The sequence below is a fragment of the Prosthecobacter sp. genome, assembly GCF_034366625.1.
Lineage (GTDB): Bacteria > Verrucomicrobiota > Verrucomicrobiia > Verrucomicrobiales > Verrucomicrobiaceae > Prosthecobacter.
Map to the genome: position 1 here is coordinate 1,036,624 of NZ_JAXMIH010000006.1, position 115,343 is coordinate 1,151,966.

Here is a 115,343-nt window from a genome sequence, read left to right on the forward strand (position 1 = left end):
GGAATGATGCCCAGCCGCAGCACCGGGCTGAGCACGGCCACTTTCCACTGCATCGCCCCCTGGCCCCAGATGTCCGCGATGGACGCTCCGATGAGCAGCACGGCCAGCGGCACCGCGCAGGCACCGAGCATGGTGAAGGTGTTGTGTGCGAACAGCGGCACATGGACATGCAGGCCGGTGAAGTTCAGCAGCAGGGAAATCAAAATGGTGATGACGGGCGCATTAAGTGCAAGCCGCCAAGGTGCCTTGCCCAAACCCGTGAGCAGGCCGACTCCGGCCGTCCAGCAGGCCAGCTCGACGCCGAGTGTGAAGGTGAAGAGCACGCCTAGTGTGCCTTTGTCAGGAAAGAGCGCGGTGACGAGCGGAATGGCCACGAAACCGTAGTTTTGCAGCCCGCAGGCCACGCTGAACGTGCGTCGGCCCTCGCCTTTCTTCAGACCGATCAGCGGAGACACGAAATAGGTCAGCGCGATGCCGGTCACGACCAGCGTGTAGCCCAAACCGGCCGCAATCAGCACGGGTGCGAGTTTCATCACCGCCGGGTTGCCCACCACGCGCTCGATGATCAGCGCCGGCGTCAGCATCATCACCGAGAGCTTCATCAGGCTCGTGTCCGCCTCCGGCTTCAGCAGCCCGGTGCGCCGCGCTAGTGCTCCCGCGGCCATCGTGAGATACACGGGCACGGCCACGGAGAGAATGCTGAGATAATCGAGCATGGAAGCTCTCTCGCTAGGCCCTGAAAGCCCGCCGCGCAAGTGGCGCTGCTCAGCCGCGTTTCCACACCACCCACAGCTCCGGCGGGGCGGCAGCGCGATTGATCGGGCGCAGGTGCTGTACCTCAAAACGCCGCGAATCGAGTGTCACGGCCCATTCGGCAATGCTGCGCCCTTCCTCCGCTCCACCTTCATGCCCCGGATAAACCGCAATGGTGAGCAGCCCGCCTGGCTTCAACAGCTCCAGCGCCTCCCGCACCGCGATCATCGTCGTCTCGGTGCGCGTGATCAGTGATTTGTCCGTGCCGGGCAGGTAGCCGAGGTTGAACATGATCGCGCTGATCTTCCCGTGCAGCTCCGCCGGCACATGCGCACGCATGGTTTCGTGCCCGGAGTGAATCAACGTCGTCATCTCCGCCGGGACACGCTTCCGCGTCTCCACCAAAGCCGCTGCCTGCACATCGAACGCAAACACATGCCCGCCCGGACTCACGCACTGCGTCAAAAATAGCGTGTCATGCCCGTTCCCCATCGTCGCATCAATCACGGTGTCACCTGGCCGCAGCCGATCCTTCAACATCAACTGCGCCCACAGCACGGAGGACGGCAGGCCGCCATTGGGGCTGGCGAGATGGGGTTTGGGCGACATGAGAAATCATCATAGCGACGGCACCGCCAGAATAAAGACTTCAACGCAGGAGAGGGATCGGAGAGTACTCCCGGACTTCAGTCCGTTTGGCCGTCGCCTTCGAACCAGGAGAGGGATCATCCTGATCCCTCAAGAGCTGCGGCCAGGTTTGGTTGGGGGAGAGGCTGCGGTGAGGCGGGTCCCCAAAGGGCGGCGGCGGTGTTTCAGGTCGCCATTCAGGAGAAACAATGTGCCTGTCGTCCATCAGAACCATGCACGCTGTGGCGCACCGTTCCGATCTTTAATGTGTCTCTAACCATTCGTCGACAGCGACGATCAAAGCGTGGCTGGCAAGCATCGCAGGATCCACGATGGACAAAACAATCTCGCCGTCGAGGTTCACGGGATCAGTCAGGCGCAAACTGTGAAATGGTGCCAGAAGTGAGTGCTTTTTTGCTTCAGTCAGGAACTCTTGATCAGCACGTCCTCCTTTGTGGACTAAAAGGTTGCGCAACAATGCCAGGGCATCAATAGCCTCGTTATCGAGTGCGGTAGTGACTGAGGCGTTATCCAAAGGAAATGCTTTGCGGTAGCAATCACGAATTGCGGCCCTGCTCCGAAAACGCCACTTTTCATTCCCCTTCAGGAAACCAAATGAAGGTTGATTTTGAGTGACTGATTCAACAAGCAAATCTTCTGCGAGCACTTCGAACGCGCCCCACGCTTGCACAATAATGCTCCGCAAAATTCCTTCCACAACACCATGCAGGTAGGCAGAATATGAAATGAAATCCTCGAAAGTGGATGTGCATTCCACCAAATGCTCCACCTGAGCGTCTCGCCCTATGTTCATCTTTTGCTCAATCAACTTCCGCGACAGCATGCCGATCTTTTGGATCGTGGCCGGATTTTTCGGCATTGGATGATTGCCAACAACTTGCCGCTTGGCCTCGTCTCCGGCTCCGATCCATGTCATTGCGGTCCAGTACGTATAACCAGGGAGCACTCCCAGTCCGGCGACCAATGCAAAATTTGCCTCAAAATTATCAGCCACATCCCGACAACACTTCTTTTTGAAGATGGCTCGTGGGGGCTTCGCAAGAAGGCCCACCTTTAGGAATTTAAGCGCATGCTTCAGCTGGGGCATTCCCTCGTCTAGTCGTGCCGCTGACGATCTTCAACCTTAACGTCATATGGTAGGCTTGCCTTCGACCTTGAGCTGAATGGTGGCGGAGAAGACGGCGAGGGAGATGGTTTTTGCGTTCGAGGTCGAAGAAGATGTGGCCGTCTTCGCCGGTTAAGAACCTGACTCCGGCCATGGCCGAGCACGAAATTTCAGACCCCATTCTGCTGCAAATCCATTTCCGCATCAAGGGCTGTGCCATCAAGCAGATGCTCGATGAGATGACGGGCGAGCCAAGGAGAGCGGAGGGAGCCTTTGGAGCCGAGGCCGTTCAAGAACGCGACGCGGGGATGGGTGGGATGCGTGCCCATGAGGGCCTGGCGGTTCTTGATGATGGGGCGCACGGCGGTTTGCGTGGCGGTGATTTCGGCGGGGACTTTGAGCAGGCTTTGCAGTGTGCTTTTGAGTGTCTGCACTTGATCGGCGGAAGGTGTGTTGGGATCGTCGAACTGCCATTCGTAGGTGGAGCCGGCACGCAGGGTGTCGTCATGACGAGGCAGGAGCCAGCAGCCGCGGTTGAGGATGCGTGTTTCGCCCCGGAGATCGGCCTGCACGGTGAGGATGGTGCCGAGGGCGGACTGAAACGGCACCCAGTGGAAGAGCGGATGCTTTTCCGCGCTCCAACCCTGCGCCCAGATGACATGGGAGAAGTGCTGGCCGTGCCATTCGACGCCCTCGGCATCGTCACGCACGTCGACGGGTTTTACGTCGGCTGTGGTGTATGAATCGAGGGACTCGAAGAAGCGGCGGCTGGATTCAAGGTAAGCCGTTGTGTCGAGCCAGGCGGCGTGGCGTTGCTGGAAGGCGTTTTCGGGCTGCTGAATGACCTCGGCGTTCAATTGCGGCGCTTTGCGATGCAGAAACGGCTGCATGTCGGGATCGCGGCGGCGTTTGTGCCATTTGGTGAGCTCTGGCTCGTTTTTCAGCAGGCGCACATAGCCGCGGGGGAAGAAGAAGCGCTGGTTCATGCGCTTGCCACAGGCGCGATAGAAGCGCAGGGCCTCGCGGTAAAACACATCGTAGCGCCAGCTCATGGTGAGGCGCATGCCGGTGATGGGAGTGATCAAACCAGCGGCCACTTTGGAACTGGTGAGCGGCTCATCGCGATCGACGATCAGAAACGGCACGCCACGCTCCCACAAACGCCACGCGAGCGCTGTGCCGGCGAGTCCCTGGCCGATGATGAGGATGCGGGGAGGCATGGTTCTGCGCTTTAGCGCGGATTCACGCGTTCGTCACGCATCCCAAGCAAAGAACGGGACTACTTGTCCATGAGCGCCTGCATCAGCCCCGTGAACATTTCCTGAGTGGTGACGACCTGAATCTGTGTCGGCGGGACTTTGTCCGCGTCTTTCCAGAGGGTGCTGATCTCATGAATGGAGATGCCGATGCGCTTGAGGATGGCTTCTTCACGTTTCGAGGCGCTGAGGCGGCTGAAGTCGTCACGCATTTCCTGCAGGATCGCGGGTGAGCCGATGCAGAGCGGACGGAGTTCCACGGCGGCGGTTTCGGCCACGATGGCGGAGGTGATCTCCAGAATGCGGAGCCAGAGACCCAGATCGATCATGAGGGCGAGATCCTCATCTCTCTGCTCGCGCAACAAGCGCACGAGTTCTTGATGGCCATCGACGATCTCGTGACGCAGATCCTTCCACTCGCTGTCTTCGGCCATTTTTCCCTGCGCCATGAGGCGGGGCATGAGCTTCTCGCCAAGGCCGAGCATGCGGCAGTAGGTGAGCACGTCCTGATTGTTGTTGCGGAACTGCTGGGAGTCCGCCGCCTGCCAGACGAGGAGGCTGTCACCCAGCAGACTGCCGAGAATCAAGGCGGCGCGTCCGCGATCCGTGGGCGGTGTGGGCGGTGGCGGGCGGAACAGAAGGCGCCAGCGGGCCTTGGCACGCTGACCCACGAGATCGAGAAAATCCGCCGGCGTTTGATCGGCGTTGCTGACGGACGGACTGACAATGGCAGGCGGATCGGCCAGCGCCTGCCCGAGGCACAATCCGAGAGCAGCGATGCAGATCGTGCGGCTCAGACGGGACGGGTTGGCAGGCATGGTGGGTCGGCTGGACTTCCAGACGGGCTAGCTTACTCCACCGTGACGCTTTTCGCGAGATTTCTTGGTTTATCCACGTCGCAGCCACGCGCCACTGCGGTGTAGTAGGACAAGAGCTGAAGCGGGATGACGTTGAGGATCGGCGTGAGGTAGGACGGGCAGTCAGGAACGTAGATCACATCCTTGGTAAGGCGCTCCAGCTCCGTGCGGCCCTCGGTGGTCACGGCGATGACGGGGCCTTTGCGGGCGAGGACTTCCTCGATGTTGCTCACGTTCTTGTCGAACACCGCGTCACCAGGAGCGATGAAAACGGACGGCATGTCCGGTTTGACCAAAGCGATGACGCCGTGCTTCAGTTCCGCGCTCGGATGTCCGCTGGCGTAGATATAGCTGATTTCCTTCATCTTCAGCGCCCCTTCGAGTGCGACGGGGTAGTTCATCTGGCGGCCCATGAACAGCATGCCCTCGGCGTGCGCATGTTTTTCGGCGATGGCCTTGATCTTGTCGGTCTGCTTGAGGATCTGCGCGATTTTGTCCGGTAGGGCTTCGAGTTCGTCGATCATCTCCAGGCCATCGACGCTGGAGAGGTGATGGATGCGGCCTAGAAGCAGGCTGAGCAGCGTGAGGATGGCGACTTGAGACGTGAATGTCTTCGTCGCTGCCACACCGATTTCCGGTCCGGCATGGATGTAAACACCACCGTCACTCTCGCGGGCGATGGTACTGCCGACTGTGTTGACGATGCCGAGGCAGCGAATGCCTTTGCGCTGGCCTTCACGCATCGCCGCGAGCGTGTCGATGGTCTCACCGCTCTGACTCATGACGAACTGCAGCGTGTTCTTGTTCGTGGGAACGTTGCGGTAGCGGAACTCGCTGGCGATCTCGACTTCCGTGGGCACACGGGCGAGGGATTCAATGAGATACTCGCCCACCATCGCGGCGTGATAAGCGGTGCCGCAGCCGGCAAGGATGATGCGGTCGATCTGCACCAGCTCCTTTGGTGTCATGTTCAAGCCGCCGAGCACGGCGGTGCATTCATCCCGGGAAAGACGGCCGCGCATCGCGTTGCGCAGGGAATTCGGCTGCTCGAAGATTTCTTTGAGCATGAAGTGCGGGAAGTCACCCTTCTCGGCATCGTCGGCGTTGAATTCGACACGGCTGACTTTGACCTCGGCGGGGATTCCTTGATGCGACTGCACGCTGTAACGATCCTTGGTGATCGTGACGATGTCGTAGTCGTTGAGATAAACCACGTCACGCGTGTGGGCGACGACCGCCGACACATCGCTGGCAAGGAAATGCTCGTGGTCACCGAGACCGACGATCAAGGGACTGCCCAGGCGTGCGCCGACGATCACGCCGGGCAGATCGCCATGCATCACGGCGATGCCGTAGGTGCCTTTCACGCGGGCGAGTGCTGATTTCACCGCATTCACGAGTCGCTGTGTGCCATCCTTCTCCTTTGATTCATCAAAGTAGGTGCCGACGAGATGCGAGAGGACTTCGGTGTCCGTTTGCGACAGGAAGGTGTGACCTTTGGCGATGAGCTGATCGCGCAGCGTCTGGTAGTTCTCGATCACGCCGTTATGGACGAGCACGAGCTTGCCGGATTGATCGGGATGCGGGTGCGCATTCACATCCGTGGCCGGGCCGTGCGTGGCCCAGCGGGTGTGGGAGATGCCCATCGTGCCTTGCGGGTTCGCCTCGGTCACGGCAATGCGCAGATTGTCGATACGACCAGCACGCTTCACGATGCGGAGGTCTTCGCCGCCACCATTGAGCGCCATGCCTGCGGAATCATAGCCGCGATATTCCAGACGACGCAGCCCGTCCAAAAGGATCGGGCTGGCCTGACGATTGCCGATGTATCCAACGATTCCGCACATGTGAAAAATAAAGGGGTAAAAGGAGCCTGTCGAATGACAGGCCGGTACGATACCGCCACGCAGAATCCACGCCAGCAGTTCGTGTCACTGGCCTTTTTCTTTATTGGGAGGAAGTCCGCCCTCTCCTCAGGTCATGATCCCGCTGACCAGCTCCCCATGCACGTCCGTGAGGCGGAAATCGCGGCCTTGGTAGCGGAAGGTGAGGCGTTCGTGGTCGAGGCCCAGCAGGTTCAGCACCGTGGCGTTCAGATCATGGGTGTGGACCGGATTTTCAGCGATGTTGAAGCCGAAATCGTCGGTTTTGCCGTGAACGATGCCCGGTTTGATGCCCCCGCCCGCCATCCACATCGTATAGGCGTCCTTGTGGTGGTCACGACCCGGCGAGGTTTTGGTGCCATCGCCATTGATGCCCTGGCGCAGCGGGGTGCGGCCGAATTCGCCGCCCCAAACCACCAGTGTTTCGTCGAGCAGGCCGCGTTGCTTCAAATCGCGCACGAGAGCGGCCATGGGACGGTCCACATCTTTCGCTTTGGCCGTCAGGCGCTGCTTGAGACCGCCGTGGTGGTCCCAGTCGGAATCAAAGAGCTGCACCATGCGAACGCCGCGTTCAATCAAACGGCGGGCGAGCAGGCAGTTGTTGGCAAAGGACGCCTTGCCCGGCAGGGCGCCGTACATGTCGAGCGTGGCCTTTTTCTCCTGCGTGATGTCCATCAGCTCCGGCACGCTCGTTTGCATGCGGTAGGCCATCTCATACTGGCTGATGCGCGTGGCGATCTCTGGATCGCCCACGATGCCGAGCTGCTGCTCATTGAGCGCTTTTACCGCGTCTAGCACGCGGCGGCGGTCTTTCGTGCTGTGACCCGCAGGATTGCCGAGGAAGAGCACCGGCTCGCCGCTGCCACGAAATTGAATGCCTTGATATACGCTGGGCAGAAAGCCCGTGCTCCACAGCGTCGATCCCGCCCCACCGGCAGGGCCGGACAGCATCACGACGTAAGCCGGCAGATCGCGATTCTCAGCGCCCAAGCCATACGTGACCCACGCACCGAGGCTCGGGCGTCCGCCCTGGCCGAAGCCGGTGTGCAGAAACATCTGCGCCGGGGCGTGATTGATCTCGTTGGTGTGCAGGGACTTCACCACACAGATGTCATCTGCCACCGTGCCGAGGTTCGGCAAAAGCTCGCTCAATTCGAGGCCGCTCTGTCCATGGCGCTGGAATTTGAATTCGGTGCCAGCCAGCTTCAACTCGCCACCGATGAAGGCGAAGCGCTTGCCCTTCGTGAGCTCCTCCGGGCATTTTTGACCGTCCATCTTCTGCAACAGCGGCTTGTAATCAAACAGATCGAGCTGCGAGGGCGCCCCGATCATGTGCAGGTAGATGATGTTCTTCGCCTTCGGCGCAAAATGCGGCCGTGGAGCGGCTGCCGCTGGCAAATCCCGGGCCAGCAACGATCCCAGCGCCGCCGAGCCAAGCCCCAGGCCGGATTGCCGGAAGAACTGACGGCGGGAGACGTGGAGGAAGTCGGGCGTGGTCATGCGCCTTAGAACGTCGCTAAAACCCGTGAGATTGCGTGACTTCAGCCCGAGTCCGCACGATGCATGCGGCATGGCTCTAGGAACCAAAAATCGACTTCACGAGACGGGCGTCGCCTGCAAGGCACATCTGCGCGAGCAACACGGCGACAAGCTGGACTTGGTCACGGAGTTCATCGCCGAGATCGAAGGCTCAGGCTCCAAGCAAGACCTGACGGCATGGAACCAGTTCAGCGACCTCCGGCGCAATCAGGCCGAGATGCTGCAACGTGCGGAGGCAGCGTTTCAAACCTGGCTCGCAGGCGGTTGATTCCTGGCAAAACAGCGCACCAGAAACACCAGCGCCAGCGTCGTCAGCGCACCGGTGGCATCGGCGACGAGATCGCGCATGGTTTCGCGGATGCTGTGCTGGATGTGCGAGCCATACACGACATCGGAATAGAGTTCGGCGAACTCCCAGAACAGACCGATGGTGCAGGCCAGCGTGAAGGTGAAGAGGTAACGGGCAAAAACGGTGAGCTGGCCGAACCAAGACGCAAAGCAATCGAGTGCATGCCAAGAGAAGAAGGCGATGGCCACCCCACCACTGTAATGCATCACAAAATCGAGCTGCTGGCGATACGGCGTGCGCATGATGGCCTGGTGGAACAGGAGCACCAGCAGCGGTGCCCAACCGGCACGAAGAAGAAGGCGCAGCAGCGGCGTCATGCCTTCCAGTCCACCTTCACGCTTTGCTCCCGGCCGTTGCGGTCGTGGTATTTCACATGGCCGTGCTTCGCGCCGTATTCGTGGACGCATTTGGTCACCTTCACGTCGTAGCAGCAGTACTCGGCGATCTTGGCGACCTCTCCCTGCTGCCACCACTTCAACGCATCGAGGCCATCGGCGGTTTTGCCCATGCCGAGCGTGGCGGCGGCCACGGCGTCGAGCTTGATGCGATGGCCGAGGGCTTTTTCCAAATCAATGAGCAGGTCGAGGCTGTGGGGAAGATCGGCCGAATCAAACATGATGTCGTGCCCTTTGAGCACCTCGTAGTCGAAGCCGATATGGTTGAAACCCACGACCAAATCGGCCGCCTTGAGCTGCTTGATGAGCGCGGGAGCCTCGTCCTGTGTGTAGATCGCGTATTCGTTCTGCTTCGTGCTGAACGTGCAGGCCACCGAAATGCCCATCATGTGCTTGTTGCCCCAGCCGCCGACGTCGTTGGCGGTACGGCGTGTTTCGAGGTCGAAATAGACGATGTCTCCGGCCATGATCGCGTAGCGTGGCGGAAACTCAGCCGATGCGATAAACGATGCGCGCCTTGTCCATGTCGTAGGGCGACATTTCAATCTTCACGGCGTCGCCGATGACGAGACGGATGAATTTTTTGCGCATCTTGCCGGAGATATGAGCCAGCACTTCGTGACCATTGCGCAGTCTCACGCGGAACATGGTGCCGGCGAGCACGGCAGCGATGGTGCCTTCGAGTTCGATGGCTTCTTCCTTTTGCTTGGCCTCATCCTCAGGCTCCACCGGGCGTGGTGGTGGAGCGTAACGTGGCGGCGGAGGGCCGTTGCGTTTGGGTGGGCCGCCGCGGGAAGGACCGCGATTGGGGCCGCTGCGTGATGGGCCTTTGCGTTTGGGAGGAGGCATAGTTGAAAAAGTTGGGCGTGAGGATGCTGCCGCGCGAAGGGATTACAAGAGTAATTTTGCAGGGGGAAAACGCCTGTTTGGCCAGTTCAGGCAGACAAAAATCTCGCCGCCGTGCGTCCTGTCCGTGAAACTGCCACCCGCATGCCTGCCACGCCGACCTTGCCCGAACTCTACGATGCCCACGCGGCGGGGCTGTTTCATTACTTTGCCAGTTTTACCGGCGAGGAGGCGGATGCGAAGGACCTGCTGCAGGAATTGTTCATCAAACTGGCCCGGCAGAAGATTCCACAGGATGTAGCGAACATGCGGGCCTGGCTGCTGCGTCTGGCGCATCATCACTCCATCGACTGGCTGCGGCGGCATCGCGTGCGGAGGCGCGCAGAGGATGATGCGAGGCCGGTGGAAATATTTGCGACGTGCGAAGACCCGGACCAGGCGGAACTTGCCAGACGCCTCACGCAGGCGCTGGCCCTGCTGCCGCTGGAGCAGCGCAGCGTGGCGCAGTTGAAGCTGTGGGACGGGCTGACTTTTGAAGAGATCGCGGAAGTGCAGTGTATTCCGCTGAATACCGCCGCCAGCCGCTACCGCTACGCGCTGGAGAAACTGCGGAGCGAATTGAAACCGCTGTACGATGAACTGAAACCGTCATGAACACGAATCCCGATGCTTTGGAAAACGATCTGCGCGCCTTGCAACGCCGCGAGTTGCCGCCGGAGTGGCACCGCGAGATCCTGCGCATCACCAAACTCCCGCCGCGCACACCGCGCTGGCTTGTCGCGGGCTGGAGCATGGCCTGGGCGGCGATTTTGCTGATGTACTTCACCACGCCGGCGGAACCGGACATGCAGCCAAGTTCGGCCCATGCCACGCCTGCCATGTTGTGGCAGGAGCGTGCCGCCCTCATCGAAGACCTGCTGGCCGTCAACTGACCATTCACCTCCAACCTCGCCCTCTTATGCTTCGTCGCATCACCTCCAAACGTGTCACACGTGTCCTGCTGTGGATTTTCATCACCCTCGTCACCCTCATCGTGCTGTTGTTCGTCTGGACGAACTGGAGCGGCAAACGCCGCTGGGCCGCAGTGCAGGCGATGATCGAGCGCGAGGGTGAAACGCTCGACTTCCGCAAGCTGCTGCCCGCCACACCGCCAGAGGCGGAAAATCTGCTCGCGATCGAGCCACTGCGCGGAATTGCGATGGTCATTGATGGCGACGAGAGCAGAGGCGATCCTGGCGCGAAGCGGAAAGCGCTGGAGGCGATGAAATGGGATGCGAAGGGCAAGTTGCCAGCGGCCAGCGGAGTCACCCTGGGTCAGGCCGCAGGCATGGCGAGCTGGGTGAAATTTCTGCGCGAAGCGAAGTTTCTCAACCTGCCTGTGGACTCCTCCACTCCTGGTCGTGATGTTTTGAATGCGCTGGATGTGAAGTTTCCGCTGCTCAAACAGCTCACGGATGAATTGCCGAAGCGTTCACAGGCGATGTTCACCCCCGGACTGCGGGAGAGAGAGCTGCCGGAGCTGCTGTTCAGCTTGCGAGTGCCGCATTATGCCCCGGCGCAAACATTGGCGCGGATGCTAGGCCTGCGCGCACGAGCAGCACTGGAAGCCAAAGAAAGCCATGAGGCCACGCGGAGCATTCTCGTGGCCCGAAGCCTTGGCGCGGCCTGTGAGTCCGAGCCGCTGCTGATCGGATTCCTCGTGGGTCTTACGGCGGACGCCAACGCCACCGAGGCGGTATGGCAAGGCCTGCGTGAACGTGCCTTTGCCGCCGACAATTTGCGCCTGTTGCAAGATGCCTTCGCCACACATGACATCGACAAGGCGCTGCTGCTGGCCATGCGCGGTGAGATGGCCGCAGGGCTGAGTTCGCTGGCCTATCTCCAGGACGCTGCCGCTGGAAGGAAAAAAGCCAGTGAGGATATGGCGGACGCCCTTTCAGGTGATGGCACTGGCTTGACGTTGAATGCGTATCGAGCCGTGCCCGGCGGCTTGTTTGACCACTGGAAGAGCGTGGTCGCGGAAATGGAATTGCGACATTTGATCCAACCGCTCAAGAAGGGGGAAATCGCGGGGGCTGTGAGTGCTGGAGAGGCGCTGGATCGTGAAATCATGGAGAAACGGAATTTTCTACTGCATGCGGATCACATCATGGCCCGGCTCATGGTCCCCGCCGTGAAACAGGTCAGCGCGCACGCTTTGCTGGCACAGGTTCGTGCACGTCAGGCCATGACGGCGATCGCCTTGGAGCGATTTTATCTCAAGCATTCGAGGTATCCCGCGCTGCTAGATGAACTCGTGCCGGAGTTTCTCCCCGCAGTGCCGCTGGATCCGTGTGATGGCAAAGCACTGCGTTACCGTGTGAACAACAACGGGCGCTACACGCTCTGGTCCGTGGCTTTTGATGGCAAAGATGACGCTGGCAAAGTGAACCCGACGGCAGACCTCAGTGCCATGAAAAAGGCTGGTTATCTCGGCGATTGGGCCTGGCAGTATGAGCCGGTGAAATGATCAGTACAAATCCAGCGCCAGATCAAGCGCACGGGCGGAGTGCGTGAGTGCGCCTACGGAGATGGCGTTCACGCCGGTGGCGGCCACGTCTTTGATCGTGTCGAGGGTGATGCCACCGCTGGCTTCGAGCCAGAGCCTGCCGTTCACGAGCTTCACGGCCTCACGCTGCTGATCGGTGGTCATGTTGTCGAGCAGGAGCATGTCCACTCCATCGAGGGTGAGGAAATCGGCGACTTGTTGCAAAGTAGCGGCTTCGAGCTGGACGCGGACGCCAGCGCGTTCGGTGTGCAGCTTATGAATGGCGGTTTGGAGGGATTTTAAATCGCTGTTGGCGGCGAGGTGGTTGTCTTTGACCATGGCGTGGTCGTAGAGACCCATGCGGTGGTTGGTGCCGCCACCGTGTTTGACGGCGGCTTTTTCGAGCAAACGCCAACCAGGGGTGGTTTTACGGGTGTCCCAGACTTGGACGGGATGCGGTTGGACGGCATCGACGTATCGTTTTGTCTGCGTGGCGACGCCACAGAGGCGCTGGAGGAAGTTCAGAGCCGTGCGCTCGGCGGTGAGCAGGGAGCGTGTGCTGCCAGCGGCTTTAAGGAGGACGCTGCCGCGTTCAAAAGGACTGCCGTCAGAGATGCAGATCTCGACTTCGAGCGCCGGGTCGATTTCCTTGAAGACCGCGACGGCGATTTCGGCCCCGGAGACGATGCCAGGCTCGCGGGCGACGATTTCGGCCTTGGAACGTGAGTTTTTGGGGATGAAGTAGAGGGAGGTGACATCACCAGAGCCGACATCTTCAGCGATGGCGGCGCGGATCAGGGCAGAAACGGAGGATTCCATGGGTGAGGGGAGTTTAGGGCGCAATCCGGCGGTTTCCAGCCTGGGGGAAAAACAGGTTGCCAAATGAGGTGAACTGTCCATCTTCCCCGCCCCTCGCCCCCGGCCTGACTGATTCACGGCCTGCGATGCGAGGTTGAGGAGCGTGTTATGAGCAAAATCATCGAAAAGATCAATCAAGAGCAATTGAAAAAGGAAGTCTCCGCTTTCACCGTGGGTGACAGCGTCAAAGTCCACACCCGCGTGGTGGAAGGCGACAAGGAACGTATCCAGATTTTCGCGGGCATCGTCATCGCCCGCAAGGGCTGCGGCATCAACGAGGCCTTTACTGTCCGCAAGATTTCCTATGGCGAGGGCGTGGAACGTGTGTTCCCTCTGCACAGCCCGAAAGTCGCGAAAGTGGAGGTCACCAAGACTGGTCGCGTGCGTCGTGCCCGTCTGCATTACCTGCGTAAACGCCAGGGCAAGGAGGCGATGTCTGTGAAGGATCAGAGCCAGCAGCAGAACGCCGAGGCGGCTTGATGCGTCCATTGGAGCGTGTGTGTTTCAAAAGAAAAAGGCAGCGCCGTGAGGCGCTGCCTTTTTTGTGAATGATCGAAATGCTGTCGGGTAGGTTCGCGGGAGTAACTCACCTGCAGGCCGGCTATTTCTTCTTCTTGCCGCCTGACATTGCGGCAACGAGGACAATAACTACCACGCCAACACCGATGAGCAGAAGGGTGTTGGTGCTGAGGCCGCCTTCCGCCTCCGCTGGGACAACCGGGGCAGCCATTGGAGGGGCGGTGGGAACGGGCTGCGCGTAGGCTGCCTGCGGTGGCTGGGTGGGATAACCAGCAGGAGGAGCGGCGGCACCTGGGGCGGGGACTCCTGGAGTGACACCAGGCTGCTGGACGGGATAGCCTGTGGTCGGCGCTGTCCCCGGTACGGGGACGGTTCCTGGCGCAGGCATTACTGCTGGTGCTGCTGTGCCTGGAGCAACCGTGCCCGGGGCAAGAGCGGTGGGGGTGCCACCAGCGGCTGCGGCGAGGGCGGCGGCCACTTTATCATCCATTCCTGGCGTACCTGTGCCGCCAATGGCACTGGATCCGCTTGCGGCCCCGGTGGCGGATTGCACCTGCCGTTGCGCCGGTAGCATGGCGAGCTGCTGCTGGGCATAGGCATAGCGCTGGCGGTACGCTTGGAAAACGTTCTGATAGAATTGTTTGCTGGTGGCGTCGGCGCTTGCTGCGGCGGTTTCGCCTTCAAGAATGGCCTCTCCCATCTTTTTCAACTCCCCGGCATCCTGGCCTGCCTTGAGATCCGCCTGCATGAGGCGTGCGATGGCCTCGTTGACTTTGGTTATGGTGGCGATGTCAATCTCCTTCAAGCGGGTTTTTTCGGTAATGATGTTCTTGGAAAGCACTTTCAGGCTCGGCAGATCATACTTATTGGGGGTGAACCATTTGCTGGACTTGCGCTCCATATCATAGGCGGTCTTCCACTGCTCCTTTTCTCGACTAATGGCGTCCTTAAAACGTGTGAGATCCGGTTCGATGAGCTTTTTGATGCTCTCATCACGCATCTTCTGCAAGGTGGGCTGGTCCTTGATCATCTGCTCGATCTGAGCTTCTTGTTTCGTCAAAATGGCAAGAATCTCTTCGACCGCCTTGGGGTAATACACGGAGGCGATATAGCCGCTGGTCGGGTTGGCGAGTTTTTCGAACTCCTTGAGCGCTCCGTTGAAGTCCTTCGCCTCAGCTTTTTCCATGATCGCAGCACGTAAGGCATACGCCTTGATGTTGTAGCTGTCCGCCTTGGCTTCGTCGGGACTGAGCCAGCGCCCTTCAAGCTTGATTCCGCCGCCGACGACTTTCTCCTTCTCCTCCTGCACGTCGGTGACCAATTTCTCGACTTCAGCGGCCTCTTTGGTGCCGGGATAGCGGTTCACAAAGGGGCGCAGCCGGTCCTGAATGAGCTGCTCGTATTTCTCTGCCGTCATGAGGTCGGGCGTGGGCAGCAGCTTCTTCAGCTCGATGAGTTCTACTTCCTCTGGCTTCTGCTTGAGAATTTCGGTGATTTCCGACCGCGGAATGTCCTTCTCGTCCCAGATCTTCGGCGTCAGCTTGTAGCGCATGCGGATCGCCGTTGGGGTTTCGGAGAGGATGTTGCCCTCCAGTCTTTTGCCGTCTTTGAGGGTCACAATGTCAGCATGCAGAAACCCGGCGCTGCAGACAAGGGCAAGCAAGACAGATCGGAAACAGCTCAATTTCATGGTGTGAAGCGGGTTTTTTTTGGATTGAATGGTCAGAGAAGGCTACGCGCATGGATATGCGCGGGTTTTGAGAAATAACTCAAAACCACACCACGAGTAAAGAACGAACCTGATTTTCCTCTGTTCCGGGCTGCAACTCAGTTCGTGCGGCGCTTGAGCACGATGCGCTTGAAACGGGCGGTTCCGTCCTGGCTCACGCTCATGACCTCCGGGTCGTTGACGAAGACGTTGTGGATGAGGCGGCGGTAGTAACTGTTCATCGGCGGCAGGTCGGCATTCTGGCCGGTGGCGCGCACGCGCTCGCCCAATTCCTTGGCCCGGGCGACCATCTTGTCCTCACGCATGGAGCGGTAGAACTCCACATCGACACGGATGCGCGGGGCGTCCTTGATGTGGCGCTGGAGAATGCGGTTCACGAGATACTGGATGTCATCCAGCGTCTCGCCCCGGCGTCCGATGAGCGCGTCGGAGTCATCGGTGAGCACCTGCAACGTGGGGCCGTCGGGACCGCTGTCCTCCTCAATCTGGACGACAAAGCCCAGATACCCAAGCATGGCATCGAGAATGTGACGTGCGTGTTCGAGGGGAGTCATGGGCGGCTAGCCTCCTAGGCGGGGCGGTTTCGGTCCTTTCTTCTTCTCCTTGTGGCCCATCGGGTTGAAGAACGGATTCTGCGGCGGCGGTCCCTTGGGCACCGGTTTTTGCGTCACTTTTTCGAGTTTAGGCTCGGGGACGTAGAGCTTCATGATCCAGGTCTGGGCGATGCTGAAAATATTCTGGGTGGACCAGTAAAGCGCGAGCGCGGCGGCAAAGGTGTAGCAAATGAACAGGAAGAAGATGGGCATCAGCATGAAGATGCGCTGCTGCATCTTGTCCATGCTCTGCGGCTGGGGTGTGAGCTTCATTTGCGCCACCATCGTCAGGCCCATGATGAGCGGCAGGGGATTGACGTCGAAACCCATGAACTGTGTCACGGTGTCGGCGGCGGAAAGATCCTGCACCCACAGCCAGCTCTGGCCGCGCAGCTCGGCGGCGTATTCCAGCACGCGATAAAGACCGAAGAAGATGGGAATCTGCAAAAACAGCGGCAGGCAGCCGCCCAAGGGATTCACGCCATACTCTTTGTAGAGCTTCATCACCTCCATCTGCTGCTGCTGCGGATTGTCCTTGTACTTTTCCTGAAGCTCCTTCATCAGCGGGCCCAGCAGGCCCATGCGCTTCATCGTGCCGGTGGATTTCGCATGGATCGGCCACAGGCAGAGCCGCACAAAAATCGTCAGCAAGATGACCGCCGCGCCCCAGTTGCCGGTCATGTCATGCGTCCAGCGCATCACCCAGGAGAGGAAGATGCTGATCGGCTTGAACCAGCCGTAGAACATCGCAAAGCTGCGCTGCTTGCCGATCTTGCTCAGGCGGTCATACTCTTTCGGGCCAAGGTAGATCTGATAATTTTCCGTGACGGAGGCTCCTGGTGCCAGATCAATCGTCGGCAGACCCAGCGAGGCGTCGTAGGCATGGTCTTCGATGTCGGTCTTGCCCGCATGTGCCGCATCAATCGGCTGTGCCAGTTTGCGACGTGACGACCAGAATTTTGCCGGAGCGTCCTTCTCCGCCGTGCGCGTGACGATGTGCGTGTAGAAGCGCCCCATCACGCCGGCGTAGCGCAGCGCTTCGAAGGACTGCCGAAACTCCGTCTTCAGCTCGCTGAACCACGGCTTCGCGAAGAAGTCCGACTGGTAGTAGTCCGCGTCACCCGCGTCATTCCAGAAGAAACCTTCGTAGCGCGCGTCATCGTGCTTCAAGGCGCTCGAAGCCCCGGCGTAGAGATAATATTCCTCGGAGCGATGCTGCGCCGCGCCGGTGTTTTTCAGCGTGATGGCAAGGTCGATCAGATGCTCGTCGCTCTCCTTGCCTTCCGTCAGCGTGTAAGTCTTCGTCACCACGATGCCCTCGGCACTGGTGCCTTCAAAAGTGGCGCTCTTTTCACTTTTCGCCGTCAGCTTGTAAACGATCGCATCCAGCCCCGCAGGCTCACGACGCAGCGCCCCGATCGGCTCCACCGCATTCTTGTTCAGTGTCACACGATCCGTTCCCGCGAGCACCGCCCGTGCAATACCGCCACCTTTCGAGGTCAGTTCGAACGTCACACTGCCTGCGGTCAGGGAATGAGTTTCTTCCGGCACCACGGGAGCAACTGGCGCCACAGGCGTCGTGGCAACAGGAGCCGTTGCAGATGGAACTGCGGGTGTTTCCGCGGTCTTTTTGGCAGCTTCCTCCTGTTGTTTGCGAGCGGCCTCAGCCTGCGCGGCCTTCTGGTTTTCCTGCATGTAGTGCCAGTTCACCCCCATGAGGATGACGCACAGCGTAACGATGATCCAACTTTTACGGTCCATGAAAATGAGAGGGGGGTGAGAGAAAACTTAAAGGGGAGAGATCGACACCGCCGCCAATGACAAATGGCTTGCGGGATCGTAATTCGGTTTGCTAGTGGGATTCGTTTTGCCTGCCAGGCACCGGGTCATGCCCGTGTCCGCCCCACGGATGGCAGCGGCCGATGCGGCACAGGCCCATCCAGCTTCCACGCAGGGCTCCATGCGTTTCGACTGCCTGAAGAAAATACTCGGAGCAGGTCGGCGTGAAACGACACCCCGAGCCTGGGCCACCGAAGACATGAATGACAGGAGAAATGAAAATTTGGTAGCCACGGATGAAGATTCGGATGAGCCATTTCATGGGGCGGGGACGGCAGGCTGTTTCAGCAGATTCATGCGCCTTGCCAGTCGCAGCCAGTCTTTTTCCAGCTCCTCCAGCGTGGCCTGGGGCGCACGCCAGCGGGCGATGATCACCATCTGCCAGCCGGGAACGACTTCCGCTCGATGCGCACGAACAATCTCGCGCAGCAGACGGCGGATGCGGTTCCGCATCACGGCATTTCCCAGCCTACCCCCGGTGATGAGGCCAAACTGAAACTCCTCCAGCGTTTCCACACGCAAAACGCCCAAAACCAGAAATTTTCCGGCCTGACTGCTGCCCTGCGTCTTCACCCGCGCGAAATCACGCGCGAGTTTCATCCGCAGGTTTGAAGGAAGGCGCATGGGGAAGGGAAGCGCCGCAGCAGGATCAGGTGTGCTGCTGGGTGTGGCGCTTGAAGTGAATTTCCACGCCCTTCGGCAGGAGGCGCTTGCGTCCGGCGGCACGGCGGCGGCGCAGGATGTCACGGCCGTTTGCCGTCTTCGTGCGGGCACGGAAGCCAAACTGCTGTTTGCGCGTGCGTTTGGAGGGTTGGTAGGTCCTGAATGTCTTGGGCATGGGCGTGTGGGGTGGTGAAAGTCAGAATGGCAGCTCAGACCGGACAAATCACGGCCTCCCCTCGAAAAGGGGGCGCGAAACTAGCGGGAGTCGTCCATTTGTCAATCAGGTCATCAAATCGGGCAAAGTTCCCGGTTTATACCGTTACATCCCGCTCATGAAATCCATCCTCCTCGCCACCCTTTCCCTGCCTGCCTTTGCCCTGGCCGCCGAAACACCCGCAGCCCTCCCTCTTTGGCCCCACGGTGCCCCCGGCTCCGAATCCCGCGCCGCTGAGCCGGAAAAAGCCGAAGGCAGCAACGTCGTCAACATTCACAACCCCAGCATCACCCCTTTCGTCCCCGCTGCGGACAAATCCACTGGCACCGCCGTCATCATCTGCCCCGGCGGCGGCCACTCGAAGCTCTGCCTCGGCCATGAAGGCTACGCCCTCGCCGAATGGTTCCGCGACCGTGGCATCGCCGCCTTCGTGCTGAAATACCGCCTCGCTCGCGAAAAAGGCAGCACCTACACCATTCAAGACCATGCCATGGCCGATGCCCGCCGTGCCATTCGCACGGTCCGCAGCCGCGCCGCCGAATGGCACATCCAGCCCGACCGCCTTGGCATCCTCGGCTTCTCCGCCGGGGGCGAACTCGCCGCCTTCGCCGCCATGAAGAACGATCCTGGCAAAAAAGACGCCACCGACCCCATTGAGCAACAAAGCAACCGCCCCGACTTCCAAGCCCTCATCTACCCCGGCACCTCCGGCCTCTTCAACGCCGAAAAAGGCATGCCCCCGCTCTTCATCGCCGCCGGTTACAGCGACCGCCCCGACATCGCCGAAGGCATGGCCACGCTTTATCTCAAATACAAAGCCGCCGGCGTGAAAGCCGAGCTCCACATCTACGCCAACGCCGGCCACGGTTTCGGCTACCGCCCCGACGCCAAACCCAGCGCCGCCGCGAAGTGGCCCGAGCGCTTCACCGAGTGGCTCACGGACAGCGGTCTGCTCAAATGAACGAGCAGCTATTGTGATCCACGTCGCAGCCGCAGATGCACCGCCTCATGCACGGCGTCTGCCAGCGCGTCGAGTTGTTTGCGGCTGGCCAGCTTGTGATTGTTTTCGTCTTGAACGTAGATGGAGTCGATGGCGACGCCCTTCTCCGTGCTGATGCGCGCGTGGGTGACGTTGAAGCCCAGTCGGCCGATGGCCATGAAGATGTCATAGAGCAGGCCGAGACGGTCCACGAGCTGGAGTTCCAGTACGGTTTGATCCGGTGAGAGATGGTTGTTCACGTGGATGCGCTGCGGGATTTCATCGCCGATCTCATCAAGCATCGTGATGGATTTGCCGAGCTTCTGCGCAATGGCCTCGCTGAAATCAAAGTGCGCCCCGCTGAAGGCCTGGCGCACCGACTCTTCGACACGGTTGCGTGCGCTTTTCGTGCTGACGGCGGCGAAGTTCGTGTTGCACACGCGGAAGATGTCCAGCACGAGGTTGTCGCCGCGCTGGTACAGGTCGGCATTGAGAATGTTGATGTTTTCCGCAGCCAAGGCGCCGGAAACGCGTGCCAGCAGCAGGTGGCGGTCCCAGCAGACGACGGTAAGCTCGCTGTAACCTTGATCCGGGTGATCTTCCCAAGTCATGACCGGTAGCAGTCCGGCGTCGGCCTCCTCGCGGATCAACTGCTCGAAGAACTGGCGGAACTGGCGCAGATGCGCGGCGATGAGCTCCGCCTCGCGGAAATTGAAGTATGAAGGCGGCATGTGGCGGAAGTGCGCCTCCACCTCCGCCTCGAATCCGGACCCGAGACGGCGCGCGACCTCGCTTCGCAGCTCCGCCAGCGGCACCTGCACGTTGCGCATGAAATCCGCCGGGGCGTTCATGAAGCGCAAGGTGTTATGGTAGAGCTGGCGGATGGAGGCCTCCTTGTAGCCGGACCAGCTCTTGTCGCTCGTGCCCTTCGAGTCGGCGTAGGTCATGAGCAGCAGCGTGTCGAGATTCTCCTTGGTGCGCACGATGCTGGCGAACTCCTCGATGACCTGCGGGTCATCGAGGCTCTTCGTCGTGGCGGTGCGGTACATCAGCAGATGATTATCGACGAGAAAGAGCAGCAGCCTGCGGCGTTCGCCTTTGACCTGCAGGCGACGTGACACGGCGGCGGCCATCGTCGTGCTTTCATCGCTGTGCGTCTTCTTGTTTGCCGCCCGTCCGGCATCATGCAGCAGCAGTGCGAGATACAGCACGTACGGCTGCTGCAAGTCGTGAAAAAGCTGTTGATAAAGCTCCACGCCCTTCATCGCCGGATCGCTCAGCTCGTCGAGCTTGTCGATGGTGCGCAGAGTGTGCTCGTCCGCGGTGTAGAGATGGAAAAACTCGTGCTGCACGAGATTGGTGAGCGCGCCAAACTCCGGCATGTAGCGTCCGAGAAAACCCACACGGTGCATTTGCCGCAGCGTGCGTGCCGCATCCCCCTTGTTGGTGAGAATCGCCTCAAAGGTCTCGCGGTTCGCCTTGCTGTAACGAAAGCTGGAGTCCACGAGGCGGAAGTTGTCCTGGATGAGCTGGAACAAATCGGGGCTGAGGCGCAGGTGACGCTTCTGCGTTTGCAGAAACAGCCGCATCAGCCGTTCGGGGTCGTCTTTGAAGACATTCTTCTCCTCCGCATACACGCGCTCGTGCTTGCGGATGAAGCCGTCGAAGCGCTCCTGTTGCTTTTCCGAGCGCTTGCGTGCCAGGAAGCCGATGAGGCGTTTTTTCTGGCCCTCGTTCTCCAGTGCCTGAAGGTGGAAGCGGTCCATCACCTCGTTGCTGCGCTGCAAAATGTCGCGGGTGGCCGTGTAGTAGTCATGCATTAGCGCCTCGATGCGGCGCAGGATGCGCTTGTGGCGGTAGTCGAGGTTCGTGGCCACCGGTCCTTGCAACCGCAGGGTGAGCAGGTCTTCCGCGCGCTTCTCCGTGTAATGCATCTCACTGCGCACGCGCAGGATGAAGTCGTAGGCCTGCTCCACCTCCTTCCACCCCGCTTTTGAGATCAGCCCCAGGCCGACGAGATCCTTCGGGTTCAACGTGCGGAACTTCGCATACGTCATCCAGATCAGGTTCTGGTAATCACGCAGGCCGCCGCAGCCGTTTTTTACATTGGGCTCCTGCACAAACGGCGTGTTCCCCTGCTTCGCATGACGCGTGTTCAGGTCAAGCTGGCGCAATTTGAGAAACTGCTTCTCACGACCATCCATGCATTCCTTGTCAAAGCGCGTGCGGAACTCCTTGAACGCCTGTTCCTGGCCGGTGACGAAACGCGCCTCCATCAGCGCGGTCTTCGTCTCCATGTTATCATTCGCCAGGGTGAGGCATTCGCCCACGCTGCGTGATCCATGGCCGACCTTGAGCTTCAGATCGTAAAAATAGAGCAGGTAGTCCCGGATCAGTTGCGCGACCTCATTGGAAACCCGGCCGCTGTTGCCGGGAAACATGAAGGTCAGGTCCACGTCGCTGCCCGGGCTCATCACGCGGCGGCCGTAACCGCCGTGGGCGACCACGCTTACATTCAACTTGGCTCGCACCGTCGGTGCCAGTGTCGCCACGCTTTCGTCCCACAGCGCCCGCACGAGGTAATCGATCACATCCGAGCGCATCCGGCAGATTTCCACACCACTGAAGCTACCGGTGCGGTGCCGTTGCTTGATGCGCTGCTCCTTGATCTTTAGAAACCGTTTCGCCTGGCGCAGCGTTTCGGCACGGCCGCGCGGCAGCGTGTCCTCCTCGGGAAAAAACTTCCGCGCGCTGTTGTTCAGGTGCCGCAGGTACTCGCGTTCGGTCATCGCAGCGTGCCTCAGAAAGTGATCAGCGCATGCACCGGGCCGTGTTGCGCCAGTTTCTCGCGGCCGTTCAAGAACGACAGCTCGATGAAAAACGTGCTGCCCAGCACCTTGCCGCCCGCTTCGTTGATCAGATGCAGCGCCGCGCCTGCGGTACCACCCGTGGCCAGCAGATCGTCCGCCAGGAGCACCGTTTCGCCTGGAGCGATGGCATCCAGATGCATTTCCACCGCGTTAGTGCCGTACTCGAGCGCGTAGTCGATGCCACGCGTCTGCCACGGCAGCTTGCCCTTCTTGCGCACCGGGATGAAGCCCGCGCCGAGGCGCTCGGCGATCAGCGCCCCGAAGATGAAGCCGCGGGCGTCGATGCCGACAACCTTGTCCACCTGCGTGATGCCGGTGGATTCGATCATGCCGTCGATCGCCTGCGCCAGCAGCGCCGGATCGGCCAGCACAGGCGTGATGTCTTTGAACAGAACCCCCGGTTGCGGGAAATCGGCCACGTCGCGGATCGTAGTGCGGATGCGGTCAAGGGTGTCGGGAGCCATGACCCCCGATCATGGAGGAGATGCCGGGATGCGCAAGCGATGGCAACATTGCAGCGAGAATTGCCTTCACCCTTGCAGAAACCGTTCAAGGCCGCGAGTATCCGCCCCCCGTTTTCATGACGTTCACACAACTGCTCCTAACCGCCGCCACGCTCACTTTTGTGAGCGCGGTCGTGCAGGCCTTGCTGGCGCTGAAATCCGGCGCCTGGAAGCAGGGGCGGGCGCAGTTGATGCTCATGGCGCTCGGGTTTGCGCTGCAAACCGGCTTCATCTACTTCCGTGGCCAGGAAGTGGGCCAGTGCCCGATGAAAAGCCTGTCGGACATCCTCGTCTTCATCGCCTGGAGCATCGTTCTTCTCTATTTCCTCGTCGGTTCGGCGTTCCGGCTGTCGTTGCTCGGCGTTTTCACAGCGCCGCTGGTCAGCATCATGCAAATCATGGCCTTGGTGGGTGGTTTCGCCCCCTACAAGCCGAAGGGGCAGATCAACGCGCTCGTCGAGCTGCACGCCGCCGTGGCTTTGATCGCGTATGCGGCCTTCGCTTTGGCCTGCATCACCGGGGTGATGTATTTGGTTCAAGAGCGCATGCTCAAGCGTCATCAGATCGGCGGACTGTTTTATCAACTGCCGCCGATCCAGGGCCTGGCGAGCGCGATTCAGCGGCTGGTGCGGCTCGGCTTGCTGCTGCTGAGCATCGCGCTGGGCATTTCCTTTGCGCTGCACACGTCGGTGTCGAATCCGAAGCTCGTCTTTTCGTGGGTCGTCTGGGCCTTGTATGCGGTCATCAGCATCCTCATGTGGAAGCACTTCACCTCGCCGCGCAAAACCGCGTGGCTGGCCGTCATCGGCTTCATCCTGCCCTTCATTTCCCTGTGGATCGTGACGCATGCTTGAGCCGACCGACAACCGCAGCGGCCTCGTTTGTGTGGGCCTGAACTACAAAACCACGCCCGTCGAGGTGCGTGAGCGTCTCGCCTTTCCCGAGGCGCAGGTGCCGCAGGCCGTGCAGCAGGTGCGCGGCCTGCCCGGTTTTGAGGAAAGCGTCGTGCTCAGCACTTGCAACCGCGTCGAGCTCTACGCCGCGCATTCGCTGCCCGGCGGTGACCACGGGCATGCCGCGCTACGGGATTACCTCGTCGCGCATTTCGAGCTCCAGCCCGAGCACGCCGAGGCTCTCGTGCTCTACAATCTCGACTCCGCCGAGGCTGCGCGGCATCTCTTCCGCGTCGTCAGTGGGCTCGATTCCATGGTGCTCGGCGAGACCGAAATCTTCGGTCAGGTCAAAGCGGCCTACAAAACCGCGCTCGACACCGGCGCGACCGGCAAAACGCTCAACAAGCTCTTCCAGCAGGCCTTCACCGTCGGTAAAAAGGTGCGCAACGAGACCACCATCCAGCGCGGCTCGACCAGCGTCGGCAGCGTCGCGGTCGATCTCGCTGAAAAAGTCCACGACCTGAAGCAATGCCGCGTCATGCTCGTCGGCGCGGGTGAGATGAGCCGCACCTGCGCGCAGAGCCTGCTCTCACGCGGTGCCAAGAGCATCATCGTCTCCAACCGCAGCTACGACAAGGCTGTGGAGCTCGCCACCGAGATGAAGGGCGTCGCGATGAAGTTCGACGAGTGGGAACACGCGCTGCATGAGGTCGATGTCATCATCTCCAGCACCAGCGCTCCGCATTTCGTCATCAAACCGGAGCAGATCGAGCAGGTGATGCGCAAGCGCCGCTGGGATCCGCTGCTGCTCATCGACATCGCCGTGCCGCGCGACGTCGATCCCGCCGTGAACGAGATCGAAGGCGTCTATCTCTACGACATCGATGCCTTGCAGGCCATCGCCGACGAAGGCCGCCGCGAACGCGAGCGCCAGCTCATCGCCTGCGAGCGTATCATTGAGGAGCAGCTCGAAAAATTCGGTTTCCTCAAGCCTCCCGGCCAACCTCAGCACGGATTCATCGTTTCATGAGCATCGAAAAAATCACTCTAGGCACCCGCGGCAGCGAACTGGCTCTCACGCAGACGAACATGGTCACGGCGGAGCTGCAAACCGCGTTTCCGCACCTGCGCATCGAGCGCCAGATCATTCAAACCAGCGGTGACAAGCGCCAGGACCTGCGCTTCTCCGAATTCAGTGATGTGGCGCAGGTGGACAAGGGCATCTTCATCAAGGAGCTCGAAATCGCCCTCGAAAGCAGCCAGATCGACGCCGCCGTGCACAGCCTGAAAGACGTGCCGAGCGATCTCGCCGCCGGATTTACCATCGCTGCCGTCCTGCCGCGTGCCGCCATTGAGGACGTGCTCGTCAGCGCGCAGCCCTACACACTAGAAACGCTGCCGCAGGGTGCCCGCGTCGGCACCAGCAGCGTGCGTCGTGCTGCGCAGCTCAAGTTTCTGCGTCCTGATGTGCAGATTGTCGAGATTCGCGGCAACGTGCCCACGCGCGTGAAAAAAGTGCTCGGCGATCAGCCGCTGGATGCCGTTCTGCTCGCTGCCGCCGGTTTGCTGCGCCTCGGTCTGCTGAACGCGAACCTCAGCCGCATTCACATCGACACACACACGCTTTACGGCCTCGTGCTTGATCCCGTGACGTTTCTTCCCGCCGCCGGGCAGGGTGCCATCGCGATTGAATGCCGCGCAGGCGATGAAGCGACGATTCACGCGATTCGCTCCCTCAATCACGCCGAAACCGAGTCACGTGTCACCGCCGAGCGTGAATTCTTGAAAATCCTTGGGGCTGGCTGCCAGACACCCGTGGGCGCGCACACTTGGATCAAAGACGGCCAGCTTCACATGGCCGTGCGTGTCTTCAATGAAGCCGATCTCTCCGCCCAGCCCGTCGAACGCGAGGCGCATCGCCCGGTTCATGAGGCACAGCAGCTTGCGGCGGATCTGGCAGCGATGCTGTGACAATCCTCCGCGCAACTTAGGGAATGAAGTCGCGTTACAGAGGGGTATGAAACCAACCCCAATCCGCATCATGATCCTCGTGGCAGCCCTGCTGCCCGCCGTTGTCTTTGCCGCCAAAGACAGCAAGCGTCCCCAGAAATCCGCCGCTCGCCCTGACGGCGCCACGGCCGAAGTCCTCAAGAGCTTCGACAAGAATGAGAACCGCCAAATCGATGCCGATGAACTGCCTACCCTCCAGAAGGCTTTCAGCACATTGAAGAACCTCGACAAGAACAGCAATGGTGAGATCGACCAGACCGAGGCCGACAGCCTGAAGGCACCCGCCGCTGATGCCCGCAAGGGTCGTGCGTTCGCCGGATTGCGCGATGCGGACAAGAACGGCAACCACAAGATCGACGCCGATGAAATCGAGGCGCTGCAAAAGCTGCTGGCAGGTAACCCCGTCATGTCGCGCCTCGACCAGAACGGCAACGGCAAGCTGGAACCCGCCGAAGTTGAACGCCTGAATCAGCGCATCGGCCAACGCGGTGGCAAACGCCCGGGAGCATCCCCCGCGCCTGCCCCTTCCGTCCGCAAAGCCCCGGTAAAGCCTGCCGAGACGCCGTCTGCGGAAACGCCCAAACCGGAAGAAAAGAAGGACAAGCCTGCGACTCCTGCCCCAGAGCCCAAACCGCCGGGCAACTTCGGCAATTAACGAAACAGCACGCGCGGGTCAGCGCTTTGGCTGAATCCGTTCTTCTTCCTCCACGATCTCCTGCTTCGCCAGCGTGTGGGCGAAGGGGCTGGTGGAGGCGAGGTTGTATTGTCGGATGGCGGTGGCCCAGAAGGGGGCGAGCTCGTGGTCGGCGGCGCTCCAGATGCGATAGTGTAGGTTGGTCACCGTGTCGGTGTCATGCATGAGAGCCTTGAGCTCCTGTGCGTTGATCGTTTGCGGCCCCTGGGTGATGAGGCGGTGGCCGATCTCGTCGAGGTAGCTGCGGGAGACGTCGATGGTACGGCGACGGCGCAGGAGGCTGACGTGGAGGCCGTTCACATACGGATCGAGGCAGACCTGCATGAGGCCGTAGTGACGTTCCAGCTCGGGCGGAAGCTGGAGGCGGTCTTTAATTTCCTCCAGGTTCTGCTGCATGTTCTTGAGCACGGTGGGCGGCTCGTATTCCTCGGGCGTGAGGAAGATGCCAAGCCGCCTGCCACTGCGCCCGCCGGAAACCAGTACCGCGACGAGGATGGAGGCGACGAGCGAGAAGAGAATCGGGCTGATCCAGATGAGGAACGCAAACGATCCTAGTTTGAAGCCGATGCCTGCACCCACAGCAGCCCAGGCGAGGCCCAGCAATGTGACGCTGGCAAAGGTGAAGATGATCTCACTCCAGTTGATGCCGCCGTCGATCTTACGGCGCTGCGTGACCCAGCTCACGCTTTTGCCGATGAGGGTGTAGATGACGAAACGCGCGTGGAAGACCATCAGCACGGGAGCCATGAGCGTGAAGACGATGGTGTCGAGCAGGCTGCTGACAAACGTGAGCAGGCGAAGCTTGAGCGGTTTGAACATGCGGCCGGTGATGACCTCATCGAGCAGAATGACCGTCTTCGGCAGGAAGATGAGCATGGCGGTGAGGCCGAGGAGGATCTTCTCCGCGAGCAGCGATTGCGGCTGCGTGTGCTGCGTGGGTGTGGCGGCGAGGTAGGTGGCCAGCACGAGGAAGAGGAACCACAGCAGCGAGCTGACGTAACTGAGAATGCCGTGCAGGAAATTGACGCGGCTCATGGGATGCCAGCCTTTGGCAAACAGCAGCCAGAAGTGCTGGATGTTGCCCTGGCACCAGCGGCGGTCGCGTTTGAGCATGTCCACCAGCGTGGGCGGGCCTTCCTCATAGCTGCCGCGTGTCGTTGGCAACAAACGCACCGCGTAACCGGCTTTGCGCATGAGCGCGGCCTCCACGAAATCGTGGCTGAGAATGTGGCCGCCGAAGGGTGCGTTTGCGGGCAGCGGCGGCAGCGCACAGTGCTCGATGAAGGGTGCGAGACGCAGGATGGCGTTGTGGCCCCAGAAGTTGGCCTCGCCGCACTGCCAGTAATCGAGTCCGGCCATGAACGGCGGCCCGTAGAGTGCTTGCGCGAATTGCATCACGCGGCCGAGCAGTGTGTCGGCGGCGATCTGCTTCGGAAACGTCTGCACGATGCCGATGCCGGGATTTTTTTCCATGATGCGCACCATGCTGGTGAGCAGTGCGCCGGACATGAGGCTGTCCGCGTCGAGGACGACCATGTAGCGGTAGCGCTTGCCCCAGCGGCGGCAGAAGTCGCTGACGTTGCCGCTCTTGCGGTTGATCTGCTTGCGGCGCTTGCGGTAGAAGATGCGCCCGAAGGCCTTGAGCTGGCGGCAGAGTTCGAGCCAGGCGGTTTCCTCCTCGATCCACTGGCTGGTTTTGTCGGAATCGCTGAGAATGAAGAAGTCGAAGTTCTTCGACTGGCCGGTGGCTTCGAGGGAGAGGTAAATCGAGCGCAGGCCTTCAAACACGCGTGTCACGTCCTCATTGAAGACCGGCATGACGATGGCGGTGCTGGCGGTGATGGGCTGCTCGTAGTCGTCGGCGTTAAGCGTGTGCCAGAGGCTGAGGGAGTCCGGCGTCGGGCGATTCATCAGCCAGACGCCGAACATGGCGGTCCAGAAGCCGACATTGAGCTGATAGTAGAGCGGGATGAACACCAGCAGGAGGCCCCACTCCGCCATGCGCATGCCGTTTTCCGACAGGAAGATGAAGGACAACCACGCACCGACGATGGTGCCGAGACCGACGAGCGAGAAGAACGTGGCGCGGCGCATGCGCGAGATGCGCTTCGGCGGCATGCCGGCGGTCATCGCGATGTGCGCGGTCTGGCTGCCGATGGGTGCGCTCATCCGAAGAGGGAATAAAGATAACCCAGCACGCCGCCGATGATGATGAGCAGCACGGAATAGCGCAGGATGGGATGACGGCCCAGGCGATCAAAGGTATCGTCAGCCACGTCGGTGAACATGCCGAGGTCGATGTCACGCGGGGTCATCTTGCTCACCTGCATGCCCGGGCCGGAGGTGCGCAGAGCGGAGCGCATCGCTTCGGCCATGTCATCGGGCATGTTTTCTTCATCGAGGAAAAACTGCGGCCAGCGGGAGGGTCCGCCAGCGAGATGGAAACCCAGCCGGCCGGTGGCTTCGAGCTGGGCCTCGTTCAGATTGAGGTCGCTGTAAATGAAGCCCAGCCACTCGCGCAGCATGAGCCGCGCCTGCTCGATGGAATGGGCTGTGGGAGTGCGGGAGGGGTCTTTCGCGTGTGCCTTGGCCGCGTTGCGCAGCGTTTCGAGAATGAGCTGCGTGCGGCGGATGCGGTTGTGAAGCTGGTAGGAACGAAAGTAATCAGCGAGGCGCGCATACGCCTCGTTCCACTCTTCCTCAGTGCCCGTTGCGGGTGCAAACTGGATGTTGACTGCTTCCATGATGGTTCAAATCAGAACCGCCGTGAGAATGCGCACTTTTGATGCCGGGGAAAGAGGATGATTGCGTGATTCTGCATTTTGATCTTGTCAGGCAGCGTGGATTCCCGCCATGTTTTGCCCCATGAGCTTGCGTTGCCTGCTTCTTTTCATGCTGAGTCTGGGAATTGGCCCCTTGGCGCGGGCTGAACCGCGCAACTGGACGAATGCGCAGGGCAAACAGATCCAGGCCGAGTTTGGCGGCATCAAGGACGGCAACGTGATGCTGATCCTTACCAGTGGACAAACCGCCACCGTGCCGCTCACCAGTCTGTCGGCGGAGGATCAGACCTGGGTGCGCCTGAACGCCTCCAAAGCCATCCTGAGTGTTGTGGATCCCGCTGACGCCAGTCGTGTGCCATGGGACAAGCGCCGCATGCCCACCGAGGTGAAGGAACCGATGCTCTACATGAACATCAAGGTGGTGAAGGAGGAGCCGGGCGAGTGCATTTACGAGTCCGGGCACTTCCAGTTCAAGACCAGCGCCAAGCTGGGCGCGATTCTGATGAAGGATGTCTGCCGCGCTTTTGAGAGCACCTATGAGCTCGTACGGCTGATGCCTTGGGGCATCGTGCCGAAGCCGGAGGAGGGCCGGAAGAAGTTTCAGGCCGAGCTGTTCGCCTTGCGCGACCAATACCTCGCCACGGGTGCGCCCACATGGTCGTCAGGCGTGTATGTGCGGAAGGACAAGGTCTTTCGCATGCCGTTCAACGAGCTCGGCATCTCCGACACCGTCGGGGCCAACGGTGCCTACTACCGCAAAGGGGAGATCAACAACGACACCATCACGCACGAGATCACGCATCAGATGATGCACGAGTACCTGCCCTACATGCCCGTGTGGCTGATCGAAGGTCTGGCCGAATACACGTCCAATCTGGCCTACAAAGGCGGTGTGTTCTCCGTCAGCGGAGATGGCATCGCCTTCGCCGCCAAACAACCCGGCTCCCGCAATCGCGGCCTGTTCGGTGCGGTGCGCTACCAGCCGCAGTGGCTCGGCGTGAAGGAAATGTGGGGATACACCACGGACATTTCCACGCGCAACGAGATCAAGAGCCACCTGCTGTCTGAGAAGGAGGAAAAACCGGCGGGCGGACCCGGACTGGTGCGCTTTAACTTCACCGCTCCGCCGCCCACGATGGAAATGCTTTCAAGCCGCTACCGTTCCTCGCATGTGCTGGCCTATTTCTTCGTGCATGAAAACGGCGGCAAGCGCTTGATGCAGTACTTCGATGCCCTGCATGAGGAAAAGAAGAAATGGCCGGCCTTCTGGGAGCAGGCGGATGCCCACAACGCCGAGATCGACAAGCTGAAGCCCGCCTACGACGCCTATCGCAAGGCGATGGCCGAGTTCATGCAGCAGCCCGGTGTCAAAGACCTCGGCAACGGCCGCTTTTCCTATCCGAAGAGTCTCACGCCGCCCGCTCCGCCGCCCGAGGCACCCAAAGCGCCGGAGCCGCCGGACAACACCAATCCCGACGCCATCTGCGTGAAGCACCTGCGCATCCTGCTGGGCGAACGCACGCTCGATGCGCTCGAGCAGGAAGTGCGGGCGATGTTTCAGAAGAACGGGTTCAGCCTGTGAGGCGGACTACGCGATCAATTCATTGATCAGCCGGCCACCGTTCACGATGTCCACCGGGCGGACGTTTTCGACGACGATGCGCTTGCTGGCGTTGATGCCGAGCAGGCGGTACATCGTGCGGGCGAGGTCTTCGGGGCCGACGGGATTTTCGTCAGGTTCGCCGCCGAGGGCGTCGGACTTGCCGTAAACAAAACCTTTCTTCACGCCGCCACCGGCCACCGCCACGGAGAAGACGCGCGGGTAGTGGTCGCGGCCGTTGGTGCTGTTGATCTTCGGCGTGCGACCGAATTCGGAGCTGACAAGCACCAGTGTGCTGTCGAGCATGCCGCGTTCGTCGAGATCCTTGATGAGACGGGCGAAGGCGGTGTCGAACTGCGGCGCCTGGCTCTCAAATGAGCCTTTGATGTTCGAGTGATGGTCCCAACTGCCGTAGTTCACCGAAACCATGCGCACACCGGCTTCAACGAGACGACGTGCGAGGAGGAAGCGCTGGCCAGCGGCGTTGCGGCCGTATTCATCGCGCAGTTTGACCGGTTCAGCGGCGAGATTGAAGGCTTCGCGGGCTTTGTCGGAACTGATGAGGTTGTAGGCCGCCGCGTAGAATTTATCCATGGCGCTGAGGCCGTCGGATTTCTCCGTGCTGCGGAAATGCTCATCCACCGCGCCGAGCAGGCTGCGGCGGCGCTCGAAGCGCTTTGCGTCGATGTCTTTCGGCGAGGCAAGATCACGCACGGTGAAATTGCCATCCGCAGGATCGCTGCCGAGGGCGAAGGGACCGAAGGCGCTGCTCATGTAGCCGCTCCCTTGATCCGGTGCGAAGACACTCGGGATGGCAACGTAGGGCGGCAGGTTGTTCCGCGGACCCTGCTCGTGCGAAATGATGGAGCCGAAGCTGGGGAACTTGATCGCCGGGCTGGGGCGGTAGCCGGTGAACATGTTGTGCGTACCGCGTTCGTGCGCCGCCTCACCGTGCGTCACCGAGCGGATGATGCTGATCTTGTCGAGGATCTTGGCGATGTTCGCGAACTTCTCACCGACGTACTCGCCCGTCACGCCCTTGATCGGACTGAACGGCCCACGGTAATCGGGCGAGGCAAAGGGCTTCGGATCCCACGACTCATGCTGCGCCATCCCGCCCGGCAGGTAGATGTGGATGATCGAGGTGGCGACCGGCTTGTAACTCTCCACCGCAGGCATGGCCAGGTCGGCAGCCTGGAGCTTCAACAACTGCGGCAGCGTGATGCCAAGACCCGCCATGGCGCCCACCTGAAGGAAATCACGACGGCCTTGGGCGGTCGTGAAGAGGTTGCTGTGATTGCCGGAGCACAAGGGATGCATTTTCATGGTCGTGTCAGTGGGTTCAGACACGAACTTACGGCAGGCAAACCAGGGTGTTACGCCCGCGCCCAACTGTGACAAACTAGGAGCAATGATGCGCAAAGGATGAGCGCTTGGCCTGCGTTTGCAGCGCCTATTTCTCCCAGCCGCGAATCTTCACATGCACCTGCCCACGCGGCCCAGCTTCATTTGCCGGGCGTCAACGTTGCCTTGGTTTCGTCAGCAGGAATCAGACTCAACAAAGAGGACAACTGCTCATGCACATCTTTCCAAGACTGGTTGAGATCAAGGCTGGCGGCGCGGACGCGATGGCCGAGTAGTCGATAGCGAAGGTCGATCTGGAAACCCATAGCCGGGTATATCAGCAGCCCTTCCACTTGCTCCCAGCCTGGAGTGACAGCCTGATTCTTCAGATAGCTGACAAGCTGGTAGAGGTTTTCGGATTTCAGCTTTGGCGTGCCATGCTGGCTGGTCATGGTCTCTGAGTAGTATTTGCAGTCCGCGATGAGCTTTCGATCCGGCCATTCCATGGTGACATCCGTGAACATGCCTGGCAGGTGATCGAGCGAGGCGGCATCCGCTTCGACCTGCCAGTTCACGCTTTTGGCGCTGACTCTGGCATCTGGAAAGTGTCGTGTGGCAAAGTTGCGTACGAACTGCTCAAAGAGCCTGTGCATGACAACCTCGTCTTGCAGGATGTCCTGGATGCGATGCTCTCCTGTCGTCTTTTCAGCAGGGAGGATCAGCCGGTGGACCAATTCGCACAAGTTGAGAAGGAATCGGTAGATGCGATTGTTTCGGTGAAGCTGCACACGCCGAAAAATCTGAGCGCTAAGGGGAATCTCACGCACTGTTTGAAGTGGAGCCAGAGCATGGCGGAGTTGGCTTCGGTTCTCATGCGTTAGCTCGTGGCAGACGATGAGGCGAGCAGCCGTGCTCCGAAGGATTTGGTTGTGTAGGACATCCGGGCTGAGTTCATCGAAAGTGCAGATCATGCGTCCTGCCAGATGTGTCTGGCGGCGCTGGCTCTCCATTATGTGCAGCCTTCCTCGCAGCCGTGAAGTTTCCTCGATGTGTGGAGTGTAGTCACGATCCACTCCCTGATGGGCGAGTTGCCGCAGCCCTCCAGCCAACATCACTGCAAAAAGATTCTCCAAATCCGGGCATTGTTCAGCCGCTATCTCCCGTGTTTCGCCAGGACGGTAATGATCCCAAGCGTAGGTGAGTAGGTAATAGAGATTCAGGATGGGGATGCCAGAAGCCATGCGTCTCAAATGCCGAGTGCCTGACGAGCGGCACCGAGGCCTTTCGGATCGTCCACCCAGTATTCCTGGAGCAGCGGTAGGACTTCATGCGTGAGCACATCCGTCAGCCATCCTTCCGCATCGTGAACTTCCGAATTGGGGACGAAGAAGCTGTGTCCGATGCGGTAGCCGCTGCCAAGATTGGCCGCATCTCCGGTAATGCGCTCATTTACCAAGGCCATGCCCTGGATGATGCGATCACACACTCCGGGGGAAATCTTTTTGGACTCCAAAAAGCTACGGAAGGCAGGATGAGCAAAGCCCGGTTCCATTTCGACAAAGGCAAAGCGTCTGCGCAGGGCGTAGTCCACCATGCTTAGCGAACGGTCCGCCGTGTTCATGGTGCCAATGATGAAGACATTCTCCGGCACATAAAAACGATCTTCGTGAGACGAGGTGTAGGTGAGAGGCAGCGCATAGGATGGGCTCCGTTTATCGGACTCGATGAGCATCATTAGCTCGCCGAGTATTTTGGAGAGGTTTCCCCGGTTGATCTCATCAATGATGAACACATGTGGATCATCCGGTCGAGTCATGGCCTGACGGCAGAAGCGGTAAAACGGGCCGTCTCTCAAAACGAACCCGCCGTTGCCATCGGGGCGGTAGCCCTGCACGAAGTCCTCGTAGCTCATGCTCTGATGAAACTGGACCATCGGAGCGCGGCTCTCGTCTTTCACGCCCATCAGCAAATAGGCAAGGCGGCGCGCCACAAAGGTCTTTCCCGTGCCAGGTGCGCCTTGGAGCACGAGGTTTTTCTTCCGTCGGAGGGTGGTGCAGATGCTTTCGAGTTTCTCCTGCATCATGAAGAGATCCTTCAAAGCGACACCCATATCATAGATGGACGGCTCGGAGGCTGCTGATTCCACGTCCGACTCCGCTAGCTCGATCACCGAGTCAAATTCCGCCTTCGTCAGCCGCAAAATCGAGGCTTGAGAGAAGCTGAGCGGTTCGCTCGCCTTCAGTAGCGGCTGGGCTTTCATCTCATCCAGCAGCACAGGACGCCGCAGTTTCTCGATGATGGAAAAACCGACACCAACGCCTCCTGTCTCGGCCATGCCGCGAGTCACGCGACAGATCGCCACGGCAAATCGCTTCGGCGATGTCACATAGGCAATGGCGAGGTCTCCGGGACGTGCTGCGGCAAACCACTGCGGTTTTTGGCGCTTGCGACCGTTCTGATTGACCGCTGTGTAAACTTCAACCTCATCGTTGGACACCTTCTCCTTCTCGATGCGGCTCTCGATGTCCCAGATGTCTGGATTGCAGTTGAACCACCAGTAATTGGGAGCTGCTGATGAATTGCCGGGTTGCTCTTGGACTACCGAGGTGTCGGGATTGCTGCTGTAGAACTCGCGGATGGCCGCCATCAATTCTGCTTTATCCTCAAGGCGACTGAGTGTGACCTGTGGCAATTGCACGCCATCCGGCACGTCCATCCCACGGTCATCCAGCCACTCCACGGATCGCTGGTGGCAATGTCGTGCTGCTGCGCCTTCAACAAACTCATACTCACCGCGCACCACACCGCGTCCGAGGATACGAAACAGGCCGCCTTTGAGGAAAACCTCGTCCCCCTCCTGCATTCCTTGGGCAAAGTCATGAAGCATGCTGCCGACAATGTTCTTCCCCGCATCCGGTTCTGTGGTGGCCAACGCTTCGCGAACCTGATCCAACTCGGTCAAATGGCTCAGATCTCCTGTTTTCCCCCATCCAATCGTGATGTGTGACTGCTCGCGCCACTCAGGCAGCAGTTTGGCGTTTTCTCCGGGCGCGATAAGCCAGATGGGGCGTGCCTTGTTTTGGGCGACCTCTTTGAGACCTTGCAGGAGGAGCTCCGTTCGTGAATTAGGCTCCATGATGAGCTGCCAGAGTTCTGGGCGATGATCCTCCGAGTAGGGACTACGCTTCATCGAACGAAAGTGATCCCTCACGCAAAGAGATACAGCAAGATGCTCCTGCTGAAGGGCGACGTTCTCCAAATACTCATCCAGCTCAAAGGTGAACACAGCATAAGCATGGCCGTCGATTTGAATCTCGAAAACACTCCAGCGGTGAGATGCCTGAGCTGCGATCGGGGAATCCTCCCGCAGCACCAGTCTGACGATTTTCTCCGTCTTGCTTGCGCCATAGTCCATCACCACCCAACGGCCATACATGATGCGGAAAGCCGTGCATGGCACCTTCGGAGCCTTCGTGGTCTGGTAAACTTTGCTGCTGATGATCAACCGCACACCTCCTGTGTTGTCGCCGTCATCCAAGTCGAAAAGGTAGCTGCGCAGTCGGTCGAGCACGACGTCTGCCTGCTGCCGGTCATCAAACATGAAATCAAACGGGTGCCCAAACTTCTGCGGGGAACTTTCAGCCCAGAGATGGGCCTGACGTGAGAACTCAATGACATCTGGTCCCACCACTCGCCGCAACTCGTGAATCCAAGATAGATATGAGGCCCCATCGTCTGGTTCAGTGGTAACTCCCTTCGTTTTAGCGAAGGCGATGTTCTTGCGATCCAACGCGGGCCAGGCTTGCGGACGGCACCAGAAAAAGCCCATGGTCAGAGTGGCTTTGCCGACCTTGCGAAGCGCAAAACAGGCGTCGAGCATTTCGGCTGTGAGAGTTCCTTCTTCTGGACTGGATTTCATCAGCACCTCAAAGACCTCCCACAGCGTTTCGACGTGATGGGGATCGCGTCGCTTTGAATATGGCATCAGCCAGGCAGACTGGTTGTTGAGGATCGGCAGTCCGTCGTAATCCTGCGGAACTTCCGAAGTGAGCGACCATCGTTCCTTGAGGAAGCGCCACATGGCTGTGCGGTTCGTATCCGTGACACCACGATTGAAATTGCCCATGAAGGTGAATGGGTCGATTTCGAGAAGCTCAAAACGCCGTCCATCGGCATCCATGTCCTCAATGGAGCTGGCTTTGAGGCCCGCCGCACGCATGTCTCGAATGACTTGAATCAACTCCGGCTGATGCCGCCGGTAGGCACGCAATTTTTCCGCCGCCTCTTGATGAATGGGAACCCAGGTGAACATGGTCGCTCAGCATGGCAAGTGGGTAACGATGCACAACCTTGGAGACATCTTCAGCCGTCGAGCGGCACAGCGAGGTCGGTGTAAGCGGTTGTTTTGACGATTACCTACTTCTCCCACCCACGAATCTTCACGTGCACCTGCGCCACCTTGCCCATGTAGTGGTCCATGGCGAAGTCTTTGGCAGCTTTGAGCATGTGATCCTTGGCTTTGGCATCGTCGCCAGTGGCCTCGAAATAGAGGCCGAGGTAGAGATGCGCATAGCAGCGGTGGTTGCGCAGGCGTTCGCCTTCGCCTTCCTCGGCGGCCTTCAGCACGGCCTCCTCGCTGCCTTTGCCGGCGAAGAGTTCGTGAACCTGCTTCATCGGGATGCGGCTGTCGCCTTCGATGGGAATGAAGACCTTGCGCGCGGCCTCCACGCCCTCGCCCTTGGCGATGCAGAGGAAATGCCAGGCGGCGTTCTCCACGTCGTTGCCGTTCACGGTTTGATGCACTTCAAACTGTTCGCGCCCGCCTTTGAAATCGCCCGCGTAGTAGAGCGAGAGGCCGCGCTGCCAGAGCTGCGGCTTGGAATCAGGCGCGAGGGTGATCAGCTTGTCGAACGCGGCGACGGATTCCTTCGGTTTGGCATCGAAGAAGGCATCCACGCCCTGCTTGAACAACGCGTTTGGCGTTTCCTGCGCTTCAACGGAGGACAACAGGCCAAGCAGGAGGAGGGAGAGCAGTTTTTTCATGATGTTCGTCAAACGTCGCCGCCACCGGGTTTTGCGCAACTCACAGCCACGCGAGCGGCAGGGGCAGAATCAACGCCAGATCGGACAGCACGCGATGTGCCTCGACCGAAACATGTTTTCCGGAACGCTGCACGAGCGTGTGCAGCACGACGGCACCGAGCGCCGCCTGCGCCGGTCCGCGCAACGCATGCTCCAGCGTGCCAAACTCGATCATCCACAGCACCGCGAGCGTGAACAGCAGCGTGCCGATCACCAGCGCCGCATGTCCTGCCGTGTTGTTTCGCTCTCTCGCGGAGATGCCGTGCAGATTGCAGGCAAACAGCAGCGCCAGCAGCAGCGATTCCAGCACCGGCTCAAGGATGCTGTCCGGCATCGCGAGAAACCGCGTGCTCGTGGTGCAGCCCAGCGCGAAGAGCAGCGCGGCGGTCATTTCCTTGGGCACCACCTGGCCCATGCGGATTTCCAACTGCCGCAGAAACGACAGCACCATCACGCCCAGCACGAGCAGGCTGAGAGCGAAACGATACCCCGTGGACATCGGCATGTCTGAAATGAGCGTGATGCCACCCAGTCCGGCGCAGCAGATGAACACATCACGCGAGACTCGGCTGCTCCGCGCCGACCACGACGCGAGATACAAGGCCACCAGCAGCGACAAACCCACGGCCTGCCATAAGATGCCTTCGGGGATGACATAAAAAGCCATCCACGCCAGCACCAGCAGCGCCGGGGGGATAACGCCCAGCATCAGCACGCGGCGGTGGCGGTGATAAAAAGCATGCCGCGCATCCAGTTCGCCGACGTTCTTCGTGCCAAAGGTATCGAGCGTGCGGTCGAGCACATAGATCACCCAGCAGGCGAGCGCGAGGCCGGCATCCAGCAGCGGCGTGAGCCGGATCCCGTGCGCCTGCGCCAGCACGCGCTGCCACAGCACGGCCACGAGCGGCGCTTCCAGGCTCAGCACATGCGGCCACAGCCACCACGGCGTGCGTTTGGCGTGGTTGGGTTCACTGGTTGGTGTCCGTTCGGTCAAGCCGCGTTCTTTAGGAGCGGTTCACAGCGGCAGCAAGCGGCGATGCGGCGGAAACCTGTGCTCGAAGGTTGCGATGAGAGTGGCACGCGACACTTTGACGTACCCCATGATCGGCGATGACTATTTCGAACTGCGTTCACGTATTGGCACAGACCTGCTGGCTCTCGCTGCGGCGCTGCGTGAATCCGGTGGCGATGTCGAGTCCGCCGCCATCATCGACAATCTCATCGCCAGCCTGAAGGAACCGTTTGTCTTCGTGGTCGTGGGCGAGGTGAACGTGGGCAAATCGACTTTCCTCAATGCGCTCTTCGGCCAGGATTTTTCCCAAACCGGCATTTTGCCGACAACGGGCAAAATTCTCTTCTTCCGACACGGCACGGAGCACAGCGTGGTGCCGGTGACGCCGACGCTCGATGAAGTGTATGCGCCGGTCGATTTCCTGCGCGACTTCCACATTGTCGATACGCCCGGCACGAACTCCGTCGAGAACGAGCATCAGATGATCACGGAGCGCTTCGTGCCCATCGCTGATCTGGTGATCTTTGTTTTTTCAGCGATGAATCCATGGGGAGCTTCCGCCTGGCAGTTTTTGGAAAAAGTGCATCGCGAGTGGATGCGCCATGTGGTGTTCGTGCTCCAGCAGAGCGATCTGCGCAGCCCGGAGGAAATCCAGGTCATCACCGACTACATGGGCCAGCTCACGCGGCAGCGTTTTGGCCGTGATTTCCCGTTGTTCGCCGTTTCGGCCAAAAAAGCCTTCCTCGCACGCAGTTCCGGCATCGACCGCGAGCGCCTGCTGCAGGACAGCGGATTTCACGCGCTTGAGTCCCACATCTCCGGCCTCGTGCGGCACAACGCCGCGCGTCTGAACAAGCTGGCCAGCACCATGCGGCTGGCGCGCCAGATTCTCGACCAGATGCGCGAGCGCTTCGTCACTGGCATGCGCAACGCGCAACGCAAGGCAGCCGTGTTGCAGGAGTTGCAAACCGAGCGAGAGCTTCAGGTGGACCGCACCTTGAAGAAAATCCTTCCAGCGCTCGATGCCACGGAGCGTGACTACCACGAATCGGTGATGCGTGTGGCAGGACTCGCCAACGACGCGCTCGCGACGCGCAAAGCCTTTCAGCGCAAAGATGCCGAGGACGAAAACGAATCCGGCGCACGCCAGCAGAGCCTCGACCACCGTCTGTTTCAGGAATTGCAGCACCGCACCGGTGACCGCTGGCGGCAGGTGAGCCTCGTGCTCGAAGAAGACGTGCATCAGTTCGAGCGCTTCCTGTATGCCCAGGGCCGTGGGATTCTGTTCCCGGTGGATGTGGTCATGCCGTCGCATGATTACGGCGAGGAGGAGAGCGAGCTGCGCCGTCGTTTCGGCACGCATGTCGATTCGTCGCTTCGTCGCTTCGTGATCGGCCTGAAGCTTGATGAGGACATCGAACCCGGACTCGAGAGTGCGCGAGTGACCGCACGCTGGCTGCCACGTCTTGTCCTCCCGGTGGTGATCGCGACGGCGCTGTGCGGCTGGTTTGACGGCATGACGAGCGCAGGCATCGCCGCCGGTGCGGGAGTGCTGCTCCTCGCGGTGGTTTATCTGCTCACCCAGGTCCGGCTGAGCAACGCCCGCAACGCCATCCTCGACAAGCTGGAGGAATCCTCCGTCACGCTGCGCGACATGCTGTCCAAACAGGTCACTGAGGATGTCACCGCCATTTTCACGAAGTTCCTCGACACCCTGAACCCGGCCCAGGCCAACGCTGTGCATGTGGAGCGCGAGCAGTCCACTCACGTCGAGCGCCTGCGCCAGCTCGCCGAATCCTTCGATGGGCTCGACAAGCAGATCCGTTCGCTGACGTCGGCCCGTGCTGAGAATTGACCCAGGCTGTCCTTCACGGGATTTTTTGTCATTCTGATTTCATCATTTTCCCCGTGTCTCCCTCCGAGATCAAAACCGAACTCCTCGCCAAGGCCCGCTCGCTCGGCTTTGACGACTGCCGCATCGCGCCCGCGCTGCCCGCCGCGCATCGGGAACTGTATGAACAATGGGTCGCCGAGGGCAAGCACGGTGACATGGCCTGGATGGCACGCAACATTGAGCGCCGCACCGATCCACGCGTTGTCCTGCCCGGTGCACAAAGCGTCATCGTACTGGCGCTGAATTATTTTCAAGGCCCCGGCCCGCAAACCGACTATCGCATCGCCCGTTACGCCTGGAACGACGATTACCACGATCTCATCGAGAAAAAGCTCCGCGAACTCGACGAATTCCTCATTGCTCATGGCGGCATACAGCGGCGCTACGTTGATACCGGTCCCGTTTTGGAGCGTGACTTCGCCAGCGAGGCTGGTCTCGGCTGGGGTGGCAAAAGTACGATGCAGATCCACCGCCATCTCGGCACTTGGTTCTTCCTCGCCGACATCCTGACCACGCTCGACCTGCCTGCCGACACGCCCGCGAAGGACATGTGCGGCAAATGCACCCGCTGCATCGACGCCTGCCCCACGCAGGCCATCACCGCGCCCCAGCGTATGGATGCACGTCGCTGCATCTCCTACCTCACCATCGAGCACAAGGGCAGCATCCCGCTCGAGTTCCGCCACGCCATCGGCGACCGCATCTACGGCTGCGATGCCTGCCTCGATGCCTGCCCGTGGAACCGCCACGCCCAGGAAGCGCGCGAAGCCGCATTCCAGGCCCGCGAAACCGTCTTCTCCAAGTCCTTGCGCGACTTCCTCTTGCTCACCGACGACGACTTCCGCGCCCTCTTTGCCAAATCCCCCATCAAGCGCATCAAGCGCCCCGCGTTTCTCCGCAACGTGTGCGTCGCTCTCGGCAATGTCGGCACGCCGGACGATTTACCCGCTCTCAAGGCCGCCGCGGACGATCCCCAACCTCTCGTTGCCGAGCACGCACAGTGGGCCATCGCCGAAATCCGCCAGCGGCATGCCCTCCAAAGCAGCCCATCGCCCGACACTTGACCGTTGACCCCTTGACCGTTGACATCTCCGGTGATTCCCCCTACTCTCCGCCCGCTTTCGAGCGTGGCGAGGTAGCAAAGTGGTAATGCACTGGTCTGCAAAACCGGTATGCGCGGGTTCAATTCCCGCCCTCGCCTCCACTTCTCCAACCATCCACGTCTCATTGCCATGAGCGAAGATCCAGAAGATCCGAGAAAGGAAGGATTCCCGACGCATATCCCCACGCCTGACACGCAATCCGGTGGCAGTCCGGTGATCGGCTCCGTGCTTTCCTTCATCAGCATCATCATGTTGGCGCTCATTCTGCGTCTGGCCGTGCCGAAAGAAGACAGTGAGTTGGAACTGGGCCTCCTGCTCGTCGCCATCGGCTTCGCCCAAGTCTGGTTGATCTTCAATTTTCTGAAGTCATTCCGCAAGTGAGGCCGGGTGCGAAAGACAGTGCCGTCGTTTGCGGTTGATTGAATCTGCATGAAACGCCTCTCACTCGCTGTCCTCGTTGCTCTCTCAGTCTCCCACGCCGAAGAAAAGCCCGACCTGCCCCTTGTGGACCTTTCGGATCAAAAGGACCGCCAGACCACGATCGCCGCTGGCACGGAGCAGGTTTATCAAGGCCACCCAACGACGACCTTGATGCCGGATGGTAAAACGATCTACTGCGTGTGGTGCATCAATCACGGTGGTGCCGCAGGACCAATGTCACGCAGCGATGACGGTGGCGTGACGTGGTCACGCTTGGATGAACTTTTGCCTCCCGGCTTCAAAACGCATCAAAACTGCCCCAGCATCTACCGCATGACCGATTCGGCGGGCAAGGAACGTCTGTGGGTCTTCTCCGCCGCCAAAGACAATCGCAAAGGCCCCGGCATGCCCAGCATCATGAGTGAGGACGCGGGCAAGACGTGGAAGGAGATGCCGCCGCTCGGTTTTCCGTGCGTGATGACTTTCAGCAGCATCGTGCGTCTCAATGATGGCCGTTACCTCGGCCTCTATCACAAAGGCCCCGGCGGTGCCGACAAAGCGCCGCTTGAGGTGCTGCAAACGATCACCGCCGACGGTGGCTTCACATGGAGCGAGCCGAAGGTCGTCGCCGCAGTCGAAGGCAAAAATCCCTGCGAGCCGTTTGTTTTTCGCTCGCCCGATGGCGTGGAGCTGTGCTGCCTCATGCGCGAAAACACGCACAAGGAACGCAGCCTCATGATGTTCAGTCATGATGAGGGACAAACTTGGACGACACCGATGAACACTTCCTGGGGTCTCACCGGCGATCGCCATGCAGGCGTGTTCACCAAAGACGGCCGAATGGTCGTCGCCTTCCGCGATCAAGCGCTTAACAGCCCCACGAAAGGCCACTTCGTCGCCTGGGTCGGCACTTACGATGATCTCAAGCAGGCCAAGCCCGGCCAATACCGCGTCAAACTTCTCCACAGCAACGCAGGCGGAGACTGCGGTTATCCCGGCATGGAACTCCTGCCCGACGGCACCATCGTCGCCACCACCTATGTGAAGTATGCGCCGGGCAAGGAAAAGCACAGCGTCGTCAGCCTGCGCTTCGATTTGAAGACCACGGACGCGATGGTGACGAAGTGAGGAATGATTCGTGATGTGTGAATCACGCCCGAACTCCGTTTCCAGCAGAACGAATATCTCATCACGTGTCATGTGCCGTCTCCTCCTTTTCCTCGTCTCCACATCCAGTGTCTTTGCGCAGCCCCTCCTCGTCGAAAACGGCCAGCCTCGTGCCGAAATCATCATCTCGGAAACGCCCACGCGCATGCAGCGTGTCGCCGCGCATGAGTTTCGCATGCAGATCGAGAAGATCAGCGGCGCGCGGCTGCCCATCGTTACGCAGCCGAGCGGACAGGCGGTGAAGGTGTTCATCGGCGCGAGTAAGTCGTGCCCGGTGAACGCGGAGGCACTCAAGGAGGGCGCGTATCGCATCGCCACGGGTGCGGACTGGATGGCGCTCGTCGGTGATGACAGCGATTTCACGATCACGGAACCGTTTGCGAAGCACAATGGCGACATCCCGCGTGCGCAGGAGGAATGGCATCAGCTCACGCACTCGACATGGAGCCTGCACTCGGCCGGTTTGTATAAAAACAGGCTGCGACTGCCCGGCGACATCGGAAAGCCCGACGGCGTGCCGACGGCGAAGAACGAGTTCCTCGACGTGTGGGGCATCGACGAGCGCGGCAGCTTCAATGCGGTGTGCGGCTTCCTGCAAAAGCTCGGCGCGCGCTGGTATCTGCCGGGTGAACTCGGTGAGGTGCTGCCCTCGCTGAAGACCATCGAGCTGCCAAAGCTCGAAGAGACGGTGCGACCAGATTTCTCGCTGCGGCAGTTCAACTTCCGCTTCAGCATCGTCGGCTGGGAGACGGCGCTGTGGACGATGCGCCTCGGCATGCGCAACGACGAGCGCCTCATGGTCGCGCATGGCATGGACACGATGACGGGCAATGACGCCACCTTCGCCGCGCACCCGGAGTGGTTCGCGCTCTACGGCGGCAAGCGCGACTACCGCCCCGGCGACAGCAAGAACCAGCTCTGCTACTCGAACGACGAACTCTTCCGCGAGACCGTGCGCTTCGCCCGCGAGACGCTCGACCACTATCCCTTTGAAAGCGTTTCCATCATGCCGCCGGACGGCTACACGGCCATCTGCCAGTGCGAGAAGTGCAAGGGCAAGGACTCTCCCGAGCGCAATGAGCGCGGCCTGCTCAGCGACTATGTATGGGACTTCGTCAATCGTGTGGCCAAAGAGGTCGGCAAGACGCATCCCACCAAAAAGATCCTCAACTGCGCCTACGGCGTTTACACACTGCCGCCGCTGAAGATCGACAAACTGGAGCCGAATGTGGTCGTCGGCATCGTCGGTGGTCGCAGTCCGGTTTACAAAGGCCGCCGCAAGGCGAACGACGAATCGTCACCCGAGGCGCTGCGTGCCGCGTGGGCGGCGAAGAGCGCGAATCCGATCTTTATCTTCGAGAACTACCCGTTCACGGATCGCGGCTGGTATCTGCCATCATTCGTGCCACATGCGCTGGGCGACACGATCAATGCCACGAAGGGCGTCTCCAGCGGCGAGGACATCTGGCTCACCGTGCGGCAGGATTTCGACAAAGTCGGCATCGGCTTCAATCACTTCCAGGTCTATTTCACCGCCCGTGCCTACTGGGGAGGCAAGGCCTACGACGCCGACGCCACGCTGCGCGAATATTGCCGTCTCTTCTACGGCCCCGCCGAGCAGCAGATGCTCGCCTTCTTCAACCACTGCGAGCAGCACTACGCCGCGATGGATGAGGACAAGGCGAAGGCGGATGAGGCGCTCGCGCTCTTCGAGAAGGCCAAGGCCAAAGTCAGTAGCGGAAGTCGTGAGACTTCCGACGCTTTGGAAGACTCACGTCTTCCTCTACAAACCTATGCGGCTCGCATCGCCCTCATCGACGACTATCTCAAAGGCCTGCGCATGAAATCGCAGCAGCTCGGTCAGAAACGCGGCCCCGTGCCATTCGTGCGCCTCGTGGGCGACGCGAAGGACGTCGTCATTGATGGCAAACTCGATGACGAATACTGGCAAAAGTGCCCCACCGCCGCCACCGGCCGTCTGCGCGAGTTGCAAACCGGACGCGCGCCCACCTTTGGCACCACCTTCAAAGCCGGCTGGCAGGGGAATAGCGTCTGCTTTGCGGTTCGTTGCGATGAACGCCGTGGCGAGAAGCTCAATATCGCCGCCACCCGTGAGGACGATCAAGCCATCTGGTATGGAGACGCCATCGAGATCGAACTCGCCACTGAAACGCACTCGTATTACTCCATCGCCATCAGTCCGAACGGCCACATCGTCGATCTCGACCGCGGTGCGCCACGCGGCCAGTGGTTCGGCTGGGATTCCAAGGCGGAGGTCGCCACGCACATCGCCGACGATCACTGGACCGTCGAGATCCGCATCCCCGTCACGCAGGATGAAAACGATCCGCTGCATCAGGTCATCGGCCGCAAACCGATCCAAACACTGCCGTGGCACATCAACCTCTGTCGCCAGCGCATTCGCGAAGACGGCCAGGAGCACAGCGCCTTCTCCCCCACCGGCATCGAGGGCTTCCACGAGCCGATGAAATTTGCGCACTTCTATGATGGACGCTCGCACGTCTTCGACGCCGATCCCAGCGTCACCGACTTCGTCATCGGCTTCCGCGAAGCATCCCAGCAGCGCAAAGCCGCTGGCTTTCTCGCCATTGCCGAAGGCAAGCTCACCGACTTCCAAAAAGCCGCCGCGCTGGAGCAGGCCGCGTTTTACGACAAAGCGAACGCACCCGCGATCATCGAGCGCATTCCCATCGACCCCGTGAAAAAAGCCGCGCAGATGCAACACCTGCTCGCCACCTTCAAAGCGCCCGAAGTCATCGCTCAATTCGCCAGCGAAGACATCTCCCAATGGCCCTTTTGGAAACGCGGCGATGGCTTCCACGCCCGTGGCCGCGCTTACTCGATCACCAAAACCGGCGACAAAGCCGAAGCGGACCTGAAAGCCGCGCTCGAGTTCACCAGCGAACCGCGCACCCGCGACGCGATCCTGCTCCTCCAAGGCCAAAACCGCGAAAACAATCTCAAGAACGACGATGCGGCCCTCGAAGCCTACAACGCCATCATCGCCGACCGCAAACAGATCGGCGGTGCCGACGAGTTTGGTGCCCTGCAAGGCATCGCCCGTGTTTTGACTCGAAAAGGGCGCTTTGATGAGGCGCTGGCCGTTTTGGACCGCGCGAACCCCGACAAGCTCCAGGGCGTGTGGAAGACCAACATCATGAAATCCATCGAAGCGGTGAAGCAGGCGCGGAAATAGTCCGACAGGTCGGCGCTGCCCGCGGCGTCTGATTCTGGCATGAAACGCTTCCTCCTGCTCCTCAGTGCCTCCGCTTTCGCTGCCGATGCGCCGACGCTTCACCCTAAAGCCTCAGCATTGACCTTCGCGCATCAAGGGCCGTTCGTGAGCACGGCAGATGGCGGTGTGCTGTGCATCGACTCCAAGACCGCACTCCGCAGCACAGATGAAGGTCGCACCTGGACGAACACGCCGCTGTTTGCAGAGCCTGCGAAGTTTACCGTGAGCAGCGAACGCGCCCTGCTGCGCACCCGTGAAGGCGTCGTCATCTCCGCATGGATGAATGGTGCGGAGCGCAAACAGCCCAAAGGCTGGCGCTGGGGCGAGAAGGATGTGAGCTGGAAGGAATTCGTGCTGCCCACCTACACCTGTCGCAGCACTGATGACGGCAAGACGTGGGAGACGCCGGTGAAGCTCAGCGATCCGTGGTGCGGCTGCATTCACTCGCTCATTCAGATGAAAACCGGCCGCATCGTGCTCGTGGGGCAGGAAATCATCCCGCAGTGGCGGCATGCGACGGTGATGTGGGTCTCGGACGATCTCGGCAAGACCTGGCAGCGCGGCGACATGCTCGATTACGGCATCGGCACGCATGATCACGCAGGATCGCTCGAAGGCAGCGTCATCGAACGCAAGGACGGCTCGCTCTACCTGCTGCTGCGCACGGAGTCGGGCTTTTTGTGGGAAGCGACCTCGCGCGATGGCTTGAAGTGGGACGGTTTGAAGCAAACGGCGATCCATTCGGTGACCTGTTGCCCCCAGATGGCACGTTTGGCCGATGGCCGCATCGCGCTGCTGTGGAATGCACCACCGCGGCATGATCCGACGAGTGGTTCGAGCCGTGTGGAGCTATCTTTGGCTTTCTCCGACGATGAAACGGCCTCGTGGTCAAAACCAGTCATCGTCGCGGCGAATTATGTGCCCGGAGGCCGCGTGTCCTACCCCTACCTCTACGAGCGCAAACCTGGCGAGCTCTGGATCACCACGATGCAGGGCGGCTTGCGGATGAAGATCAACACGGCCGATCTCGGCGCTGGTGAGATCCCTGTTTTCGTGCCACCACCCAAGGCGCAACCGAAGCCCGGCGGGATCATCATGTTCGGCGATTCCACCACTGCGCCACGTGGCAACTTGAAAGTGTATGCTGAGCACGTGGAGACCGCTTTGCAGAGCATCGGCTCCTCGCTTGGCGTTCACAACGCAGGCATCCCCGGCAACACGACGGCGCAGGCTCGCAAACGTCTTCAAGAGGATGTGCTGCGCCATAAGCCACGCGTCGTAGTGATGCAGTTTGGCATCAACGACTCGGCGGTCGATGTCTGGCGCAAGCCACCGATGACCAGGCCGCGCGTCACACTGGAGAGTTTCATCGAAAATTACCGCGTCATGATCGCCGAAACGCAGAAGCAAGGCGCGAAAGTCATCCTCATGACCACCAATCCGCTGCGCTGGACCTCCAAGCTCCGCGAACTCTACGGCAAGCCGCCCTACAACGCCGATGCCGAGGACGGTTTCGAGTCGCTGAATCTCGTCCGCTACAACGAGGCGCTCAGAAAACTCGCCACGGAACTGAAGGTGCCGCTCGTCGATGTTCACGCTGCTTATCCGGCCTTCGCGGCCCAAAACAAAACGACCATTGAGGAGATGGTGGCCGATGGCATGCACCCTGGTGACTTGGGCCACCAGCTTGTTGCGGAGTTGCTTGTGCCTGCCATCCGTGATGCAGTCCGCTAATCATCCACATTTCCCATGCGCCTTCTTGTCTTTCTCCTTCTCGCCCTCTCCATCCGTGCCGCCGAACCCGCCAAGATTGCCCCGGCGACAGAAACCGACGCCCGCCTGCACGCCGACGGCCAGGGCTGGAAGCTCGACAAGGCAAAGATCACCGATCCGAAGCTCCCGCGCGTGTTGCTCATCGGCGATTCCATCGTCGGCGGCTATCGCAAGGCCACCATCGCCGCGCTGGAGGGCAAGGCTTACGTCGATGTCTGGGCGAATCCGTATTGCCAGTCCGAGCACACAAACAAAGTGCTGGCCGATGTGCTCATGCACGGGCCGTATGACGTGGTGCATTTCAACATGGGCCTGCACGGCTGGCAGGAGGGCCGCATCAAGCCTGGAACCTACGAGCCGCTGACCAAAACCTACGTCGAGGTCATCAAGACGAAGCTGCCAAACGCCAAGCTCATCTGGGCCAGCAGCACGCCCGTCACCGTGAAGGACAAGCCCGCCAACCTCGATCCCGAAGTCAATCCCGTCATCATCGAGCACAACCGCATGGCGGCGAAGGTCATGGCGGAGATGCAGGTGCCGGTGAATGATTTCTACAGCGTGCTCGTGGACCAACGCGCCCTCGCCCGTGGCGACCGCTTCCACTGGACCGCGCCGGCTTACAGCTTGCTCGCCGACATGTGCATCGAGTCCATTCTCAAAGCGCTGCCGAAACGATAACGCAGCAAGAAGGCTGCTTCCGTGGCTGTTCAGTGGCGCATGAAACTCATCGCCGTTCTTCTTCTTCTTTCGACAGCCTGCTACGCCGAAATCTACCATGCCCAGGGTGAGATGGCCGGTGAAGTCACGGCGACCTCGGTCTTCCTTCAGAGCCGCCTCACGGTGATTCCGGGGCCGGTGCTTGATGAAAACGGCGATGTGCCAGGAAAAGAAGGCACCGCGTATTTTGAGTGGAGTGAGTCGGCGGATTTCGCCCAGCCGACACGCAGCAAGTGGTCCGAGGTTAAGGCGGATCGCGACTTCATCGTCCGCAGCGGTGTCAGCAGGCTCAAACCCGGCACGCTTTATCACTACCGCCTCGTTTTCGGCGAAACTCGTGAAACCGCCAAGCCCGGTCCCACGCGCAGCTTCAAGACGCTGAGCGAAAGCGGTCCCCTGAGCTTCTGCATGGGCAGTTGCATGAACTACCACGCCTTCATGCACGGCAAAGCCAACGGCGGCGGCCCTGTGACGGCGACGGAGGAGGACAAGCAGCTTGGCTATCCCTCTTTTGCCGCCATGGCGGCCTTGAAGCCCGATTTCTTCATCGGCACGGGCGACATCGTCTATTACGATCATCCCGCGAAACCTGCGGCACAGACGCTGCCGGAGCTGCGGAAGAAATGGCACGAGCAGTTCCGCTTTCCGCGCATGATCGAGTTCTTTGCCCACACACCGGCTTTTTGGTCCAAAGACGATCACGACTTCCGCTTCAACGACGCCGATCTCCGTGGCGAAAAGCTCCCAGCACCGACCACGGGCATCGAAATCTTCCGCGAGCAGATGCCTATCTTCGATGAAGAGGACCGCACCACGCCCACCTATCGCACGCATCGCGTTCACAAGCATTTGCAGCTCTGGTTTGTCGAAGGACGCGACTTTCGCTCGCCGAACAAAATGCCCGACGGTCCTGAAAAGACGATCTGGGGCCGCGAACAGCGCGAGTGGCTGCAAACGACGCTCAAAGCCAGCGATGCCGCGTGGAAGGTCATCATCACCCCCACGCCAATGGTCGGGCCGGATCGCAACAGCAAGACGGACAACCACACCAATCTCGCGGGCTTCAAACACGAGGCGGACAGCTTTTTCCAATGGCTGCGGGACAACGGCCTGAACAACGTCCTCACCTTTTGCGGTGACAGGCATTGGCAATACCACAGCATCCATCCGCTCGGCGTGGAGGAGTTTTCCGTTGGTGCTTTGAATGACGAAAATGCCATCCGTGGCGAAAAACCCGGCGGCCCGAAGACCACGGACCCCGAGGGCAAGATCAAGCAGCCCTACATCTACAAGGAGCCGACAGGCGGCTTCCTGCATGTCACGGTTAATGACGAGGCCCAGCTCGTGCTGGAGCATCGCGACGATCACGGCGAGGTGCTGAATTCGGTGACGAAGACAGTGCCTTGAGGCGGGCAGATTCGTCAAGAGGTCAAGGCTTCGCCGTCAAGGTGGTCAAAAAGGTGCTCCCGGCTCCTTTGCGCTCATCAGCGCCCATCTTGACTTCCTTGATTCTTTGACGCGCAGCACTTGACCTTCCCCCGCGAAGCACCTTGACCCGCTTCCCCCGCTTTTTACCTCTCACACTCTCAAAATCCCGTTTCCCCCGCCCCATGTCCGCCAAGCCTACCATCTACTACACGCTCACCGACGAAGCGCCGCTCCTCGCCACCTTTTCATTCCTGCCCATCGTGCAGGCGTTCACGAAGTCGTCCGGCATCGCGGTAGAGACGCGCGACATCTCGCTGGCGGGCCGCATCATCGCCCAGTTCCCGGATTTTCTGACACCTGAGCAGCGCATCAATGACGACCTAGCCTACCTCGGCAAACTCTGCCTGGAGCCCACCACGAACATCATCAAGCTGCCGAACGTCTCCGCGTCGCAACCCCAGCTCAAGGCCGCCATCGCCGAGCTTCAGTCCAAAGGCTACGCGCTGCCAAATCTCCCTGAAAATCCGCAGACGGACGCCGAGAAGGACATCAAGGCCCGCTACGCGAAAGTCATGGGCAGCGCCGTGAATCCGGTGCTGCGTGAGGGCAACAGCGACCGCCGCGCTCCAAAGGCCGTCAAAGACTACGCGAAGAAGCATCCGCATTCGATGGGCAAGTGGTCCGCCGATTCGAAGACCACTGTCGGCACGATGGGCAAGGATGATTTCTTCTCGAACGAGAAATCCGTGTGCGTGCCAGCAGCCACGGAAGTGAAGATCGAGTTCACTGGTAAGGACGGCAGCACGAAGGTGCTACTGCCAAAGCTCGCGCTCAAAGCTGGCGAGATCATGGACGCCACGAAGCTGAGCAAGAAGTCGCTCGTCGCCTTCTTCGAGCAGCAGATCGCCAAGGCAAAGGCCGATGGCGTGCTGTTCTCTCTCCACATGAAGGCCACCATGATGAAGGTGAGCGATCCCATCATCTTCGGCCACGCCGTCAGCGTGTTCTTCAAAGACCTCATCACCAAGCACGCCGCCACGCTCGCCGAGATCGGCGTCAATTTTAGCAACGGCTTTGGCGACCTCATCGCGAAGCTCGACAAGCTCCCTGCTGACAAAAAAGCAGAGATCGAAGCCGACATCCAGGCCGCTTACGCGAACGGTCCCGCTTTGGCCATGGTGAACAGCGACAAAGGCATCACCAATCTGCACGTGCCGAGCGACGTCATCGTCGATGCCTCCATGCCTGCCATGATCCGCGGCGGCGGCAAGATGTGGAATGCCGCCGGCAAGGAGCAGGACACGCTGGCCGTCATCCCGGACAGCAGCTATGCCGGCATTTACCAAGCCACGGTTGAGTTCTGCAAAAAGAACGGTGCGCTCGACCCGAAGACGATGGGCAGCGTGCCGAACGTCGGCCTCATGGCCCAGGCCGCTGAGGAATACGGCAGCCACAACAAGACCTTCGAAGCTCCCGCCGACGGCGTCATCCGCGTCACCGATAGCGCTGGCTCAGTGCTCTTTGAGCACGCAGTTGATCAGGGCGACATCTGGCGTGCCTGTCAGACCAAGGACGCGCCGGTGCAGGATTGGGTGAAGCTCGCCGTCAAACGTGCCCGTGCCAGCGGCGTGCCCGCCATTTTCTGGCTCGACAAAGCTCGTGCCCACGACGCCCAGATCATCGCCAAGGTGGAGAAGTATCTCAAAGATCACGACACCACCGGCCTCGACATCCGCATCCTCACGCCTGCTGAGGCTTGCACGTTCTCGCTGGAGCGCATCGTCAAAGGTGAAGACACCATCTCCGTCACTGGCAACGTCCTGCGTGACTACAACACCGACCTCTTCCCCATCCTCGAAGTCGGCACGAGCGCGAAGATGCTCTCCATCGTCCCGCTCATGAATGGCGGCGGCCTCTTCGAAACCGGTGCCGGCGGCTCCGCGCCGAAGCACGTGCAGCAGTTCCTCGAAGAGAATTACCTCCGCTGGGACAGCCTCGGCGAGTTCTTCGCCCTCGCCCCGAGCTTCGAGCACATCGCCGACACCTTCGGCGTCGCCAAAGCCAAAGTGCTCGCCGACACGCTCGACGCCGCGACCGGCAAGTTCCTCGAAAACGACCGCAGCCCCGGCCGCAAACTAGGCACCATCGACAACCGCGGCAGCCACATCTACCTCGCGCTGTATTGGGCGCAGGCGTTGGCCGCGCAAACCGCCGACGCCGAGCTGCAAGCCCAGTTCAAGCCCATCGCCGAAGCACTCACCACCAACGAAGCCAAGATCGTCGCCGAACTCCTTGCCGTCCAAGGCAAGCCCGTCGAAGTCGGCGGCTACTACAAGCCCGACACCGTCAAAGCAAATGCCGCGCTCCGCCCGAGCGCGACGTTCAACGCGATCCTGGCGAAGGTGTGAGAGAGGTCTGAACGCATGGGTGTCTCTACTCGAACTTGATCGAGTAGAGATCCGCGTCTTTGAGCGCAAAACGCAACCTGACCGGCTTTCCGGCGAGTGAACTGACGTCGCTGCCGTTTTTCCACACGACGGTGCGCTCGATGGCATCGCCGAAATGCTCTTCGGAGTCTTCCAAGGAGAATCCGGGCATCACTTTACCAGTCGCATCCTGAATCTCGACACGCACGCCACCGGCGGCGGAGGTGGCGAAGTTTATCGTGAGCTTCTTGCCGGTGAAGGTGAGCGGTTTGGTGATGAGTTCGCCGCCTTTCATTGGCGCGTGGATGGAAACGAAGCCGTCGAGGCGCAGCGTGTGGCGGCGCAGTTCGCTGCTGGTGCCGGTCCAGTAGTTTTCACCTGCGTAGAGCGAGAGTTCATTCGGTGCGCCCTCGAGTGCGGATTTGGTCTCGACCAGATGCCAGGCGATGTATTGCTGCCCGTAGTTCCAGGAGCCGGGACGTTCGATGCCGGGCGGCAAGAAGGCTTCGTTCCAGCGCTTGAACGCCACACCATCGCGGCTGGCCATGAAGAGGCCCTCGGTGATCGCCGTGCCGTAGCGCTGGTTGGCTTTCGCACGCCATTCGCGGTGCTCGTGCTCCGGCAGCGCACGCATGCTCTCCGACCAGCCGCGCTCGATGTAGCGCGTGGGAAAGCCGACCAGCAAATGCGGCGCGCGATGGTAGGGCTTCACCTGGTTTGTGTAGAGCTGCTCGCTCGGAGAATCGACGTAGCTCAGATCGTGCTGATTTTCCCAATGGAGGAAGTCTTTCGATGTGGCCGTGCGGATGGCGCGATCACCGGAGGGCTTCCAGTTCTTTTCGTCTGTCGTGCCACCGGTGAAATAACGCCAGTAGGCGCGATACACGCCGCTATTCGCATCCCAGAAGGCGAGATTCTGCGAATCAAAGGCTCCATCGGTGATCACCGGCGTCTCCTGCATCGGCGACCAGTGCAAACCGTCCGCGGACTGGAAGGCGAGCAGACCTTTGGGTGAACCCGAGCGCACGATGGCCTTGTAGCGTGATTCTGGCTTCGCGGCGGGATTGTCGTCCTTGAAGATCGCGATGTGGCCGGGGTCGGGATTCGCCGCGCCCATCTTTCCTGGAGAGAGGACGATGTTGTTGGCCTTCGAGCCGTTGAACTCGAACAAACCCAGCTCCGGCTTGCGCCAATGAATGCCGTCATCGCTCTCCGCGTAGCAGGTGAAGAGCGGATGCTCGCCCGTGTTCACTTTTCCCGGCGGTGTGACGGTGAGCTGCCACGCCTTGTAATACATGCGGTATTTGTCGCCGTCTTTAAAGACGCTGTGATAACCCGTGCCGCTGCCCTCCCACGGCATGTCATGCTTGATGGCGATCTCCTGCGGCTGTGGATGATGCAGGCGCTGTTCCGCCTTGCCGGTCATCTTCTCGATCAAGAAGTCATCCACAAACAATTCACGACGCGAACCGATGTCGATGGGATCGGCGGCGAAGAGGAAAGACGAAACCGCCAGGAAGAGGACGAGAACGGAAGATTTCATGCGAAGCACTACGAGAAGAGCGCTGGATTCTTTGCGCGTTGAAAGTTGGTCCCGTCAGGCACCTTTGATGTCGAATGCCAACGCTGTCCCGCACGGAAGACCCAAAGCCGCAAAGCCGCTGCCGTTTCGCGCTCGCCTGGTGCGACATCACGCCGCCGGCGGACATCTACCATCGCATGTGGGGCGCGGCGAAGCATGAGCGGGCGACAGGCGTGCATCGGCCGCTGCGGGCCACTGCGACGGTGTTCGCGCCGATGGAAGGCAGCGCACAGCAGATCCTGCTCGCGCTCGATCATTGCGTGATGGGAGCTACCGAGCACGCGAATCTCGTCGCTCAAGCAGCCGAGATTGGCGGTGTGGCGAAGGAGGAGATTCTCGTCGCCTTCTCGCACACACATGGCGCGGGCCTGATGGGACTGGATCGTGCGTCGTTGCCGGGTGGCGATTTGATTCCGCCGTATTTGCAGTCGCTCGGCGAGAAAGCGGGCGCTTTGATCCGCGACGCTATCGCCTCGTTGAAGCCCGCAGGCATCGTGTATGGCCGTGGCAGGTGCTCGTTGGCCACGCATCGCGATTTTTGGGACGGGAAGCAGTTCATCTGCGGTCACAATCCCGGCGTGCCCGTGGATGACACCGTCATCGTCGCCCGTGTGACCGATGACGATGGCAAGATGCTCGCCAGCATCGTGAACTACGCCTGCCATCCCACCACGCTCGCATGGGAGAACACGCTCATCAGCCCCGACTACATCGGCGCGATGCGCGAACTCGTTGAACGCGACACCGGCGCTCCCTGCCTCTTCCTGCAAGGTGCCAGCGGCGAACTCGGGCCGCGCGAAGGCTTCGTCGGCGACACCGCCGTGGCGGATCGAAACGGTCGCGAACTCGGTTACGCCGCTTTGTCGGCTCTCACCGCTCTTCCCGCCGCTGGGACGACCTTTGTGTATGCTGGCCCCGTCGTCTCCGGTGCCACGCTCGGCTCGTGGAAGCATCAACGCATCGACCTCACCGAAAAAGCCACTTGGAAGCTCCAACGCTGGCACGAGCCTCTACGCTATCGTCCTGGCCAGCCCACCGCCGAGCAAACCCAGGCCGAACTCGATCAATTCCAAGCCGACGAAGCCGACGCCCGCTCTGCTGGCGATGAAACCCGCGCCGCCGACTGCCGCGCCATGGCCGAACGCAAAACCCGCCTCCTCCATCGCCTCCGCCAGCTCCCGCCCGGCGAAACCTACCCACTCCAAGTCGTCCTCTGGCACCTCGGCGATGCCACCTGGCTCGGCGTGCAGGGCGAAAGCTACAACCTTCTCCAAACCGAACTCCGCTGCCGCTTCCCCGACAAGATCATCCTCATCGCCACCATCGCCGCCGACTGGGGCGCTTCGTATCTGCCGCCTCGCGAGCTTTACGACACCGGCATCTACCAAGAGACCATCGCCGTCGTCGCGGCGGGGAGTTTGGAACAACTTATCGAATCCATTGCAAAGCGAATTTCTTCTTAACCGCTAATAAGACGCTAATGGATTTATCAGCGTCTCATTAGCGTCATATCAGCGGTTCAAAATCTCCGAATTATACACCCATGAAAATCACCGCCATCGAAACGCTCGTCTGCCATGCCCGGATGCGAAACTGGGTGTTTGTCAAAGTCGTCACCGACCAGCCCGGCCTCATCGGCTGGGGTGAGGCGACGCTGGAGTGGCATACGCGGAGCATCGTGGGAGCCATCGAAGACATGTCGCACCTGCTCATCGGCGAGGACCCGACGCGGGTGGAATACCTTTGGCAGATGATGTACCGGCAGCACTTCTGGCACGGGCACGGCATCGTGCGCGCCACAGCGATTGCGGGCATCGACCTCGCGCTGTGGGACATCGTGGGCAAGGTGGCGAACATGCCGCTCTCGAAGGTGTTTGGCGGGCCGGTGCGGGATTGGGTGCGCACCTACTGCCATCTCGGCGGCGGCAAGATGGAGGATTTTTATCAAACGCCCGCCGACAACGCGAAACGCTTCGCCGAACTGGCGCAGCAGGCCGTGGCGGATGGTTACACAGCCTTCAAGAGCATGGCCGTGCCCAGCACGATGCCCATCGAAGGCATGAAACCCGTCCGCGCCGCTGCGGCAGCCGTCGCCGCCATGCGCGATGCCGTGGGGCCGGACATCGACATCATGGTCGATTGCCATGCGCGACCCTCGCCGGCCATGGGTCTTAAGTTTGGCAAAGCGCTCGATGATTTCGGCCTCTACTTCTTCGAGGAGCCCTGCTGGCCCGAGGCCGTCGATGGCCTGGCGAAGATCAACGCCGCGCTGACCACGCCCGTGGCCAGTGGCGAGCGCGTGACGAACCTGGAGGCCTTCAAAGACATGTTCGAGAAACGTGCCGTCGAAATCTGCCAGCTCGACATCACGCACTGCGGCGGCCTCAGTGCCGCGAAACGCATCGCCGCGCTCGCGGAGGCTCATCGCATTGCTTTGGCACCGCACAATCCGCAAGGGCCGGTGAGCACCGCCGCGTCGCTGGAGTTCGGTTTCAGCCAGCCGAGCTACATCATCTGCGAAACCGTCCACAACGACGTGCCGTGGCGTCAGGACGTGGTGGAGGAAGGCTTCATCGTCGAAAAACAAGGCCGCATCGTCCGCCCGAACTCCAAACCCGGCCTCGGCATCACCATCAACGAAGCCGAGGTGAAGAAGCACCCCTTCCAGCAGGAGATCGTGCTGCGTGAGTTCAGCCCGGATGGCGCGGTGACGGATTGGTGATTTCCTTGCCATGAAAGCCACCAACACCCGTTTCATCGTCCTCGCCGGTCTCTGCGCTGCGGCGGCGCTGGCTTATCTCACACGCAATGCGGTGGGGACGGCGGAAAGCACGATCCGCGCGGACCTAGGGCTGACCAAGGAGCAGTCCGGCTGGTTGAGCAGCGCGTTCTTTTGGTCGTATGCGCTGTGTCAGATTCCTGCCGCGGCGCTTTCCCTGCGCTTGGGTGCGCGTCGCGCACTGCCCTTGTTTGCGGTGCTCTGGTCCCTGGCCACGGCGCTGTTTGGCATGGGTGGATTTGCGTCGATGGTCGTCTCTCGCGCGCTGGTGGGCGTCGCGCAGGCGGGTCTGGTGCCGGTGGCGATTTCGGTGATGGCGCGATGGATTCCGCGTGCGGGACAGGGCCTGGCCTCGGGCGCCTTCGGTGGATTCATGTCGGCGGGCAGCATCGTGGGCGCGCCTTTGACGGCAGCGCTGGTGCTCACCTGTGGCTGGCGGCCGATGTTCCTGTGGTATGCGCTGCCGGGCATCGTGTGGGCCGTGTGGTTCACCCGTTGGTTTCGCAATCATCCAGCAGAGCATGGGGCGGTGAATGAAGCGGAGTTGCAAATGATCACCGTCGGCTCGGAACGTGCGCAGAATGTGGATGCAAAACCACCTGCCATGCCGTGGCGGCTGCTGATGACGAGTCCGGCGATGTGGTGCATCTGCGTGCAACAGGCGTTTCGTTCGGCGGGCTACATTTTCTTTGGCACTTGGTTCACGACGTATCTGCAGGAGGCACGCGGTGTTGAACTGATCACCTCTGGCTGGCTCACCGCACTGCCGCTCATAGGCGATCTGACCGGTTCGCTGCTTGGTGGAGCGGTGTCGGATGCGGTGCTGCGCAAGACCGGCAGCCAGCGACTGGCCCGGCAGGGCATCCCGGCCATCGCGCTGTTTGTTTGTGCCTGTCTGGTGTTCTCGGCCTGGTTTGTCAGCAATGCGCTCGCAGCGGTGCTGATCATCAGTCTCGGCATGTTCTGCGCGGCCGTGGCCAATCCTTGCGTGAGCACGGTGATGATGCATGTCGGCGGCTCGCACGTCGCCACGGTCAGCGGGGTGATGAACATGTGCGGCAACCTCGGCGCGGCGGCGTTTCCGGTCGTGGTGCCGTGGCTCCTGGCCAATGCCGGTGGCTGGGATGCGGTGTTGATCGGCTTCACGGCGCTGTATGCCAGTGCCGCGTTGTTCTGGCTGCTGCTCAAGACCAAACCAAACATGTTCGACGGCACATCCGCTCACTGACCAAACGCGAATAGATGTTTGTCCGTGCGGATGTAGATCACACCATCGACGATGGCCGGCGAGGCGAACACGGAGGCTTTGAGATCATTGCGCGCGAGGACGATGAGCTTGTCACTCTTCGCATCAAGCACGACGACCGTGCCGCGTTGCGACGTGATGTAGATGCGACCGTCGGCGGTCACGGCGGAGGCATAATAATCGCCTGCAGCCTCGACACGCTCGGCTTGATAAATCGGGCTGCCGCTTTTGGCGTCGTAGGCAGAGGCAAGGCCGCCGCCTTTCATCGTGAAGACACGACCGTTCGCCACGATGGGCGACGAGACATACGGCAGATGCTTGTTCACCTGCCAGACGACGTGCGTGTCGGTAATGTCGCCACTGCCGCCGGGTTTGATGGCAAAGAGCTGATTCACAGCATCCGCAAACATGCCTCGTATGACTTCATACTCGGCCTTCGTCACCTTGCCGTCCTTGTCGGCGTCAATTTGCGAGTAGCGGTCTTTGATTTTGCCCGTTGGAAACTCCGCGAGCGTTAGCAAGCCGTCTTTGTCGGCATCATGCGCCGCCACGAAGGTCTCGTGCGGTTCCATTTCGACGCGATCATCGTCATCGCCGCCGACATTCCAGCTCACCAGCAGCAGCACGCCATCCGCGGCCACCGGGCTCGCATTCGATACGCGCGCCATGCCGCGCACGGACCAGCGTTGTTTGCCATCCTTGAGATCATAACTCCGCGTCCAGAGCGATCCGCACACGATCAGCTCCTCGATGACATCATGCTTCCAGACGAACGGCGTCGAAAAGCCGCGCCGGAACTCGCTGCGATCCACGCGCCACACTTCCGCGCCCGTTTTCACATCCAGCGCGATCATGTAACTGCCCACATCCTGATCCGCGACGATGATCACCTTCCCATCCGCGATGATCGGCGAGGCACTCGTGCCAAACTCCACCACAGGCGCGGGCAGCGGCTTCTTCCACAGCTCCTTGCCGTTCCAATCATACGCCAGCACGCCATAGCTGCCGAAATACGCGATCAAGCGCTCGCCGTCCGTGCAACACGTCGGTGCGGCGGGACTGCCGATGCGATGTGCGCCTTCAATCTTCTCCGCCGGAGCCGCCACACGCCACAGTTCGCGACCATCGGCACGATTCAGGCAAAACGTGACCAGCTTGCCACCATCGAGTCCGGTAAGCGCGATTTTGCCGCCCCAAATGCACGGCGAGGAATGTCCCAGCGGCACTTCGACCTGCCATTTCATCTCGCTCGAAAACTCCACCGGCGGCTTGCCGCTGCCGATTCCAAGTCCGCCTTCGCCGCGAAATTGCGGCCAGTTGGATTCAGCAAGGCAGGTGGAGGCAAGAATGGAAAAAACGAGGCTCAGATGCTTCATGAAGCCAGAACGTGACGTTGAGTGCGGATGATTCAACGACTGCTCCTTCTTCCCCTCGTTACTCTCATCGCCCACGCGGAAGTGCGGGTGATCGCTGATTTCGAGGGCGGTAACGCCGAGGTCGTGAAACTTGATCAAGCCACGAAAACCCTGCGCGTCATGCCCGAGCAGCGCGAAGGACGCGGCTGGCCGTGCTGGTGGTTCTTCAAGCTTGAAGGACTCACCGTGGGCGAGGAGTTCACGCTGGAAGTGCAGGCGCAGACGAAGCCGTTTCGCGAGAAGACGGTGCTGGCGGCTGCTTGGTGCCAGCCGAAGCAGGCCTGGATCAGTGTTGATGGCACAACCTGGAAACCATCGGTCAAAGGCACGCTTAGCGCGGAGAAGGTGATGAGTTACACGATCAAAGCAGAGGCTGCGCAGATGTCGCTGGCATGGGGGCCGCCGTTTGTGCCGTCGGACGCGGACAAACTGCTTGCTGACATCGTCACGAAGCTGCCGGAGGCGAAACGCTTCGAGCTGGCGAAGACGCGTGATGGCCGCCCGGTGCATGGCATCCGCATCGGTGATGAAAACGCGCCGCATCAAGTCTGGATCGGCTCACGGCAGCATGCGTGGGAAGCTGGCGGCAGCCAGGTGGGGCGCGGATTCATTACTTGGTATGCCAGTGATGAAGCGAAGGCTCTGCGCGCGAAAACCTGCCTGCACTACATCCCGATCATGGACGTGGACAACGCCGCCATCGGCGCGGGTGGCAAAGAGGCGGTCCCGCGCGATCACAACCGCGACTGGGCCGCCGCGCCGATCTATCCCGAGGTCGCCGCCGCGCAGCGCATGATTCGCGACATCCACACAAAGCACGGACTCGATGTCTTCATCGACCTGCATAACCCTGGCAGCGATGATCCGATCTTTTTCTTCGGCCCCTTCGCTTTCGAGCGCATGACAGGCATCCAGCAGCGCAATTATCAGCGCTGGATCGACATTGCCGCCGCCAGCATCATCGAGCCGCTCAAAGTGCAGCCGAAGTATCGCTTCGCGAACTATGTGAAGACGGATGAAGAGCGCGGACGCATGAGCAGCGGCTGGGTGCGCGCCAATACAGGCGACTCCACGATCTCCGTCACGCTCGAAACCGGATGGAACAGCCCGCTCATGTCCGTGGAAGGCTACGGCAAGGTCGGCGCAGGTCTGGGACGTGCGCTGGCGGCTTACATCGGCGAGAATCCACGGCGCGAGTGATGCTATTTTGTGAGCAGCAAACGCGTCCAGACGTTCGCCGGCATCATTCTAGGCATCATCGTTCAGCGCCAGTCGGAGTGTTGTGAGCACCGTCTGGGCGGTGTAGGGCTTGGGCAGGAAGTGTTTCACGCCCATGCCTGCGGCCCTGGCCGCGCCGCTGTCATTGGCGAGTCCGCTGGCGGCGATGATTTTGACGCGGGGGTTCAAGTGCTTGAGCACATGGATGGTGGCGGGACCATCCATGATGGGCATCATCATGTCGGTCAAAACGGCGGCCACCTCCGCCTGATGCCGGGTGTAGAGGGAGACAGCCTCCGTGCCGTCGGCAGCGACCAGGACGCGATAGCCGAAGGCTTCCAGTGTCTGCTTGGTGATGGCGCACACAGCCGCCTCATCATCGACGATGAGAATCAACTCGCCCTGGCCGCGCGGGTTCATGTCCTCCTGCGCGGCCATCGCATCCTCAGTGGGGGAAAGGTTGGCCGGGAAGTTCACCAAGAAAGTCGTGCCTTGGCCGGGTTCGGTCTCCACGTTGAGGAAACCATCGTGGCTTTTGACAATGGCAAGAACGGTGGAGAGGCCAAGCCCGGTGCCTTTGCCCAGTTCCTTGGTGGTGAAGAAGGGATCGAAGATTTTCTCCACGACTTCCGGCGGGATGCCGGTGCCGGTGTCCGCCACTTTGAGCATCACGTAGGCACCCGGCCTGGCGCCTGGATGTGAGGCGGCATAGCTTTCATCCACGCTGATGCTCCTGGCGGAGATGGCGAGGGTTCCACCGCCGGGCATGGCATCGCGCGCATTGACACAGAGGTTGAGCAGCACCTGATGCACCTGGGTGGAGTCGCCGAAAAAGGCGGGGAGGGCCGCGGGAAGATCCACGTGGCAAAGGATGTTCTTGGGGAAGGTGTCCTGGAGGAGGTGCTGCATTTCCTCGATGATCTGCCGGGGAGTGATCATCACGCGCTGGCCTTCGACGCCGCGGGCGAAGAAGAGAATCTGCCGCACCATGTCGGCGCCACGTTTGGCGCTGGTCTCGATGGTGCTGAGCATGGATCGCGCGCGCTCGTCCCTGCTGGTGAGGCGGAGCAGCTCGATCGACATCAGAATAGGGGCGAGCACGTTGTTCAGATCGTGCGCGATGCCGCCCGCGAGGGTGCCGATGCTTTCCATGCGCTGGACGCGAAGGTACTGCTGCTCGAGCTTCTTTTTCTCGGTGATGTCTGTGTTGATGGCGAGGATGCTCTTCGGGCGACCGGTGGCGTCGCGCACCAGCGTCCAGCGGGCCTCAATCAAAATCTGAGTGCCCGTCTTGGTGACCTGCTGAATCTCCCCGTGCCATTCACCCAGCCTGATGACTTCTTCGATGGCCTTTTCAAATGCGACAAGATCACGATAGATCAGCTCGGTGACCTTGCGCCCGATGACCTCCTCGGCAGTCCAGCCATAGAGCTGCTCGGCGCTTTTGTTCCAGTAGGTGATGCCGTGCTCCAGGTCGCGCACCAGGATGGCATCGCGCGCCTTGTCCAGCAGTGATGCCTGCTCTCGCAACCGATCTTCGGCCTGTTTGCGTCCACTGATGTCCCGGGCGAGGCCCACGACGCGGTAGGTTTCACCGCTGGCGTTCTGCACAGGGAAGGCACGGTCACGTATCCAGCGCAGCGAACCATCTGGTCGCAGGATGCGGTATTCTTCATCGTAAGTTCCGTCTATCTGCCGCGTGGTGGCGGCGTGAAGGACACGCTCACGGTCTTCGGGATGAATGGCCTCCAGCCAAGTCCGCGGGGAAGCATGAAGACTATCGCAGGTGCGGCCCCAGACGGTCTCATAGGCGGGGCTGATGTAGAGCATCTGGTTCTTGGTGGTGTCGGTGACCCAGAAGACCTCTTGAATGTTTTCTGCCAGTTGGCGGAAGCGCTCTTCACTCAGGCGCAGCGACTCTTCAGCCAGCTTGCGTTCGGTGTTATCACGAACTGCAGCGATCAGGTAGTCGCGGTCCAGCTTGACGTATCGAACGTTGACCTCCACAGGGAAAGTCGAGCCGTCTTTTCGTCTGTGCCGGCCTTCGAGAATTTTGAAGCCGGTTCGACGCACTTCGTCAACGTGTCTGGACCATGTGGAAAAATCCAGGGCCATGGCTTCAACATCTGGCACGCTCATGGACAACAGCTCGTCGCGGCTATAGCCCAGCCGGAGACAGGTGGTTTCGTTGACATCGAGAAACCGGCCTGTTTCCGGGTCAATCACCTCAAATCCGTCGCTCGAGTGCTCAACCAATGTCCGGACCAGATTCAATGACATTTCGATCCGTCTGCGTTCGGTTTGCAGACGTTTCTGCTCAAGCGCCTGTTTGATTGAGGCACCCAGCCTTGCGAGGCGGTCCTTGAGCAGGTAATCGGTCGCGCCCAGTTTCATCACATCCACGGCCACATCTTCACCGATGGTCCCGGAAATGATGATGAAGGGGGTGTCCATCCCGCGGTGTTTCAGCAGCTCCAGCGCGCGCGGTCCGCTGAACTCCGGCATGTCGTAGTCGGACAGGATGATGTCGAGATCAGGCTTGAGCCGGTCAAGATAGTCGTGCTCAGTTTCCACCCGCTGCCAGTCAGGATCAAATCCGGCCCGGCGCAGATCTCGCAACACCAGCTCGGCATCATTGGGATTGTCCTCGACGATCAGTACACGCAGGGGCTGGGGCATCCTAGTTTTCCAGCTTGGGTGGTTGGTTGAGCAGCAGCCAGTACATGCCCAGTTCCTGGACGGCTGCGGAGAAGCCTTCAAAGTTCACCGGTTTGACGATGTAGCTGTTGACGCCCAGGGCGTAGCTTTTCACGATGTCCGCCTGTTCCTTGGATGAGGTGAGCACGACGACGGGGATGTGCTTGGTGCGTGGGTCGCTTTTGATGCGTTGCAGCACCTCCAAGCCATCCACCTTGGGCAGTTTGAGGTCCAGCAGGATCAGCTTGGGCGTGTCCTCGATCCGGCGTTCGGCGTACGGACCTTCGCAAAAGATGAAGTCCAGTGCCTCAGCACCGTCACGGGCGATGTGGATGTGGTTGCCGAGGTTGGCGTTTTTCAGCGCCCGGCAGGTCAGCTCCAGGTCTTCCGGGCTGTCCTCGACGAGCAGGATTTCGATGATGGGTAAAACATTCATGAGGGTGGTTCTTCTTCGAGGGTGAAATGAAAGGTGGCTCCTTGATCCATGACCGACTCCGCCCACACACGCCCGCCGTGACGATGGATGACGCGCTGCACGATTGCAAGGCCGACTCCGGTGCCTTCGTAGTCCTCGGCCCGATGCAGACGCTGGAAGACGCCGAACAGCTTGTGGGCATAGCGCATGTCAAAACCTGCGCCATTGTCGCGCACAAAGTAAGCATTGATGCCATCTTCCGTTCTGCAGCCGATCTCGATGACCGCAGTCTCACGTTTGCGGCTGTACTTGAGGGCGTTGGAGAGGAGGTTGACCCAGACCTGCTTCAGCAGCGTGGGATCGCCTTCGCATTCAGGAAGTGATTCGATGCGCAGGTCGATCTGGCGGCCCTCACGCTGGCTCCCCAGTTCATCCAGCGCTGATTGCACGAGCATCCGGGGGTCGATCTTCTGCTTGTTCAACGGGGCGCGGCTGAGCCGGGAGAACGTCAGCAGGTCGTCGATCAATTCCCCCATCTTTTGCGTGTTGCTGCGGATGATCTGCAGATAGCGCCGGCCTTCTTCAGGGAGTTGCGGGCCGTAGTCCTCCAGCACGGCGCGGGAAAAGCCATCCATCGCGCGAAGAGGCGCGCGCAAATCGTGGGAGACCGAATAGGAGAAGGATTCCAGCTCCTTGTTGGCAGCCTCCAGCAGCTTGTTGGCAGCCTGCATTTTTTGGGAACTTTGGAAGACTTCCGCCTCCATCTGCTGCAGCCGCGCGTTCAAGGCGGCATCGTCTTGAGCGGGTCGTTGTTTGTACCGCACATACTCGGTCACCTCCTCCACGCGGTGGATGATGTGGCGGACACGACCGTCCGCATCCAGCAGCGGTGAGTTCACCGGGCTCCAGTAGTGCTCTTCAAACGTGCCGTCAGGACGGCGCACATCGTATTTTTGAATCGCCATCGTGTCGGCAGTGGCATTGTGCAGCACGCGCTCCAGCGATGCGCGGAGGTTCGAGACACCGTCTGCCGCCGGATCATCCGGATTGTCCGGGAGTACTTCGAACAATCCCCGGCCCAGAATGCCTTCGCGTGTCGCCAGGGTGGCCTTGAGGTAGGCGTCGCTCGCGGCCACAATCGTGAAGCCAGGCGTGAGAACCAGATACAGGCCCGGCAGTGACTCGAAGAGACTTTGGAGTTCGGCCCGGCTGCTGCTCAATTCAACATTGACGGCCTCAAGCTGGGCGGTGCGTTCGATCACACGTTGCTCCAGTTCGGCATTCAACCGGCTGATCTTCGCCTTCGCCTGCTTGCGCTCGGTGATGTCCGCGAACATGGAAACCACCACCGGCTCCTGCTCATCGGAGAAGTCGATCAGCTCCATGGAAATCACGGCATCAATCAGGCCTCCGTTTTTCCGCCGGAAGCGGGTCTCATAGTCGCGAACAAGCTCGTGAGCCTGCAGCCGTTTCATCAGCATGGTTCGTGTGGCCGGATCATCCCACAGAGCCAGCTTCACCGACGTCTGGCCGATGAGCTCTTCACGTGTGAGATCGAAGAGCTGGCAGTAGTGCTCGTTGACCTCGATGAACCTGCCATCCTGCATCGTGGTGATGCAGATGGCCCCCGGGTTGGACCGGAAAACCTTCGTGAACCGTGCCTCGCTCTCGCGCAGCGCCTCCTCGGCCTCCCTGCGCGCGGTGATGTCTTGGATGACCGCCAGCGTGCGCAAAGGATGACCGCCCTCGTCGCGGATGAGCGAGGTGCTGACGTTCACCCAGACAATCCGGCCGTCTTTGCCAACGTAGCGCTTCTCCAGGCTGATCCCTGAAACGTCACCGCGTGTCAGGCGCTCATGAGCGACCTTGTCGTTCGCTTGATCCTCAGGATGTGTCAGTTCAACGAACGTCTTCCGCAGCAGCTCCTCCTCCGAGTAGCCGGTGATCTCACAGAGCTTGGCATTGACCCGCAGGTAACGGCCGGTGTGGGGATCGACCTGTGCCTTGCCCACGGCGGCCGAATAAAAGCTGGCGCGAAATTCTTCTTCACTGGCGCGCAGCGCCTCCTCGGCCTCTTTGCGTTCGGTGATGTCGCGCAGGATCACCGTGTAAGTCTTCTGTCCGGCCACTTCGGCGTGAGAAATGGAAGCTTCGATGGGGAATTCATCACCGTTCGCACGCACGCCGCTCAGCGTTCCGAGGGAGCGCATCGAGCGCGAGGTATGGCTCGTCTGCCCGAAGCCTTTCACATGCTTTTTGTGCGCCTCCCGGAAGCGCTGGGGGATGAATCGGTCGAGGGGCTGATTCAGCGCCTCCGCTGCAGAGCAGCGGAACATCGACTCGGCGGCCGTGTTGAACAGCACGATGATCTGGTCGCTGTCCACGCTGATGATGGCGTCCATCGCGGAACTCACGATGTTGCTCATGCGCGCCTCGCTACGTTGAATGGATTCGTGCGCGGCCACCAGTTCTTCGTTGGCAGCCCGCAGCTTCTCATGCAGCACGGCAAACAACAACCCCACGCCGCTGAACACCCCCAGTCCCAGCAGCATGCGCGGCTCTTCGATCACGAAGGACAACTGCGGGGGCTCAAAGAAGTACCAGACCAGCATTACGGATAACGCGGTGCCCGCCAGCCCGCCCCGCCAGCCGCCAATCCATGAGCTGACGAAGACAGCAGGATAAAACAGCACAAACACCAACGGCTTCAGCCAGAACCAAAGAGCCCACTGCATGCCCAAAGCCACCATGGGAGGGGCCAGCGCCAGCAGTATTTGATGCCTCGTGCCTGAGCCTTGCTTCACCTGGCGCACCCCCGTCGAGACGCACGACATGGGCAGCAGCCTCCATCCTCTGGCGAGGACGACGAGGCAGCAGAGGAATCAGGCATGAAGGATGGCGCGTACATCTTTACCAACGATAATGATTCATAAAAGACAAAATCGCGGCTACATCTTTCTGCACATATGCTTAGTGACAAATAAACAAGCATTCAGAGTCGAGTGGCGTTAGACGCCACATCTACTCCGTGCGGCTGGTCCTTGTCACCGAATGACCGCAGCCACGGCCTTGAGCAGGGCCTCCGAAATACTCATTTCGTCTTCGGCCTCGAACGGTAGCGCTCCGCGAGCCGGGTGTGCCGTGACTCCAGCGATTGATCGACACCGCTGATCCACAGATGCTTCACCTGACTGCGGATGTCGAGAATGTCGCCTGTGGCGGCGAATAGCGAGGCGTCTTTGCCAGCTTCGATGCTGCCAAGCTGATCGCCGAGGCCATGAATCTGCGCGGGAATGAATGTGATGGATGCCAGCGCGGCATCGGCGGGTAATCCGAAGGCCGCCGCCTGTGCAGCGATGTAGGGCAGATTGCGTTGGCCGGAGGCACTGGCCTTTTCAAGCCCCTCGCTGATCGCCACGGTGACGCCCGCTTTGTGCAACACAGCAGGCACGCTGAACTGCACGTCGTAGCTGTCGGAGCCGCGTACCGGCAGCGTGAAAACTTCGGTGTAAATGACGGCGACTTTGCGTTTGGCCAGTTCTTCCGCGTGCATCCAGGCATCGCGACCGCCGAGAAGCACGAGCCGCAGTTTGGGATGCGCCTCCGACCAGGTCAGAGCGGCGCGGATTTCACGCTGACCGTTCGCATGAATGATCAACGGCACATCGCCACGCAAAACAGGCCGCATGGCCTCCCAAGCGGGCACTTTTGGGCTTTTCGCATCGCGTTTGGCCCAAGCCTCGGCGTCAGCGAAAAAGCGCTCGATCTCCCGCACCTTCTCCTTCCGTTCGCGGGCCTGTTCGTCGAGAGATTTGGCATCCGTGGGCGCATTGGGGCCCGGAACCTTCAGTGAATGGCCCGGCCAGACGAGATGCATGGCTGTATGGCGGCGCACGAGCATGTCCTCAATCGTCCAGCCGCGTGCGGCCATCATGCCGGAGCTGCCGGTGATGAATTTCCCCTGCGGCGTCGGCGCGAAGTGCGTGATGCCGTTCGCACGCGCCACCGGGATCAACTCGCTGTCTGGATTCACCGCGTTCCATGATTCGACTTCGGGCGTGAACTCACCCGTCTCTTTATCGTCCACGACCGCACGCAGCGCGGGGATCTCGACGAGACCGAGATCCGTACTTGGACTCACAAGACCGGGATAAAGATGCAGACCCTTGAGTTCCAGCACGCGATCCGCCTTTTCATCAATGCGTTCCGCAACGGCGGCGATGCGTCCATCACGAATGAGCACATCACCTGTGGTGAGCGTGCCATTCGCGACCGTGTGAACCACCGCACCGCGCAGCAGCAAGGTGTCGGCGTGCGCGGTTGTGAGCGCGAGGAGAAGAAATGAGATCAGTTTTCCCATGAGAGCGACCTTTCCATGCAGCAGTCCACACACAGGTGGTTTTGACGTTCTTCGAGCGTGCGGAAGAAGAATCGCGCCTTGGCCTTGTCATCAGCTGGAGCGCCGCCGCTGCTGCCAGTGGCGATTTTTTTGGCCTTGGCAATCAGCGCGAGTCTTTCGGTCTGCCGGGAGTCGGCACGACGTTTCGCAGCCTCACGCTCGAAGTACTGTTTGCCTTCGATCCACGTTTGCAGGCAGATCGACGACGTGGACAGCGGATGACCGCTCCAAATGACGAAATCGCCATCTTTACCAACTTCAAGCGAGCCGACCGATTTGTCGATGCGGAGCTGTTTCGCCGGATTGAGCGTCACAAACTTCAGTGCTTCCTCTTCGGAGGTGCCGCCATATTTCACGGCTTTCGCCGCTTCGAGATTCAAACGACGCGCATGATCTGACGAATCGGAATTGAAGGACACGAGCACACCGCGCTCGCGCATGATGCTGCCAGCGTGTGGAATGGCGTCATACACTTCCAGCTTGTAGGCCCACCAGTCGGAGAAAGCCGATGCGCCTGCGCCGTGTTTGGCGATCTCATCGGCCACCTTGTAGCCTTCGAGGATGTGCTGAAGCGTGCCGACACGCACTTTGAAGCCCTCCATCACGCGCAAAAAGGCGAGGATCTCATCCTGTCGGTAACTGTGGCAATGCACGAGCCGCTCACCGCGAATGATCTCAGCGATGGTCTCCAGTTCGAGATCACGCCGCACCGGCGGCCCGCCCTCGCGTTTCTGCTTCTCGATCTCGGCCATGTATTGCTGCGCGGCGGTGAATCGGTTTGCGTGAAACGCAGGAACGCCCATGCGCGACTGTGGGAAGCGCGATTTGAAGGCGTCGCCCCAGCCGGATTGTTTCACGTTCTCGCCGAGCGCGAACTTGATGCCGCCAGGAGCGCCTTTGAACTTCAAATCCTCCGGCGCAGCGCCATCGCGCAGCTTGATGACGCAGTTTTGCCCGCCAATCGGATTCGCCGAACCATGTAGAAGATTCGTGGTGGTGAGCCCGCCAGCGAGTTGCTGGTGAATCGTCTCCGATTCGGAGTTCACCACATCTTCCACGCGCACCATCGCGGTCGAGGGCAGCGTGCCTTCGTTCACACCGCCCATGATCATGCTGTGACTGTGGCAGTCGATAAGGCCCGGAGTGATGTGAATGCCGGGAATGTCGATCACCAGCGTGTCTGCTGCCAGTTCCACCTTGAAGAGGCCGACATGCGTGATCTTTCCATTGGTGATGAGCAGATTCGCGTTTTCGATGCGTCCTTTCGGTCCGCAGGTCCAGATCGTGGCGTTCTTGACCAAGACTGACTTTGTCGAGAGCAGCGGTCCGCGATCCTGCTGAGCGGCCGCGGCGGTGAGCTTTTCGCGCAGCGCCTTCTTTTCCGATTTCTTCGCCTCGTCCTCATCGCCTTTTTTGTCCTTGGCGTCCTTTTTGTCGTCCTTGATCGGCGCCTGGAACTGACGTCCGTCGATCCAGACTTCACGCACGCGGGCGTCTTCATCGAAGTAGCCGCCTTTCTCCACCACCGTGAGATGCGCAAGCTTTCCGGCCTCGATGGTGCCGAGTTGATCACTCACGCCACAGAGTTTGGCGGGCACGGTGGTCAGCGCGGCGAGCGCATCGTCCGTGCTGAGACCGCGCGCGATGGCCAGACGTGCGTTGGTGCGAAATGAACTGCGTTTGGCCAGTCCGTGCGTCGTGAGCGCAATCTCCACGCCCTCGCGGGGCAGCAACGCGGCATTGCTCGGCGCATGATCCCATGCGCGCAATGTTTCAAACGGTACCGCGAGCCAGTCGTCATCCTCCGGCAGCTTCGCAACCTCCGGAAAATCCAGCGGCACGATGAACGGTGCCTTTGCCGCACGCGCCAGCTCCGGCCTGCGCCATTCTTGACCGCAGGCGAGTAGCGCAGGCTGCAAATCGAACTCACGCGCCAATTGCACCGCGCGCTCCACCATCAGCACGCTGGCCGGCTCAAACAGCACCGGCATCTTTTTCTCCGCCGCAGGCAGCAGCGCCTCCAGCGATGAGTCCTGCGCCGGACGCGGACGATCCTTGGCATGCTTCGCATAATGCGCGTGATCCGCCGCCTGATGCCGTGCATCGAGAAACGTCTGCCGCACCACCGCGATCACGCCCATCAGCGATGCGGGATAGGCGCGTGGATTTTTGTCCTCATCTTCATCCGCTCCTGAGCGTGGCGAGTCGATGCTGACATGCTGAAAGGTATCCGGTCGAATGATCGCCACATCCGGATCACCGGACGCCAGCGACACAAACGTGCTCACACCGCGGATCACCCCGGTGTCCGGGACGACATTCGCCGCCGTGAAGCCTTCATGCCGCAGCGCATCGAGTGATTTTTGCGACGGTGCATGCTCCCGCGCCATGCGTCTCTCGGGAGTGACGACGGATTTGGCACCCGGGCCGCCTGCCGCAGAATTCACGCCGAGAAACGGCGCCGCAGCTCCCGAGGTGAGCACACCTTCTTCCACCGGTGGCCCGCCTTCTTCGGGTGCGTTGCGCGTGGACTTCGCGAACGACACATGCGCGTCGATGAAGCCCGCATAGATCGTCGTGCCCGTCATGTCATGCACCCGCGCATCTTTGGGCACATCGACCTTGGCCCCCACGGCCACGATGCGTCCCTCGCGCAGGATGATCGTACCCTTTTCAAGTTCCTTCCCCGGACTCGTCACCACACGCGCGCCGACCAGCGCATGACTCGAAGCCTCCAACGGGCGCAAGCCCGGCGGACGCAGCATGTCCGCAGCAAACGTGGCGGAAACCACGGCGAAACCGAGCGCCCAAAGAAAGCGAGTTTTCATGGACGGCCATTCAGCCGTGAGCGCGACAACTTTGCAAGCCTGGAAGTCACTCCAGCCGCCATGTCGCCTGCCGCAGCACGGCGAGTTTCAGCTCCGCCATTTTTTCATACCACACGCTGAGCAGTGTGCCGTCCGGCAGCTCCACGGTGCTCGGGTAGCCGAGATCGCCGCCGATCCCGTCGCCGGAGAGAATGATCGCATCGCCCCAGGTTTTGCCATTGTCGGCGCTGATGCGTGCCTGGTTGCCAAACGGCTTGCGGCGGTGGCCGTAGCTCATGACGAGCCGTCCGTCGCGCAGACGCAGCAGATGCGAAGGCAGGCCCCAGACACCGATGGAATGCGGCACGCTCCACGTCTTCCCGCCGTCAGTGGATTCGGATTGCAACGTCTCGCCTTTGTTCGCGGCGTTGTGATTGCGAATCTGCGCGATGAGCGTGCCATCCGATGCCTCGATGGCGTGCAGTTCGTGATAAGACTTCGTGGCGTCATCGCCCTGGCGGGTCGGAATCTCCGCCAGCCATTGCCAGGTGAGGCCATCGTCCTTCGACTCGGCCACGCCGATCTTCTTGTCACCGGACCACAACTGCTTCCCGGCATAGAGCAAACGACCATCCTTGAGCTGGATCGGCCCATGCGGGCTGTTCACGATGGTGGGAATCGGCTTGGACCACGTTTCGCCGCCATCGGTGGAGCGCAGCACCCATTCGCCGAGCTGGGCCTGGCGTTCAGCATCACTGAGCTTTTCATGCGCGGCCTTCCAGCGTGCATAGCGCTCCGCAGGCATCGCTTTGGAAACCCAGCCTTTGTCAGTTAGTTCAGCCATCGCCGCGGCCTTCTTGAACGAATCCTCATAAGCCAGAGACGTGAAGGTGGTGACCAGCAGCGTGCCTTTCTCCGTCTCCAGCACGCCGGAGTCACGATCATCGATTGGTCCGTCGTAAATCACCCGTGGTGCGGACCACGTGCCGCCATGATCCGTCGATTTCATCGCCACGACTTTCCCAAACGGACACACATGCGCCTCGCGTCCTCCGGAGCACGTCACCCACAGCTCGCCATTCTTCCGCTGCGCCACCGTCGGCCAGCCATGATAAAACTCCGGCTGCTGGGAGATGACTTTTGTTTCGATGATCTTCGCACCCGGCGCGGCACCACGGCCTATGAATGGAAAAGCGAGCGCGGTGGCGGCGATGAATTGACGTCGGCTGGTGATCATGGGCTGTGAATTACGTCCTCCCACGTTTGGTTTTGGCAGGTCATTTCCGCCGCACGAACTTCTGCACCCGAGCACCGGTGCCCTCAGCCACATAAACGGCACCATCAGGGCCAACGGCGATGTCATGACCGAGCTGAAACTGGCCGGGTTCTTTGCCATGGGACCCAAAAGAATCGAGCACTTCGCCTGCGGCATCGAGTTCGACGGCCTTGCCGCGTTCGGAGAGCCGCAGCGAGGGCGAACCACCATCAATGACAAAGATGTGGCCGTTGGAACCAACCGCCACACCGTAGGGTTTGCCGATCTGCGGGCCTTTCCATTCGTGGAGGAAGCCACCCTTCGCATCGAAGACCTGCAATCGCTCGTTCTCGCGGTCACACACGATCACGCGGCCCTGCGCATCGACCGCGATGCCGTGTGGCAGGTTGAACTCTCCCGCGCCTTTGCCTCTCGTGCCCCATTCGAACTCATACTTGCCCTCGGCGCTGAATTTCAACACGCGCGTGTTCTTGTAGCCGTCACTGACATAAAACGAACCATCGCGCAGCACGGCGACATCGGTGGGCAGGTTGAAATGCGCAGGGTCATTGCCCGGCACGGATCGTTCCCCAAGCGTGAGAAGCACTTTTCCCTCCGGCGTGCATTTGAAGATCTGATGCAAGCCCACATCGGTAAGCCATAGATTGCCTTCCTGATCGACCGTGAGTCCGTGCGGCATGATGAAGCGGTTTTCACCCCAGGTGCTCAGCAACTTGCCCGTCGCACCATCAAACATACTCACCGTCGGCTGCGCGATCGGCTCCTTCGGAAACGGATTCGACCACTTCCGTCCGCTACGATGAAACACAAACACCCGGTTCTTCGCATCGACACCGACTCCGGCGCAGAGGCCGAGCACATGCCCCTCTAGCAGTTTCGGCCAGTCGGGCACAACTTCGTGATGCGTCTGCGCGAAAACACTCGCGGCGAAAAGGCAGAGCAGAGAGATGCGGCACATGGCGGGGTTATTTAAGCTTCCACACCTTCACATCATCCACCTGCGCGGATTTGTTCACGGCGAGGGTGATCATGCGCTTCGTCGGATGCGCGATGCCTTCGCTGCTGAAGCTGCCGGTTTCCACGCCATCGATTTTGACGGTCATTTTGTCGCCCTCGACGGTGATGTGCATCGTGTGCCAGTCTTCGGGCTTGAGATCGAGTTTGAAGGACTTGGTCTTGGTTTTGAGCAGCGCGGCGAGCTCGGGCGATTTGTCACCCGCTTTGCGACGCTCGTAGTTTTTCAAGTCCATGACGCCCGTCTTGGAATCATTGAGAGTCACACCTCGTCGCGTCACTTTGGCCATGCAGAGATGACCGGCGTGGACGGTCTTCAATTCGCGATCCACGAAATCGACACCCAGATCGTCGCCTTCACCGAGTTTGAAGCGCAATTCGACAACTCCGTCCTGAAACTCGACGTTGTGGAAGATCGCGACACCGTGATCGGCCTCGGCGTGTTTGGTGACGTGCATGACGCCGTCCTTGAGATCGACCTGCTGGTGGCCTTTGGCGCGCCACGCGCTGTTGCTGGTCCAGCCGTTGCCGATGTCTTCTTTGCCCGGCGTGGCTTCATCGCGGGCGAAGTCGTCGGAGAAGAGCAGCGTGGGTTCGGCTGCAGAGAGCAAAGAGCAAAGGGCGAAGAGGATGAGGAGCGGGTTCATTGGGGAAAGATCATTTGGATTGTATGGCGGACTTCATCGGGTAATCGAGCGTGAACTGGTGCTGCTCCAGGTCGTGGACGTGCGGGGTGTCATCGACGAGGACTTGCTGCTTCACATCGTAGGTGAGGGCGTGGATGCGGTTTTCGGCGGGGACGAAGCGCAGCAGGCGCAGGACGGGCTGGCTCATGTAATCGCTGAGCATGGAGGTGACGGGATGGCCATCATCAGCGGGTGTGGTGAGCTTCAGCGCGGTGACGCGGCTTTGATCGCCACAAAAGATGAGGTGGAGGTTGGCGTGCTTGCGGAAGAGTTCGTTCCACATCTGCTCGCCGGTATTGCCGCGTGCGCCGTGGATTTTGATCCACTTCATGCGGCCCTTGGGATCATGGATGAAGCCTTCCTCGGTCTTCGGCTTGTCGAGAATACCGAGATCCATGTGCGTGGTGATCAGAGCGCGGCGAGTGGCGTGCTCCGAGAGCAACGCATCAGCCCAGGCAAGCACGTCATCAGGTGCATTGCACTCCAGGCTGAGGTGGATGAAGTCCATGCCACCCGCGCTGAAGAGCTGGGCGCTGTTTACATTGTTCGCGGAGACGTTCTGACCCTTGCGGCTGTGCGCGTAGCTGCCGAGATACCACGGATATGGGGTAAAGCTGGCCGCCGGGAAGTGCTGCTGATACTGGCGCGCGTCGCCCTTGCTCGTCATGTCGTGATTGCCGACAGTAAGGCTGAAGGGCACGACGCCACGTAGTTGATCGAGGTGCTGCTTCGCCACGGACCATTGGTCGGTGTTGTTCTTGTCCACGATGTCACCCACATGGCTGACGAAGACGATGTTCTGATCCTCCCGGTGCTCGCGAATCCACTTCACCTGCGTTTCGAGGTTCGCATTCGTGACGGGGTCGGTGCTTGTCGGCGTGGCTTTGCAGCCCTTGCCTGTGTAGCTCTGCGTGTCGGGAATGATGACCATCGTGAAGGCCTCGGCGGGCATGACTGGCAACGGCTTGGTGCCGATCATGCGCTTGGCGGCGGCTTGACCGAACAAGGAGCCGCAAAAAAGGGCCAGGGAGGCAATGACGAGGATCTGCTTCATGCGAGGAAGCGAAAACGCAGCCGCTGAGGCAAACTTCCGCGCAATGCGGCGGCGTGACAGCTCGTTTCCACCGCATGACCCGATTCCGCGCTGTTTTCGCTCTTCTCTTCGCCCTCAGCCCTTCGCTCTTCGCCGCGAAGCCTAACATCATCGTCATCATGGCGGATGACCTTGGTTACGGCGACGTGGGTTGCTACGGCGCGAAGGCGGTGAAGACGCCGAACATCGACAAACTGGCCGCCGAGGGCCTGCGCTTCACTAGTGGCTATTGCAGCGCCTCCACCTGCACGCCGACGCGTTTTTCGCTGCTGACGGGAACATACGCGTTTCGCCAAAAAGGCACCGGTGTGGCTCCTCCGAATGGTCCGGCGCTGATCAAGCCCGGCACGGAGACAATGGCCTCGATTTTAAAGAAAGCGGGCTATGCCACCGCAGTGATCGGTAAATGGCACCTCGGTCTCGGCGATCCGAAACCGGACTGGAATGGCGATTTGAAGCCCGGGCCGCTCGAAATCGGTTTTGATCACTGCCTGCTGCTTCCGACCACGAACGACCGCGTGCCGCAGGTGTATGTGGACGACCATCGCGTGAAAAATCTCGACCCGAAAGACCCTCTGTGGGTGGGCGACAAAGCACCAGATGAAAATCATCCCACCGGCCTCACGCATCGCGACACGCTGCGCATGAACTGGACGCATGGTCACAACCAAACCATCCACAACGGCATCGGCCGCATCGGTTTCTACACCGGCGGAAAGGCAGCCCGCTTCCGCGATGAAGACCTCGGCGATGCGTGGATCAAGGAGTCGAACCAATGGATCGAGGCGCACAAGGATCAGCCCTTCTTCCTCTACTTCGCCAGCCACGACATTCATGTGCCACGCATGCCGCACGAGCGTTTCCAGGGGCAAACACCGCTCGGATTTCGTGGCGATGCCATCGTGGAGTTCGACTGGAGCGTGGGCGAGATCATGAAGACGCTCGACCGGCTCAAGCTGGCCGAAAATACACTCATCGTGCTCTGCTCCGACAACGGTCCCGTGCTTGATGACGGCTATGTGGACGGCGCGGTGGAGAAACTCGGCTCCCACGAGCCTGCGGGGCCTTTTAGCGGCGGCAAATACAGCGTTTTCGAAGGCGGCACGCGCACACCCTTCATCGCGAAGTGGGCTGGACGCATCAAGCCGGGCGTGTCTGATGAAGTCGTCTGCACCGTCGATCTCGCGGCTAGTTTTGCGGCGCTGACGAGCACTCCGCTGGCCGAAAACGCCTGCCTCGACAGCCAGAACATCCTTCCCGCGCTTCTCGGAGATCCCGGTGCGAAAGGTCGCGAGGCCTTGCTTCAGCAAGACAACAACGGCAACAACCTCGGCCTCCGCATGGGTGACTGGAAGCTCGTACGGATGAAGAACAAAGGCGCGTCCAAAGCCGTGGTCACGAAGAAGAAGCGCGATGATGCCGGTGGCGTGCATCGGCTTTATTATCTGCCGGATGATGCGGCGGAGACAAAAGACGTGAGCGCGGAGCAGCCGGAGAGGTTAAAGACGATGATCGCGAAGATGAATGAGATCGTCGCAGCGGAGCGGACGAGGAAGTAAGCCCGCTACTTGCCTTCCTTCGCCCACTGCTTCATGAGCGCGATGTTTTTCGCGACCTCGGGATTGTCTCTGCCGAGATACTCCACCATGTCGCTGTCATACATGGCTTCGGATTCGGGACCTTTGTCTTGAGTGTCGGTCATCCATTGATCGAGTTTGGAGCGGTGGGATTCGAGCTGGGTTTTGAACCCGGGTTTGGTGGCGAGATTGGTGAGCTGGAAGGGATCGTTCTGGTAGTCGTAGAGTTCCTCAGGTGCGCGTGTGGGGCTGAAGAGCAGCGATTCGGAGATGGCGGGCAGTTTGCCATCCGCGTGAAGCGAACGCAGTGTCTGCACGATGGTTTTGCCGTCCTTGTAGGCATTGGGCTGGAGATGCGGACGTTGGGGATGGAAGTTGCGGATGTAGAGGAAGCGATCTGTGCGCACGCTGCGGAGGCGCTCGATGGTTTCATCGCAACGATCCCGCGCGGCGAAGATGGCCTCGCGTGGCTGGTACTCCTTCGCTAAGATGTCGCGGCCCTGCATCTTTGCGGGGAGCGGAATGCCTGCGGCGGCGAGTGAAAGCGCGCCCATGTCGATCTGCATGACGAGATCATTCCGCACCGCGCCTTTGGCGATGCCAGGGCCGCGCACGACGAAGGGAACGTGCGTGCCCTCATCATAGAGGAACTGCTTGCCACGCGCATGGCTGATGCCGTGATCGGTCATGAAGATGATGAGCGTGTTCTCCAGCAGGCCTTCGCTCTCCAGCCGGGCGATGACGCGGCCCACATGCTGATCGGTGAAGCGCACGGCGTCGAGGTAGGCGGCCCAGTCGCGCAACAACACCGGATCACGCGGATAGTAGGGCGGCAGCGTCACGTCATCCGGCTGCACGGCCTTGCCAAAAGCCTGCTCCGCGCTGCGTGAAAGCGCCTGCGCCCTTTCATCAGTGCCTCCGCGCTGTTTGCCGCCGCTGAGCTGCACCTGCATGAAGAAGGGCTTCTCGCCGCGTCCGGCCCAGTCGTGGCTGTTATAAATGGTGCTGTCGTAATCGAAGTTGTAGTCGGTCTTGCCGAGTCCGCCGGCTTTCTTCTTCTTGCCTTCTTTCACCTGCGACACTCCGCTGCCGATGCAGGTGAAGTAGCCCGCCTTCTGAAACAGCGCCGGCACAGGCTCCACGCCCTCCGGCAGATGGATCTTCATCTCACCACGCCCGCTGCGATGATGATGCGAGCCGATGGTGGTCTGATACATGCCCGTGATCATCGCCGAACGACACGGCGAGCACACGGGCGCGGTGACGAAGGCGTGCGTGAACTTCGTTCCCTCCGCCGCGAGCTTGTCCACGGCGGGCGTCTGGATCAGCTTCTCGCCGTAGCATGAGAAGTTGGCCGACATGTCATCGACGACGAACCAGAGGATGTTCGGCTGCGCCGCCGCGAAGGCGGAGAGCAGCGGACAGAGAGCGAAGAGCACGACAAAGCGGAGGAGCATTCGCAGGGAACGCGACAAGCGGATGAATCTTCAACGGATTGTCTTCCTTGACTGCTCCAAAACAGCGCACGAGCATCGTCATCAATGAAGATGACGCTCTGCATGGCCTTGATCGTCAACTCGGCGTTCTACCTGTTGCAGCATCTGTGCCGCATCTACTTCATTATGATGGAGCCAATGGTGGCCTATGCCTTTCCGCAAAACGGGCCTGACTGGTTCGTCCCTTACACCTTGGGCTTTGCGGGTGTGGCGGCCGGCCTTCTGCTCTGGACCGCATTCCTGCCCTCAGGTCGTTTTCCGTCTTCACGCATCGGACACATGATCATCACTGTCATGGCGGCCTTGAATCTCACTCTTGCCGTTGGAACCCACGGTGTCCTGGTGATGCTTTCCGAGCGCGATTTCGCAGAAACACCATTGAACAAAGCGCTTCGGGCCAAACATGCGCGGCATGTTGGTCCAAACAGCTACAGGAACCCGTGATTGTCCGAATCACTTCGCCTGAGACGGTAAGGCAAATGGTTTTGTCCTTCAGCTTCGACTTGTGCAACTCGACGACGAATGACGAGAGGATCAGTCAAACTTCATGCTCATCACCCATGCAGGGCCTTTGCCGCAGTCGTAGGTTTTGAGCGGGGTGAGAGCGCCGGTTTCGGCGTTGCGGCGGAAGACGATGAGCTTGTGCGAGCCTTCACCCGCGGACACGACGAATTGATCACCGGGCACGAGGCAGAAGGAGCGCGGCGTTTTTTCCGTCGGTGTCTGGCCGTGCGGTGTGAGCTCGCCGGTCTGCGCATTCACGGAAAAGACGGCGAGGCTGTCGTGACCGCGATTCGAGGCATAGACGAAGCGTCCGTCGGCGCTGATGTGGATGTCGGCGCAGGAGCCTTTCGTGCGCCAGTCCTCGGGCACGGTGGGGACGCTTTGGCGGGCTTTGAGCGTACCGTTGGCGGCATCGTAATCGCACAGCGTGACACTTTTGCCCTGCTCGTTGACGAAGTAGGCCCACTTGCCGTTCGGATGAAACTGCATGTGACGCGGCCCCTCGCCCTCGCCGCCGGGGAGATGCTGCGGCGTGTTGCGCGTGAGTGTTCCGGCCTGCGCATCGAAGCGGAGTTGCTCAACCTTGTTCAGCTCGCCCACATGTGGAACGAAGGCGAAACGGTTCGCCGGATCGACCTGGATGCAGTGCGCCTTTTTGCCCGTTTCGACCGTGACGACCGGCAATCCAGTCACACGACCATCCTTGATCGCCGACAATCCGACCATGCCCTCGCTGTAAGATGCGGCGAGCAGCCAGCGGCCCGTTTTATCGGCGAAAACGTAGGCAGCATTGAATCCAGCATCCGCGAAGGTCGGATTCGAGAGCGCCCCGGTTTTCGCATCGACATCAAGCGTGGCAAACTGCATCGCCGAGCGCACGGAGGCATACAGATGCCTGCGATCCGGGCTGATGGAGAGACTGCCCGGTGCTCCGGGAAGCGGCGCTTCGCCCTCTCGCGTCAATTCGCCCGACGTTTCATTCAGCGACCAGATAGCGATGCGTTTTTCGCCGCTTTCGGAGATATAGACAATGGTCGGCCCGGCAAGGACAGAGGTGGCAAGGCAGAGCAGCGTGAAGAGTACTTTCATGACGGGATGGCTGGGCGATGGTTTCGAGGTTGAAACGAAAGCCCCGAGCCATTGTGTCAAGGCAGGTGCGATACGTTGGTTTTATGGATTCGCCTCGATGCGTTTGGCTGCCGCTTTGGCCTTGCGCCTGGTCTCCGGACTCACTCGTTCATCAGGGTCTTGAGCCAGTTTTTCGAGAATGGTCGGCGGCGTATTCTTGTTGGTCGCCACGTTTCGACGGACATGCCATTCGTTGTCCGCCGAAAGGACTTCGAGTGTTTCGACGGGAGTGCCCAGGTTTCCGGCCACGCGTGCCCGGGTGTACTCATCTTTGCTCCCGGCCAGCTTTTGCAGCATCTCGGCGGGAGTGGCTGGATTGCCGGCGAGTCCGTATTGAATCAAAGTGTCTTGATGACCGGCGGATTGGCGGAGGATGGATGCAGGTGTTTTGGGATTGGCGAGGACATCGCCGAGCACATAGTTGTCCGGACTTTTTGAAAGCATGACCAGCACGCTCTCGGAGACGTTTTTGTGCATGGCCACGAGCCGCATGACGGCCAGTCCTTTGCCGTTGCCTGGCATCACGGGCCAGAGCGAGCCCATTTTGCGATGCAGGGCCGGATCGGGCATCTGCGCGACTCGTTCGAGCAGGGCGGTGGTGGCATTCGGATTCAACGCCAGAGAGCCGAGGGCGAAGCGGTTCTCTTTAAACAGGGAGGTTTCGAGAAACTGTTCGAGGCCCGGCGCGTCCATCGTCACGATCCGGTTCACGGTTTGGGTGAGAAGAACGCCACGCACCACCTCGGCGGCACCCCAGACCGGCAGGACGATCGCGACCAGCGCCCGCAGCTTCGCCCAGACCGAGAGGGCAGCGGATTTTCCCCGCACCCAAGCGAGCAGATCCGGCAGGCAGCAGCCAAAAATGAAGAACCCGAGCCCGTAGGGCAGGATGGCGAAGGGGATGAAGAGAATGCCAATGGCCGCTGTCGAGGACGTGGACCGGGAGATGGCGGCGAACATAACCACGGCCATGACCAGCATTCCTGCCGCGGCCCAGGCACAGCCAGTCTTAGGCCGGGATGATGAAGTTGGAGGCGCTGGAGGAGGGTTCATGACGGTGGTGGGTTGGAGACCGATGCAACCGTCCGCCTGGGCTCGGTTTCGGCTCAGCGGTTGATCATGGTTTGGTGAAAGGCGGAGGTGATGAGGTGGCTGCCACTTTCATGGTCTGAAAATGTCATTTCCCGAGGTCATTCGCGCGCACTGCCGCCAGTTTCGCGGCGACCTTCGTCTTCCATGCCTCCACGGTCGTGGCGTGCCCTGGCGATTGAGCGAGGTTGGTGAGCTGCTTTGGGTCGTTGTGCATGTCGAAGAGTTCCATGCCGCCTTTTGCATCTTCGCCGTATTGGATGAAGACCCAGCGGTCATCGCGGAGCATGAGACCTTTGCTGGTTCCCGCAACGCTGAAGATGGTGTCATGCACTTTGGTCTTCGGATCGTCAAGAATGGCGCTGATGTCGCGCCCTTGCAGGCGCGCGGGAACTTCGAGGCCGCAGAGCTTTGCGGTGGTGGGATAGAGATCGAGCAGCTCCACGAGCGAATCACTCACCGCCGCCTTTTTGCCCGGCACGCTGATGATGAGCGGCACGCGCGCGGATTCGTCGTGCAGGCTGACTTTGGCCCAGAAGTCGTGCTCGCCGAGGTGATAGCCGTGGTCGCTGGTGAAGATGACGATGGTATTGCCCGCCTGGCCGGATTTTTCGAGCGCATCGAGCACCTTGCCGACTTGCGCGTCCATGAAGCTCACGGCGGCATAGTAGCCGGCGACGGCCTTCTTTTGCCGCGTGACGTCCATCTGCATGTTCACGCTGGTCTTGTAGTTGATGCCGGGCTTCGGGATGTCGTCCCAATCACCGGGCACCTTCTCCGGCAGCGTCATCTGCTCCCACGGATACAGGTCGAAATACTTCTTCGGCGCGACAAAAGGCACATGTGGCCGCACGAAGCCGACGGCGAGGAAAAACGGCTCCTTCGAGTGCTTCGCGATGAGCTCGACGGCCTTCGCGGATGTTTTGCCATCGGAGTGCATGCTGTCATCGCCATCTGCGGCGATGATGACAAAGGTGTTGCCGCCCATGACGGGCTTTTTGCCATCTGGATTCTTTTCCAAAGTCTCGCCGATGCCTGGAGCCTGCCATTCTGGTCCCTGGCTGTTGAAGCGCTCGGTCCATGATGCCGGATCGTCCGCGCCGTCGCTGCCATCCTCAATGCCACCGGGCACGCCCATGTGGAAGATCTTGCTCACGCGGGCGGAGTAATAGCCTGCGTTCTTGAAATGCTGCGGCCACGTCGCGCGGTCACCAATCGCAGCACGCGGGCTGATGTAGCCCTGCACGCTCGTCGCATGAGGATAGTAGCCGGAGAGAAACGACGCCCGCGAAGGCCCGCAGTAGGTGCCCTGGCAATACGACCGCGTGAACCGCATCCCCCGCGCCGCAAGGCGGTCGATGTTCGGCGTCTGGCATACCTTGTTGCCGTAGCAGCCGAGCGCGGTGGACGTGAGGTCGTCGGAGATGATGAAGAGGATGTTCGGCTTTCCATCCTTCGCTAAAGCTTCGGAGGACGAGGCCGCCGATAATGACGAATGCGGAATGACAGCCGAGCAAAGCGAGACAGCCAGCATCGCGAAGCGCATGCTGCCCCGCAGGGGAGAGCGAAGCGAAGCAAATGACGAAAGTAAGATCAGCGCGAAGGATTTCATGGTTGTTTGATCGGTTCCTTTTCGAAATCGGTGGGGGAGACCCAGCCGGCGTTCATCTTCTCGCCGCGCATGAACTTCTCATAAAATCCTGCGCCGTTGGTGGCGGGGTATTCGTCGAATATCTTGCCGTTGCCGGCCATGCGCGGGTCGTTTTGTGATTTCAGTTCGGATTCCATGCGCTCGTGCAATTGCTTCACAATTTCGGTGTGAACGGACTCGCCCGCGAGATTCCGCGCACAACCGGCATCAACGGTGAGATCGTAGAATTCCTCGGCGGGACGCAGGCCGAAATTGAGCTGCCAGAACTTGTCGCCGCGGTCTTTGCGGCCCATTTCGAGAATGAGCGACTTCGTGGGGCCGCCGTCGGTGTCGAGGTAGCCGGTCTCGGGATTTCCGGCAGGCCAGCGTGTTGGCTCGTAGTTTTTCAAAAACAGATGGGTGTCGGTGACGATGCCGCGAATCGGATAGCCCCAGTCGTGCGGGCGGCCCACGTCGGTGCGTTCTTTGCCGATGAGCGTGTGATCGCGCTCGGCGATGACACGGCCGCTTTGGTCGCTTTCGATGATAGGGCGCCAGCTCTTGCCGGTGATCGCCATCATGCCGCTGTCTTTCTCGGCGATGCCTGCGTAGTCGAGGATGGTGGCGGCGATGTCGGTGAAGTTGACGAAGTCATCCACGATGCGACCGGCTTTTTTCATGCCGCCGGGGAAGCGGATGGCGAGCGGCACATGATTGCTGTCCTCGTAGGCGTAGCCTTTGCAGCGTGGGAAGGGCATGCCGTGGTCGGCGGTGACGATGATGAGCGTGTTGTCGAGCTGGCCGCGCTTTTCGAGCTCGGCGATCATGCGGGCGAGGTGATTGTCCGTGTGCTCGACCTCGAAGGCATAATCGAGCATGTCGTGGCGCACGATCTCGTCATCTGGCCAGTAGTCCGGCACCTTGGCGATTTCGGAGAGCTTTTTTCCGCCCTTCTTCACGCCGGATTTGAATTCGTAACCGCGATGCGGCTCGGTGCAGCCATACCAGAAGCACCACGGGCCATCCTTCGGCGCGGCGTCGAGGAAGCCGGTAAAATTGGCCGCGTAATCGTTGTTGCCCATGCCGGTGGCCGGTGGCTTGACCTTGTGCTGGTTGAAGGGCTTGCCGGTGATCTGTCGCGGCTTGCCGTTCGCGTCGTTGGCGATACCGGGGCCCCAGCCCTTGCCGGTGATGCCCATGTGCCAGCCTTTCTCGGTGAGCACCTCCGGCCAGCTCTTCAGCTTCGCAGGGAAGAAAGCCATGTGATTGCCCGCCTCCTCATTCTGCCACGCATGACGGCCCGTGAGCACAATGGCGCGCGAGGGCGCGCACTTCGCCACCGGCGTGTAGGCGCGGGTGAAAAGCACGCCTTCCTTCGCGATGCGGTCGAACGCTGGCGTCTTCACCCACGGCGTGCCGTAAGCGCCGGCATGCGCACCCCAGTCGTCGGCGATGGCGAAGAGAATGTTGGGACGCGGCTCCGCCGCGAATGACGAAACCAGAATGACGAATGACGAAAAGACGGCAGCGAGGTACTTCATGGGCTGGAATTAACGGCGGGTGAGTTTGAGATGCTTCAAGTCGATGCCGGGCAGAGAAAGCGTCTCCAGCGTGAGTTTCGCGGGGCCGGGTTTCAAGTTTAGGATTCCAAGTTTCAAGTGCGCCCACTCGCGGTTGCGGTAGCGGGATTTTCCGGGTTCGTCGCGGTGGGGAAGGGGAAGTTCTGGGGCTTCGGCAGCGGGGATCGGGGCTTCGAGGGTTTGCATGCCGAGGCTGAGACGGAGCATGGTTTTCGCGGTGGCTCCGTAGGCGAGTTCGACGTCGTATTCGCCAGCGGTGACGACGTCGATCTCGAAGCGCACCTTAGCTTTCGTGCCGGTCCAGCCGGTGAGCCAGTCGTTGGCGAAGCCTGGGCCGCTGGCGAATTGCAGCGGCGCGTCATAAAAAGCCTGCGGGGCGTGGAGTTCGACGGGATTGTGCTCCGCGTGGCCGACAGGAATGGCGAAACGCTTCAAGCCATCGCGGGAGATGTCGGCAAACCACGCGTCATACTTGGCGGCGAGTTCCTTGACGAGATCGGGGTGCTCTTTGGCGATGTCCTTCTCTTGGCCGGGATCGGTCTGCATGTCGTAGAGCTGCCAGGGCGTGGCGCTGGCGTCGTTCGCCTTCGCTTTGGAGCCACCGCCGGAGCCTTGGATCTCGCGCACGAGGCGGTGGCGCTGCGTGCGCACCGCGCCGGGGAACTTGTTTGTCTCGTTGATGGGATTGTGGGTGAAGAGCACGCGCTCGGGCCAGGTGGTGGCGTTTTCGTTCTCCAAAAGCGGGCGCAGACTCACGCCGTCGATTTTCGGGCCGCTCGGAGCTTTCACACCGCAGAGATCGAGCAGCGTGGGGAACAAGTCGATGTGCGAGGTGATGGGTTTCGCGACATGGGGTGTCCATTTCGCGGCAGGCCAGCGCATGAAAAGCGGAACGCGGGTGCCGCCTTCGTGCAGGCTCGTTTTGCCGCCACGCATGCCGGCGTTGTAGGTCTTCACACCGGCGGTGCCACCGTTGTCGGTGAGGAAGAGCACGATGGTGTTCTCGGTCAGCTTCAGCGTGTCGAGATGCGCGAGCAGGCGGCCCACGTTGTCGTCGATGTTTTCGCACATGCCGTAGAAGGCGGCGACGTTGTCCTCGAAGCCCTTGGCTTTGAATTTGTCGAAGTGCTTGTCAGGCACCTGATAGGGCGAGTGCGGCGCGTTGTAGGCCAGGTAGCAGAAGAACGGCTCCTTTTGCCTCGCGGTGATGAATTGCATCGCCTCGTCGGTCAGCATGTCGGTGATGTAGCCTTTCGTCGGCTCCGGCTGCGTGCCGCGCAGAAGTGTGGCGTCGAAGTAGTTGTTCCAGTGGCCGTTGTTGAAGCCGAAGACGTGCTCAAAGCCCTGTCCGCCCGGCGTGAAGGGAAACTGCTCGCCGTTGTGCCACTTGCCGATGCAGGCGGTGCGATAGCCGTTCGCTCCGAACGCCTCCGCCAGCGTGATTTCAGCGGGTTTCATCGCTTCTTTGTTATGCGTGACGCCATGCACGCCGGTGCGCAGCGGCCAGCGTCCGGTGAGCAGCGCCGCACGCGTCGGCGCGCAGAAGGAGTTCACATAAAAGCGCTCGAACTGGACACCGCTGCGGCCGAGCTGGTCGATGTGCGGTGTTTGCAGGTGCGGATTGCCGTGGATGGAGAAATCGCCGTAGCCCTGGTCATCGGTTATGATGAGCAGCACGTTCGGCTGCGCGGCGGATGACGATTGCAGGAGGATGAATGACGAAACCAGGAAGAAAAAGAACCGCATGGTTTCCGAACGACAGCCGGCAGATGCTTGTTGCCGCCGATTGCGAGGGACAGGCGCACTCAACCATCCAGATCCTGGAACGACTGGATGGTCCAGCCTCCGGGGCCAAGGACGAGGGTGTAGGAACGAACGGCTCCAGCATCCTTGGGGCCGACGACGACCGTGGCCTGACGGCCCGTGTTGGCTTTCTCGAGGCAGACCACGGTTTCGGGCTTGTTGTTGACGGTGACGCGGACCTCGATGCGTGTGGGTGTGTAGGTGGGCGATCCGACACGGATTTTGCCGCCGGTGAGACGATGTGCCTCGTCGAGGAAGTGAATGTAGGCGACTTCAACGGGCGGCGTGCCTTTGTCATCGAATGCACCAACGGGATCAGCGAGGATCGCAGGCTTGTCTGAAGCGGGAACGCTTGAAGGCGGTGTAGCAGCAGCTTCGGGAACAGGCGTTTTAAACTTCTCCCATAACATGGCACCGCCAATTCCGACGACCGCAGCGACGATGACGAAGACAACGAGCAGGATGACAGCGGAGGGGCTTTGTTTGGATGGGGCCGGAGCAACAGCGGAGACGGCGGGAGGTGGAGCCGACGGCTGCGTTGAGGGCGGTGTTGCAGTGCCAATGCGGTGGCCGCATTGATCACAGAAGGCATTGCCGGGCGTGAGCGCGGCACCGCATTGAGTGCAGAAGGCTGGTTTGGAGTCGGGCATGATCAGGATGCAGGTGCGCCGCAGTGGCCGCAGAATTTGGACGTGGCCTTGGCGAGCGGTTTGCCGCACTGTTTGCACAGCGGCGGTGTGGATGCGGGCGGTGCTTTCTGCTGTGGTGGCGGCGTGGCGGCAGGGTGTGGCTCAGGTGATGCGGTGGCATGTGGTGGTGCGGCCTCGGGATGGGAGGGTGTGCCACAGGTCGGACAAACGTCTGCTTCCATGGCGAAACGAGCACCGCAGACGGTGCAGGTGCGTTTGGCGGCTGGTGCAGGAGCAGATGCAGCAGCGACAGGCATCTCTGCGGTGGCGGGACCGATGCGCAGCAGTTCTTCCAGCAGTTTGCGGGCGTCGTCGAGCGTGAGGGATGCGAGCGCGCTTTCTTTGCCGCCCACGTCGAGCAGATGCAGGTCGTGTGGCGAGCGAACAAGCAGAACGGCTTCATGGGTCTCGATATCCGAGTCGTTTTGACCGGTGAAACGCAGGCCAATCTTCGTGAGATGATGCCTGAAGGCAGCGGCGAAGGCGAATCCGTTCGTGGTGAGCCGGTAATCATTGCCTTGCGGCGTGATGAGGTCATGCGCGACGAGATCGGCGAGCGCGGGCGCGAGTTCCTCGGCCCATGGCATGACTTCGACGGAGTGTGGGAGCCCTTTGTCGAAAAAGTAGAGCGGCCAGCGGAAGTCTTCGGTGCTGCCTTCATGCATCACGTCCGGCAGCACGGACGGGTCGAAGTGGATCGGCGATTCGAGATGGCCGAGGCAGGCGTGCAGATGCGCGGCCTGAAGCAGGTGCAGGATGCCGAGGAAGAGCAGGGAAGAGGCGGTGTTCAAACAGCAGCGGTAGGGCGTGCTGCGCAGCGGGATGTTTTCTTGAAGCACCTCCATGAGCACGTGGAGCAGTTCTTCTGATGTGAGCAGGCGCAAATGCCAGCGCGTGCCGGCGAAGAACATGAAAGTCCAGGCCGGACCAGTGGCGGGATGCCATGCGAGGATGACACGGCGTACTTCGAGATCGCCGAGCGTGTAGTGCAGCGTGCCAGCACGGCCTGGATTGGCCACGGCGGAGATCATGGCGTTGGTGATGTTTCGCCGATCAGAGGAGAGCTGTTCCAAAAACGCCTTCACTTCCGCCTCGACCTCGGGCGTGGGCAGGACGCGTGGAAGGCGCGAGAGACTGCCGTAGGCCTCGCCGATCAGCGATGAGGCCGCCACGAGTTCCGCGCCGGTGGCGACGAGATCTTTGCCTTCGTAGTTCATGAGCGTGGTAAGGATGGAGAGTTAGTTTTGATCGAGCGCGCCCTTGGTGAGCGTCTGTCCGAGGATGCGCCCGGTGTTGGGTGGCAGGACGAGTTTCGGTGGCTTTGGCAGGCCGCTGGGCTTGAATTTTTGCAGGCTCTCCAGCGTGCTGGACATCTGCTGGACAACTTTTTCGGGCGTGTAGCCGATCTGGGCGAGTTTTTGCTCCACCTGCGCCGGGGAGAAGCCGGGCTTGCCGCACTGCTCCATGATGCCGGCGGCCTCCGTGAGCTTCGGCGGCACATTGGCGACGGTTTTGCCCATGCTGGAGTTCAACGCGTCCACGCGGCCTTGAATCTGGTTTTTGAACTGCTTCGTCGTCTGGCGGAAGCCCTCCTCCATCTTGCCTTCGGCGGCGGAGGAGAGGTTGTTCGCGCGGTGCTGAAGTTCGGCAGCTTTTTCGAGGTTTCCGGCGGCAGCCTCCTTCTTGGCGAGTTCGCTGAGCTTCGTGGCGTCCTTCTGCATGTTCTGCGCCTCATTGCGCCATTCGTATTGCTTGTGCTCCATCGTTTTGCCCACGCCTTCGACATCGCTGAAATCGCGGCCCTTCACGTTGCTGTTGGTGGCGGTTTGCAGGTCTTTGTCACCGGTACCGTAAGCCTCCGCATCGAGACGGTCGGTGACGGACTGGTCCATCTTGTGGTTGTAGTCATTGATGGCTTTTGAATCGACGACGGGCTTGCCGTTGCCGTCGAGCTTCACACTGCCGTCCGGGTGCGTTTCATATGGCAGCTTGCCTTCATGGCGGGCTTTGTAGAACTCCTCGTTGTAGATGCGCTTCGCATCCGTCTTCGGCACATCGACATGGCCGCTGAACGGCTTCCCCGTGCGCGGGTCGATGCCGTCCTGCGGCACGCGGTAGGTCACGTCCTGGTCAAAGCTGGCCTTCTTCGGATTGACGTTGTCCGGCACCTTGCCGGGCGTCTGGACGAAATCGTCGCCATGCGTTTTCGGCGCGCCCTTGGGTTTCTTCGCGAAGCCGCTCGGATCAGGCGTCGGCACATCACCCGGTTTGTTGGTGGGTTGCACCACCTTCACTTTATCAGGGGGGACTCCATATTCCTTGGCGATGCGTTGCTTCGCGGCGTCGTGCGCCTGGTTGTACGATTTGCCGAGATCCTCGCTGAAACCTTTGCGCACATTGTCCGCCGCGTCGCCCGTGCGCCCATTGAGCGACTGCATCGCATGTTTGTCCTGCTGCACGGCATCCAGTGCCTTCCGGACATCGGCAGCGCTTTCGGGCGTGGGATTGCTGCGATGCTGGTTCATCGCCTCTTCGAGTTGATCGACTTTCTTGCCGCCCATCTCGCGGCCTTTCTCAAAGGCATCGGTGCGGTCCTTGACCGAGGCATCCGATGGGCCGGGCAGCTTGGTGCTGGGCAGATCGGGGTTCTTCGGCTTTGGCCCGCCCACGAAATCCTTCACGTCCTTTTGCAGGTATTTGCCCGCTTTCTCCAACTGATCCTTCGCGGCGCGATCAAAGTCGGTGCCCTTCAAGGTGGCGTCGTAGGCCGCGCCCGCAGTCTTGCCGGTCAATGCCAAGCCCTTCTCCATCACGCGGCCCACGCCTTCGTCAAAGATGACCTTGCCCGCGGCATTCGTGAAAGCCTCCATACCGCTCTTGCCCGCCATCACGTCGTCATGGACGCCATACATTTTCTCGGCGACCTCCATGCCATACTCCGACTGGCCGCCGGTGGCCGCGCCGAGCAGACCGCGCAGCGCCATCGCCTTGTAGGAGGTTTCGCCGTCGGAGTTCGTGCCGGTGAAGACCTCGCGTGCGGTGCTCTGCGCACCATCTTTGACCCAGTTCGCGTCGCGGGCCTCCTGGCGTGATTTTTCGGCATCCATCTCCTTGCCGACGAGACTGCGGATTTTCTTGATCTGATCCGAAGGCGGTGGTTTGCCCGCGAGCAGATCCTTCGACATCTGATTGAGCTTCTCCAGCATCTTTTCCGACTGGCCGTCGGTGTAGCTGAGATTGCCCTGCGCCTGGAGGTTGCGAATGCCCTCGGCGGTCTTGTGAATGTCCTGCAGCGTCTGCGCCTCCTGCTTGTGCTGCTGCACCATCTGCTCCAGCACCGGATCGGGCCGCCAGATGTCGCGCTCGCGGGCGGTGTAGGAGATGGTGGCTCCCTTTTCGGCGAGATCCTTGTTCAGCCGGTCACGTTCCCGTGTCAGGCGGTCGATTTCGCGGTCGTGCTCGCTGGTGTCGCGACCTGCGGCTTTCAAACCATCGCGGATTGATTGCACGAAGCCGATTTGCTCGACGGTGTTCTTGTAATCGTTCTGTGTCTGGCGGGTGTTTTCGGCGTTAACGATGCCCTGCCAGTATTTGTCGGCGTCCTCCTTGTTCGGAAAGAAGTGCTCCTTGCCGTCATCGTCCTTCACCATCCAGCCTTCGCCTGCCTTGCCCTCGCCGGGAGCGAGACCTGCGCCAACTGTCTCGCCAGCCGTCTGACCCAGGGCGTTGCCAACACCCGTGGCGGTGCCAACCACGGCGCTTTGACCGAGCAAATTCATGCCGCCTTCTGCTGCGAAGCGGGAGGGATCCGCACCCCATTCGGGAAGACCCGAGTCATCCGCCACAAGATCCTCGCAGACCAGGAAAGCCAGCACACCCGCTGCGACACCGGCACCCGGCAGCGGAGGCGGCGTTTTGCCTTTCCTGGGGTTCCCACCGCGCAGCACACCGATGATGAAACCGAACATCGAGGCCACCGTTCCCCACAAGGCTGTGGCGACGGGGAAAAAGAACGTCGAGGCCGGCGCGGTCTTTGTCAGTGTGGGCACCATCAGCATCGTGGGAAACTTTGCCACATCATGATAGCCGCCGCTGAGGCCCACGGTGGAGAAGTGGATGATCAAACCGAGCGCCGCGCCTTGCAGGAAGGCCTGCGTCTTGGATTTGATCATGCGCATCGGGTAGAGCAGCAGCCTTTTTAGCGAGAACTTCCCCTGCGCGTCAAAGATGCCGCTCGCGCTCTTCACGAACTGCAGCAGCAGACGCGGCGTTTTGAGAATGAGCTGCTTCACATGCAGCTCACCTGCCGTCCATGCGGGATGCGTCGCCACCGCGGCATCAAACCGCGCCACCGAGCAACCCGACAGCCGGTCGTGAAGACCGCGCATGCCCAGCAAAGAGAGCAGCACCGCCACCTGGATGCCCGCGCCTGCAAAAAAAACGAGGCGATTCAGCAGCCATGGTTCGCTGCGCATGGGCGACCCCATCTGAATCTGCCACAGCACCATGCAGAGAAACATCGCACCCGCGAAGACGCCGATCTTGATCATCCAGCGCTTCTTCAGCATCACGAAGCCCGGCTTGCCACCCTCGGCAGTCACGACGCGCACACCTGCGATGCGTTTGCCCGGCGAACGCCCGCCCGCAACCTCCGTGAACCAATACAGAGCGGCCACCAGCAGTGGCAGCCATGGAATGAGCGTCGCAGTCTGACCACCAAAGGGCAGCGGAAAGCGCCAGCTCGTCCACGCCGAGACCCAAATCATCTGTCCGATCAACCAGGCAACTCCGAAAATGATCGCCGCGTCGATCGCGCTGGCTTTCACACGGTCTGCCAGCGCCGCAGGGGGCAACGGCGGTGGTGGAGTGCCGCCGCTTATCATGACATGCACCGGCCCTTGGCGTTGCGAGGCCGGTTTGGCCTCATCCACCGCTTGAGGGAATGATTCCATCACCACCGGCTTGCCGCAGGCAGGACAAAACTTCGCCCCGGACGCGACAACGGAGGAGCAATGGTTGCATTTGAGCACGTCCGGTTCTTGTGCTGGCTTAGACATCGGAGGGAACCGTGTGGCCACTGCCTGTGGCTGACAATGTGAACCTCCGAGCCAGAATTGCGCACCTCTTCCTATGAACACCGCCCTCCGTCCTCTGCCCATTTCCGTGTGGATCGCCAGCTTTGGCTCCATCGCGCTGCTCATCGCCCACGTGGCAGGGATCAGCACCATGAACGCGCTGCTTCTGCCGCTGGCGCTGCCTTGCGTGTTATGGATTGCGGCTGTCTGGATCATCAGCGCGAAGCGTGGCGATACGTTTCTCTCCAGCCGGCTTCGTCTTGGCTTCGTGGGTGGTTTGTGGGGCACGGTGGGCTATGACGCCGTGCGCGTGCCATTGCACCTCATGGGTTTGAACCCCTTTCCGCCCATTCGCGCTTACGGCATGTGGGTCGCAGGCATGGACCACGCCACGCCGCTGACAGACCTCGTCGGTTTCACCTACCATATCTCGAACGGCATCACCTTTGGCTGGATCTATGCGCTGCTGATGACCGGCAGACATTGGGGCTGGGGCGTTCTGTTTGGCCTGGGGCTGGAGGTGATGGCTGTGGTCACGCCGTTTGGTGAGTTGTTTGGCCTGCGTGCGGTCTCGCAGACGGTGATCATCGCCTTCGTCGCGCATCTGTTTTACGGCTACCCGCTCGGACGTATCTGCCAGGATCGCCAGACACGCGGTCTTGGCATCTCATTGGGCTGGTCTGGCACGGCTATTGTCGCGCTGGCCGTGTGGTTCGTGCTCGCGTGGCAGCCAGTGGCTGGTTATCCCGAGCTTTCCGGCCGTGTGATCCGTTTCGGTCCCGCCGCGATCTATCCTGGCGTGCGTGACATCCATCTGCCTGCTGGTGCCGAGGTCACGCTGCGGAATGAAACCGAACGCGAGCTGAAGCTCCGCCTCCGCAGCACCAAGGACGGCCATCACAGCACCGGAGTCGAGATTGTGTTGCCACCGAAGGCTGAAAAAGTGCATGCCATGTCCGGCAGCGGCCTGTTTCAGTTTGCCGTGCCCGGCGAACCTTGGCGCAGCTCGTGGGTGTTCGTATGGGAGCGTTAAACTTGAATCGCAGGCGGCTTGTCGCGCTTCAGCTTCGTCAATTCAGCAACGGCGAGTTCCGCCTTCGGCATTTCAGCCGGCGGCACGGGGAGCAGCACCTGTTCCTCCTGAACACCGGTGCGCGTGATGAACGCATAACGCACGCGCAGCCAGTAACGGCCCTCCTCCGTCTCCAAATCCACGCCCTGGAGCCACGAGCCGACCATCGACCACGAATGCAGCTCGTCACCGAGCATCACGCATTTTTTGCCCACGCGAACGCGTGTTTCCGTCGTGCTGAGCCGGCGCAGCCGCGCCCCAGGTGTCAGCGTGGCCGCCAGGCCGGTGGCCACCATGACGAACAGCAGCATTGCCGCCACCCAGACGCCCGCCTCCGGGTCGTAGATGATGAAACCGCCGCCGATCGTGATGCAGAAGAACCACACGATGCGCAGCAGCATCTTTTTCGCGGACTTCTCCTCCTCATACTGACGTTGGAGGATCTCGCGCCACAGGTCCGCCGGAATGCTCCACTCCGTGATGAACTCGCCCGTGCCGCTCAGCAACGCCTCGGCCTGCTTGCCGCGGCTGCGGAACATCAGCGCCGTGATCACCGCTGTCATGCACACAAAGCCTGACAGCACGATCATGGCATAGCCGCCGTTCATCATGTCCCAGTCACCCAGCGAGGGGATGAAACAGGCGAGGAAGAAAACCAGCGCCACGATCCAGGCGCGGCGGGCGATTTTGAAGTCTCGGTTCATGGTTTTGTGGGAATCAGTTTCACGTCATCGAAGTACACCGGGCCCTCCATCCAGATGGCCTCCACGCTCACACTCACCACCTTCTTCGGCAGGTCGTAGAACGCGAACTCCAGCTCCCGCCATTGCCCGATGGGCCGCACCACGGCGTCGCGGATGATGGAATTGCCGAGGTCGTTGACCAGCCGCACGCGCAGGCGGATGCCCTCCGGCGTGCGGCCATCATCGAAACGAATCAGCTTTGAGCTCATCGGGTGCAGCATCCGCAGTGCGATGGTGGCCTCCTCAGTTCCGGCCGCGAGCTTCAGAGGAAGATCGAAACTCATCTCATCCGGTCCCGTGATGCAGGCCACATGATTTCCCTTCTGCGTCGGATCAGCCACGATGACGGCGTTGTCGCTGTTGGGACCACCTGGAGCCGCAGACTCGAAATCACCACCCATCACGCCGCTCGCGCTGCTTTTGGGAGTGGCGGGCACTTTCGCCGTGGAGCTGCTGCCCAGGCCGCGATCTTTGAGAAAAACCTCCAAAGCCACATAATCACCCGAAACCGGCTCCATCCACTCGATGCGCCGGTCTGAGCGGGAAATGCGAAACAGGCCGATCATCGGACTCACATTCGGATCGTAGCCCGAATCCGCCGAATGCGTCTCACGCAGCGACACATCCGACCAGCCCTCCGCGTCATACGGCTCCGCATGCATCGTCATGCCGACGCCGCGAGGCAGGGATTTTCTCAGTTCGATGAGCCACGGTTGTTTTTGAAACCATAGAGTCATCTCCGCCAGATCCTGTGCTGCGGCGACTGCCGGGTCCGCTGGCACGGATGGCTTGGTTGGAACTGCGGGCGCTGGGGTTGCAGATGATGGCGAAGCCGGCTTTGGGCCTGGCTTGAACCAGCCCATCAGCCGCTCGCGCTGGCTGTAACCTGCAAAACCCAGCGCTCCGGCCATGATGGCCGCGATGATCGGCAGCCACAGCATGCCTCCGCCCGCTTTCGCTGGAGGCACAGGCGTGCTCACTGCCGGTGGCAGTGGTGCTGTCACCGCGTTGCCGCATTGTTCGCAAAAACGCACGCCCTCGGCGAGCGTGGCACCGCATTTCGCGCAGCAGGTCTGGTTCGTCGGCGTGCTCATGGGGTGATGATCTCCACCTGCAATCCGTCGTTCGAGACCTGCACCTCCACGACCGGCGTGCCGTTGAGAATGGCCGCTTCCGCCTTCGCGCCGCCGATCACGCGCAGCGGCATCTGCGCCATGCCCTCACGGTTCTCCGCCGAGGGGAAAAACACATCCACATCGTCCTCGGTGTCGCGATGCGTGCCGCGATGCACGTTCGCCCGGTCCTGGCGCAGCACCTCCAGCACCTTCTTGAGCGGCGCTCCCGCCGAATTGACATGATCGCGCGCGCTCAGCCGAGCGCGGTAGGCATCCGGCCGCACGCCTGCTGATTCATCGCCACCGCCCAGCGCGGCTGGCGGTTCGATCCAGCGCACGAGATCATAGCCGTCGCCCTTCGCGGAGAGAACGCCAATCGCAGTCATCATATCGCCGCTTTCCGGCAGCGTTACCAGTTTCACCACCCAGCCACCTTCCGCGCTCGCGCCGATCCATTTCTCCACCCAATACGCCGAGGTGGATGGCGACTCCGACCAGCGAAACACCGCGCCCTGCTGTCCTTTGCCCACCAAGGCCTTTGATTGTCGCGGCTCAAAGGCTGCGCCAGTCCACTTCAACATGCGGAAGAACGTGGGAGACACATCACTCTGCGGCGCAGGCACCAGCAGCTCGATCTTCCCATCGCGATCCACATCGCCTGCGAGTTGCGGCAGACTGATGCCGAAGTCCCACTCGCCAAACGCCAGCGGATGATCGACATCGAGAACCTCCGGACTCTTCCACAGGATGGCTCCCTGCGCGTCCTTCACGAGAAGCTGGTAAAAAGTGCCGAGTTGGTCATCCGTCCCCAGCTTGCGCCGTGAGATCTGCTCCGCCACGCCGTCGCCATTCAAATCCGCCGCCAGCACCGTCGGCTCCGAGGGGATTTCCTCGCCACGGCAAAGGCAGGCAGCCACCAATGCCAGAACCATCCGCCGCAAAGTCAGTGTCTTCATGATGCTCATGATAAGACTCAAGAGCCGCGAACTCCACACGGCTCTTGGGCACTCTGAGCCGTTTCTTGCGCCCGCCATTGGGTCAATCGTACATGACCGTCCGTTTTGATTTCAGCGAGTCTTTGCCGCACTTCGGGCAGTGTTTCAGATCCTCAATTTGCTCCATGTTCACGAAAGGCGTCTTGCAGGCAGGGCAGTTGAAGATCTCCCTCATTCGTCCCGTGAGCGCATCCCAGAATCTCAAGGGCAGCGGACGTGGTTTGCCCTCGCGCTTCCATGTCACGGACACGGACTTGGCACATTTTTGGCAGTAACCCGAAGCCTCCTCAAACATTCGCCCGCCACCGATGCCGATGGTGGTCGTGAAACCACATTTTGCGTCCGTACAACGCACGTCATATTGCGTTCCCGCCAAGGCGGACCCCGTCATCAAAAGCACCAGCATCCAGAAGTGAGGCATTTTCATGCTGGCAGCCTATGGCCCGTTTGCCCTCCGGCATTTTCAATCACTGCGCATTCCTTGCGGCTTATTCAGCAAACACTTTTGCCAAATCCACCCTGTCCCCCATCTCGGCAGAGAGCTTCACGAGGCGCTCGAAGAGGCTTTTCTTCATCGCGGCATGTTCGGGGTTCGCAGCGAGGTCGTTCATCTCCTGCGGGTTTTGGGCGAGGTGGTAGAGGCGGAGGACTTTGGCCTTTGGATAGGCGATCAATTTCCAACCGTCGTGCGTGATGGCGCGTTGGAGTTCCAGATAAGCACCATAGACGGATTCGTAGTTCGATTGCTTCTGCCCGCCATTCAGCAGCGGGCGGAGGCTGTTGTAGAAGACGTGCTTCGGCTTCTCGGCTCCGGCGAGATCGAGCGCAGTGGCCATCACGTCTTGCAGGTAGATCGCGGCATCGTTCTTCGCGCCTTTCGCCACGCCGGGACCGGCGACGAGGAAGGGCACGCGCACGCTGTGGTCATACATGTTCTGTTTGCCGAACAAACCGTGATGCCCGACGGCGAGACCATGGTCGGCGGTGAAGAAGATCCAGGTGTTGTCGGCCTGACCGTTCGCATCCACCGCGTCGAGGATCTTGCCGATCTGAACGTCGAGGTGCGTGATGAGCGCGTAGTATTCCTGGCGGTGCGTCTTCACGGAAAGCTCCGTGCGCGGCATGGGCGCGAGGTTTTCATCACGCAGTTTGTGCGAGCAACCGATGTCGTCCTTGTGCGGGTATTCGGGCAGGAAATTTTGCGGCATCTGCATGCGGCTGAGCGGATACATGTCGATGAACTCCTTCGGAGCCTGACGCGGATCATGCGGCGCATTGAACGCGGCGTAGATGAAGAAGGGCTTCTCCTGCTGCTTCGCATCGGCGAGGAAACCGAGCGTGTTGTCGCGCACGACCTCGCTCCAATGCGTGCCGCCTTCCCAGAAGCCGCCGATTGTCTCGTCGAACGGGCTCCAGGCATCGGTTTGATCGGCGATGGGCCTGTTGTAGGCGGTGGGAACCGTCTTCGGCATGCCAGCGCGCACATCCTTCACCACATCGAAGCACTTCGCGGCATCGGTCTGGATGTGCCACTTGCCCGTCATGTAGGTCTTGTAACCGGCCTTTTGCATGAGCTACGGCCAGAGCACGCCGGACTGGCGTTCCTTGTCGGTCGTCTTGTAAACCGAGTCCGCGTCCCACACGCTGCGCCCGGTGTTCAGCATCGTGCGGCTGGCCACGCACACCGCGCCGCTCCAAGAGCCCATGTTGTAAGCGCGCGTGAACGTCGTGCCCCGCGCGGCGAGGCGGTCGAGGTTTGGCGTGTCGATGTCCGTGTGGCCGAAGGCGCGCACAGCCTCGTAGGTGTAGTCGTCGGCAAAGAGGAAGAGCACGTTGGGCTTCGCGGCGAAGAGCGAAGGGCAGAGGGCGAAGAGACAGGCAAGGACAAGCTTCATGGAGCGTGTGGAAACGCATCGTGGCTGCGCAGCTTGCGGCGAAGATCGGCGGAATGCCTCAAGGTTGTTGGGCGGATGTGTTTGGCGCGAGAAGCTGGCACCACGGTATGACGCATGATCGCCAAACTATCCGGCTGCGGGGCGTTGGCGAATGCTCTACGAGGCTCGCATGCCTCCCAAGCTGGCCGGATAGTTCGGCGGAGGATGCTTTGGGCGCTGCGAAGCTCAATCCGCCGAACACATCCTGCCTACGACAGACTTCACTTCTGGTAGTCCGCGCCGGTGAGGCTTTTCAGCACGCTGTCCTGCCATTGACGGAGCTTGGACTGGAGTTCCTTGGCGAGTTCGGGCTTTTGTTCGAGAAGGTTTGTTTTCTCGGCGGGATCAGCTTTCAAATCGAAGAGCTCGATCTTTGGTGCGCCGTTTTTCTGCTCATGGATGACGAGCTTGTGGTCGCCCTCAATGATGGAGCGTGCGCCGAGATGATCGTCCTCGGTGATGACGGGATGGTGGAAGTTGGTGAAGTCCCGCGTGGCCTTGCCACCCATCTTTTTCACGAGCGGCGTCGTGCCCTGCTGAAGCTCGGGCGCGATGTAGGGCTTCGCGCCGGCCACTTTGGTGCCTGCGGCTTGATACTCCCAAAAATGCAGTGCCGTGGGCCGCGCTGTCATGGTGCCATTGAGAACCGGCGCGAGGTCGATGCCGTCTATCGGGCGATCAGGCAGTGATTGTCCTGCAATGGCGGCCACGGTGGGCAGCAGATCACTGGTGCTGGCGCGGACGCTGGTGCTGCGCGGCTTTGGAATGCGCGCGGGCCACTCGATGAGGCCGGGCACGAGTGTGCCGCCTTCATACACCTCTGCCTTGGCTCCGCGATGCGGAAAACCCAGCGCGGCATCAGGCGAGGTGCCGTTGTCGCCGCAGTAGAAGAGCAGGGTGTTTTCGCGCAGGCCGTTTTGGGCGAGATGTTTTCTCAAGGTACCGATGGCGCGGTCCATGGCGGTGATTTCGGCGTAGCGCTCGCGCAGAACTTCGCCTTGTGGACGCTTGGTGGCAGCACCGGTTTCGTTCGAGGTGAGTTTGACCAGCTTCGTGTATTTCGCGGGCAGGTCGTCGTAAAGCGCGAGGTCTTCGGGCAAACCGCTGTAAGGCTCATGCGGCGAGCCGAACCAGATGACCTGGAAGAATGGCTTCCCGGCTTTCTGGGCGCGTTCGATGACTTGAATGGCCTCGCGGATGAGGATCTCGGAGCTTTCGCCTTTGAAAAGCTCCGGCGGCCCGCCATTGCGCGAGAGCGAGGGGTTCATCTCGAAGAAGTTGTCATGCGAGAGGCACTCATGAAATCCCATCGACAGCGGACTCACAGGCGACTCCTTCTTCACCGCGCCGACATGCCATTTGCCGAGATGGGCGCAGTGATAGCCTGCTTGGCTCAAAAGATGCGCGCTGGTGATCTCCTCCGGCCGGAAGGACCAGCCCGGCGTGAAGGTGCCCATGCGGTTCGGATGCCGTCCGGTGAGGAAACTCGCCCGCGTGGGCGAGCAGCTCGGATGTGCGGCGTAGAAGCGCTCGAATTTCAAGGCTGTGGCCGCCATCTCGTCCAGCACGGGCGTTTTGACATGCGGATGACCGTTGTAACCGGTTTCCTCCCAGCCGTGGTCATCGCCCATCATGAGGATGATGTTTGGCGTGGCGGCCTGGAGTGATGCGCACCAAGCAGTGAGGCAGAGGGATAGAAGCAGTGATGTTTTCATGAGATGGGATGTGTGCGGGACTTCAACGAACCTTCCAGATCTTCACATCGTCGATCCAGACGGTGTTGTTCACGAGAAAACTGAACCAACGTTTCATCGGATGTGCGAAACCTTCCGAGCGATGCTTCGCGAGCAGCTTGCCGTCGATGCTCAGGCGCATTTCATCGCCTTCGGTGACGAGGACGAGCTCATGCCATTCGGTGTCGGCTTTGTAGGGAACGTTGATGCTTTTGGTCTTCAGCAGCGCTTCGAGATCAGCGGGGACTTTCTCCTTCTTCGCCACCGCTTCGTCGCGGCGTTTGCGATTCTCCAGGTTCATGATGCCGGTTTTGTGATCGGTCAGTGTGATGCTGGCTTGCGAAAGGATGCCGTAGCAGAGGTGTCCGGCCCAGATGCCCTTTGTCTCACGGTCCACGAACCCAAGTTGAAGCGTCTCCGCCTTGTTGAGGCCTGGAAAACGGAATCGAATCACCGCGCCACCATCGGCAAAACCCGCCTCATGATGAATGTGCGCCGCGTGTTTGGCCTCGACGGAGGCGCTGGCGATCTTGAGGATGCCTTCATCCAGGTCTGCCATCTTGATGTGCGGCACGCGATCCGCCGTGGCGCTGTTCCAGCCGTTGCCGATGGCCTTGGCGAGGTTGCCGTCTTCTTCACGCTCGAAGGCATCGTGGAAGATGAGCGTGCCTTTTTCGCGGAGCCAGGTGGCGTCATCTTGCGCGGAGGCGACAAGGCTGATGGCGAGAAAGTGAGGGATGAGGAGAGAAAGAGTCATGATGGCCTACGGAATACGCGGAAGACACGGAAATCCAAGCCTCCCAGTGATCAGATGTTCCTTTCCGGGTGTTCTGTGTGTTCCGTAGGCACTCACTTTTGGGAAAGGAGTTCGAGGAGCTTCGCGGCAAAACGCTTCCCGATCTCGTTCTGCGCGGCGGTGTCGAAATGAACGGCATCGCCGATGTGCGTCTTCAAATCGCGGGCATCGACGCAGGCCGTGTGTGGCACTGACTTCGGCAGGGCGAGCTGGATCTCATTCATCGCCTTGAGATTCGTGAGCAGCGGCTCCGGCTTCATCTCGCCGATGGTGCAGGCGATGAAGGGCAGCTCCGGCAGCGCGAGATCGGCGCGGAGGGCTTCGATCATCGCACGCAGACGCTCCGTATGTTGAGGCAGCTCCTGCGGATTCGCGTTCGCCTCGCCTTGCAGCCAGATGACGCCGCGAATGCGGGCTTTCACCGGCACGGTGGTTTGCATGGCGAGTTTCGCCCGGCGCAGTCCCTCTTCGTAGAGCTTCGCGTCCTTCTGCCAGAGCTTGATTGACGATCCACCGACCGCGCAGGGAACGAGGCCGATGGCGAGCTTCGGGTTCGCCGCGGCAATCGCCTCCGCAAAGGCCAGTCCGGGGCCGACACCGGCGTTGTCGTGTCCTTGGAAGGTCTTCGCATCGCCCGTGAGATGCAGCGGATGCCGCGCGAGATACCACTGGTCGTCTTTGAGATGCATCATGACGATGCGCGGATCACGCTTCGGTTCCTCCGGCATCACGCCGCGCCCTTTCATGTTCGACTGGCCCATGAGCAGGAACAGATCGAGTTGCGTCGCACCCTCCGGCAGCTTCGTGATATCCACCGCCTCCAACGGTGGCTTCGTCGGCGGTGGTGTGGCGGCTTTCTTGGCCTTCTGCGCAAAGAGCGAAGGGCAGAGGGCGAGGAGGAGAATGGCGATGGTGCGGTGCATGATGCGTGAACGATGGCCGCACGTTGATTTTACACCGCAGAGATCGAGAGGACGCAGAGAAAGGCAGATGACTCAACCTCACGGCAGTTGGACCTTCAGTCATCATCCAGCGTGCATTCCTCGGACAGTTCTTCGAGGAACTCAGGCTTCATGAAGCGAAGATAAGCGCCAACCTCCTTGATCTTCTGTTTGAGTTCGGAGAAGGCGATGAATCGGCAGGAATCTGACAGCGGCGGGTTCAAGTGGCTGAAAGTGGGCCTGTTGATCTCACTGAAGACTTTGTCCCTGCGGTCATCTGGTGCGACGAGATAAAGAGGAATATTCAAGTTGGGCTGCATCGCAGTTAGGTCGGACATCCGTAGCAAGCCGGAATAGATCGAAGTCGTGCTCTCTACTTCAAAAGCAGCTACGATGGAGTTGCCTTTGAGCCAGAGAACATCAATCAACTCGATGGTGCGGTTCGTGGCATCGTCGAATTGGAGTGGAAGCGATTCCTTCATCTTCGGCATCTCGCCCAATGTCGCGCCGTTGCATGTTCTCCCGCGATCATTGCGGGCCACCCAAACATCGAAACCCATGTCCGCTCCAAGCCTGAGCAGGAGTGCCTGTATCTCGGTGTGTTCCGTCGGCGACTGCGCGCTTGCCGACTTTTGATGTAACGTAAGTTCATCATCATCTGGAATGGTCACTGCTTTCTTATCTTTGCCGAAGAAGGCCCTGGGCTTTCGAGCCAGCTTGCGGGGATCGGTCGGAAGTTTTCGGGGATTCTGCTGTGCGTGACGAAGAGCATCTGCCACCGCCTTGCCGTCACTGCTAGACCACTTCGCCGGAGAGCCACGAAACGCTCCCGTCCATGCGTGCTGAGAACTTGCGTTGATAAAGCAGGAGAGACGATCCCGAAAGTCGTGGACTGATATGCCAAACTCAGGATCGAGCACGAGCAAAGGCTTCACTGGCAATCGGCACGGGAAAACTTGATCCTTCCAGATGGGCGTGTTGTCTTTGAACGGCTTGCCCGTGACCTGAAGGAGACCCACGAACCGCGATACACCTGTCAGGTAGCAAAGGAAAATGTCGCCGTTCTTGATCTTTTGGAGAGTGTTCCATCGAGATTCCCTAAAGCCTGTGACATTGCTGCCTGCCTTCCGAAATTCGTCCCAGCTCACGCCTGTAAATAGATCGAGCCAGTAGTTCATGGGTTAGTTGAGAAACAGATTGGGTGGAAAGGAAGTTCCCGGAAACTTTTACGTGCGGCTCGCGCTATTATCAATCTCGGTTACTTCTTCACCGGCCCCGTCCCTTGTGGACTGCTGGTGCGGGGTTTCTCGATCTTGGTGGCAGTGGAGAGTTTCGCGGCATCGAAGGGCACGAGCGGTGACTCTGGCAGCACTTTGAGGCGGAGGTCTTTGATTTCGACGCGGTTGGGGTTGCCGCGATGGAGCTGGATGGCGAGGCGGCCTTCAAGCGCGCGTTTCTTTTCGTCGTGGTCGATGAGTTCGGAGGTGGGCTGGCCGTTGATTTGATGGGTGAGGCGGTTGCCCTTGGCGATGATGATGTATTCGTTCCACTGGCTGACGTCTGCCTTCACAGGCGCGTGTTCGCTGAGCTGCCAGAGGGCGCCGTCGGGGTCGAGGAGGACGTTTTTTCCGTTGAGGCCGAAGATGCCGCGGCCCTTTTCCTCATACGTCATGCCGGTGTGCTCGATGGCGGGATGGATGTCGCACTGGTAGCCGGTGATGACCCACGGGGCGACCTCCGGCAGCTCGCGGCTGCGGTATTGGATGCCGCTGTTGTTGTCGCCAATGACGCGGACGGTGGCGCGCAGCTCGAAGTCCTTCACTTTGCCGCCGCGCCAGATGAGGAAGCTGTTGTTTGCCATGGCCTCGGGCGCGGGATTGGTGCCGATGACGATGCCGTTCTCGACCTTCCAGAGCTTTGGGTCGCCATCCCAGCCGGTGAGGTCTTTGCCGTTGAAGAGAGGGGTGAAGCCGTCTTCGACGGCCAATGACGAATGCGGAATGACGAATGACGAAATGAGGAGAGCGGTGAGGAATGGGCGCATGGAGTGGTGGAGTCTTGGATTGATGGAGGCGGCTTTATTCCGCGAGTCATCACCATTTGTGATTTTGACGTTTCATTGATGGCAGCAGAATGATGGCAGTAGAATTGGGTGAGGTTTCATTCTGCTGCCCCCATTTTACTGCCAATTCGGATTCACAAAACCTTGCGCCCAGAGGTGCGTGTAGCGATCGCCCAAACTCGGGTGTCTCGCGGAAGATTTCGAGCAGTTCCGTGCCTACTTGCGCACCGTCGAGTCGCGCTGCGAAATCGGCCGGGCTGCCGATCTGGCCACTTGCTGTGGCCCATTGCGTGATTCGAGCGTCGCGGCCTGACGCCGGTTGCGACGACCTTGCTCGACCGCTTCCTGCCAGGTGATGTGGCGTTGGTTCTTGTGGGCTGGCATGGGATGAGTGTAGGACTTCGTGGACATTTCGCAAATGGAAGGACGGCAGCGGAGCCATGGCGGCGATGGTAGGACGGTGGCAGCCTGATTCAAGGCTGTGCTGGATCCAGCGTCTCGCCGCTCGCGGGCATCGTCTTCGTTGGTTCGCCGGTGAGGAGGCCGTGTTTCACGAGGAACTTGTCGGCGGCGATGAGGGTGACGGTTTGCCAGGGGTCTTTGTTGAAGAAGCTGTGCGCCTGACCGGGGGCGATCTGGAGATCGATGGTTTTCGTGCCGAGGGACTTCCATTTGGCGTGGGCGGTGTCCCAGCCTTTTTTCCAGGAGTCCTGATCGCCGAAGAAGGCGATGGCGGGCGGGAGATCGGCCTTCAGATGGCGCAGTATGTCGATTTCGGGGTCTTTGTCGTCATCGGTGGCGAAGGCGGGATTGAACCATAGGTAGGCGACGATGCTGGTGTCGATGTCCGTTGGGTCGGCGGGGTCGTTGAGGCCGGGATTCATCGTGGCAAGGGCGCTGATGTGTCCGCCGGCCGATCCGCCGCCGGTGATGATGCGCTGCGGGTCGATGCCGAGTTCGCCTGCGTGTTGTTTGAACCAACGGATGGCGCTTTTGGCGTCGGTGACGCACACACGCTTGCGTGTTTCGCCTGCGGGCAGTTTCGCGGCATCGGCCTTGTTGAGCATCTGATACTCCGACGTGGCGCAGACGAGTCCACGACTGGCAAAGTAAGCGCAGGCGATGCGGAATTGCCCCAACGAGCCGCCGCCCCATCCGCCGCCGTGGAAAAGGATCATGCCGGGCACCTTCGACTTCGCGGGATCGTGATTCGGCGGAAAGTAGATCTCCATCTGGCGCTCTTTGCCAGCAGAGGTCTTGTAGATGTAGGGTTTGCCGGCTGGAGCATCGGCACCAATGCCGCCTTTGGCTTTGGCGGGCTTTTCAGCGGCAAGCGATGCACCACAGAGGGCGATGAGGAGGATGGAGAAGAGTTTCATGGTTATTCTTTGGCTTGGTTGGATGGATATGTTGTTTCCCATGATTGAAGAGCCTTGCTCAGTTCGGACGATAACCTTGGAAGCATGGATTGAATTTCGATGACGGCGGACTCTCCCCAGGGAATTTCTTTGTCCAACCCTGATGCCAACTCGCAAGGCGAAATGCCATCACCTCCCCAACTAACATCAAGCGTGCTGAGCATTGGTTCCATGTCGAGATTCCGAACGCAAACCTCGATAGCCACGCAGTTTGGTTCTGGATAATCATTACCAGCACGAAAGCACTCGATATACGCATAGTGGCCCTGAAAAGCAGTCAAGCCTCCGATAGAACCATCGCGAACCTCGATAGTGAAGCTCGGATGAAGTTTGCGTAGTTCGTCAGCCAACGTGTTGAAGTACGGCAAACAAACTGACTGTAGTTCCGAAATGATTTGGTTCCTTGTCATTGGGCGGAGAGTTCTATTTCTTTGCTGCCGCGCCCTTGTTCGACTTGAAGATGACAATCGCGGCATCATTGGCCTGCTTCGCGCCGGGTGTGCTGCGGCCGTTGGCGATGCTGGCTTCGAGTTGCTGCGTGAGTTTGGCGACGATGTCGGGATGCTCGGCGCTGAGGTTTTTGGTTTCGGCGATGTCGGTGTTGAGATCGTAGAGTTGCACCGGGGGCAGGCCTTGTCTGTTCGCGTCGGCATCGCCGGGCTTTCCCCATCCGCCGGAGCCGGGACAGAGGCAGAGTTTCCAGCGGCCTTCACGCACGGCAAAGCGGCCATTGATGCTGTGGTGGACGACGCTTTGACGAAGCGATGTGCTTTCCGTGCCGAGCAGTGCAGGAAGCAGACTCACGCTGTCTTCGGCAGCGTTCTCTGGCAGCTTCAAGCCAAGGATTTCAGCGCAGGTGGCCATCAAATCGGTGTGGCAGATGAGCTTGGCGTTTTGCGAGCCTGCTTTTACCTTGCCCGGCCAGCGGACGAAGAACGGCACGCGATGTCCGCCGTCCCAGATGTCGGCCTTGTAGCCGCGAAGCCGCTCGCTGGCGAAGTGGCCCTGCTGTTCGAGTTTGCCGGTGCCAGCCTGGGGTGAGCAGCCGTTGTCGGCGGTGAAGAAAACGAACGTGTTGTTCGCGAGGCCAGCCTGATCGAGCGCGTTGAGCACATCGCCGACGATGGCATCGGTCATCATGACGAAGTCGCCGTAGTCTCCGAGGCCGCTCTTTCCCTGCCACTCGGGGGTGGGCAGGATGGGCGTGTGCGGCGAGGTGAGCGGCAGGTAGAGAAAGAAGGGTTTTCCTTCCTTCGCATCCGCGGCGTGCTCCTGCACATAACTCACGGCACGCTTCCCGAGACGCGGCAGCATGGTGATTGGCTCGATGGTTTCGATGACACGATCTCCCTCAATCAAGGCGGACATGGTGCGGGCATTTGAGCAGCCCCAGAACAGATCGAAGCCACGCGTCACCGGCCCGCCGATGATCTCCGCGCCGACGGGCAGCCCGGCTCTGCCCATCCCTTTCTTTTTGTCGTTCTTGGTCGTCGCGCTCTTGGATTGAAACCCGAGATGCCACTTGCCGATGCAGGCCGTGGTGTAGCCCTGCGCCTTCAGCAAACCTGCCACCGTGAGCCGGTCGGCGGCGATGAGCGGCTCGTCATTGCCACCATCGAGCACACCCGCTTGCAAGCGTGTGCGCCACGCGTAGCGCCCCGTCAGCAAGCCGTAGCGTGTGGGTGTGCAAACGGACGATCCGCTGTGCGCATCCGTGAAGGTCATGCCCTGCGCCGCGAGCTTGTCGAGGTGCGGTGTGGCGATCTTCCCGCGCTGCGGATTCAGGCACTGCACATCGCCATAGCCGAGGTCATCGGCGAGGATGTAGAGGATGTTGGGCTTTTCGGCGAAGAGCGAAGCGCCAAGGGCGAAGAAGATGAGAATGAGGCGCTTCATGGTGAGCGGGCATCACTTGGCCTTGTTCTTCTTTTTGCCCTTCTTCGGAGTTTTGGGTGTCGCCGTCTCAAACTGGCGATCGAGTTCGGCGGGACGAGCTTCTGTGTATTGATTGAGGACGACCTGGAGTTTGGCTCTGGCGGGTTGATCGCCAGTCAGCGGTGTTTTCTCCATGGGATCGGATTGAAGGTCATAAAGCTCGCCGGTGCGATAGAGCTTGTGGCGATGATCGAAGGCCAGCTCCTTCACTTTGGGATCGTTTCCCTGGCGCGGCGAATACCACATGTAAATGGCCTCACGCGGCGTGCCCGTTTCACCACGGAGCTGGGGGAGAAAGCTGATGCCGTCGAGGCCCTCGGGCACCGAAGCTCCGGCGGCGGCGCAGAGAGTCGGGAGAAAGTCGGCGCAACTGACGAGGTCGCGGTTCACGCGGCCCTGCTTCATCACGGCGGGCCAGCTTGCGATGAGAGGCACATGATGACCGCTGTGTGTGGTGCTGCCCTTGCCGCCGGGGAAGTCGGCGCCCTTGAAACGGGACGTCGCGCCCTTGCCGGTGCCGTTGTCGCCGGTGAAGAGGAGCAGCGTGTTGTCGCGGATGCCCAGCTCGCCGAGCTTTGCATCAAGACGACCGATCATCTTGTCCATGTAGGCCACCATCTCGGCGAAGTGCTTCACATCGCGCTGCTTGGCCTCGCTGCTGATCTTGGGATCCCAGTCTGCGCTGTCCGGAGTGGGCTGGTAGGGATCGTGCGTGAGGATCATCGGGTAGTAGAGGAAGAAGGGCTTCTCCTGGTGCCGCGTGACGAATTCGAGCGCGAAGTCATTGATGAGCGTGGGGCCGTAGCTGCCCTGCGGGTATTCTTTTTCCTCGCCGTTAAGTTCGAGGCCGGGATTCGCATAGCGCGGCGGGCGGCGTGTCTGCTGCCAGAGCAGCGACTCATCGAATCCGAAATGCTGCGGCGAGTCTTTCTCGCGCCCGAGCTGCCATTTGCCGCAGATGCCGGTGGCATAACCCGCTTTCTTCATGAGATGCCCAAAGGTCGTCTCTGTGCGCACGAGCGTGCCGAAGTTCAGGTAATTCCGCACGTTGTATTTGCCCGTCATGAGCTGCACACGTGTGGGTGTGCAAAGCGGCTGCGAGTGGCAGTGCTCGAAGCGCATGCCGTTCGCCGCGAGGCGGTCGAGATGCGGCGTCTGATACGATTCGCCGCCGTTCGCGGTGACGCATTCATAGCCGAAGTCATCGGCCATGATGAGGATGATGTTCGGCTGCGCCGAAAATGACGAATGTAGAATGACGAATGACGAAAGGAGGAGGGCGAGGAGCTTCATGGTGTGCGGTGGGATTGGGATTCGTCACTTCTTCTTCGCCTTGCCTTTGGCGGGCTTTTTGGAGCCGCGCTGATCACTTGGGAGCAAGGCACCGCCGCGTGCGTTCATCTCCGCGTCGCAGAGCGCGCGCATTTTCTTCAAAGTTTCGGCCTGCGCGGGATCGGTGGCGAGGTTCTTCAGTTCATCGCGGTCGGTTTGCAAATCATGCAGGAACTCGAAAACGGGCTGTTGGTCGAAGTAGCGCGCATAGACATAGCGCTGATCACGGATGCCTTCCCACGTCAGCGTCGGAGCGAGATCGACGTGCTCGCAGAAGAAGTGTGTGCGCCAGGGTTTGTCGCTGCCTTTGCCTTCGATCAACGTGGAGAGACTGCGCCCTTCATATGCATCGGGACGATTGACACCAGCCCAGTCGAGGAAGGTGGGAGCGAGGTCGGCATTCAGCACGAGGTCGTCGCACACTTTGCCACGCTTCTCTTGGGGCAGACGTGGATCGCAGACGATCATCGGAATGCGCAGCGCCTCCTCATAGTGCGACCATTTGCCCTGGAAGCCGCGATCTCCGAGGTAGTAGCCATTGTCGGCGGAATAGACGATGATCGTGTTGTCGGCGAGACCAGCTTCTTTGAGCGCGGCAAGCACGCGCGAGATGGCTTTGTCGATGCCACTGATCATGCGGTAGTAGGCGCGCACGTTCGTCTCATACTTTTCCGGTGTGTCATAGCCCCAGAAGAAGCGCTCGCGGTTGATGCTGTCTTTGAGGAACTGCGGATGCGCGTCAAAGATGGCCGCATCGCCAAGGCGCGGCGGCGGAATGCTGCGGTCCTCATACATGCCATCCACAGACGGCGGCCACGGATACAAACCAATGCCTGGACGATGATCGTTGTCTTCAGCATGAGCGGCGTTGAACCACAGATTCAGGCAGAAGGGCTTGTCTTTTGGCTGTGACTTGATGAACTCAATGCCGCGATCACACACGATGTCGGTCTCATGGCGTTTCGAGCCATCCGGCATGGTCTTGAAGTAGGGATTGCGGCCGATGGCCTCGTACTCGTCGTAGTGTTCCTCGGGCTTGAATCCCGGTGGCGCAATCATGTGCCACTTGCCAAAGTGCCCGGTGCGATAGCCCGCCTGTCGCAGCACCTCAGGGAACATCGTGGTCAAGGATTCCGGCAACACCTGCGGCACCGCATCGCGCTTCCCATGCGTGCGCGCCCACTGGCTGGTGAGCACGACAGCGCGGCTCACCCAGCAGACGGCGGTGGTGACATGCGCATTGCTGAAGCGCACACCATCGGCTGCGAGACGATCAATCGTCGGCGTCTGCACGATGGGATGTCCTGCGCAGCTCAGCGTGTCGTGGCGCTGATCATCGGCGAAGAGAAAAAGGATGTTCGGACGCGGCTCTGCGGCGAATGATCCCGCGCCTGCGAGATGCAATGACGAAAGAAGGATAAGCAGGAGGCTAAGGAACTTCATGGAGTTGCTGCGAACGACTGCCGCTGCCTCCATCTTCCACCCAAACCCGTTACTCCTTGGCCTTCTTCCCTTTCTTTGCCTTTGCGGCTTTGGCGGGCGGCGTGGGCAGATCATCACCGGGCTGATTTGAGTAGCGGTAGGGATCATCCAGCCGACGCATTTCGGCGAGGAGCAGCGCTTCCATCTCCTTGAGCTTGTCGGCGTGCTTCGGATCGGTGGCTAGGTTTGGCTTGCCATGCTCCGGGAGCAGTTCGTGCGGGTTTTCGGCGAGGTTGAAGAGCTGCGTTTCATTCACGCTACGATCCGGGGCCTCATAGCGGATGAGCTTCCAGTCGCCCTGCTTCACGCACCTCATGCCGGGCTTGCTGCCGCCGCTGTAAGCTCCGTAAAGCACGTCGCGGATATTTTTCGTTTTGCCTTCGAGCACGGGCTTGAAACTGAGGCCTTCGTTTGTCTCCGGCGGCGTGACACCGGCGAGATCGCAGAGCGTGGCGAGCACGTCGAGCAGGTAGATGTTGCCTTCCACGCGTGTTCCGGCGGCGATGCCGGGGCCTTTGACGATGAAGGGCACGCGCCAGGTGTGCTGGTAGAGGTTTTGTTTCCCCATGAGGCCATGGCGGCCGATCGAGATGCCATGGTCGGCGGTGTAGATGATGTAGGTGTTGTCGAGTTCGCCGGCTTCTTCGAGCTTCTTCAAGACGCGACCGATTTGAATGTCGATGTTCTCGCTGCATGCATACTGGCGGCCGATTTCGTTGCGAATGCTGGCCTCATCACGGCGCTTCCACACGCCGCTGACGGCCACTTCGTCGCGCACGCCGGAGTCGGTGGTGTCAAAGGGGTGCTTGGCGAGATAGTTCGAGGGCAACGGTGGTTGCAGGCTGTGCAGCGAAGGCGGATTCGCTTCGTCGGTGTGATTCGTGGCACCGTACTTCGCCAGCAGCTCCGGTCTGCCATCGCGCGTGTCGTGGGGGTGCGAGAAACCGTAATAGATGAGGAAGGGCGTCGCATCCTTCGCGGCTTCGCGATCCTTCAGGTAATTCATGACTTGGTCGCCATGCCAGGTGCTTCCGCTTTCATCATCACCACCGCGTTTGGAGGCATCCTTGCGCACGGTGAAGAGCTTGTTCGCGGCCTCGTAGCTGTTTCCCATCTTGCAGGTGCGCATGGTGGCATAGCCGGCGTGATTGAAAACCGCCGGGATCGTCTGCTGCTCCAGCGCCGGTGGACTCGTCTTCGATCCCCAAGGCGCGGGCGGCAGGTGCCACACCGTGCGACCGCTCATGATCATATGGCGCGAAGGCATGCACACCGCGCCGCTGAAGGAGCCCATGTGATAAGCTCCGTCGAAGATCATCCCCTGCGCCGCCAGCTTGTCCAAATTGGGCGTTTGGAGCGTCGATTGCGGATTGTACATCTTCAAATCAAAGGGCGACTGGTCATCCACGAGGATGAAGAGAAGGTTCGGCTTCGCCGAAAATGACGAATGAGGGATGACGAATGCCAAGAGGAGGATGAGAAACCAGATTGAGGAGTGTTTCATGGTGGAAGATCAGTGTTGGAAATGCCCTGTGCGCCTGCTGGGAAGAGGTTGTTGGAGAAATGCATGCCGCGTGGTGTGTTCGGGCCGCCAGCGATGATGACGGCGTATTTGTAGCGCGGTTTGCCGATGCTGTGGACGACGTTGCCGGTGATGATCACATCGGTGAGCGGCGGATCGTCCGGCTGCTGGCCGGTATCGAACTTGAAGGGCGAGCGTTCGTCGCCCCAGATCCAGTGCGCGTCACCATGGCCGAAGTCGGAGATGATGTTGTTCGCGATGATCGAGCCGCCGTCAAAGTTCTCCGCGTTCGCAGCGGCTCCAGGCATCAGGCCGATGGCCCAGAGGCTGTTTCGTGTGAACTGATTGCCCGTGATGAGCACGTTGCGGCTGCCGTGCATCGCTTTCATGCCCATGAAGGAGTTCACGATGATGTTGTTGCTCACAATGACGTGATCGGTGTGCAGGTCGATGCCCTGCGCGGCGTTTTCGATGTGATTGCCGAGGATGCGTGTGAGGTCGCTCACCATGGGAGCGGTGACGATGATGCCGCTGCCCTGCTGCCATGCGTCGGTGTAGCTGAGGTCCCAAGTGGCTTGATTGACGATGCTGCCCTTCTCCGCGTTCTTCTTGATCCAGTCGCCCAGCTTGTGCTTCGCCTTGAGTTCGGGCGTTGGCTTCATGTTGTCTTCAGTCACACGATTGCCCTCGATCAATGTGCCGGTGCTGTAACTCACGCTGATGCCGGTGCCGTCCGTGCAGTTGAAGGCATAGCCGAGGTCTTTGTTCGCCGTGCGGTCGTCCACGCTCAAGCGCATGTAATTCCGCACCAGGCAACGGCTGATGCGGCAGTTCTGGCTTTCGCGCACGGCGATCGCACCGGCGGGGCTGCGATTGTCTATGACCCGGACATTGTCGATGACGAGATCGCGGCATTTGATCGCCACGATGCCTTCCTGACGTGTCTCCATCTTCCCTTCAGGCCTCGTGAGCGTCAGATCACGAATCTCTGCCTCCTTCGCGTCCTCGACGACGATGACCGGCTGCTCCGCATTCTGCTGAATGATGCGACCCGGCCCAAAAAGCCCGCTGCGCTCACCACGCACACGAATCTTGTCAGTGATCACATAGTCGCCTGCGGGGACGAAGATCATCCGGTTTGGATTCGCATCCAAAGCGGCCTGGATGGACGGATACGAGGTGACAGAAAGCTCGGCGGCAGACGCGTTGGCGAGCAGGAGGAGGGCAAGGAGATGGCGCATGATCACTTCTTCGGAGCTCCCTCTTTATACTTCGCCATCAGCTCCTGAAACTTCTTGTTCAGCTCCTGATACTCGGGGCTCTTGCGATCGTGTTTGGCACGCTCGGCAGAGATGGCGCGGATCTCCACACCCATCGCGCGGCGTTCCTCGGAGGCCTTTTGCGCACTGGTGTCCACTTTGACCTCCACGTCGTCCCAATCGTCCGTGCGGAAGACGGAGGCAGGCAGGCCATCGCTGTTCACGAGATTCGCTCCTTCGGGATTCGAGGCCCAGGCGTAGCGCACAGCGGCGGGAGCCTTCACTTCGGCACTGCTGACGAGCACGCTGTCGGCGCCATCCACCTTCGCATCGGCCCACTTCCAGACTTTGTCGGCACCCGCGATCTCGAAACGCTTCAAAGCACCGCCATCGCGTGATTTCAGCCCCGTGCCGCTTTGACCAAAGGTCACGCGGATCGCTCCGTCCTTCATCTCGCTAGATTTGAAGAGCGGGCCGCTGTAGATCAGCTCCTTGCCGTAGTCTTTGGCTAAAGCCCAGCGTGCGAGGCGTTCGCCGGGGTCTTTTTTGTTCTTTGGATGGATGTCATTCGCTTCGCCGACATCATTGATGATCGCCATGCCGGTCTTCGGCGTGGTACCGAGCACAAGTCGCATGCGATCCTGACAAAGCGCCCAAGGATCAGGCGTGCCGGGCGCGGTTGAGGCCGCGCGATAGCTGGCGAGCTGCACATAATAAAAGCTGAACTCATCCGCCCAGCGCTTGCGCCAGTCATTGATCATGAGCGGCAGCGTCTGGTCGTAAGGCACCGCTCCAGCCTTCGCGTTGCCTTCACCCTGATACCAAATCGCGCCGCGCATCGTGTAGCCGGTGAAGGGGTGAATCATCGCGGCAAACAGCACGCCCGGCTTGCCCTCGGTGAGCAGCGGACGCTTTGGCACCTCGGGCTTCTTCGGCAGGCGTTTGCGTTCTTCGGCGGATTTGCCCTTCGCTGCGGCCATCGTGGCCTTCCACTGCTCCAGTTTCGTCGCGTAAGCTGCATCCGCCCTGGCTTGATCGTAACCGGCCTCGTCCTTCAACATCGCATCCACGAGCGCTTTCGTGCCCGGCAGCGTGTTCAGTGCCTCGCGACTGGTAAAAGTCTCCACCGGCTTGCCACCCCACGCGGATTTGATCACACCGACGGGAATGCCGAGCTCCAGATGCAGCTTCCGCGCGAAGAAAAACGCCACGGCGGAGAATCCAGGCACCGTTTCTGGTGTGGAGGCCTGCCACACGCCCTCGATGTCGTCCTGATTGTCTGCCGCCGTCACCAGCGGCGCATTGAACATGCGCAGCGCCGGATGTTTCGACTCCGCGATGAGCCCCGCGTATTCCGGCGAGCGGTTCATCGAGTAAAACATGTTCGACTGCCCCGACGCGAACCACACTTCGCCCACGAGCACGTCTTTGATTTCGAGCTTGTCCTTGCCGGCAGAGATCGTTAGCACCGCGCCCGCCGCATCCGCCGCGCCCGTTTCGATCTGCGCCCGCCATTTGCCATCGGCACCTGCTTTAGCCGATGCCGATTTGCCTTTGAAGCTCACGCTAACCTCCGCCCCCGCATCCGCCTTGCCCCAAATGGCCGCGGCACGCTCGCGCTGAAGCACCATATGATCGCTGAAGAAGTGCGGTACCTTTAGCTCGGCGAGGAGCAGGCTGGGGGAGAGAAGGAGGAGGGATAGAGTGAGTTTCATGGCGATGGCGGAGTAGGTGAACGGATTCAGGGGCGGTGTTGATCAAAAGTCTCCTGGTGATGGCGCATGATGTCGTCGCCTTTCACGTCGTAGCTGCCGGTGGCGGTGTGCGGCACATCGGAGATCGAGAGGAACTCATGCGCGATGCCCAGTTCCTTCAGGTAGGCCGAGAATTTCAAATTGAAGTCGTAGTTGAAGCACTTCGTGCCGTCCCAGACGAGGATGTTTAGCGTCGGGCGGTCTTTGCGTTCCGCGTAAGCCTTCGCGATGTCCCACGCGTTGTAGCCGAGCGGCAGGAAGCGGAGTTTCTCGCTCTCGTAGCCGTCGTTTTCCTGGATGTGCTTCTCCGGGCCGTAGCCTGAGCCGCCAGGTGCCACGGAGAGAAACAGCTCCGGGTGCTTGAACATGATGCGGGTGGTGCCGCGTCCGCCTTGCGAGTAACCCTCCAGCGCTCGCCCCTCGCGTGTGCCCCAGGTGCGATAGATGGCGTCGATGTGCGGCACGAGCTCCTTCACGAAGACGCTTTCGCCCATGCCCTGCTTCATCTCCGGCATGTCAAACCAGCTCACCGGTCCGCCATTCGGGAAAACATAGATCGTGGGCTTGATCGTGCCTTTTTGAATCGCCGCATCCACATAACTCGCGAGGCGAACTGCTTTGTTCTCCGCGCCCGGCCTCCCGCCATGCAGATGATACACCACCGGATACTTTTCCTGACTCGTTTCATACCCCGGCGGCAGGTAGATGTAATAACCGACGTCGATGCCCATCGAGGTGCTTTTGAAGGTCGCGTGTTTCACTGTCACAGGCAGAATCTTCTTCGCCGACTCCGCATTCATCGGCGAAACCCACGAGAAAGGCGGTTCCGCCGCAGCTTTGGTCTTCTTCGCGTTTTGAGCGAAGACAAGACTGGTGGAGGCAAGGAGGAGGCAAACAAGGGCGCGGAGCATCGCGTGGGAACGACAGCCAGGCTGGGGTTGTTGCCCGTCAAAAGCGCGTCATGCAAAAATCCCGTTCACCACTTCGCCATACACATCGGTGAGGCGGAAGTCTCTTCCGGCGTAGCGATAGGTGAGCTTCAAGTGATCGATGCCGAGGAGGTGCAGGATGGTCGCATGCAGGTCGTGCATGTGGACTTTGTCCTTCACAGCGTAGTAGCCGAAGTCGTCCGTTTCGCCATACGCGACGCCGGATTTCACGCCGCCACCGGCGAGCCACATGGTGAAGCCCTGCGGGTTGTGATCGCGACCGTTCGCACCTTGCACGATGGGCGTGCGGCCGAACTCGCCGCCCCAGACGACGAGGGTGTCTTCCAGCATGCCGCGTTGCTTCAAATCGGCGAGCAGACCGGCGATGGGACGATCCACGGCGGCGGCGTTCTTGGTGTGACCTTTGATGAGATCGGAGTGCTGGTCCCAGACGTTCGGTGTGCTGACTTGAATGAAGCGCACGCCGGATTCGGCGAAGCGACGCGCGAGCAGGCACTGGCGACCGTAGTTGTCCGTTACCGCATCGCCGATGCCGTAGAGCGCCTTGATGTGCGCAGGCTCGTTTTCGATGTCCA

92 protein-coding genes, 1 tRNA gene and 2 pseudogenes (2 of these 95 only partly in view) are annotated in these 115,343 nt (G+C 60.4%); 28 read left to right on the top strand and 67 right to left on the bottom strand.

The window, feature by feature from the left end; genetic code table 11:
• The 7 genes from U1A53_RS07025 to U1A53_RS07055 form a co-directional block, all read right to left on the bottom strand.
• Positions 1 to 716, bottom strand: partial view of an AEC family transporter gene (locus tag U1A53_RS07025; RefSeq protein WP_322279884.1) — the 5' portion only. The gene continues 226 nt to the left of window position 1, outside the view; 716 of the gene's 942 nt are visible here — the first part of the coding sequence; it begins with the start codon at positions 714 to 716; its stop codon lies beyond the left edge, outside the window.
• A gap of 49 nt (positions 717 to 765) precedes the next feature.
• Positions 766 to 1,362 carry a class I SAM-dependent methyltransferase gene (locus U1A53_RS07030; protein ID WP_322279886.1) on the bottom strand — a complete coding sequence of 199 codons (597 nt, stop codon included), beginning with the start codon at positions 1,360 to 1,362 and terminating at the stop codon, positions 766 to 768.
• A 280-nt stretch (positions 1,363 to 1,642) separates the two neighbouring features.
• Positions 1,643 to 2,488: a hypothetical protein gene (locus tag U1A53_RS07035; RefSeq protein WP_322279887.1), complete on the bottom strand. Its 846-nt coding sequence runs from the start codon at positions 2,486 to 2,488 to the stop codon at positions 1,643 to 1,645.
• Between the two features lie 188 nt (positions 2,489 to 2,676).
• Positions 2,677 to 3,726, bottom strand: a complete 1,050-nt coding sequence (locus tag U1A53_RS07040) for an FAD-dependent oxidoreductase (protein ID WP_322279888.1) — start codon at positions 3,724 to 3,726, stop codon at positions 2,677 to 2,679.
• 59 nt (positions 3,727 to 3,785) lie between these two features.
• Positions 3,786 to 4,580, bottom strand: a complete 795-nt coding sequence (locus U1A53_RS07045) for a hypothetical protein (RefSeq protein ID WP_322279889.1) — start codon at positions 4,578 to 4,580, stop codon at positions 3,786 to 3,788.
• Between the two features lie 32 nt (positions 4,581 to 4,612).
• Positions 4,613 to 6,466, bottom strand: a complete 1,854-nt coding sequence (glmS, locus tag U1A53_RS07050; RefSeq protein WP_322279890.1) for a glutamine--fructose-6-phosphate transaminase (isomerizing) — start codon at positions 6,464 to 6,466, stop codon at positions 4,613 to 4,615.
• Between the two features lie 126 nt (positions 6,467 to 6,592).
• Complete coding sequence (locus tag U1A53_RS07055) at positions 6,593 to 8,002, bottom strand: DUF1501 domain-containing protein (protein WP_322279891.1); 1,410 nt, start codon at positions 8,000 to 8,002, stop codon at positions 6,593 to 6,595.
• Positions 8,003 to 8,072: 70 nt separating this feature from the next.
• On the opposite strand from U1A53_RS07055, the gene U1A53_RS07060 reads away from it, so the two are divergent.
• Positions 8,073 to 8,309, top strand: coding sequence for a hypothetical protein (locus tag U1A53_RS07060; protein WP_322279893.1), 237 nt, complete (start codon positions 8,073 to 8,075; stop codon positions 8,307 to 8,309).
• Here the strand turns inward: U1A53_RS07060 and U1A53_RS07065 are convergent.
• From U1A53_RS07065 to infA, 3 genes are read right to left on the bottom strand one after another with little or no spacing between them, the layout of a single operon-like run.
• A complete protein-coding gene (locus U1A53_RS07065; RefSeq protein WP_322279895.1) occupies positions 8,285 to 8,707 on the bottom strand; it encodes a hypothetical protein in 423 nt (140 codons plus the stop codon). The two genes, U1A53_RS07060 and U1A53_RS07065, sit on opposite strands and share 25 nt — an antisense overlap.
• Positions 8,704 to 9,252, bottom strand: coding sequence for a ribonuclease H-like domain-containing protein (locus tag U1A53_RS07070; protein WP_322279897.1), 549 nt, complete (start codon positions 9,250 to 9,252; stop codon positions 8,704 to 8,706). The genes U1A53_RS07065 and U1A53_RS07070 overlap by 4 nt, the downstream gene beginning before the upstream one ends.
• A 22-nt stretch (positions 9,253 to 9,274) precedes the next feature.
• Entirely contained in the window at positions 9,275 to 9,514 is a 240-nt protein-coding gene (infA, locus tag U1A53_RS07075; RefSeq protein WP_322280123.1) for a translation initiation factor IF-1, read from the bottom strand.
• A 261-nt stretch (positions 9,515 to 9,775) separates the two neighbouring features.
• Here infA and U1A53_RS07080 point away from each other — a divergent pair, with 261 nt between their 5' ends.
• The 3 genes from U1A53_RS07080 to U1A53_RS07090 are packed head-to-tail and all read left to right on the top strand — an operon-like array spanning position 9,776 to position 12,140.
• A complete protein-coding gene (locus U1A53_RS07080; RefSeq protein WP_322279898.1) occupies positions 9,776 to 10,285 on the top strand; it encodes a sigma-70 family RNA polymerase sigma factor in 510 nt (169 codons plus the stop codon).
• Positions 10,282 to 10,563, top strand: a complete 282-nt coding sequence (locus U1A53_RS07085; protein ID WP_322279899.1) for a hypothetical protein — start codon at positions 10,282 to 10,284, stop codon at positions 10,561 to 10,563. The genes U1A53_RS07080 and U1A53_RS07085 overlap by 4 nt, the downstream gene beginning before the upstream one ends.
• 26 nt (positions 10,564 to 10,589) lie before the next feature.
• Entirely contained in the window at positions 10,590 to 12,140 is a 1,551-nt protein-coding gene (locus tag U1A53_RS07090; protein ID WP_322279900.1) for a hypothetical protein, read from the top strand.
• Here the strand turns inward: U1A53_RS07090 and nadC are convergent, their stop codons facing one another.
• The gene (gene nadC, locus U1A53_RS07095; protein ID WP_322279901.1) at positions 12,141 to 12,977 is read right to left on the bottom strand and encodes a carboxylating nicotinate-nucleotide diphosphorylase; all 837 of its coding nucleotides are present in this window, start codon (positions 12,975 to 12,977) and stop codon (positions 12,141 to 12,143) included. It abuts the gene before it with no gap.
• A 147-nt stretch (positions 12,978 to 13,124) separates the two neighbouring features.
• Here nadC and rplS point away from each other — a divergent pair, with 147 nt between their 5' ends.
• On the top strand, positions 13,125 to 13,496 hold the full coding sequence (gene rplS, locus U1A53_RS07100) for a 50S ribosomal protein L19 (RefSeq protein ID WP_322279902.1): 372 nt from the start codon (positions 13,125 to 13,127) through the stop codon (positions 13,494 to 13,496).
• 121 nt (positions 13,497 to 13,617) lie between these two features.
• On the opposite strand, the gene U1A53_RS07105 is transcribed toward rplS, so the two are convergent.
• The 6 genes and pseudogenes from U1A53_RS07105 to rpmH all read right to left on the bottom strand — a co-directional run.
• Positions 13,618 to 15,225, bottom strand: coding sequence for a PTPDL family protein (locus tag U1A53_RS07105; RefSeq protein WP_322279903.1), 1,608 nt, complete (start codon positions 15,223 to 15,225; stop codon positions 13,618 to 13,620).
• A 137-nt stretch (positions 15,226 to 15,362) separates the two neighbouring features.
• Positions 15,363 to 15,818: a R3H domain-containing nucleic acid-binding protein gene (locus U1A53_RS07110; RefSeq protein WP_322279904.1), complete on the bottom strand. Its 456-nt coding sequence runs from the start codon at positions 15,816 to 15,818 to the stop codon at positions 15,363 to 15,365.
• 6 nt (positions 15,819 to 15,824) lie between these two features.
• Positions 15,825 to 17,618: a membrane protein insertase YidC gene (yidC, locus tag U1A53_RS07115; protein WP_322279905.1), complete on the bottom strand. Its 1,794-nt coding sequence runs from the start codon at positions 17,616 to 17,618 to the stop codon at positions 15,825 to 15,827.
• Between the two features lie 91 nt (positions 17,619 to 17,709).
• On the bottom strand, positions 17,710 to 17,958 hold the full coding sequence (gene yidD / locus U1A53_RS07120; protein WP_322279907.1) for a membrane protein insertion efficiency factor YidD: 249 nt from the start codon (positions 17,956 to 17,958) through the stop codon (positions 17,710 to 17,712).
• Positions 17,955 to 18,320, bottom strand: a complete 366-nt coding sequence (gene rnpA / locus U1A53_RS07125; RefSeq protein WP_322279908.1) for a ribonuclease P protein component — start codon at positions 18,318 to 18,320, stop codon at positions 17,955 to 17,957. The genes yidD and rnpA overlap by 4 nt, the downstream gene beginning before the upstream one ends.
• A gap of 79 nt (positions 18,321 to 18,399) precedes the next feature.
• A pseudogene (rpmH, locus tag U1A53_RS07130) lies at positions 18,400 to 18,534 on the bottom strand (50S ribosomal protein L34); the annotation flags it as partial.
• Positions 18,535 to 18,691: 157 nt separating this feature from the next.
• On the opposite strand from rpmH, the gene U1A53_RS07135 reads away from it, so the two are divergent.
• A complete protein-coding gene (locus tag U1A53_RS07135) occupies positions 18,692 to 19,534 on the top strand; it encodes an alpha/beta hydrolase (RefSeq protein ID WP_322279911.1) in 843 nt (280 codons plus the stop codon).
• A gap of 8 nt (positions 19,535 to 19,542) precedes the next feature.
• Here the strand turns inward: U1A53_RS07135 and glnD are convergent, their stop codons facing one another.
• Positions 19,543 to 22,341 (bottom strand): [protein-PII] uridylyltransferase, encoded by a 2,799-nt coding sequence (gene glnD / locus U1A53_RS07140; RefSeq protein WP_322279912.1) that lies wholly within the window; start codon positions 22,339 to 22,341, stop codon positions 19,543 to 19,545.
• Between the two features lie 11 nt (positions 22,342 to 22,352).
• A complete protein-coding gene (locus tag U1A53_RS07145) occupies positions 22,353 to 22,886 on the bottom strand; it encodes an adenine phosphoribosyltransferase (RefSeq protein WP_322279913.1) in 534 nt (177 codons plus the stop codon).
• A 116-nt stretch (positions 22,887 to 23,002) separates the two neighbouring features.
• On the opposite strand from U1A53_RS07145, the gene ccsA reads away from it, so the two are divergent.
• From ccsA to U1A53_RS07165, 4 genes are read left to right on the top strand one after another with little or no spacing between them, the layout of a single operon-like run.
• Positions 23,003 to 23,779, top strand: coding sequence for a cytochrome c biogenesis protein CcsA (gene ccsA / locus U1A53_RS07150; protein WP_322279914.1), 777 nt, complete (start codon positions 23,003 to 23,005; stop codon positions 23,777 to 23,779).
• Positions 23,772 to 24,848: a glutamyl-tRNA reductase gene (gene hemA / locus U1A53_RS07155; RefSeq protein ID WP_322279915.1), complete on the top strand. Its 1,077-nt coding sequence runs from the start codon at positions 23,772 to 23,774 to the stop codon at positions 24,846 to 24,848. Before ccsA ends, hemA begins: the two co-directional genes overlap by 8 nt.
• Positions 24,845 to 25,789 carry a hydroxymethylbilane synthase gene (gene hemC / locus U1A53_RS07160; RefSeq protein WP_322279917.1) on the top strand — a complete coding sequence of 315 codons (945 nt, stop codon included), beginning with the start codon at positions 24,845 to 24,847 and terminating at the stop codon, positions 25,787 to 25,789. Before hemA ends, hemC begins: the two co-directional genes overlap by 4 nt.
• A 46-nt stretch (positions 25,790 to 25,835) precedes the next feature.
• Entirely contained in the window at positions 25,836 to 26,483 is a 648-nt protein-coding gene (locus U1A53_RS07165; protein ID WP_322279918.1) for a hypothetical protein, read from the top strand.
• Between the two features lie 18 nt (positions 26,484 to 26,501).
• Here the strand turns inward: U1A53_RS07165 and mdoH are convergent, their stop codons facing one another.
• Together mdoH and U1A53_RS07175 are read right to left on the bottom strand one after the other, a co-directional pair.
• The gene (mdoH, locus tag U1A53_RS07170; protein ID WP_322279919.1) at positions 26,502 to 28,691 is read right to left on the bottom strand and encodes a glucans biosynthesis glucosyltransferase MdoH; all 2,190 of its coding nucleotides are present in this window, start codon (positions 28,689 to 28,691) and stop codon (positions 26,502 to 26,504) included.
• Positions 28,688 to 29,266 (bottom strand): hypothetical protein, encoded by a 579-nt coding sequence (locus U1A53_RS07175; RefSeq protein WP_322279920.1) that lies wholly within the window; start codon positions 29,264 to 29,266, stop codon positions 28,688 to 28,690. Before U1A53_RS07175 ends, mdoH begins: the two co-directional genes overlap by 4 nt.
• A 121-nt stretch (positions 29,267 to 29,387) precedes the next feature.
• Between U1A53_RS07175 and U1A53_RS07180 the strand changes: the two genes are divergently transcribed.
• Positions 29,388 to 30,887 (top strand): hypothetical protein, encoded by a 1,500-nt coding sequence (locus U1A53_RS07180; RefSeq protein WP_322279921.1) that lies wholly within the window; start codon positions 29,388 to 29,390, stop codon positions 30,885 to 30,887.
• A gap of 6 nt (positions 30,888 to 30,893) precedes the next feature.
• Here U1A53_RS07180 and U1A53_RS07185 read toward each other — a convergent pair whose 3' ends face one another.
• The 5 genes from U1A53_RS07185 to U1A53_RS07205 form a co-directional block, all read right to left on the bottom strand.
• Complete coding sequence (locus U1A53_RS07185) at positions 30,894 to 32,231, bottom strand: DUF1501 domain-containing protein (protein ID WP_322279922.1); 1,338 nt, start codon at positions 32,229 to 32,231, stop codon at positions 30,894 to 30,896.
• Between the two features lie 179 nt (positions 32,232 to 32,410).
• Positions 32,411 to 33,490: a hypothetical protein gene (locus U1A53_RS07190; protein WP_322279924.1), complete on the bottom strand. Its 1,080-nt coding sequence runs from the start codon at positions 33,488 to 33,490 to the stop codon at positions 32,411 to 32,413.
• A 5-nt stretch (positions 33,491 to 33,495) separates the two neighbouring features.
• On the bottom strand, positions 33,496 to 36,561 hold the full coding sequence (locus U1A53_RS07195) for an AAA family ATPase (protein WP_322279925.1): 3,066 nt from the start codon (positions 36,559 to 36,561) through the stop codon (positions 33,496 to 33,498).
• 104 nt (positions 36,562 to 36,665) lie between these two features.
• Positions 36,666 to 37,292, bottom strand: coding sequence for a tetratricopeptide repeat protein (locus U1A53_RS07200; protein WP_322279926.1), 627 nt, complete (start codon positions 37,290 to 37,292; stop codon positions 36,666 to 36,668).
• Positions 37,293 to 37,332: 40 nt separating this feature from the next.
• Positions 37,333 to 38,325 carry a hypothetical protein gene (locus U1A53_RS07205; protein ID WP_322279927.1) on the bottom strand — a complete coding sequence of 331 codons (993 nt, stop codon included), beginning with the start codon at positions 38,323 to 38,325 and terminating at the stop codon, positions 37,333 to 37,335.
• Between the two features lie 106 nt (positions 38,326 to 38,431).
• Between U1A53_RS07205 and U1A53_RS07210 the strand changes: the two genes are divergently transcribed.
• The 10 genes from U1A53_RS07210 to U1A53_RS07255 all read left to right on the top strand — a co-directional run bounded on the left by U1A53_RS07210 (position 38,432) and on the right by U1A53_RS07255 (position 52,509).
• Positions 38,432 to 40,198, top strand: coding sequence for a dynamin family protein (locus U1A53_RS07210; RefSeq protein ID WP_322279928.1), 1,767 nt, complete (start codon positions 38,432 to 38,434; stop codon positions 40,196 to 40,198).
• Positions 40,199 to 40,251: 53 nt separating this feature from the next.
• The gene (queG, locus tag U1A53_RS07215) at positions 40,252 to 41,301 is read left to right on the top strand and encodes a tRNA epoxyqueuosine(34) reductase QueG (protein WP_322279929.1); all 1,050 of its coding nucleotides are present in this window, start codon (positions 40,252 to 40,254) and stop codon (positions 41,299 to 41,301) included.
• Positions 41,302 to 41,366: 65 nt separating this feature from the next.
• Positions 41,367 to 41,441: transfer RNA gene (locus tag U1A53_RS07220), tRNA-Cys, on the top strand.
• A 28-nt stretch (positions 41,442 to 41,469) separates the two neighbouring features.
• On the top strand, positions 41,470 to 41,721 hold the full coding sequence (locus U1A53_RS07225; RefSeq protein WP_322279930.1) for a hypothetical protein: 252 nt from the start codon (positions 41,470 to 41,472) through the stop codon (positions 41,719 to 41,721).
• A 48-nt stretch (positions 41,722 to 41,769) separates the two neighbouring features.
• Positions 41,770 to 42,888, top strand: coding sequence for a sialidase family protein (locus U1A53_RS07230; RefSeq protein ID WP_322279931.1), 1,119 nt, complete (start codon positions 41,770 to 41,772; stop codon positions 42,886 to 42,888).
• A 70-nt stretch (positions 42,889 to 42,958) separates the two neighbouring features.
• A complete protein-coding gene (locus tag U1A53_RS07235) occupies positions 42,959 to 46,144 on the top strand; it encodes a DUF4838 domain-containing protein (RefSeq protein WP_322279932.1) in 3,186 nt (1,061 codons plus the stop codon).
• A 39-nt stretch (positions 46,145 to 46,183) separates the two neighbouring features.
• A complete protein-coding gene (locus tag U1A53_RS07240) occupies positions 46,184 to 47,917 on the top strand; it encodes an exo-alpha-sialidase (protein WP_322279933.1) in 1,734 nt (577 codons plus the stop codon).
• Positions 47,918 to 47,932: 15 nt separating this feature from the next.
• Positions 47,933 to 48,634 carry an SGNH/GDSL hydrolase family protein gene (locus U1A53_RS07245; RefSeq protein ID WP_322279934.1) on the top strand — a complete coding sequence of 234 codons (702 nt, stop codon included), beginning with the start codon at positions 47,933 to 47,935 and terminating at the stop codon, positions 48,632 to 48,634.
• Between the two features lie 39 nt (positions 48,635 to 48,673).
• The gene (locus U1A53_RS07250) at positions 48,674 to 50,080 is read left to right on the top strand and encodes an alkaline phosphatase D family protein (RefSeq protein ID WP_322279935.1); all 1,407 of its coding nucleotides are present in this window, start codon (positions 48,674 to 48,676) and stop codon (positions 50,078 to 50,080) included.
• Positions 50,081 to 50,283: 203 nt separating this feature from the next.
• A complete protein-coding gene (locus U1A53_RS07255; protein ID WP_322279936.1) occupies positions 50,284 to 52,509 on the top strand; it encodes an NADP-dependent isocitrate dehydrogenase in 2,226 nt (741 codons plus the stop codon).
• 25 nt (positions 52,510 to 52,534) lie between these two features.
• On the opposite strand, the gene U1A53_RS07260 is transcribed toward U1A53_RS07255, so the two are convergent.
• Positions 52,535 to 54,070 carry a hypothetical protein gene (locus U1A53_RS07260; RefSeq protein ID WP_322279938.1) on the bottom strand — a complete coding sequence of 512 codons (1,536 nt, stop codon included), beginning with the start codon at positions 54,068 to 54,070 and terminating at the stop codon, positions 52,535 to 52,537.
• A gap of 74 nt (positions 54,071 to 54,144) precedes the next feature.
• On the opposite strand from U1A53_RS07260, the gene U1A53_RS07265 reads away from it, so the two are divergent.
• From U1A53_RS07265 to U1A53_RS07275, 3 genes are all read left to right on the top strand, one after another.
• Positions 54,145 to 55,572, top strand: coding sequence for a hypothetical protein (locus tag U1A53_RS07265; RefSeq protein WP_322279939.1), 1,428 nt, complete (start codon positions 54,145 to 54,147; stop codon positions 55,570 to 55,572).
• A gap of 80 nt (positions 55,573 to 55,652) precedes the next feature.
• Positions 55,653 to 56,831, top strand: a complete 1,179-nt coding sequence (locus U1A53_RS07270; RefSeq protein ID WP_322279940.1) for an enolase C-terminal domain-like protein — start codon at positions 55,653 to 55,655, stop codon at positions 56,829 to 56,831.
• 10 nt (positions 56,832 to 56,841) lie between these two features.
• Entirely contained in the window at positions 56,842 to 58,116 is a 1,275-nt protein-coding gene (locus U1A53_RS07275) for an MFS transporter (protein WP_322279941.1), read from the top strand.
• Here the strand turns inward: U1A53_RS07275 and U1A53_RS07280 are convergent.
• Positions 58,110 to 59,510 carry a PQQ-binding-like beta-propeller repeat protein gene (locus U1A53_RS07280; protein ID WP_322279942.1) on the bottom strand — a complete coding sequence of 467 codons (1,401 nt, stop codon included), beginning with the start codon at positions 59,508 to 59,510 and terminating at the stop codon, positions 58,110 to 58,112. The genes U1A53_RS07275 and U1A53_RS07280 overlap by 7 nt on opposite strands.
• 27 nt (positions 59,511 to 59,537) lie before the next feature.
• On the opposite strand from U1A53_RS07280, the gene U1A53_RS07285 reads away from it, so the two are divergent.
• The gene (locus tag U1A53_RS07285; RefSeq protein ID WP_322279944.1) at positions 59,538 to 60,749 is read left to right on the top strand and encodes a M14-type cytosolic carboxypeptidase; all 1,212 of its coding nucleotides are present in this window, start codon (positions 59,538 to 59,540) and stop codon (positions 60,747 to 60,749) included.
• A gap of 48 nt (positions 60,750 to 60,797) precedes the next feature.
• Here the strand turns inward: U1A53_RS07285 and U1A53_RS07290 are convergent, their stop codons facing one another.
• From U1A53_RS07290 to U1A53_RS07330, 9 genes are all read right to left on the bottom strand, one after another.
• Positions 60,798 to 63,446 (bottom strand): PAS domain S-box protein, encoded by a 2,649-nt coding sequence (locus U1A53_RS07290; protein WP_322279946.1) that lies wholly within the window; start codon positions 63,444 to 63,446, stop codon positions 60,798 to 60,800.
• Between the two features lies 1 nt (position 63,447).
• Positions 63,448 to 63,900 (bottom strand): response regulator, encoded by a 453-nt coding sequence (locus U1A53_RS07295; RefSeq protein ID WP_322279948.1) that lies wholly within the window; start codon positions 63,898 to 63,900, stop codon positions 63,448 to 63,450.
• Positions 63,897 to 66,713 carry a PAS domain S-box protein gene (locus U1A53_RS07300; RefSeq protein ID WP_322279950.1) on the bottom strand — a complete coding sequence of 939 codons (2,817 nt, stop codon included), beginning with the start codon at positions 66,711 to 66,713 and terminating at the stop codon, positions 63,897 to 63,899. Before U1A53_RS07300 ends, U1A53_RS07295 begins: the two co-directional genes overlap by 4 nt.
• 257 nt (positions 66,714 to 66,970) lie before the next feature.
• Complete coding sequence (locus U1A53_RS07305) at positions 66,971 to 68,239, bottom strand: amidohydrolase family protein (protein WP_322279951.1); 1,269 nt, start codon at positions 68,237 to 68,239, stop codon at positions 66,971 to 66,973.
• Positions 68,227 to 71,106 carry an amidohydrolase family protein gene (locus U1A53_RS07310; protein ID WP_322279953.1) on the bottom strand — a complete coding sequence of 960 codons (2,880 nt, stop codon included), beginning with the start codon at positions 71,104 to 71,106 and terminating at the stop codon, positions 68,227 to 68,229. The genes U1A53_RS07305 and U1A53_RS07310 overlap by 13 nt, the downstream gene beginning before the upstream one ends.
• A 46-nt stretch (positions 71,107 to 71,152) precedes the next feature.
• Positions 71,153 to 72,322 carry a sialidase family protein gene (locus U1A53_RS07315; protein ID WP_322279954.1) on the bottom strand — a complete coding sequence of 390 codons (1,170 nt, stop codon included), beginning with the start codon at positions 72,320 to 72,322 and terminating at the stop codon, positions 71,153 to 71,155.
• Between the two features lie 40 nt (positions 72,323 to 72,362).
• On the bottom strand, positions 72,363 to 73,319 hold the full coding sequence (locus U1A53_RS07320) for a peptidyl-alpha-hydroxyglycine alpha-amidating lyase family protein (RefSeq protein ID WP_322279955.1): 957 nt from the start codon (positions 73,317 to 73,319) through the stop codon (positions 72,363 to 72,365).
• A gap of 7 nt (positions 73,320 to 73,326) precedes the next feature.
• Positions 73,327 to 74,022: a family 16 glycoside hydrolase gene (locus U1A53_RS07325; RefSeq protein ID WP_322279957.1), complete on the bottom strand. Its 696-nt coding sequence runs from the start codon at positions 74,020 to 74,022 to the stop codon at positions 73,327 to 73,329.
• Between the two features lie 10 nt (positions 74,023 to 74,032).
• Entirely contained in the window at positions 74,033 to 75,115 is a 1,083-nt protein-coding gene (locus tag U1A53_RS07330) for a metallophosphoesterase (protein ID WP_322279959.1), read from the bottom strand.
• A gap of 74 nt (positions 75,116 to 75,189) precedes the next feature.
• On the opposite strand from U1A53_RS07330, the gene U1A53_RS07335 reads away from it, so the two are divergent.
• Complete coding sequence (locus U1A53_RS07335; RefSeq protein ID WP_322279961.1) at positions 75,190 to 76,713, top strand: arylsulfatase; 1,524 nt, start codon at positions 75,190 to 75,192, stop codon at positions 76,711 to 76,713.
• A gap of 5 nt (positions 76,714 to 76,718) precedes the next feature.
• Here the strand turns inward: U1A53_RS07335 and U1A53_RS07340 are convergent, their stop codons facing one another.
• Positions 76,719 to 78,188, bottom strand: coding sequence for a sulfatase (locus tag U1A53_RS07340; RefSeq protein ID WP_322279962.1), 1,470 nt, complete (start codon positions 78,186 to 78,188; stop codon positions 76,719 to 76,721).
• A gap of 84 nt (positions 78,189 to 78,272) precedes the next feature.
• Here U1A53_RS07340 and U1A53_RS07345 point away from each other — a divergent pair, with 84 nt between their 5' ends.
• Complete coding sequence (locus U1A53_RS07345; RefSeq protein ID WP_322279963.1) at positions 78,273 to 78,671, top strand: hypothetical protein; 399 nt, start codon at positions 78,273 to 78,275, stop codon at positions 78,669 to 78,671.
• 90 nt (positions 78,672 to 78,761) lie between these two features.
• Here the strand turns inward: U1A53_RS07345 and U1A53_RS07350 are convergent, their stop codons facing one another.
• The 8 genes from U1A53_RS07350 to U1A53_RS07385 all read right to left on the bottom strand — a co-directional run bounded on the left by U1A53_RS07350 (position 78,762) and on the right by U1A53_RS07385 (position 91,602).
• The gene (locus tag U1A53_RS07350) at positions 78,762 to 79,820 is read right to left on the bottom strand and encodes a lactonase family protein (protein ID WP_322279965.1); all 1,059 of its coding nucleotides are present in this window, start codon (positions 79,818 to 79,820) and stop codon (positions 78,762 to 78,764) included.
• A gap of 81 nt (positions 79,821 to 79,901) precedes the next feature.
• Positions 79,902 to 80,912, bottom strand: a complete 1,011-nt coding sequence (locus tag U1A53_RS07355) for a hypothetical protein (RefSeq protein ID WP_322279966.1) — start codon at positions 80,910 to 80,912, stop codon at positions 79,902 to 79,904.
• A gap of 124 nt (positions 80,913 to 81,036) precedes the next feature.
• Complete coding sequence (locus U1A53_RS07360) at positions 81,037 to 82,494, bottom strand: sulfatase (protein WP_345786481.1); 1,458 nt, start codon at positions 82,492 to 82,494, stop codon at positions 81,037 to 81,039.
• A 62-nt stretch (positions 82,495 to 82,556) separates the two neighbouring features.
• Entirely contained in the window at positions 82,557 to 84,119 is a 1,563-nt protein-coding gene (locus tag U1A53_RS07365; RefSeq protein ID WP_322279970.1) for a sulfatase, read from the bottom strand.
• Between the two features lie 9 nt (positions 84,120 to 84,128).
• The gene (locus U1A53_RS07370; protein ID WP_322279971.1) at positions 84,129 to 85,904 is read right to left on the bottom strand and encodes an arylsulfatase; all 1,776 of its coding nucleotides are present in this window, start codon (positions 85,902 to 85,904) and stop codon (positions 84,129 to 84,131) included.
• A gap of 59 nt (positions 85,905 to 85,963) precedes the next feature.
• Positions 85,964 to 86,611 carry a zinc ribbon domain-containing protein gene (locus U1A53_RS07375; protein WP_322279973.1) on the bottom strand — a complete coding sequence of 216 codons (648 nt, stop codon included), beginning with the start codon at positions 86,609 to 86,611 and terminating at the stop codon, positions 85,964 to 85,966.
• A gap of 2 nt (positions 86,612 to 86,613) precedes the next feature.
• Positions 86,614 to 87,867, bottom strand: a complete 1,254-nt coding sequence (locus U1A53_RS07380; protein ID WP_322279975.1) for a hypothetical protein — start codon at positions 87,865 to 87,867, stop codon at positions 86,614 to 86,616.
• Positions 87,868 to 87,888: 21 nt separating this feature from the next.
• Positions 87,889 to 91,602 carry an RDD family protein gene (locus U1A53_RS07385; RefSeq protein ID WP_322279976.1) on the bottom strand — a complete coding sequence of 1,238 codons (3,714 nt, stop codon included), beginning with the start codon at positions 91,600 to 91,602 and terminating at the stop codon, positions 87,889 to 87,891.
• 178 nt (positions 91,603 to 91,780) lie between these two features.
• Here U1A53_RS07385 and U1A53_RS07390 point away from each other — a divergent pair, with 178 nt between their 5' ends.
• Positions 91,781 to 92,758, top strand: coding sequence for a hypothetical protein (locus U1A53_RS07390; RefSeq protein ID WP_322279977.1), 978 nt, complete (start codon positions 91,781 to 91,783; stop codon positions 92,756 to 92,758).
• On the opposite strand, the gene U1A53_RS07395 is transcribed toward U1A53_RS07390, so the two are convergent.
• From U1A53_RS07395 to U1A53_RS07500, 21 genes and pseudogenes are all read right to left on the bottom strand, one after another.
• Positions 92,755 to 93,501, bottom strand: a complete 747-nt coding sequence (locus tag U1A53_RS07395; protein ID WP_322279978.1) for a hypothetical protein — start codon at positions 93,499 to 93,501, stop codon at positions 92,755 to 92,757. The genes U1A53_RS07390 and U1A53_RS07395 overlap by 4 nt on opposite strands.
• Complete coding sequence (locus tag U1A53_RS07400; RefSeq protein WP_322279980.1) at positions 93,498 to 94,634, bottom strand: hypothetical protein; 1,137 nt, start codon at positions 94,632 to 94,634, stop codon at positions 93,498 to 93,500. The genes U1A53_RS07395 and U1A53_RS07400 overlap by 4 nt, the downstream gene beginning before the upstream one ends.
• On the bottom strand, positions 94,631 to 95,611 hold the full coding sequence (locus U1A53_RS07405) for a hypothetical protein (RefSeq protein ID WP_322279981.1): 981 nt from the start codon (positions 95,609 to 95,611) through the stop codon (positions 94,631 to 94,633). The genes U1A53_RS07400 and U1A53_RS07405 overlap by 4 nt, the downstream gene beginning before the upstream one ends.
• Before the next feature lie 82 nt (positions 95,612 to 95,693).
• Positions 95,694 to 96,056 (bottom strand): hypothetical protein, encoded by a 363-nt coding sequence (locus U1A53_RS07410; RefSeq protein WP_322279982.1) that lies wholly within the window; start codon positions 96,054 to 96,056, stop codon positions 95,694 to 95,696.
• 82 nt (positions 96,057 to 96,138) lie between these two features.
• Positions 96,139 to 97,545 (bottom strand): annotated as a pseudogene (locus tag U1A53_RS07420) (sulfatase-like hydrolase/transferase).
• 260 nt (positions 97,546 to 97,805) lie between these two features.
• Positions 97,806 to 99,299 (bottom strand): sulfatase-like hydrolase/transferase, encoded by a 1,494-nt coding sequence (locus U1A53_RS07425; RefSeq protein ID WP_322279983.1) that lies wholly within the window; start codon positions 99,297 to 99,299, stop codon positions 97,806 to 97,808.
• A 22-nt stretch (positions 99,300 to 99,321) separates the two neighbouring features.
• Complete coding sequence (locus tag U1A53_RS07430; protein WP_322279985.1) at positions 99,322 to 100,074, bottom strand: hypothetical protein; 753 nt, start codon at positions 100,072 to 100,074, stop codon at positions 99,322 to 99,324.
• A gap of 92 nt (positions 100,075 to 100,166) precedes the next feature.
• Positions 100,167 to 101,036 carry a sialate O-acetylesterase gene (locus tag U1A53_RS07435; protein ID WP_322279987.1) on the bottom strand — a complete coding sequence of 290 codons (870 nt, stop codon included), beginning with the start codon at positions 101,034 to 101,036 and terminating at the stop codon, positions 100,167 to 100,169.
• 95 nt (positions 101,037 to 101,131) lie between these two features.
• Positions 101,132 to 102,232, bottom strand: coding sequence for an EVE domain-containing protein (locus U1A53_RS07440; protein WP_322279988.1), 1,101 nt, complete (start codon positions 102,230 to 102,232; stop codon positions 101,132 to 101,134).
• A gap of 80 nt (positions 102,233 to 102,312) precedes the next feature.
• Positions 102,313 to 103,098: a DUF1080 domain-containing protein gene (locus tag U1A53_RS07445; protein ID WP_322279990.1), complete on the bottom strand. Its 786-nt coding sequence runs from the start codon at positions 103,096 to 103,098 to the stop codon at positions 102,313 to 102,315.
• A 234-nt stretch (positions 103,099 to 103,332) separates the two neighbouring features.
• On the bottom strand, positions 103,333 to 103,527 hold the full coding sequence (locus U1A53_RS07450) for a hypothetical protein (RefSeq protein ID WP_322279992.1): 195 nt from the start codon (positions 103,525 to 103,527) through the stop codon (positions 103,333 to 103,335).
• A gap of 62 nt (positions 103,528 to 103,589) precedes the next feature.
• Positions 103,590 to 104,495: an alpha/beta hydrolase gene (locus U1A53_RS07455; RefSeq protein WP_322279993.1), complete on the bottom strand. Its 906-nt coding sequence runs from the start codon at positions 104,493 to 104,495 to the stop codon at positions 103,590 to 103,592.
• A 2-nt stretch (positions 104,496 to 104,497) separates the two neighbouring features.
• Positions 104,498 to 104,884 carry a hypothetical protein gene (locus U1A53_RS07460; protein WP_322279995.1) on the bottom strand — a complete coding sequence of 129 codons (387 nt, stop codon included), beginning with the start codon at positions 104,882 to 104,884 and terminating at the stop codon, positions 104,498 to 104,500.
• Positions 104,885 to 104,957: 73 nt separating this feature from the next.
• A complete protein-coding gene (locus U1A53_RS07465; protein ID WP_322279996.1) occupies positions 104,958 to 106,430 on the bottom strand; it encodes an arylsulfatase in 1,473 nt (490 codons plus the stop codon).
• Between the two features lie 12 nt (positions 106,431 to 106,442).
• Positions 106,443 to 107,762: a sulfatase-like hydrolase/transferase gene (locus tag U1A53_RS07470; RefSeq protein WP_322279997.1), complete on the bottom strand. Its 1,320-nt coding sequence runs from the start codon at positions 107,760 to 107,762 to the stop codon at positions 106,443 to 106,445.
• A gap of 24 nt (positions 107,763 to 107,786) precedes the next feature.
• Positions 107,787 to 109,244 (bottom strand): sulfatase, encoded by a 1,458-nt coding sequence (locus tag U1A53_RS07475; protein ID WP_322279998.1) that lies wholly within the window; start codon positions 109,242 to 109,244, stop codon positions 107,787 to 107,789.
• Positions 109,245 to 109,293: 49 nt separating this feature from the next.
• A complete protein-coding gene (locus U1A53_RS07480) occupies positions 109,294 to 110,787 on the bottom strand; it encodes a sulfatase-like hydrolase/transferase (protein ID WP_322280000.1) in 1,494 nt (497 codons plus the stop codon).
• The gene (locus tag U1A53_RS07485; protein WP_322280001.1) at positions 110,784 to 112,046 is read right to left on the bottom strand and encodes a right-handed parallel beta-helix repeat-containing protein; all 1,263 of its coding nucleotides are present in this window, start codon (positions 112,044 to 112,046) and stop codon (positions 110,784 to 110,786) included. Before U1A53_RS07485 ends, U1A53_RS07480 begins: the two co-directional genes overlap by 4 nt.
• 2 nt (positions 112,047 to 112,048) lie before the next feature.
• Positions 112,049 to 113,779, bottom strand: coding sequence for a hypothetical protein (locus U1A53_RS07490; protein WP_322280003.1), 1,731 nt, complete (start codon positions 113,777 to 113,779; stop codon positions 112,049 to 112,051).
• Positions 113,780 to 113,805: 26 nt separating this feature from the next.
• Positions 113,806 to 114,729 (bottom strand): alpha/beta hydrolase-fold protein, encoded by a 924-nt coding sequence (locus U1A53_RS07495; RefSeq protein WP_322280004.1) that lies wholly within the window; start codon positions 114,727 to 114,729, stop codon positions 113,806 to 113,808.
• A 48-nt stretch (positions 114,730 to 114,777) separates the two neighbouring features.
• Positions 114,778 to 115,343 carry the final stretch of a DUF1501 domain-containing protein gene (locus U1A53_RS07500; protein WP_322280005.1) on the bottom strand. Its footprint extends 814 nt past the window's final position, so only the last 566 of its 1,380 coding nucleotides appear in the window; its start codon lies beyond the right edge, outside the window; it ends in the stop codon at positions 114,778 to 114,780.

Coding starts and splice junctions, on each gene's coding strand:
- U1A53_RS07060 (WP_322279893.1), top strand. CDS start 8,073: ATGGCTCTAGGAACCAAAAATCGACTTCACGAGACGGGCGTCGCCTGC.
- U1A53_RS07195 (WP_322279925.1), bottom strand. CDS start 36,561: ATGTTCACCTGGGTTCCCATTCATCAAGAGGCGGCGGAAAAATTGCGT.
- U1A53_RS07405 (WP_322279981.1), bottom strand. CDS start 95,611: ATGAAGACACTGACTTTGCGGCGGATGGTTCTGGCATTGGTGGCTGCC.
- U1A53_RS07310 (WP_322279953.1), bottom strand. CDS start 71,106: ATGAAAACTCGCTTTCTTTGGGCGCTCGGTTTCGCCGTGGTTTCCGCC.
- U1A53_RS07225 (WP_322279930.1), top strand. CDS start 41,470: ATGAGCGAAGATCCAGAAGATCCGAGAAAGGAAGGATTCCCGACGCAT.
- U1A53_RS07295 (WP_322279948.1), bottom strand. CDS start 63,900: ATGAATGTTTTACCCATCATCGAAATCCTGCTCGTCGAGGACAGCCCG.
- U1A53_RS07475 (WP_322279998.1), bottom strand. CDS start 109,244: ATGAAGTTCCTTAGCCTCCTGCTTATCCTTCTTTCGTCATTGCATCTC.
- U1A53_RS07200 (WP_322279926.1), bottom strand. CDS start 37,292: ATGAAAAAACTGCTCTCCCTCCTCCTGCTTGGCCTGTTGTCCTCCGTT.
- U1A53_RS07260 (WP_322279938.1), bottom strand. CDS start 54,070: ATGAAATCTTCCGTTCTCGTCCTCTTCCTGGCGGTTTCGTCTTTCCTC.
- U1A53_RS07185 (WP_322279922.1), bottom strand. CDS start 32,231: ATGAAAATGCATCCCTTGTGCTCCGGCAATCACAGCAACCTCTTCACG.
- U1A53_RS07315 (WP_322279954.1), bottom strand. CDS start 72,322: ATGATCACCAGCCGACGTCAATTCATCGCCGCCACCGCGCTCGCTTTT.
- U1A53_RS07325 (WP_322279957.1), bottom strand. CDS start 74,022: ATGAACCCGCTCCTCATCCTCTTCGCCCTTTGCTCTTTGCTCTCTGCA.
- U1A53_RS07270 (WP_322279940.1), top strand. CDS start 55,653: ATGAAAATCACCGCCATCGAAACGCTCGTCTGCCATGCCCGGATGCGA.
- nadC (WP_322279901.1), bottom strand. CDS start 12,977: ATGGAATCCTCCGTTTCTGCCCTGATCCGCGCCGCCATCGCTGAAGAT.
- U1A53_RS07465 (WP_322279996.1), bottom strand. CDS start 106,430: ATGAAGCGCCTCATTCTCATCTTCTTCGCCCTTGGCGCTTCGCTCTTC.
- U1A53_RS07360 (WP_345786481.1), bottom strand. CDS start 82,494: ATGCGCTTCGCGATGCTGGCTGTCTCGCTTTGCTCGGCTGTCATTCCG.
- U1A53_RS07265 (WP_322279939.1), top strand. CDS start 54,145: ATGCCAACGCTGTCCCGCACGGAAGACCCAAAGCCGCAAAGCCGCTGC.
- U1A53_RS07035 (WP_322279887.1), bottom strand. CDS start 2,488: ATGCCCCAGCTGAAGCATGCGCTTAAATTCCTAAAGGTGGGCCTTCTT.
- U1A53_RS07110 (WP_322279904.1), bottom strand. CDS start 15,818: ATGACTCCCCTCGAACACGCACGTCACATTCTCGATGCCATGCTTGGG.
- U1A53_RS07145 (WP_322279913.1), bottom strand. CDS start 22,886: ATGGCTCCCGACACCCTTGACCGCATCCGCACTACGATCCGCGACGTG.
- U1A53_RS07455 (WP_322279993.1), bottom strand. CDS start 104,495: ATGAAACTCTTCTCCATCCTCCTCATCGCCCTCTGTGGTGCATCGCTT.
- U1A53_RS07495 (WP_322280004.1), bottom strand. CDS start 114,729: ATGCTCCGCGCCCTTGTTTGCCTCCTCCTTGCCTCCACCAGTCTTGTC.
- U1A53_RS07470 (WP_322279997.1), bottom strand. CDS start 107,762: ATGAAGCTCCTCGCCCTCCTCCTTTCGTCATTCGTCATTCTACATTCG.
- U1A53_RS07430 (WP_322279985.1), bottom strand. CDS start 100,074: ATGACTCTTTCTCTCCTCATCCCTCACTTTCTCGCCATCAGCCTTGTC.
- U1A53_RS07230 (WP_322279931.1), top strand. CDS start 41,770: ATGAAACGCCTCTCACTCGCTGTCCTCGTTGCTCTCTCAGTCTCCCAC.
- U1A53_RS07245 (WP_322279934.1), top strand. CDS start 47,933: ATGCGCCTTCTTGTCTTTCTCCTTCTCGCCCTCTCCATCCGTGCCGCC.
- U1A53_RS07330 (WP_322279959.1), bottom strand. CDS start 75,115: ATGAAGCAGATCCTCGTCATTGCCTCCCTGGCCCTTTTTTGCGGCTCC.
- U1A53_RS07240 (WP_322279933.1), top strand. CDS start 46,184: ATGAAACGCTTCCTCCTGCTCCTCAGTGCCTCCGCTTTCGCTGCCGAT.
- U1A53_RS07165 (WP_322279918.1), top strand. CDS start 25,836: ATGAAACCAACCCCAATCCGCATCATGATCCTCGTGGCAGCCCTGCTG.
- U1A53_RS07210 (WP_322279928.1), top strand. CDS start 38,432: ATGATCGGCGATGACTATTTCGAACTGCGTTCACGTATTGGCACAGAC.
- yidD (WP_322279907.1), bottom strand. CDS start 17,958: ATGAAATGGCTCATCCGAATCTTCATCCGTGGCTACCAAATTTTCATT.
- U1A53_RS07285 (WP_322279944.1), top strand. CDS start 59,538: ATGATTCAACGACTGCTCCTTCTTCCCCTCGTTACTCTCATCGCCCAC.
- U1A53_RS07175 (WP_322279920.1), bottom strand. CDS start 29,266: ATGGAAGCAGTCAACATCCAGTTTGCACCCGCAACGGGCACTGAGGAA.
- ccsA (WP_322279914.1), top strand. CDS start 23,003: ATGACGTTCACACAACTGCTCCTAACCGCCGCCACGCTCACTTTTGTG.
- hemC (WP_322279917.1), top strand. CDS start 24,845: ATGAGCATCGAAAAAATCACTCTAGGCACCCGCGGCAGCGAACTGGCT.
- rplS (WP_322279902.1), top strand. CDS start 13,125: ATGAGCAAAATCATCGAAAAGATCAATCAAGAGCAATTGAAAAAGGAA.
- mdoH (WP_322279919.1), bottom strand. CDS start 28,691: ATGAGCGCACCCATCGGCAGCCAGACCGCGCACATCGCGATGACCGCC.
- U1A53_RS07365 (WP_322279970.1), bottom strand. CDS start 84,119: ATGAAGTACCTCGCTGCCGTCTTTTCGTCATTCGTCATTCTGGTTTCG.
- U1A53_RS07440 (WP_322279988.1), bottom strand. CDS start 102,232: ATGAACTACTGGCTCGATCTATTTACAGGCGTGAGCTGGGACGAATTT.
- yidC (WP_322279905.1), bottom strand. CDS start 17,618: ATGGACCGTAAAAGTTGGATCATCGTTACGCTGTGCGTCATCCTCATG.
- U1A53_RS07445 (WP_322279990.1), bottom strand. CDS start 103,098: ATGCGCCCATTCCTCACCGCTCTCCTCATTTCGTCATTCGTCATTCCG.
- U1A53_RS07400 (WP_322279980.1), bottom strand. CDS start 94,634: ATGAGCACGCCGACGAACCAGACCTGCTGCGCGAAATGCGGTGCCACG.
- U1A53_RS07395 (WP_322279978.1), bottom strand. CDS start 93,501: ATGAACCGAGACTTCAAAATCGCCCGCCGCGCCTGGATCGTGGCGCTG.
- U1A53_RS07380 (WP_322279975.1), bottom strand. CDS start 87,867: ATGAACTACGAAGGCAAAGATCTCGTCGCCACCGGCGCGGAACTCGTG.
- U1A53_RS07250 (WP_322279935.1), top strand. CDS start 48,674: ATGAAACTCATCGCCGTTCTTCTTCTTCTTTCGACAGCCTGCTACGCC.
- U1A53_RS07180 (WP_322279921.1), top strand. CDS start 29,388: ATGAGCTTGCGTTGCCTGCTTCTTTTCATGCTGAGTCTGGGAATTGGC.
- U1A53_RS07410 (WP_322279982.1), bottom strand. CDS start 96,056: ATGCTGGTGCTTTTGATGACGGGGTCCGCCTTGGCGGGAACGCAATAT.
- U1A53_RS07255 (WP_322279936.1), top strand. CDS start 50,284: ATGTCCGCCAAGCCTACCATCTACTACACGCTCACCGACGAAGCGCCG.
- U1A53_RS07030 (WP_322279886.1), bottom strand. CDS start 1,362: ATGTCGCCCAAACCCCATCTCGCCAGCCCCAATGGCGGCCTGCCGTCC.
- U1A53_RS07290 (WP_322279946.1), bottom strand. CDS start 63,446: ATGCCCCAGCCCCTGCGTGTACTGATCGTCGAGGACAATCCCAATGAT.
- U1A53_RS07045 (WP_322279889.1), bottom strand. CDS start 4,580: ATGCCTGCCAACCCGTCCCGTCTGAGCCGCACGATCTGCATCGCTGCT.
- U1A53_RS07065 (WP_322279895.1), bottom strand. CDS start 8,707: ATGACGCCGCTGCTGCGCCTTCTTCTTCGTGCCGGTTGGGCACCGCTG.
- U1A53_RS07485 (WP_322280001.1), bottom strand. CDS start 112,046: ATGCGCCATCTCCTTGCCCTCCTCCTGCTCGCCAACGCGTCTGCCGCC.
- U1A53_RS07090 (WP_322279900.1), top strand. CDS start 10,590: ATGCTTCGTCGCATCACCTCCAAACGTGTCACACGTGTCCTGCTGTGG.
- U1A53_RS07320 (WP_322279955.1), bottom strand. CDS start 73,319: ATGTGCCGCATCTCTCTGCTCTGCCTTTTCGCCGCGAGTGTTTTCGCG.
- U1A53_RS07040 (WP_322279888.1), bottom strand. CDS start 3,726: ATGCCTCCCCGCATCCTCATCATCGGCCAGGGACTCGCCGGCACAGCG.
- glmS (WP_322279890.1), bottom strand. CDS start 6,466: ATGTGCGGAATCGTTGGATACATCGGCAATCGTCAGGCCAGCCCGATC.
- U1A53_RS07190 (WP_322279924.1), bottom strand. CDS start 33,490: ATGGCTTCTGGCATCCCCATCCTGAATCTCTATTACCTACTCACCTAC.
- U1A53_RS07305 (WP_322279951.1), bottom strand. CDS start 68,239: ATGGGAAAACTGATCTCATTTCTTCTCCTCGCGCTCACAACCGCGCAC.
- glnD (WP_322279912.1), bottom strand. CDS start 22,341: ATGACCGAACGCGAGTACCTGCGGCACCTGAACAACAGCGCGCGGAAG.
- U1A53_RS07425 (WP_322279983.1), bottom strand. CDS start 99,299: ATGAAAACATCACTGCTTCTATCCCTCTGCCTCACTGCTTGGTGCGCA.
- U1A53_RS07335 (WP_322279961.1), top strand. CDS start 75,190: ATGACCCGATTCCGCGCTGTTTTCGCTCTTCTCTTCGCCCTCAGCCCT.
- U1A53_RS07370 (WP_322279971.1), bottom strand. CDS start 85,904: ATGCGGTTCTTTTTCTTCCTGGTTTCGTCATTCATCCTCCTGCAATCG.
- hemA (WP_322279915.1), top strand. CDS start 23,772: ATGCTTGAGCCGACCGACAACCGCAGCGGCCTCGTTTGTGTGGGCCTG.
- rnpA (WP_322279908.1), bottom strand. CDS start 18,320: ATGCGCCTTCCTTCAAACCTGCGGATGAAACTCGCGCGTGATTTCGCG.
- U1A53_RS07345 (WP_322279963.1), top strand. CDS start 78,273: ATGAAGATGACGCTCTGCATGGCCTTGATCGTCAACTCGGCGTTCTAC.
- U1A53_RS07135 (WP_322279911.1), top strand. CDS start 18,692: ATGAAATCCATCCTCCTCGCCACCCTTTCCCTGCCTGCCTTTGCCCTG.
- U1A53_RS07070 (WP_322279897.1), bottom strand. CDS start 9,252: ATGGCCGGAGACATCGTCTATTTCGACCTCGAAACACGCCGTACCGCC.
- U1A53_RS07280 (WP_322279942.1), bottom strand. CDS start 59,510: ATGAAGCATCTGAGCCTCGTTTTTTCCATTCTTGCCTCCACCTGCCTT.
- U1A53_RS07055 (WP_322279891.1), bottom strand. CDS start 8,002: ATGACCACGCCCGACTTCCTCCACGTCTCCCGCCGTCAGTTCTTCCGG.
- U1A53_RS07080 (WP_322279898.1), top strand. CDS start 9,776: ATGCCTGCCACGCCGACCTTGCCCGAACTCTACGATGCCCACGCGGCG.
- U1A53_RS07350 (WP_322279965.1), bottom strand. CDS start 79,820: ATGAAAGTACTCTTCACGCTGCTCTGCCTTGCCACCTCTGTCCTTGCC.
- U1A53_RS07450 (WP_322279992.1), bottom strand. CDS start 103,527: ATGTCCACGAAGTCCTACACTCATCCCATGCCAGCCCACAAGAACCAA.
- U1A53_RS07385 (WP_322279976.1), bottom strand. CDS start 91,602: ATGGAATCATTCCCTCAAGCGGTGGATGAGGCCAAACCGGCCTCGCAA.
- U1A53_RS07340 (WP_322279962.1), bottom strand. CDS start 78,188: ATGCTCCTCCGCTTTGTCGTGCTCTTCGCTCTCTGTCCGCTGCTCTCC.
- U1A53_RS07085 (WP_322279899.1), top strand. CDS start 10,282: ATGAACACGAATCCCGATGCTTTGGAAAACGATCTGCGCGCCTTGCAA.
- U1A53_RS07235 (WP_322279932.1), top strand. CDS start 42,959: ATGTGCCGTCTCCTCCTTTTCCTCGTCTCCACATCCAGTGTCTTTGCG.
- U1A53_RS07490 (WP_322280003.1), bottom strand. CDS start 113,779: ATGAAACTCACTCTATCCCTCCTCCTTCTCTCCCCCAGCCTGCTCCTC.
- U1A53_RS07105 (WP_322279903.1), bottom strand. CDS start 15,225: ATGAAATTGAGCTGTTTCCGATCTGTCTTGCTTGCCCTTGTCTGCAGC.
- U1A53_RS07390 (WP_322279977.1), top strand. CDS start 91,781: ATGAACACCGCCCTCCGTCCTCTGCCCATTTCCGTGTGGATCGCCAGC.
- U1A53_RS07355 (WP_322279966.1), bottom strand. CDS start 80,912: ATGAACCCTCCTCCAGCGCCTCCAACTTCATCATCCCGGCCTAAGACT.
- U1A53_RS07435 (WP_322279987.1), bottom strand. CDS start 101,036: ATGCACCGCACCATCGCCATTCTCCTCCTCGCCCTCTGCCCTTCGCTC.
- U1A53_RS07275 (WP_322279941.1), top strand. CDS start 56,842: ATGAAAGCCACCAACACCCGTTTCATCGTCCTCGCCGGTCTCTGCGCT.
- U1A53_RS07375 (WP_322279973.1), bottom strand. CDS start 86,611: ATGCCCGACTCCAAACCAGCCTTCTGCACTCAATGCGGTGCCGCGCTC.
- U1A53_RS07300 (WP_322279950.1), bottom strand. CDS start 66,713: ATGTCGTGCGTCTCGACGGGGGTGCGCCAGGTGAAGCAAGGCTCAGGC.
- U1A53_RS07480 (WP_322280000.1), bottom strand. CDS start 110,787: ATGAAACACTCCTCAATCTGGTTTCTCATCCTCCTCTTGGCATTCGTC.